A 115,343-nucleotide genomic window follows, 5' to 3' on the forward strand; every position below is an offset into this window, starting at 1 on the left:
ATGGGCGCTGGTGTGGGGGATGCGCCCACAACTGAGTAAAAGGCACTAATGTTCGGTACCTTGTTTGTCTTGCCTACACTGAAATACAGATTCACATTATGAATCGGTGTATAGGAGAATCCCAGGGACGGCTCCCAGAAGTAGTACGTATTATTGACATGGCCGCCATAGTTGTAATAATAACCAGGCACTTCACTACAACCAGTTGAGACGATGTTATACTTCACACCGGGGTATATATGGAGGGCACCGTTCAGCAGATTGATATTATCCTGAAGATAGATATAGTTATAATTACGCGCATCATGCTCATTCCAGGCATTGTTGTATCCGTCGATATTCGGAACCGGGCTGCTGCCGTACCAATACTCGGCACTATGATCCTGACTGTAATCCACCATTGCACCCAACTCGATGGTGTTATGCGGCGCAAAGAACGTCATCGATGGCAAGAAACCTATACTTTGAATGTCATCGATATAATTATGGAACTGCGTTCCGGCTGCCCCCGATCCAAACAACGCTACCGGATCATAGCTATTGTTTGCGGAGGGATACGCCGCCCAGGGCTCGAGATTGGTCCCCACCGGGTATCCTTCATAAGTCGCGTAGCCATAATACCTTGGATTATAATAGGCGGAACTCGTTAGCGAGGTACTATTCGCTGCCTGTTGCTGAATAAAGACTTTCGTCTTAGCAAGCATATAGTCGTTTAATATGCTTTTCCACGACAAGATCACATTCAACGCATGGGTATTCGTGCTACTGGATGCCACATCCATCGGTGGCTGGTAGGAGCGCCCGTTCTGCGCAAGCAGGGCCAGGGGCACCAAAGATGGCTGACGCGCCGACTCATTGTTATAAACCGCGATCAGCTTTAATTGAGATAATCCATTATTATATGGCTGCAGCAACGCAAAATAATACGAATTTATCTTGGCGAAGATGTCGTTCATGAAACTGGGGGCATGCGTATAGGAATATTTGAACAGCATCTCGGTGCCCGTTCCTGGCAACGCCCCGCTATTCACCGCAATACCCGTGGTGTAGTTGCCGCCGCGATACCCGTACTTTCCACCAGAGGCATTGACATCCAGATAATACTTTGATGTGGGCAATGCGGGCTCGTAAGAAATTGTGCCGCCGAGCGAGTTGATACCATTTTGCGAGGGTTGATTAGCACCGCTATAGACCTTCACTGTCGAAATTTGGCCCATCGTTAACGGCGTGTAGGCGTGATTGTCACCCGTACCACCGGCACCACCACGAAAGGTGTTGATAATGGGCACCCCATCAAAATTCGATGCCATCTGCGCGCTCGTGAAGCCTTGATAGGTGAATTCGTTATCCGTGGCAGATAGGTTACCCGGGCCTTGGGAAATAACATTCATTCCAGGCACATGCTTCAATACGGATTGAAAGTTCTGCGCCGGTGACGCATGGGTCACGGTCTTCTTACTGACGGAGGTCACCGCTTTTTCCGGGGGAGCGACCTTTTTCACGGAGCCGACCTCTGTGACCGCACTGGAAGGATTTTGACTTTCGGTAGAGGCGACGACGCCGGTCTCGTCGGCATAAGCGAATGTACTAACCGATACGCTGACCGCCGCTACTACTGCCGCATAAAGTATCGCTGGTGCCATTGTAGAGACAGCTGCTCCCATCCGTCGGGCGACGGAGGCTTTATTACTATGTTTGGTGTTCATCTAAGTTCTTCCTCTATAGTTGATGGTGCGATGATACAAAAGCAAAACTTGTGCCGCTTACACAACAAATATAATATTATGATTTAATTGGGTATATTAAATCTCACAACAGAGAACAATCTGTCTTTCCGCACCAAAATAATGCGTGCTGTTTATAAGTATGATTATTGTGGTGCATTCTATCTCGTTGAAGATATTTATCCGGAAAAAGCCGGTCAAAAATGCTTTTTATCGGCACCACTATAGCCTTCACCATCGGCGTAATGTTTGCCATTTGTAATTTCTCATCACACGATAAAATCATTGTCAAAAAAATAGTATTTCTTCGATAGTCCACGCAACAATGCGGGCGCCGCCCGTGCTTCAGGAGGCGTGGGCAACACCCGCAGAACTAGGCTTAGCTCATCAAATGCTCAGCGCTTACTGGAAGCGGAAGCGCACGTTGCTCCCAACAAACACCGGCGCCCCAACCTGTCCTTGGTAATAGGAGAAAGGTTTCAGCACCTGCTCTGCATAGACCAGATAGTTATTGTCAAGAATGTTGTCGGCATAAAGACTGAACTTAACCGACTTCACGTAGGTCGATTTGATCGGCATCTCGTAGGACGTTGTAAAATCGAGCGTCTCATATGCCGGTAAAGTGCTACCTATCGTTTCGCCCTTGTTGGTCGCCATATATTGACGTCCGACAAAATGGCCGGTCAGCGCCGCGTACAGGCCGCCGTGCTCGTAGCGGACACCTGTCGTTGCCGTGTACATCGGGATGTAAGGCCGGTATTCTCCGGGATAGGCCGTGCCATTCACACCAGTAGATAGGCTGCTGTATTTAGCGCTGGTGTAGTTGTATGACCCGAAAAATGACACATGGTATTTAATGGGCACATCCAAACCAAGAGTAACCCCCTGATACAGGGCATTGCCATTATTGTACTCATAAGTCTGACCTTGGGATGGATCATAATACTGGCTGAAAATATTGCTGAAGTTACGCCTGAATACGGATAAATTACCCGATACTACATTGCTCGTGTAACGCACGCCGGCATCGTAGCTGATGTCACTCTCCGGCTGAACGGTAATGGGCGCTGGTGTGGGGGATGCGCCCACAACTGAGTAAAAGGCACTAATGTTCGGTACCTTGTTTGTCTTGCCTACACTGAAATACAGATTCACATTATGAATCGGTGTATAGGAGAATCCCAGGGACGGCTCCCAGAAGTAGTACGTATTATTGACATGGCCGCCATAGTTGTAATAATAACCAGGCACTTCACTACAACCAGTTGAGACGATGTTATACTTCACACCGGGGTATATATGGAGGGCACCGTTCAGCAGATTGATATTATCCTGAAGATAGATATAGTTATAATTACGCGCATCATGCTCATTCCAGGCATTGTTGTATCCGTCGATATTCGGAACCGGGCTGCTGCCGTACCAATACTCGGCACTATGATCCTGACTGTAATCCACCATTGCACCCAACTCGATGGTGTTATGCGGCGCAAAGAACGTCATCGATGGCAAGAAACCTATACTTTGAATGTCATCGATATAATTATGGAACTGCGTTCCGGCTGCCCCCGATCCAAACAACGCTACCGGATCATAGCTATTGTTTGCGGAGGGATACGCCGCCCAGGGCTCGAGATTGGTCCCCACCGGGTATCCTTCATAAGTCGCGTAGCCATAATACCTTGGATTATAATAGGCGGAACTCGTTAGCGAGGTACTATTCGCTGCCTGTTGCTGAATAAAGACTTTCGTCTTAGCAAGCATATAGTCGTTTAATATGCTTTTCCACGACAAGATCACATTCAACGCATGGGTATTCGTGCTACTGGATGCCACATCCATCGGTGGCTGGTAGGAGCGCCCGTTCTGCGCAAGCAGGGCCAGGGGCACCAAAGATGGCTGACGCGCCGACTCATTGTTATAAACCGCGATCAGCTTTAATTGAGATAATCCATTATTATATGGCTGCAGCAACGCAAAATAATACGAATTTATCTTGGCGAAGATGTCGTTCATGAAACTGGGGGCATGCGTATAGGAATATTTGAACAGCATCTCGGTGCCCGTTCCTGGCAACGCCCCGCTATTCACCGCAATACCCGTGGTGTAGTTGCCGCCGCGATACCCGTACTTTCCACCAGAGGCATTGACATCCAGATAATACTTTGATGTGGGCAATGCGGGCTCGTAAGAAATTGTGCCGCCGAGCGAGTTGATACCATTTTGCGAGGGTTGATTAGCACCGCTATAGACCTTCACCGTCGAAATTTGGCCCATCGTTAACGGCGTGTAGGCGTGATCATCACCTGTTCCACCGGCGCCACCGCGAAAGGTGTTGATAATGGGCACCCCATCAAAATTGGATGCCATCTGGCTGCTTGTAAATCCCTGGTAAGTAAATTCGTTATTTACCGAAGAAAGATTACCAGGGCCTTGGGAGACTACATTCATCCCGGGCACATGCTTCAGTACAGACTGAAAATTCTGGGCCGGCGATGCATGGGTGACCGTCTTTTTGCTCACTGAGGTTACTGCCTTTTCTGGCGGTGCGACTTTTTTAACAGCACCAACGGAGGTGACCTTTCCAAGAACACTTGAACTCGTGGTAGAGGCAACGACACCCATATCGTCGGCATCAGCGAATGTACTAGCCGACAGGCTGACAGTAGCGAGTATTGCCGCATAGAGAACCGCCGGCGCCATGTGAGTTACCGCGGCCACTGCTTTTCTATCCGCAAAGATCTTTGTACTGTATTCAGTGTACATCTTACATTCTCCATCTCTAATTAATGATATAATAACTCGCTATTTACGGCGCCAAGCATAGCCACAGAATGTACGCATACATTTGTCCCCGGAATGGACAATCGTTGCTATCTCTCACAACCGTCGACCAAACCACGGGGATCCGTTGGGGTTTGGTAAAAATAGTTCGGATACGGATCGCCAGACGGATAACCATATTTCCCGTGAAGTAGATTATTGCCGTAACTTTTAATCACCCTTAGCATTATCTTATCGCTGATGTTCTGTGTTATTTGCGACGCTGTCTTCCGATGCGCACCTTGGGGAGGAACGCCGTTTCCGCTAAATTCAAATACACTATCGGATATGGTGCTCACCTCGATGAAAGGAATGTTGGCCAATTTTGCAACCGTAGCGGAAAACCAATCCCCATCTTCATCTACCTCATGAAAAACGTCGTCTGTTTTCTTGATAAACGATTTATCGGCAAGCCACATTGAAGACGTCCCCTGTATTCCATAATAATAGATTTCTGGCTTTTGTACTTTGAATTCACCGTTAATCCAAGATGGCAACTTTTCTCTGTCAGCAACATATTGCGCCGCACAAGCGGTATATTTTTCCAACTTTTTGTTTAGGTAAAAATATTGATAATCCTGAAGACTGGATTTTCCAGAAAACTCATCTGGGACGAGGCCGCCTGTTGGCGACATGTAAAAATTTGCAAAGTTTACTTGTTTTGTTCCTATAACAATATCTCCTACATGCATCTGTCCTGGCGGAATATGAGCGCCAGATGTCCCAGGGTACAGCAGAGCTTTTATATTAAAATGATCGACCATGACTTGCGCGGTAAGCGCGCGCGTATACTCTCCGCCAAACGGCTGGATGCAGATAACTACAGGAATCTTATAAATACTTCCAATTTGATAATCAAATTGACCTATGTGAACGGATTTAATCTTTTTAAACTTTTTAAGGATGACGGCATAATGGGCAGGTCCGACGGGAATGAGCAGGCCTAAATACCCACTACCGCCCAGACCCGAGAGCTTTTGATCGGCCTGCGCACTGCCAACGGAAAGCCATAAAAAACAAAAAGCCGTTAAAATATAGATAATATGCCGTGCAAATTTCATAAGTTCCTAGCCCCTATTTATTTTACCAAAAATTCGTGATTCAGCTTTTCAGTCCAAGTTAAACTGGGCCATCTTTTCTTTTCGCCGCACCCGAAGATGTCTGGCACAAGTCGGGTGCGGTGGTGCCTTCGATCCCATACATCTGTGCGGTGTATCTGGAAAATTTAGCTATCGACTATAATCGCGCTATGTTGTGTACTATTAAAGTGCTATTTTCTTGTGATCATGCATCAAAAAACGCAACACAGAAGGGCCGTTCGCGACCGCATGATCAGGCGTACCATGACCCAAGGAAAAGGCGCTCGCCGCTCTGGGCGGTATCTCCAACGGACGATCACCATCAACGGTCGTCCTGATGTATCAGGTTGATCAAGTCTTGCAGATTGTTTTCATCAGGGGATTCAGCAGGGTGATTCAGATAGCTTTAAAGCCCGCCGCATATAGGTCGAAAAGGAAGCGTGACGCTTCGCTTGCGCTGGGCGATGGCGGCACTCACTTGCCAGGCCTTTGCAAGTCTGCTGGCCCGAAGCTATTGGGCAACAACTCGCTAAACGTCATTCGTTGCGGACTGCCCGCCAGCATCGACGTGTAGACCCACATCGATGGCCCGGCAAATTCATTGAGCCGCTGACGACAAGTCCCACACGGCCACGCCGGAGAGTGCCCTTTGCAGGCGATGTAGGCTGCCCGGATAGGTGTCCTGCCAAGAGTGGCGACCATCTGGCCGATCGCCACCGCCTCGGCACAGAGGCCGGAAGGATACGCTGCGTTTTCAATGTTACAGCCCTGAAAAATACGCCCAGACTCGGTGAGCAGTGCCGCGCCCACCGGAAAATGCGAGTAAGGTGCGTAAGCGTGTTCCAGAATCGCTTCTGCAGCCTGGCGTAATTGGGCGAGCGTCGCCACCGAAATGTCCGAGAAGATCAACGAACGAGTCCTGCTATTTTTCGCGGTTGCCCGCGCTGCTCCATGAAACGTATTCCCATATAATAAATGCCTCCAGTGATCGCCGCAGAACAGATCTGCCAGGGTATGAGATGAATTATTTCCGGACCCATCAGGAAACCCAACTGCGCCAGCACCACCCCAAAAATCAGCATGCTGATAGCCCAGGGTGCAGGCCATAGGAAATAGTCCGTCCAGATATGAACGCGCAGATAGAACAGAGAAACAGCATCGCTATAGTACTTACCATGGTACCAATCGATCACCAAAATGAAGCTGAACGGAAAGAGCAACGATCCCAGCATGGAAAGAAAGCCCTCGATAAACTCCAAAATTCCGGCCACGGCCAGCAGGGTGGAGAATATACCGAGCAGAACGACGATAGCGGGTTGCATAAATCGATGTGGTTTACCGGTAACATTGATGACCGCGAGCAGCTTGGTCACCGCTGGATACAGGTTCATGGCGTTGGTATGAGCGATAGCCAGGATCACGCCGATGGCAGAGATTTCTCCCCAGAATGGTAGGTTTTTACCCAGCAAGGCGATATTCCAGTCCCCGGTCATTTGTAGTGCTACCAGACCCAAGAGACCCATAAAAAGCACCGCAGACATCACGCCGATCGCGGGGGCAAGCAGATAAAGCACCCGATCTGATGCCTTCTCCTGAGCTGTAGAAGGCACACAAAAACGGGTGACCGTCGGAAAATCATACGACCAGGCCAACAGACTAAAACTCAGCACCAGATCAATATCCTTGCCCCAATCTACTGTTCGTGTCGTTACCGGAAGCACGAAGGCATGCTGGGTAAAGAGGTAATAGGCGAGCACCGCGTAGCAGAGCAGAAAGAGCAGAGCCGTGTATTTATAAAATTTTTCCAGCACCTCCATACCGAAAAATACCAATGTGATTTGCAGCACGCCCAAAACGATATACCAGAGCATACCGAGGTCTGGAAACAACGTGTCGAGAATTTTCCCACCCACATCGGTATTCAGACCAAACCATCCCGCGCCGACGATGGTGTATAAAATGGCCAGAAAAGTAGCGCCCCCCATACCGAAAGTACGTCGCGCCATCACCATGGAGATGATGGGAACCTGGCGGCCCATATGCGATAGCAACATAGCGGGAACCAGACCGATCAGCGTGGCGAACAGAACGATCAGGGCGAAATTCCACAAGCCAATCCCGTGGAGAAGCAATCCGATCACCGGCGTCGTCGCTGAGGCGGAGGCCAGCGCCCAGATCAGGAAGAGCATACCGGGTCGCATGCAACGGTCCCGGTCGGGGACTGGGGCCACTCCCAAGGTTTCCACATGGTGGATATCCAACGCCGGGGTGCTACTCACAGGGTCAGTCCGCACTGTGGTCATCAAAATACCATTTTCACTGTACCAAAGAACGAGCGTGGCATCATCGGCTCTGCGACGAGGTAATTGCCGGGCTGATTATTAATATAGGGGAACTGCTTTTCCAGAACCGACGCTTCGGAATTCAGGAGATTCACCCCGCTCAAGCTGAGCGTCACACTTTTTAACCCGTACTGATGTATCTGAAAGGTATGCGCGAGATTGAAGTTCATGGTTGCGTAGGCAGGCATACTAATAGAAGTTGGCGCACCTGTGCTTGCCTCAATATATTGCGGCCCAACCAGATTGCCGTATAGTCTCGCCCGCGTGTTCATGTAGTGCCCCAATATCCCGATACCCGCCAGATAGGTGGGCGTATTTGCCCGCGGCTCTCCAATGCTGGTGGCAACGCCATAGGCGCTTGACGAGTTTGAGGTGTAATGCGTATCCTGAAGCGAATAGTTGCCATAAACAGACAGATAACTATCCAACGCGTAAGCCGTCGCAATATTGATACCCTGATACGACGACGAGCCAATATTGTATTCATAAGTCAGCCCTGTTGTGGTATCATAGTAGGAGCTGAACGTGTGCATAAAGTCCGATCGATAGAACGAAATACTCGCATCAATACCAGCATGGCTGTATGCTGCACCAAATTGATACGTATTGACTTGCTCTGGTTTTATCGTCACCGGCGTCGCTGGTGACGTCGATGTGGCATTACTATCCGCTGCATAAAATGCAGTGATATTCGGATACTTGTACCCGACCGCATAGTTGGCATAAAGAGTTACCGATCTTATCGGCTTATACTGAATGCCAACGTATGGGCTCACCTCGCTGTAAGAGCGGCCACTGCTCGCACCTACGGTGTAGTAGTATCCCGGTACATCATTGATATGCGTGCTTACCGCCTCATATTTCAGACCAGGGGTAATCGCCAAAGAACGTGTCGGCTTGATTTTGGCCTGCGCATAGAGTTTACCGTACAGACGCCATGCATGCTCGTCCCAGAGATCATTGTAACCAGCCAGTTCAGGGACATTCGGGCTTCCGTAGACATAGTCCCGTGAATGATACTGAGAGACAGCGCCCAGTCCTCCGGCTTTCAAGTCAACATAATGATTGAGCCATTCGACAGAAGGATTAAAACCGAAGGTATTTGTCGTATAGCTATAACTATGGTAATTGTCCCCGTTAATAGTTTGCGCCTGACACGCCGCAGAATAGTTTCCCGCAAAATCGTTACCCGAATACTGACAGACAGTTTGTGCCGGGTTAAGATAAAAGGTGACAAAACTGTTATAAGGCGTACTGACACTGGGATTCACATATTCCAAACGATTGGAATTGGTGTAGGCATAAAACCCTTTGAAACCAAAAACGGCGTGAGAAGATATGAGCGTTTTATTCTGCACAATAGTCATCATGTGCTCCGCCGTGCTATTCGCATAAGTGAAGGACAGCGGCCATTGGTAATTGGGTCCATATTGCTGCAACAGCGCGACCGGCATTCGTGCTGCAGTGGCGCCCTTATTTTTATTCAACAAAAATATGACTGACCACTTGGAGGTCGGCGAAATTTGTGGCAAATCATAGGCCGCATAGTAGGAATATTCGCGATCAGGACTGTGGGCCAGATAGCCTGCAGTCTGGCGCGAAGAAAATCTCAGCAGGAGGTTACCATAGCCCGGGTTTGCACCGGTGTTGATCTCGGCACCATAGCTGCGCGTGTCAAAAGAACCATAACCAGCAAATATCGACTCGTAACGTTTTGCCGAAGGAATCTTCGGAAGATAATCAATATTCCCGCCAATAGCCCCGACGGCGTTGATATCTGGCGATGGAGTGCCATAGGTCACCCGGATGCCCGAAGTTTCACCCAGCGTGACCGGGATGAGATTCGTCAAATCTGCATAATTGTTATTGCCTCCGGATAAGCCGCCATTGAACAAATCAGCAATGGGCAGATTATCAAAGGTGTAGCCCACTTGTGTCTGGGAGAAGCCACGTACGGAAATATGGGTCTTGACGCCGATGGGGTTCGTACTGGTGGCGTTGACCCCAGGCACAAAACTCAGAATGGTCGAGGCATTTTGCGTCGATTCCTGACCTTCCAGGAATTTTTTGGGAATCAGCGCTGTTTCTGCACCGAACACCGGCTTTATATGGGTGAGTGCCGCCTTCTCTACGGTTCGCAGTAAGTTCTTGGAGACGGATTTGATCTTATATATTTTTTTGGCCGGGGGCGGCGTGGCGGTGGTCACTTCTGCATAGACCGGCATAAGTGAGGCACCTAGTAACCCTGTTGCCACCAACAAGCTCTGTCTCAAAATATATTTATTGGCTTTGTTCATTATAGACTCCAGTAGTTATACCGCCTTATCGGGAAGCAGCATACATGCCATGCCTATCCACCAGTATATTGATCCGAGATGCACAGTGTTTCCTTTGTTCGCCCCATAATGGGGCGCAACCATATTTTTTGCCCCAAAATGAGGCATCGGCTATCCACTTATTGATTGGCTGCTCTTGCCTGTTCGAATATACTGGCCATATACAACTTTCGATTAAAGTGTTATTTTCTTGCGAATGCGTTACATAAAACTCAACGCTTTGAGGGATTGGCCATGAAACACCTGCGCCTGTTTAATTACATTGATACGATTGTCAGGGAAGGCTCAGTCCGTCGCGCGGCCGAAAAGCTGCATATCACGGCATCGGCACTGGACCGCCGCGTTCAGGATCTGGAAGAAGAATTGGGCACCGGCATTTTCGAGCGGCATCCGCGCGGGATGCGCCTCTCGGCCGCAGGAGAAGTTTTCCTGGGTTATGTGCGCCGCCACCTTTCCGACATGCAGCGCTTACGCTCAGAAATAGATAGCCTCAACGGACTTCGCCGCGGCCATGTTGCCCTCGCAGTCAGCCCCGCATTGGCGGCCGATTTCATTCCGAGAATTATTAATACATTCAGGGAGCAGTATCCGGGGATTTCCTTCTCGGTGACTGTAGCGAAACACAGCGATGCGATTCGTGCGCTGCTGGCATTTGAAGCCGACCTGGTGGTCATCGTGGCGCCGCCCAGACACCCAGACGTGATCGACCTCGCCATATCCGAGCAGCCTTTGGTGGCGGCCATGGACTGTACGCATCCTCTGGCCAGCCAGGGTACGCTTCGCTTGAGCGATTGCATCCAGTATCCCTTGGTATTGCCGACCCCAGGGCTTACCTCGCGCGAAATGCTGGAGTCTGTGCTCCATAGTCGACGATCAGAAACCCATGTCGCCGCCGAGACCAACTCCTATGAGGTGATGCGTGGCCTGCTGTACGGCACGCAAAACGTTGGCTTTGTCATTTCAACGGGGATACCCAAAAATCGCGTCAACGAAAATATCGTGTATCGGCCGATTTCTGCCGTGGACATCCGCCCCGTGCCATTAGTATGTGCACAACTCAAAAGCCGAGGGATTTCGGTCTCTGCCGCCCGCTTTTCCAACTACATAGCGGAGGAGCTAAATAATATGAGCCTGGCCGAACAGCATACGGGTTAGACATCAAAAGTGTGCATTTGAAAAGGTTATCTCACGGCACCGCCACGCCGCCATCACTGCGAGGATCAGCAGCACCGGCAAATCCGCCCTGCGGGTCACGCGCTACCATACCCGCGTGACCCATAAAATCACTGTAATCGGGCACCCACGATAGCTGATGTCCCCAGCGGCGCAAATCCTCGAAAACGGCGCGGGGATATCGCCGCTCCAGACGCAAGCCCGCCGAAGCTTCCCCCCAGGTACGCCCGTACAGCCAGCGCGGACTGGCTACCGACTCGGCGAGGGAAAGCTCATATTGCTTGACGCGCATGAGCAGCGCTGCCTGGGTTTGGGGTTGGCCATCCCCCCCCATGCTGCCGTAGGCGAGTTGCACTCGCCCCTGCTCGGCATAGAGCGCTGGATTAAGAGTATGGAAGGGGCGTTTCCGAGGCTCCAGTACATTGACGTGTCCCGGTTCCAGAGAAAAGGCACAGCCGCGATTATTCCACAGCACCCCAGTATTGCCCGCCACCACGCCAGTGCCAAACTCGTGGTAGAGGCTCTGAATCACACTCACCATCCGCCCTTGCCCATCCACCACCCCAAACCAGACCGTGTCACCTTTGGCGAGTCCAATGGGCGGCAGAGGCATCGCGATAAGGGGGTGTATCTCTCTGGCGCAGCCATCCAGAAAATCCGGGGTTAGCAATGACGCGATATCCACATCGCCAAAGTCAGGATCGGCCACTAGCTGGTCCCGGTACTTAAAAGCCAGTTTGGTGATTTCTACCGTGTGATGAATCAGCTCCGCGCCCAGGTGATCCCCGCTGTTGAGTCCAACACGATTCAGCAGGGCGAGGATCATGAGTGAGGCTACCCCTTGGGTGGGCGGCGGCATATTGATAGCCTCGCCGACACCGAAGGCAGTGCGCAACGGTTCCACCCAGCGCGGCTTGAAGGCTTGCAAATCGGCCTCTGTCAGCAGACTGCCTGCGGCTTTGAGCCCCTTCGCCATTTGCCAGGCGAGCGGGCCGTGATAAAAGGCCTCTGCACCATTCTCCGCCAACGTCCCGAGCGTTTGTGCCAGCGCTCGTTGACTCCACAGTCGCCCGCTTGGCATTATCTCTCCCCCCGGCATGTACTGCGCCGCAAAACCCGACTGTTGACGGAGCGCGTCACCAAATCTGGTGAGGGTATGGTGCTGGTTAAGGCTGAGCGGAAAACCGGTGGCGGCGTAGCAATAGGCGCTCTCCAGCAAATCGGACCAGGATTTACGGCCCCGCCAGCGATCCCTGGAGAGCCCAAACGCCGCCCCCCAACCGCCCACTGCACCTGGCACCGTCAAGGCGGACAAGCCACCACGGAATGGAATCTCGCGCAGCCCCAGGTCACGAAACAGCGCTGCCGAATAGCGTCGTCCTGCCGGTCCGGCGGCGGCCAGTCCGCGCACCGTGTGCGCATCGCCGTCCGAGATCAGCCAGAACCCATCGCCCCCCAGTCCGTTCATGTGGGGATAGACCACCGAGAGGGTCGATGCCACCGCGATGCCCGCCTCTATGGCATTTCCGCCGCTACGCAAAATTGCGGCCCCGGCCTCGGCCGCCAGCGCATGCGGAGCACTCACGGCACCACCCTCCGAGCTCGCCGACAAGGAGACATGAACGGGTTTCACAGAATGGACCTCAGTTGATGACGCGCTGAGCACCATTCCCGGCGAGTGTTCTGCCGGGAATAACGTAAAAAGTGATTCCACGGCACACGGACATGCGCTGCCGCCGACAAATAACCCAGTTGTCGATCCAACCTTGCATCGGCTGCATCTACGGGTACTGCGCAGAGTAACCGTGACCAACACGGTGATACCATCAGCGGATGCCCGCCGCCACCCCAGCGATCTATCGGGCTTGCTGCCGCAATATTCCGAGCATGCGCGATGCGCCGCAGTTGCCTGAGCCACGGCGCGGGTGGCAAAATCGTATCTACCGACACCACTAGTGCGGGGCCAGATGGATTATGCAGCCCCACCTGGAGCGTCGAGAAAGGCCCATGCATTGCCCGAAAGTTATGCCGTCTCATGGCACGACGATGCAGACAAGCCAAAACCCGCCGTGGCCGGTACCCCGTCACCAGATACACCGGCGCGAACCCCGCCTGCCGCAGGATATCCACCTGCCGATCAATCCAGCTCCGTCCATCGCCAGGCAGGCGCCTGCACGCTTTGTGCTGTCGCCCGGAGCGCCGGGACTGACCACCCGCCAGAATGATGGCTGCATCCATGCTATGGCTTAGGTCGTCTTCGGCATCAGGCTCACATGCGCCGCGACGACACGCCACCCCTCTGGCGTGCGTATCCAGGTCTGACTTTGTCGGCCATGCACTTGTTCGCGCCGGAACTCCGTATTGGCGGTCGCAAAGCCCTGTCCATAGGTGGTGATCGTCGTATTGACCAACTCCCGATGCAGCGCCGGGGCTGGACGGGATGCCCGAAACTCGGCAATGGCCGCATAGCCGTAGAGATTTTCTGCCACGCCGTAGCGCAACGTGTGTACACTATTCCAAAATAACTCATCCAATACACGAACATCGTTTTCAACCAATGCCTTTTCATAACGGGAAAAAGCCGCCTGCACTTCTTGTAAGACTTCGGGCGCGTTGATTTCGGCGTGAACCATGGGATTTCTCCTCTTAGTGGGTGGGGATTGGACTGGTAAATCCGTGCAACTCAAGCTGTCTTGCAACTTTGAATATTCGCGCCTCCTGCCAGGGTGCGGCAATAATCTGGACCCCGATAGGCATCGCCCCCGCGCTGGCCACAGGCACCACCGCCACCGGGAGACCAATGAAGGAGAGGGGTTGGGTGTATAATCCCAGATGCGGTCGCACCATCATTTGCTCCCCATCCAGTTCCATATAGCGCTGCCCGATGGCGGGCGCCGACATGGGCGTGGCCGGTGCCAGCAACAGGTCATAGCGCGCGAAAACCTTGAGCACTTCCGCCCGGTACCAATGCCGGAAACGCTGGGCTTGAATACTCCAGGAAGCTGGCAGCAAAGTACCGGCCAGCATGCGATCCCGCACGTCCGGGTCATAGTCGGCGGCATGATGACGCAGACGGTTCAGATGCAGATTACTGCTTTCGGCATTGGTGATGAGATAGGCGGCGGCGCGCGCCTGCGCAGTTCCGGGAAATTCGACGAGGTCAGTCACATTCAGTGCCGCCGCGACCCGCGCCAGTGCCTGCTCCGCTGCTGGCGTCGCCTGTTGGGTGAAATAGCCGGCGGCAATGGCTATTTTCAGGCCGGCGACACCGTCTGCCAGACTTCCACTGACCGCCTCACTCGCCCTCTCCGCGCAAACGGGGTCCGCGGCATCGGTCCCTTGCATGGCATCATAGGCCAGAGCGAGATCCGTCACGCTACGTGCCAGCGGGCCGACATGATCGAGACTAGGACAAAAAGGGAAGGCCCCGGCCCGAGAAAGGCGGCCATAGGTCGGCTTCAGTCCAAAAATACCACAGAGGGAAGACGGCACCCGAATAGAACCATTGGTGTCAGAACCCAGAGCGATGGGCACCATGCCCCCCGCTACGGCGGCACCACTGCCGCCACTGGACCCACCGGTCATCCGCGAGAGGTCATGGGGATTGCGGGAAGGCCCATAGTGAATGTTTTCACCCGTAAAATCGTAGGCATACTCGCCCATATTGAGAGCGCCCACCATGACGGCGCCCGCTGCCGTGAGCCGCCTTACGGCGGTGGCGTCCGCTGCGGCGGGGGCCTCTTTTTGATTGATCTTGGACCCGGCGAGGGTAATCTCGCCCTGCAAATCAAAAAGATTTTTGACCGCAAAGGGCACCCCCGCCAGAGGCCCGGGGTCTTCGCCCCGCGCCACCTTCTGGTCCACTGCCGCCGCTTCCCGTAGGGCACGCGCTTCCGTGATACAGGTGAAGGCATTGATCTCGCCGTTACTGGCGTGGATATGCCGGAGCGTCTCCTGCACCACCTCTGTGGCACGCCACTCGCCGCTACGGACCCGTTGCGCAATTTCCTGCGCCTGCGGGAATGCGTCGTTCTCTGGCTTCATGGACGAAATACCGGGGCCAAATCTTCCGTCATGTCCAGCGGATGCGCTTCCAGCACCTTGGCCATCCGCGCACTCAGCATGAAATAATGTTTCACCTCTGCACGCCATTCTTCGCGCACACTGAGCCCCATAGAATCGAAGAGATAGTTCATATACGTATCCACGGGCGTATCAGCATCTGTTCCGGGCGGATTCATCCTGCTTTTCCTTTTGTTAAAAATCAGCTTTTTTTTTGCCGTAATTGCAGCAACTCTGCCAATACACTGATCGCGATCTCCGGGGGCTTTTTACCGAGTCCTGGCAAACCCATGGGCATGTGCAAACAGTCCGGAATATCCTGTCCGGCACGGGACAGGGCGTGACTAAAACGCGCCGCTTTGGACCGGCTGGCAATGACCCCGAGATAAGCCAAGGGTTTCCCGATAAAATGCTCCAGCAACGCGTAATCCATGGCGTGGCTGTAGGTCATGATGAGCACCATGGCATCGGTTGCCGGAGCCTGCAGATCGGCCCAGGTCCAAGTGTCCACCAGGGTAACTTCTGGCGGAAAGGCGGCAGGATCGGCCCATTCCGGGCGCTGATCGAATACGAATGACGCTAAATCCAGTTTGCTGGCCATGCTGGCGATCGCCCGTCCTACATGCCCGGCACCGAAAATCCATAGCGGCTGATGGTGGGCAGCGGGCAGCGCGAAGTGCCGCTCCTCTACATCCATACCGGGAACGTCAGCATGCAAAAGCACGGTCATGGCATCAAATGGACCGATTTGCCGTCCCAGACGGGTAATCCCGGCCAGGAGCTGCAACCGGCCTGCTGAATCCCGTTGATAGAGACGGGAGGCGCCAGACTGGTACAGCTCGGAAAAAAACCGGGGTACATCCAGCACACAGATTTCCACTTGCCCACCACAGCACTGATCATCCGCCGTGCCCAAAGTAAAATTCAGCAATGCCGGGGATGCGTCAGAAGCGGGTGTACGCAACACCTGACAGATCTGATATTCCATGCGACCACCACCTACCGTGCCCAGCAGGGAGCCATCTTCCAACAGACACATACTGGCACCGACCGCCGTGGGCGCGGACCCCCGCACCCGGGTCACCACAGCTTCCCGGACCGGAAGCAAGGGCCGCTGACGACTGGCGAGGGCATTCATGATGCATACCCGATCACGGCCACCGGCCCACCCCCTTGGGGACCCTGATGCTCCGCGCGCGTCGAGACATAAACGCCGGTTTCCCCGGTGACCCCGGCCAACAAGGCGGAGACTACACAGCGGGAATAGCGCATATCGGAGATATCAGCGTCTGTCCACATGGTATGACGACGGTGGCGGATATGGCCTCGCGGGTCGGCATCGGATTTGGCGAAGACCGCCAGCACCTTCTCCGCATCGACGGTCGTTAACTGCCCGTTGACGGGCTGCAGTCCCAACTGATTCAGCACAGCATGGATCGCCGGCACATCGATGATGTCCTGCATCACCCCGTGGGCGATGACCAGATCACCGTCCCACCAGCACGAATTGGCGAACAGCACCATTTCGGAGCGCTGCAATAAGGGTTTGGCGGAAACGCTGGCCCGACTGGAGTACAAGGACCAGTCCCGGTTGATGGCGTCATCCGATAGTTCGGATTCGGTCACCTCACCCAACGCGAGGGCCACCCCCAGGGCAGAAGCGCCGCGTGACCAGGCCATGTCACAGCGCAGGTGCTCGCCACGGACGTTTCCGATCGTTGTCGAGTCCAGCGCTGGTATCGCCCCTTTGATCTGCACCAGATGGACATCCGCAGGCTCAACCTGCAAGGTATGCATGAGCCAGGTGACCGTGCGGGCGGTCTCCCGCACCATCGCCATCCGCCCCACTTCCTGCGCGCTAAAAGGGCGCGTATGGGCGGATGCAAGCGCCAGACGTTTTATCGGATACGTTTGCTTAGCCGCCCGGCCGGATACTGCAAACACCAGAATATGCGGCGACACCACCCCTTCACTACCACCCGAAAAGGACAACACCACACGTTCTTCCACCAATTCTGGACGGCAATCCAAATGCGTTGCCAGCAGCTGGCTCAAAGCCATCATCGCCAAAGCCCGGGTAAAGTCGTTTATGCCGCCGTTACCTTCGGTTTTGCCTATAATTGCGACGATACTCTGGGGATCTATCGTCCCCTCGGCAATCGCCCGGGCCAGTCCGGAAACGTCGGCAGGCTCTGTCGTAAAAAACCGGTAGACGGAGGTACGCATGGTCTTCGCCTTCTGCGATTAAAAGGGAACCCGGAGTACCCGCCCGGTGCGACGTTGGATGTCGATCTTGTACACGTCACCGTCATCCATCTCGTCTGCTGCCTGAGCGTTCGCCAAGGCAGTGACCACCTCGTCAGAATTCATGGTCATCACCGTCACCGGATCGCCAATAGACATTGGGAAATCGTGCCAAGTACCCGCATGAATCATCACTCCTTGCCCTGCTGGAATGCGAAAAGCTCGGACGTCCTCCAGGCGAGGGACATTTTCCCCGCTGCCCTGATTGGGTTTACCCAGCACCATGGCGAAGGGAATGCTGCCCAGTCCGACAAAAATCTGCGTCATGTTGAGGTGCCGTTCCAGCCAGGTAACCTCGGAACTGCGGGGCGATATCCGCGCCGTGCGGACTACCGCGCGACCGGTATATTCAAAATCGAGATTTTGCCCCTCTTCCACACTGCCCTTATAAAAGGGAATGGATAATCCCGGCCGGTGTACCGCCTCGCCAATCATCACCCCGTATTCCGCGAGGTTCTCCGGCGTAGCATCCAGCAATGGAACATCTACATAAACCGCCTCCATCTGATTTGCATGGGCACCCATATTTTAATTCTCCTTTTTTGATTCACTGCACCTATGTATGGCCTCCAGCACCAGCCGGGAAGCTATCTCCAAACGATATGCCGTCGTCGAACGGATATCCTGAATAGGTGCGATATCCTGCTTTATCTTTTGACGCACCTGCATGTCAGCAATATCACGCAACGCACGTCCCAGCAGATATTGGCTCACGGATGGCAAGGTACAGGGAGTCGCCGCCACACTCGCCATGCCGAAACGCGCGCTCTGAATAATTCCATCACCATCTTCTTCGATGAGCGCCGCAATACTCACCTTGGCAATAGCTTGCGCTGCCCGTGTTCCGACTTTCCGAAAATAGCCGCGACTGTGTTTGGGGGGGTAAGGAATCCACAGAGCGCTGAGTAACTCTCCAGCTTGCAAGGCCGTCTTGCGATACCCCTGATGGAAATCTCCATAAGGCAACCAGCGCGAGCCGTGATGGTGGGCGATCTCCAGACGTGCGCCATAAGCCAGCAACACCGGCGCATTGTCCGCCGCAGGGGAGGCATTGCAAACGTTGCCACCCAGCGTGGCGCGGTTTTGAATGGGCGGCGCCCCGGTCACCGCCGCCGAGGCGGCCAGCATCGGCCAGTGGGCGACCACTTCCGCATGCTGGCGAATCGCTTCCAGGGAAGTAGCGGCGCCAATCCGGATGCCCTCTTCCGTAATCTGCAGCCCCTGCAACTCCCGCAGTCCGCTGATGTCCAGCCAGGACTCCGAGCTCCGTTCCGGGGCGAGATGACTCTCCACCATAAGATCGGTCCCGCCCGAAATCACCCGATATGGGCCGGGGACTGCCGCCAATAGCTCCAGAGCTTCCGGCAAATGTCGCGGCCTTATCCACTTAGACATCAGCAGACCCTCCGGCGGCCTGGGCGATGGCCGCATAAATGCGCCCATACCCGGTACAGCGACAGAGATTGCCGCTCAGGCCCCAGCGAATCTCCTCCAGGGTCGGATTCGCGTGCTCCGCCAACAGGGCGGTCGCCGCGAGCATCATACCCGGCGTACAAATCCCGCACTGGGTAGCACCGCACTGAACAAAAGCTTGTGCCAGGGCACTATCTTCGGGAAGGCCCTCTACCGTGGTAATCTCCGCCTGCTCCATCTGCCCGAGAGGAACCAGGCAACTATTCACCAGCTTGCCATTCACCAGCACCGCACAGGCGCCACACTCTCCTTCGCCGCAACCTTCTTTGGTCCCCTTGAGGTCGCATTCATTACGCAATACATCCAGTAAGCGGGCATTCGGCGCTGAGCTGCTCCGAAATGCTTCACCATTGATGCGCATCATCGTCGACATGATCAAATCCCTCTGCCCATCGTCAGCTCCAGCAGCATTTCGGGGTTGACTGGAATCTGGCGAATATCGATATCCAAGGCTCGTTGGATCGCATTGACGATAGCGGGTGCTGGACCATCCATGGGTAATTCACCGACGCCTTTCGCCCCTTTAGGACCAGCTCCCAAGCCGCCTTCCAGCAACACCACGTGCATAAATCCCAAATCCGCGCTGGTGGGTATGATGTAATTGGTCAGACGGTCATTGGCCATGACCCCGCGCTCATTCCAGAGCACATCCTCATAGAGGGCATAACCAATACCCTGGGCAACACCACCCTCAATCTGGCCCTGCACAATCACCGGATGCACTGCATCGCCGATTTCCTGCACCGCAGTAAAATCAATCACTTGCGTTTCGAGCGTCAACACATCCACTTCCACTTCGGCAATATAAGCCGCCCAGGCATAACTGGCGTAGGCCCGTCCCCAAAAGGCCTGCTCATCCCAACGCATATCCGTCGGCGGCTGGTACTGCGCGGTCACCAGCGTATCCCCGACGGCTGCGCAAAGCCGGGCACACGCTGCGGCAAAACTTTGTGCGTCATGAGGCGCCACCAACTCCGCCGTTTCCCGTAGTCGTTGCAATAATTGTCCCGCCGCCTTCTGGACGAGATCCCCGACTACCATACAGGTGCGGGAGGCGACCGTCGGTCCAGAATTTGGCACCCTGGAGGTATCGGTTTGCGCTAAATGCACGCGATCCATGGGCAGGCCCAGCGCGTCAGCCGCAATCTGGACCAGCGTGGTCGCCGCACCCTGCCCCATTTCGGTGTTGGAACAAAGAATTTCGACGTGCCCATTGGCCAGGGCTTGCAGAGAAACCCGGGACGCCAGATGTAATTCGCCGTTGCCGGTAAAACCGGCACCATGGGCAAAAGTCGCCAGGCCAATGCCTTTGCGGGTCTGGTGTCCGGCCGCATTCCAGGCCCTGTACTCCGCCAGCCGACGGTAGTAATGCGTGTGCTCCAATGCTGCATCGAGGGTAGCATGGGCAAAGCAGTCAGCACCCACCACATCGCCCGTGGGATTCACATCGCCGGTGCGCAACAAATTTATCCGGCGCAATTCGGCAGGGTCCATAGCCAATTTTCTCGCCAGCCGGTCCATGGCCACTTCCATGGCAAAAATGCTTTGCGGCGCACCAAATCCGCGAAATGCACCAAAGGGCGGATGGTTGGTCGCGACGGCGCGCCCCCTGACCCGGATGTGGGGACACTTATATGGTCCCGGTGCATGAATAACACCACGGGAGAGCACTACCGGACTGAGAGTACGATAAGCCCCGCCATCAATGGCGAAATCCATATCGATAAACTGCAATTCTCCGGCCTTATTAGCCCCCAAACGAATCAGGGTACGGGAAGGATGACGCTTAGGCGTCACCCGCAAATCCTCGCCCCGCTCATAAACGAGTTTTACCGAACGGCCCCCCGCTTTGAGCGCCAGCAACGCCGCATGGCAAGCAATCACCGAGGGGTAATCTTCCTTGCCGCCAAAGGCCCCACCCGTGGTACTTTGCACCACCCGCAGATGATTCTTATCCATCCCCATACACTGAACCAACGCGTCCAGCACGTAGTAGGGACACTGCATGGAACCTTCTACCAGAATGCTGCCGTCTTTCTGCAAATGCGCCAGCATCCCTTGCGGCTCAATATAGAGCTGCTCCTGGGACGGAGTGAGAAAGCGCTCTTCGATGACGACATCGGCAAGATGCTCCCCCTCCGCAACATCACCCCGATCCAGAAGATAATCTGTATAAATATTGCCGGGTATGATTTCTTGTTGCGCAGCGAGTGCCGCATCGATATCAAAAATCGGCGCGGTATTAGGCAACACCACCAAAGAAATACCCTTCAGCGCCATTCTAAGTTTCTCCGGATCCGCATGCGCCAGCAATACCACCGCCTCCCCAGCGTGCCGAAACGCGCGATCAACGAGCACTACCTGGTCATCCTCCAGGAGCTTTACGGCGTTCATACCTGGAATATCCCGCGCCGTGACCACCACAAATTCCGACCAGTCTATGGCAGGATCAAAAACCACCTCCTGCAGCGTTCCACCCGCCTCCATAGTGCGCACCGTCGCACCATGGAGCACGCCTGCGCAGGGCAGGTCATCGACATAGAGCGCCGTCCCCCTGATTTTGGCAATGCCATCGACGCGGCGGGGACTCGCCTTCTGCTGGTCAGTTTGCTGCTTCGCCAAGGTCAAAGACACGGTGACACTCCTTGCTCCCGGGCCAGCAACGCACCAGCGGATACTTTGATGACCCGTATGCTCATGCGGCGCCCTGTAACAGGTGCGCAATAACGGCATTGGTGACGATCACCGCATTACGCTCGGCGAGAGCGCTGGCATATAAATCGCCTGTTTTCCAGATTTCTTCTTCGGTTTTACCGGGGGGCGGAACATCCACGTCAGAGATCCCCCGTATGGACAGATAATGATCCGCCAAACCGAAACGCGAGAGCACGGCCACATCCCCGAGATCCTCCATGGCGGTATTGGTATATGTCGTCTCTCCATGGGTATAGAGACGCACAATTTGTTCGGCAATGGCCTGATTCGCTTTGCCTATCCAAAAATCATTGCCCGTGATGGTAGCGCCCACCATCACCTTCGGCACCATAGAGATAGCAAACATTTTATCCAGTTTCTTCGCCTCTACTGAGTTCTCCAGCGCGACATGGGCCGAGGCATTTACCGCCATATTGAGCAGGGCCGGATTGATTTTATATGCCAGATTTTCCATGATGTTCTGAGTATAATTTCCGCAGTGGCCCGGCGTGGCATAGTCCGCGCAGCCCGGAGGGGACCATGCCAACTGCTTTTGATCACTCAGGTAATGATGGCCAAACGCCCAGGAGATTACCCAGTTATTAATATACACGCTGCCCAATGCGGAGTTTTCCTTGTCCACACCGCCGGCAATGCCGCTGCGAATAAATATAGTCTTCTTCAGATCCAAGGCTGCGTCTTTCACCAGGCTGGTGACGGTAACTGCGGCATTGATTTCCCCTTCGCCGGTTTCCGTAACACAGACGCCTTTGCTGTCGCAGATCAGGGGCTTAATCAGGCCTGGCACATGCAAGACTTGATGCTGAAAAGATTTTTGCACCGTCCATGCTTGCCATTCGGGCGGAAATGCTGTCAGCACGATCACTTTCGGGCTCATTTTCAGCGCCGCCGGTATAGCCGCCTGAGCGTAGGCCAGTGGCGTTATCCATGAGAAGCTGACTGCACCGCATAACAGCATATTCTTCCAAACCGTGTTTTTTTTCACGAACATTCTCCTTGGTGAGTTTTTCATAACAGGTTCCGATGGGATGCACCGTACTGATCCAGATCCCGGAGTAGGGATTGCTTTCGTTGGTCCGTACAAAAAGCCGCTTCAACAGCGTTACGCTCAAGAAGTAATGCGTCCTCCGCTGTCAAATCCAAACTGGAAAGTGTCCCAATCATGTTTTCGCTCAGGTATCCACCGAAGTACGCCGGGTCATCCGAATGAATCGTCGCCAATAGACCTGTTTCCAACAATCGGCCCAGATTATGTTCAGATAACCGGTTAAACACTTTGAGCGCAACGTTGGAGAATGGGCAGACCGTCAGCGGGATCCGGTCATCCACCAGGCGACGCACCAGTGCCGGATCCTCCAAACAGCGAACCCCGTGATCTATGCGCTCGACATCAAGCACGTCCAGTGCCTGCCAGATATAGGCGGGCGGCCCCTCCTCTCCGGCATGGGCAACACGATGCAGGCCCATGGACTTGGCCACCTTAAACACCTCCTGAAACTTTTCTGGGGGATTGCCCAATTCAGCGGAGTCGAGACCAATACCGGCTATGCCCCCCAAAACACAAGCCTGCTCCAACAGCGCCACCGCAGGTTGCGGGTCGCGATCCCGCTCAAAGCAAAGAATCAGTGCGCTGGAGATTTGCCAGTCGCGCTCGGCGTCCCGCAAGGCGGCGTTGATGCCGCCCATCACCGCCGCCAATGCCACGCCATTGGCAAGATGCGTCTGCGGATCAAAAAACAGTTCCGTATGACGAATCTGCTGGGCTTTACAGCGGGACATATAGGCCATGGTCAACTCATAAAAGTCCCGCTCTTCCCGCAATACGGACGCCCCCAGATAATAGACATTCAGAAAACTTTGCAGATCCTCAAATTGATACGCCGCCCGTGCCGCCTCTATCGTCTTATAGGGAATATCCACGCCATTACGCTGGGCCAGCGCGATGAGTAATTCGGGCTCCAGAGTACCCTCAATATGCAAATGTAGCTCCACCTTGGGCAGTTCCTCTACAAAATCCGCCAGTATTTCTTTAGCGTTCATCGCACTTTCCATAAAAGGTGTTACTCCGTATGTCTTATAAGACTATGCATATACATCGCTTAGGCCACCCGTGCACCGCTGAGCCAGGTCCCCAGCGGGCGCTGTTCCAGATGAGCCGACTTACCACTGAGGCATTCCTCGAACCAGCGCTCTACAGAATCCGCTGCGGGCTTCTGCGGCAAGAGCACAAAATCGGCACGTTTTCCCACCGTCAAATCACCGCCGATGGATCCTCTGCCCATACATTCAGCCCCCGCTTTGGTAGAACGATACAAAGCCTCCTGAGGCGCAACAGGAACACCCGCTTCCCGATGTGTTCCCAGAAATCGCTGCATGACATGCAGCATGCTATGACTGGGACCACCGCCTATGTCGCTCGCCAGCGCAAAGGGAATGTTGTAAGCACGTACTTGCTCCAAGGGCATGCGTCGGTTGCCCAGCGCCTCATTACTGGTAGGGCAATGCGCTACCCAGGAGCCGCGTGCCCGAAGACAACGCCATTCCTCGTCACGCATTTCAATACAATGGCCTAATATCGTCCGGGGCGTCAGGAGACCCGCGCGGTCATACACCTCAGTGTAATGCGCAGCATCGGGAAACAATTCTTTAACCCATTGCAGTTCCGCGACCGATTCGGCGAGATGTGTCTGGATTAAACATGGACTCTCGGCGGCAATCTGCCCCAATGCCTTCAGCGATGCGTCCGTCAGATTCGGTGCAAAACGGGGTGTCAGTGCATAGTGTGTAATATCGGTTTGGCGCATAAACGTACGCAACGCGTCAGGATCATGCAGGCTGTAGTCAGTCAATGTATGGGGCGCATGAATCGCCATCAGGACGTTACCAATGACCCAATCGCCACGCATCGACGTCAGCGCAATCTGTGTGGCCTCGGCATGCGGGCTGGAATAGCTCATGCCCATCACGGTCCCCGCACGCAATACATCGGCATAGAATTGCGCCGCCGCAGCCCTGGCGAAATCGGTATCCACATAGCGCGCCTCTTCCGGCCAAATATACTCTCGCAGCCAGGTCAGGAGTTCGCCAGAGAAACGTCCCCTGACACGATGTTGCACCCAATGCAAATGGACATCGACAAAGCCTGGAACGATAACGCCATTCAGATCCTCTACTTCCGTATCAGCATCGATCTGATTCACCATCGTAGTGAAATCACCCATACGCACAATGATGCCCTGATCGACACCTAAAGCACCGTCCTGGTAAAATCTCCAGGTATTCGCATCTATCGGGTTAAGTATCGGCGCCCTAAATATCTTTTCCATCATCTGTACCCGTCCCTACGCGTCGGTGGCCATACGCGGTAAAAACAAAATCCGGTAGAGTATTGACACTACAATAGTCGTCGCAACACCCACCAATGGTGATATGTCTGTACCATGCAATAGCTGCGCCCCATATCCCTCCCAAATTGGATTATTTGAGAACAGCACGGTAACCGCGACCCCTATAGCGAGAACCCAGACATTGGCACGCCTATGTAGCAGTCTGCTCAACCCCCCGCGCGCTTCTGGGAGCACATCCCACAACACGTAGGTGATCATCACACCGGTCCACGGCGCCGCGACAATAATCAGCAAATCCAGGAAGGTCTGAAAAGAATCCCAGAATGACGGCGCCACAAAAAGCATGTAGATGCCGACCAACGTTGCCAGCAGGGCATCCAGAACCGTAAATTTTTTGCGATTCAGATCCTTGCCCACTACCACCGCGAGGCTAAAAGCGGAGCTGTAGGAGTTCAGAAAATTGGAAGCCAACAACCCTAATATCGCAAAAGTGCAAAAACCCAAATACAGTGCCGAAGTGCCCAGTCCGGTCGCCGTGATGCTTATTCCAGCAGGCCCTACCTGGATACCACCATGCACATACAGCGTAATGGCTAACGCGAGAATGAGACCACCACCTGCAAATCCGCCAAGACTAGGCCATAACGCCATTCCGGTCAGGCTTGTGTCACGCCGCACATACCGCGAATAATCCGACGCAAACATCGTCCATGAGAACGCACCGCCCATGAGCGCCAAGGCCACTCCACCCAGAGTTTGAACTCCGTCAAAATGGCCTACGGCAGGTGTCACCGAAAGCGCCTGCCCGCCATGCAGATATACCAGTATGGTAATCGCAAACAGCGCGAGAAATAACGCTCCCACGGTCTGCGCCGCCACGATAGCCTTATACCCAATGATGGGCACCACAAAATTAGCCAACACAGCCAATACCAGCGCATAATAAATACTGGTATTTATCGGCAACAAACCGTAACTGTCAAAAACACTGCGGAGGATATACACCACGAGCACTAACACCACAGCCTGCCAACCCAATTGGGACATCCAGTTACTCAAGGAAATCAGTTTATTGACCGGCTTCCCAAAAACGCGCCCAGAAACCGCCATAGTCGGAATACCGTAGACAAATCCCGGTATACTGATGATACCCACGGCGACAAACAGTGCGGAAGCCAGGAGCACGACCCACAAAAATGGCGCCAAAGGAAACAACTGGGCGATCAAGACCCCGACTGGCAAGCTAGAGGCGGTCATGGTCGCCGCCAGCCAGATCAAAGCGACCCGCGGCGCTGAACTCGTGCGCTCCGCCTCTGTCGTGGCACTAATCGAATGCCTGTCACCCATCCCTTTTCTCCCTCGGTGCTTACCCAATCGTTGAAACTAAAATGCCCAGCATAAACGCTAACTTGATCTAGCACCCACTTCGACGTCGATTTGAAAAACTGTATTCTGCTTAGGCATCTTTTTCAGAAATGGTGGGAAGCCACCCTCCTTTACTGCTGCAAGTGCCGCACGGTTTACCGCACTCAGGGGACTAGGTTTGATAATTTTTACCCAGAGCAACTGACCCGCAGGTGAGATCTCGAACTCAACGGTCGCCTTACCGCTCAGCCCCATTGCTCTTAACTCTGCAGGCACATGCAAATTCTGCTGAATCATTGGCCGCAACAGCCCGACATAACGCCCCATCAACGAGGCCGTCTGTTGGCTCGACATCGGCGGCGGGGCAGGAGGTGGCGTCACTAGCGGCTTCGGCGCGGGCGTCACTACCGATTTAGGAGTCGGTGTTGGTGGCGTGGCGGTCTTAACCGGCGGCACCGGCGGCGTCGGTGCCGGTTTCGGCGGGATCACCACCTTCGGGTGCGGACGGGGCGGTGGCGGCGTCACATGATGCACTACCGGTTTGGGAGGAACCGGTTTCGGTAGAGGCTTGGGTACGACCTTCGGCGGTGGTTGCGGCAAGGTCATCATTTGTACGGCCATGACGTGATCCTTGGGCTTAACGGCGTTTACCGGAGGCCTGCTGTGTCCGTACCAGACCAAGCCGAGCACGAACAGGACTTCAACCGCCACGGCACCGCCCACGGCATACTTAAAATGTCGTTCCTTCGGCTCCGGCATGAGTGAATAATTTGTGGCCCTAGACATCGCGGTAGTCATATAAATTTATTCCCATTTTTGAGCACTGTCTCGTGCGCCAACGGTACGTTGGTATTCGCTCACGTTGCCCGGAGTAAAAACGCAACTACTCACGCGGGCTTCGCTGCAATACCAATACTGGTTACACCCGCTTTTTGACAAGCATCCATCACGTGCACAAAATCTTTAAAAGGAACCATTTTATCGGCGGCGATCGTCACCTGCGTATGCTTGGCGTCGCCATCGCCCGCAAGGAAACTCTGCAGTTGATCCAGGCTCATTTTTTTGCCCTTCACCACAACACCGCCATCCTTCACGATATTGAGCACGAAATGCGGATGCGGCAGTACTTTCGTCTCACTGGATGTGGGCAGGTCCAGCTTTAATCCCTTATCCGTAATCATCTGCAAAGTAATCATGATGAAAAAAACCAGCAGGAACAGCATAACGTCAATCATCGGAATGATTTCGACACGCCCTTTTTTGCGGGGCCGGCGTTGGGGTAACATGCTTTACTCCTTACTTTGCCTGGCAAAGTGAAAAAACCTTCCAAAGCATCATGCAGTCATTTCAGACGCGGTAGCGGATGACGGGGCACTGACTGCCGTCTCCTCCAACACCACGGGCGCGCCATCCAAGCGATTCATGAGCACCACTTTCAACGACTCGAGCTGAAAAATGGTTTTCTCGATGGCGTTGTTGAATGCGTTAAAGCTCAGCAAGCCGATCATGGCGATAAAAAGTCCAGACGCGGTAGCAATCAGTGCATCCGCGACACCGCCAGTAACGGAGGTAGGATTATGACCAGGCACCGCAAGGATGGAGAACGCGTGGAACATGCCGAGAATGGTTCCGAACAAACCCAGAAGAGGCGCCAGGGTGACAATGGTGTCCAAAATCCAAAGGCGCTTGTCCAGGCTTGGTGTCGTCAGGAAAATAGCTTCGTCCAAACGGTTCGCGAAGGCTTCGCCACGAGCGCTGCCGTAGTGATGAATCAAATTGAAATGGCGGAGCGCTACACCCAGCAGGGATTCTTCGGGAAGCCCCTTAGACAAAACCACCAGATCTTCCAGATCAGGGCGCCGCAACTTGCCGCGGGCAGATATTCCCCAAAGGATTTTCTTACCTTTACTGATAGCGTTACGAAGATACCAGCCCCGATCGAAAATAACGGCAAGCTCGGCCACGAAAAGGAGCATCAAGATGTACAGAACACCATCTGAGTAGTTGGCCAGATGTACGAGATAACTGAACGAGATCATATAAACTCCAGCACAAGGTGATTAACAAAAGTATCCAGCATAGAACTGAGCAGAAAATATGCCATTGGTACTTGTTAGAATGCCTTATCATTAAAATCATATAGTTACAAAAAACCAACAGGCTGGCAATTTCTTTTTTAGTGCAGACAATGCCGCATTGCACTATATTGGTGCATCAGATGAATCTGCCAGAAAATTTCTTTCACCCCCATAATGAAGATATCATTGAATTCGATAAAGTTCTTTTTTTGTGTGTTATAGGTTCCAAAAACGCAACGGTCCGAAGCCTTCGGAGGCACGTCGAGTGCACTGCCGATCACTCCGCAGAAAAAGCTAAGACATTGGAAGGGATTTTCCGGCCATGGTCATGGTGGGAAACTTGAAGAGGGGGATACTTATATTTACCCGTCTGGGCGAACTAAATTGCATTTCGCCGGTGTCGGTGGTCCCGTCAGCGGCGCCAGCCTACTTCTTGTAATTTTTCCGCCGGAACAGATCGATCTTCCGCGAGACCAGTCGGTCCAGAAAGAGAAAACCGTCGAGATGATCCATTTCATGCTGGATGGCTCGAGCCTCGAAGCCTTCGCACTCATAACTCCGCTCTCGTCCCGAGGCATCCTGCGCCTGCACTTGTATGCGTTCGGCGCGGATGACGTTGCCGGTAAAGTCCGGCACCGACATGCAGCCTTCCCGGCCCACCGCCATGCCCTCCCACGCCGCCAGCTCGGGATTGATCAGCACCATGAGCCCGTGGCAGTTTTCCCCCAGTTTGGGACGCACGTCGACGATCACGATACGCTGTGGGCGGTCCACCTGCGGCGCCGCAATACCCACCCCCCCCGGACTGGCATACATGGTCTCCGTCAGATCGTCGATAAAATGGTGCAGCGCACCGTCAAATACGCTGACCGACTCGGCTTTGCGCTGCAGCCTGGGGTCCGGATAGGTCAGAATGGAAAGCACCGCCATCAGAACACCGCCGCCTCGATGGGATGTACACCGATTTCCACCCCTTCTTTCTCCCGCAACGGCACCACGGCCTTGCGGACACTCTCCACGCCCTCTGGCGCATAGCCCTGAATGACCATCACATAGAGTGGCCGCTCGGCGCTGCCGGAACTCTCGCTTTCCAGATCGATCACATTGAAACCGATGGCCGCCAAGGCCCCGGTGACGCCCGCGACAATGCCCGGATGATCGGCCCCGTAGACGGTGACCCGGGTGTTCGGCATGTCTGCGGTCAGCGCCACGCTGGAGAGGGGGTCCAGATGCACCCGCAGATTGAGGCGCTTGATGGCCGGGTCCAGCGCCATTTCCACGGAACCCAGATCACGCGGATAATCGATGACCTGCATAATGGTGAAGTAACCACCGAGACGCATCATCGAGGCATCACCGATGGAGCAGTCTGCGGTGAACAGGGCTTGGGTGACGGCGGCGACGATACCGGGGCGATCTTCGCCGATGACGGTGAGAAGAGCTTGACTCATCCTAAGACTCCTATGGCGAGGGCTTTCGCCTGTACGAGATAACGAAAACAGTATTCCAGCAATTCGAGATGATGCCTGGCCGCCAGGAAATCCGGGCCCCAGGCCGTCACCCCGTGCTGATGAATCAGCGCACCGGGAATGCGAGGCAGCGCCTGGGCAAAAGCCCTGTCCATATCTTCGGCAATCCGGGCGACGTTCACATGATTGGCGAAGACCGATAAGTCCACCTGCGGCTCGGCATCGGGCACGCCCAGGCCTTTGAGCATTTCCAGAGTTGGCAGGCGCAACCGGCCCTGCTGCGCAAAGTGCCCGCAGAGATTGGCCTCGACCGAGTGGACGTGGAAAATGACCCGGGCGTCAGGCACATGCCGGTAGACCACTTCATGGATGGCGACCTCGGCAGAGGGTTTACGTCCCGGCGGGGCCTGCACAACCTGACCCCGCAGATTCACCAGGACAAAATCCCCGGTACCCAACTGATCCTTGGGGCGGCCGCTGGCGGTAATCCAGAAAGTGTCCGCATCGCGGCGTGCCGACAGGTTGCCCGCGGTGCCCAGCATCCAGCCGCGCGCATAAAAATCGCGGGCCGCCGCCGCAAGATGGGGGCGCGGATCATGGTGCATGGGCAGACTCCCGCCACCAACCACGTTGCGCGAGGGCGGCGCTCACATCCCGGAAATCGTCGAAGGGCAGGAAGGGCCTCCCCTCCGCCCGCAGATATTCCGCAAGACGGTCCCGTGCACAGACCAGGGGACACTGCCGGGCCACCCGCAAATCGGTGATGGAGTCCCCAATGCAGACGGCATCCTCGGGTTGATAGTGCGCGATCACGGCGGCCTTGGCCACCAGTTCATGGTCATCCTGCCAGGGCGAGAACACCCGCAGGTATTCGCCGGTGATATCCGCCTCAAGACCATGGATGGCGTAAATTTCCTGACGATAAGGGGCGAGGACGATCTCGGCCATGCGCGTGAAGCCGCCGGTGACGACAATAAAGGGGATATCGGCCTTTTTGGCCTGGGCCAGCAACCCGGCCAGCCCCGGACGCAACGCCATGTCTTGTACAAAATCCTCCAACTCCGGCCAGCGCCGCGCGGGGATGGTGCCGAGTACCTGGGGCAGGCCGTCGCGCAGGGTCAGACGCTGCGCATAGATTTCCGGCAGCACCCGGGCGGCGGCCTCCGGCGCAAAATGGCGCATCAGGGCCACGAAGACTTCGGCCTCGGTGATGGTACCGTCGAAGTCACAAAAAATGGCCCGTTGCATCAGCCCTGCCCCCATTTTTCCACTGCCGCCCGCAGGGGTCCGGCGGGCAAATCTTCCAAAGCGCACGACGCCGCATGCTGCCAGCGCTCGATGGCTTCGTGAAAAGCCAGCACCCCACTCGCGGGACCCTGGGGATGGTCCATGATCCCGGTCCCCGCATTGAGGATGACCTCGGTTCCATAGTCATCGAGGATGCGCCCCACCATGCCGGGATGCACGCCCGCCGAAGGCACCGGCGCCACGCCCCGCGCCCGCAGCGCGGTGACGATGGACCATTCGTCCGCCGCGGCGAAAGGCAGGCTGCCATAATGGGCCGGATAGAGCACCGCATCCGCGCCACCATAGGCCATCAACGTCCCCAGCAAGGCCCCATAGGCAAAACCGTAATCCGGCGCGCCACACCAGGCGCCCGCCAGGGAGGGATGGGTGAAGATCGGCACATCGATGTCGGGATCGGCGGCCAGTGCCTCCAGTACCGGAAAACCATATGCCAGCACATTCAGGAGCAGCGCATTAGCGCCGGCGGCCACCAGTTGCAGCGCCAGCGTCTGCACCTGCTGGGCATTCCCCGAGAGATTCACCGCATAGAGCAAATCACGACCCGTCTGATCACGCCGCGCCTCGATCACCGGCGCGCAGGCCTCCCAGCGCGCCAGGGTCGCCGCCATCGGCAGGTCCGGGAGGATTTCGTCATCCTTGATGACATCCAGCCCGGCAACGGCAACCTCCGCCAGAATCGCGGCATGGTCCGCCGCCGTCAGACCCAGCGCCGGCTTGAAGATAGCCATAACCAAGGGCCGTTCCTGCACCCCCAGTCGTTCGCGGATGCCATCCAGCCCGAAGCGCGGCGCCTGTCCGAAGCGCTCCGGCAGACGGATCGCCGTCACCTTGGCGGGACCTGCCAGAGAGTATTTGCCGAAAATCATCGTGAGCAGGCTGCCGAGACGACCATCCACATTGGCGGCGGGGAAGCGCACCGTGGCCTGATGCCGCCCAGCCGCCAGTTCGGCAATGGCGATCACCTCCCCCAGATGGCCGCGCAACTGCGCCTCCCGGTGCTGAAAGCGTGCATCCCAGCTCCCTGCAGTCTGGCCGATGGCAATGGCCTGCGCCTGCCGCCGGGCGTCTACCCCGGCGGGAAACTGGTAATCGACCTCGATAAAAGCCGTCATGGGTTGGGGAAATGCTGAAGGGCGCGATCCGTATAATGCGGTGTCCAGCCGCCGCGCGCACTGAAGTAGCGCACCGCCTTGATCCGCTGCGCATCGTTCAGGCGGAACCAGTGTTCCACGTCCGCCGGGATGTGGATATAGTCCCCCGCCTGCACGGTCAATTCGACCTGTGCACCGTCTTCCAGAACGAAGCCAAAAACACCTTCTCCGTCCACGATATAGCGCACCTCTTCATCATCGTGGGTATGCACACGATGGAAGCGGGCGTTGAGCTCCGGCAACTGCGGATGCCCTGGGTACAGCACGACCAGATCCCGCTCCTGATAGCCCTTTTCCCGCTGCAAACGCTGAAAGACATCATCCAGGGCCGCCAGCAACGCCACTTGGGCCTCCGCAGCCAGTTGTGGCTGGGCCAGCAGCGCCGCGGAGCCCGCCCCGGTCAGCGGAATCGTCTGCAAAGTAACACCCAGGGGCGCCAGGGTGGCGGCAATCTGCGCCGCGTCCGCGACCCGCTGCGCCGATTCTGCATATTGCAAAGTCGCCATGCTAACCGTCCTCCTTCCAAATCAGAGAAACCATACGCCCGGTAACGCCGTCGCGCCGATAGGAAAAGTAACGCGCGGGGTCAGCCACCGTACACAGATTACCGCCAAAAATGGCCTGCACGCCGGCCCGCTGCAAGCGCTGCCGCGCGAGTGCATAAATATTCGCGAACCAGCGATCCCCCCGTCCGGGGCGGAAGGCTTCCGCCGTCCCGGCATCCTCCGCCAGGAAAGCCGCCCGCAGCTCCGGCCCGACCTCGAAATGCGCAGGCCCGATGGCGGGTCCCAAGTATATCAGAATATCCTCCGGCGCCACCTGCATGGCCGCCACACCGCGCTCCAGGATGCCCGCCAGCAGGCCGCGCCAGCCGGCGTGAAACACACCGATATGGCGACCGCCCCCGCCGCAAGCCAGCACCGGCAGGCAATCCGCGGTGAGCACCGCCAACACCACGCCCGGTATAACAGTGACCGCACCATCCGCTTCCAAAGAGTCCGCTGGCGCGGCCGTCAAGGTGACGACCCCCGTGCCATGCTCCTGCCGCAACCAACGGGGCTCCCCAGGCAATTCCAGCATGTCCCGTAGCCGTTCCCGATTTCGTGCCACCGCCTCCGGCGCATCGCCCACATGGTCGCCGAGATTGAGTGATGCATAGGCGCCCTGACTGACACCGCCGCTGCGCACCGTGATGGCACTGCGTACCCCGTAGGGCACGGGCCAGTCCGGCACCCAATAACCCGCCTCTTCAGTCGCCATCACGCGCATCGCGCAGCAGAGTCAGCAATTCGGTCATATCGTCAGGCAGCGGGCTTTCCCAGGTCATCCATTCCCCGCTTGCCGGATGGTAGAGACGCAAACGCCAGGCATGCAAAGCCTGGCGGCGGAATTGTCGCCAGTGGGCCAGCGCGACCTCATCCAGCCCCTGCGGCACCATCATCCGCCCGCCATAGATCGGATCACCCACCAGCGGGTGGCCGAGGTGCGTCATATGCACGCGAATCTGATGGGTACGCCCCGTCGCCAAGCGCAGGCGCAGGTAGCTGTGACGGGGAAAGCGCTCCACCAGTCGATATTCGGTCTGCGCCGGTCGACCATCATCGCGCACGGTCATCCGCAGGCGGTCGTGGGCATGGCGGCCGATGGGCGCGTCTACCCGACCACCACCGGTCATCGCCCCCATCACCAGCGCGAGATATTCGCGGTGCATGGTATGGTCACCGAGCTGGTCGATCAGCGACTGTCGCGCCATCTCGGTTTTCGCCACTACCAGCAGGCCGGTAGTGTCCTTGTCCAGCCGATGGACAATGCCGCCGCGGGGCAGGTAGGCATTATCCGGTACATGGGCCAGCACGCCATTGACCAGCGTGCCGTCGGCATGACCGGCGCCGGGGTGGGTAAGCTGTCCTGCCGGCTTGTGCACAACGAGGATATCCGCGTCTTCATGCAGAATATGTAGCGGCAGACCCTGGGGCAGCCAAGTGCTGGGCTCGATCTCCGGCCAGTTGATTTCTACCTGTTCACCACCGCGAATCCGTGCACTGGGCTTTTCGACCACACCATCCACCAGAATCCGGCCATCTCGCAGCAAGGCCTGGATACGACTGCGGCTGGTTTCCGGCAGCAACTGGCTCAACACCGCGTCGAGACGTTCGCCGGCCTGCTCCTCTGGCAAAATCATGGGAATACCCGTACTATCGTCGCTCATGGTTCGCCACTATAGACTATTGTCCTTCATGAGCAAACGCATACTCATTACCTTGTGTTGTACCGTCCTGATCGCTGGATGTGCCAGTAGCCCGGAGAAACCAGACAACGCCGCCGAGCGCCACGAATCTGCCGAGACGCTGTTCCAACCCGCCCAAAAGGCCATGGAGCGCGGAGACTACACTTCCGCCATTAAGCGCTACGAAGATCTGGAAACCCGCTACCCCTATGGCCCCTACGCCGAACAAGCGCAACTCAATACGGCATACAGTTATTACCAGCGCGGGGATTCCAAGGCGGCGGTGGCGGCAGCCGAACGTTTCATCAAACTGCATCCGGCCAACCCTTATGTGGATTACGCTTGGTACCTGAAGGGCATCGCCTATTATCAGGCTATTCAGGGCGCCGAATGGAACCCCAAGCCCGCCGAGGAAGCATTCAGTGCCCTGGATACCTTGGCTAAACGCTGGCCAAGCAGTGCCTATGCCACCGATGCCCGCCTGCGCATGGCCAGGATCATTGACATTCTCGGTCAAAGCAATCTGGATATCTGCAAGTTCTACTATGTGCGTCACGCTTACATCGCTGCGGCGAACCGCTGCAGCATGGTGATTACCCGCTACCAGTTGAGTCCGGCGCGGGAAGAGGCGCTCTACTATCTGGCGCGTTCCTATCAGCACCTGAATTTGCACCAACTGGCGCAGACCACCACCTCTGTACTCGCCTACAACTATCCGAAGAGCAAGTATCTTTCCGAGCTCGGCAGCGGCGCGAAAAGCGAATAATTTATCTGGGGGCGATTGCCGCCCCCGTCTTGGTCAGACGGCCTCTTCGCCCTCTTCTCCGGTACGGATGCGGATCACCCGTTCCACCGAACTGACGAAAATCTTGCCATCACCAATCTTGCCGGTCCGCGCCGCCGCTTCAATGGCTTCGATGGCACGATCCGTCATGTCGTCACTGACCACCACCTCCAGCTTGAGCTTGGGCAAGAAATCCACCACATATTCGGCGCCACGATAGAGCTCCGTGTGCCCCTTCTGGCGGCCAAAGCCCTTGACCTCGGTCACCGTCATACCGGCCAGCCCCAGCTCCTGAAGGGCCTCGCGCACATCATCCAGTTTGAAAGGCTTGATGATCGCTTCAATTTTTTTCATGGTAAAGCTCCTCGTGATCACTACACGGCTTCCCAGGGATGGTAGCCATTGGTAATAGGATAACGCCGATCCTTGCCAAATGCGCGGGCGCTGATGCGCACGCCCGGCGCGGCCTGGCGCCGTTTATACTCGGCACGATCAACAAGCCTTAGCACCCGCGTCACCGTTTCCACCGAAAAACCAGCGGCAATGAGTTCCGCAGCACTACGGTCTTCTTCCACATAGGCGGCGATGATGGCATCCAACACTTCATAGGAAGGCAAACTGTCCTGATCACGCTGATCCGGTGCCAGCTCCGCCGAGGGTGGTCGGGTCAGCACCCGCTCCGGGATCACCGAACCCAGGCTATTGCGGTAACGGGCGAGGCGATAGACCAGGGTCTTCGGGCAGTCCTTGATCACCGCGAAACCTCCGGCCATGTCGCCATACAGAGTCGCGTAACCGACGGCAATCTCGCTCTTGTTGCCCGTGGTCAGCAGCAGGTGGCCAAACTTATTGGAATAGGCCATGAGCAACGCGGCGCGAATGCGTGCCTGCAGATTCTCTTCCGTGGTGTCGGTGGCACGCCCGGCAAATAGCGGCGCCAATGTCTCCAGATAGCTATTGAACGGCCCCTCGATGGAAATAGTGTCGGTGCGCACCCCGAGGCTCCGGGCCTCGGCCTCGGCGTCAATAATACTCATCTCCGCCGTATAGCGGGAGGGCATGATCAGGGCATGGACCCGTTTCGCGCCGAGCGCGTCCACTGCTATCGCCAGGGTCAGCGCCGAGTCCACCCCGCCGGACAGACCCAGCACCACACCAGGAAAGCCATTTTTTTCCGCATAATCATGTACGCCCAGGCGCAGTACGTCGTAGACTTCGGCGGTCTCCGCAGGCAACGGTCGCAGTGGCCCGGCAGCCTGTAAACGGATATCGGCATGATCCTCGTTGATATCCAGCAGCGCCAGCACCTCTTCACACTGGGGTGCGCGTAGCGCCAACAGCCCGTGCTGATCTACCGCAAAGGACTGGCCATCGAAGACCAGTTCATCCTGCCCGCCCACCAGGTTCACATAAACGACGGGCAGATGACACTGGGCGGCCAGGGCACCCACCTGATCTTCCCGGGCACGCTGTTTGTTCAGGTGATAAGGCGACGCGTTCAGCACCAGCAGCAGTTCTGCGCCTTGGGCCTGAGCGGCTTGCGCCACTCCCGGCCCGCACCAGACATCCTCACAAATGGCCACCCCGCACTGCAGTCCGGCACAGGCAAACACCAGCGATTGCGCCCCCGGCGTGAAGTAGCGCACTTCATCGAATACCGCATAGTTCGGCAGACAATGCTTGTGATAAACCGCCTCGACCCGCCCCCCGCGCAGCAGACTGGCGCTGTTGTAAAGGCGCTCCTGCTCACGCTGCGGGTGCCCTACCAGCATGGCCAGAGGCGCTTCTGTCGCGAGACGCTGCAAGGCAGCATCGCAGACCTGCAGAAAGTCGGCACGCAAGAGCAGGTCTTCCGGGGGATAACCACTGAGAGCCAACTCCGGCGTCACCAGCAGGTCGGCCCCTGCCGCCTGTGCCTCTACAGCGGCGACCAGCAAACGATCGGCGTTGCCCGCCACATCGCCGACCCGGCAGTTGACTTGCGCCAGGGCGATGCGCATCAGCGCCCCAGTACCTCGGCCGCCCGGGTACCCAAATCGGCGGGGGAATGCACACAATGGACACCCGCCGCTTCCAGTACCGCATATTTGGCCGCCGCCGTTCCGGCACCACCATCGATAATAGCCCCTGCGTGGCCCATGCGCTTGCCCTTGGGCGCCGTGGAGCCAGCAATGAAAGCCACCACCGGTTTATGGACATGCGCCTGGATAAAGGCCGCCGCATCTTCCTCCATGCGTCCGCCGATCTCACCCACCATGACAATCACCTCGGTCTGCGGGTCCGCCTCAAAAAGCTGCAAGACCTCAATAAAATTCATGCCGATCAGCGGATCGCCGCCAATACCCACGCAGGTACTCTGCCCCAGGCCCAGACGGGTGGTCTGCTCCACCGCTTCATAGGTGAGGGTGCCGGAACGGGAGACAATGCCTACCCGTCCGGTCTGATGAATGGCACCGGGCATGATCCCGATCTTGGACTGTCCCGGCGTGATGATCCCCGGACAGTTCGGGCCGATGAGTCGCGCCGGGGCGTCCGCCAGATAATGCTTCACCATCAGCATGTCATGCACCGGAATGCCTTCGGTGATGCAGACAATGAGTTGAATACCAGCGGCAGCCGCCTCGATGATGGCGTCAGCGGCAAAAGGTGAGGGTACATAGATCACACTGGCCTCGGCCCCGGTGTTCCGGACAGCATCAGCCACCGTATCAAACACGGGCAGATCGAGATGGCGGCTGCCGCCCTTGCCGGGGGTCACGCCACCCACCATACGCGTGCCATAAGCCACGGCCTGTTGCGAGTGAAAAGTCCCTTGTTTGCCGGTAAAGCCCTGGCAAATCACACGGGTGTCGCGGGACAGCAATATGCTCATAGACGCACCAGAATCACGATAAGAAGAACACTGATTATCGCCTCTCCCAGGAGCAGGAGAAGCACATAGGGATTGCGCCGGGGTGCCGGACTGATTCTATCGACCGCCGACCGCAAAGCCGCCAGATCGTGGCGCAGCGCCGCCACGTCGTCGTCCTGCGCCACGGACTTGAGCCGCTCGTCGAGAATCTGATCGAGCAGCACCGCCATCTCCGCCATCGCCTCTGCACTTTTCTGATCCGCGCCACGCTTCACATAGGCATCGGCGAGACGCGAAATCAGCGGGCCGGAGTTACGCAGCACCGGCCACAGACGTTGCAACCAAAAGATGTTGATGGACATGTCAGCCCTGCGCCGCCGCCACGGCCTTCATGGCTGCGTCGGTGAGGCCATCGGCGGTGATCAGGGAAAGCCCGCTCTCCCGCAGCAATGCCATGCCCTCCTCCTTCCGGGTGCCCTCCAGACGCACCACCACCGGCAAGTGAAGACCCACCTCCGCCGCCGCCTGGATGATGCCCTCCGCCAGCAGATCACAGCGGGTGATCCCACCGAAGATATTGACCAGTATGGCCTTCACCCGGTTGTCCGAAAGAATGAGCTTGAAGGCCTGGGTAACCTTGTCCGCGGCCGCGCCACCGCCCACATCCAGAAAATTGGCGGGCTCACCGCCGTGCAGCTTGATCAGGTCCATGGTCGCCATGGCCAGACCGGCACCGTTGACCATGCAGCCGATATTACCTTCCAGGGAGATGTAATTCAGTCCGAACTGCCGCGCCGTAATCTCCCGCCCGTCCTGCTGGGTAGAGTCAAAGAGTTCATCAGACTCAGGGTGGCGGTACAGGGCGTTGTCGTCCATCACCACCTTGGCATCCAGGGCCAGCAGCTTGCCTTCGGCGGTGATGGCGAGGGGATTGATTTCCACCATCAGGGCGTCGAGCCGTTGCGCCAGGCGATACATGCCCTGCATGATGCGCGTGAGTTGCTGCACCTGGCTGGCGTCCAGTCCGAACTGGAAACCGAGCTGGCGCGCTTGGAAAGGCAAAAAACCGGTGCTGGGCTCGACCACGACCCGATGCAGGGCCTCCGGCCGGGAGGCCGCCAGTTCCTCGATGTCCATACCGCCTTCCTGAGTCGCCAGAAAGGTGATCCGCGCCTGCCCCCGATCCACCATCAAGGCCAGATAAAGCTCGCGGGCGATGCGACTGGGCTCCTCGATAAGCAAAGCCGCTACGTGCTGCCCCTGCGGACCGGTCTGCGCCGTGACCAGCGGTTTACCCAGCAACTCCTGCGCCGCCTTTTCCACCTGGGCAATGCTTTCCACCATCCGCACGCCACCGGCCTTGCCGCGTCCACCGGCGTGCACCTGTGCTTTGACGACCCAGGCCGGACCACCCAGTTCACGGGCCTGATTCACTGCCTCCCGCACCGAGAAGGCGGGAATGGCTCGGGGCACCGGCACCCCTTCTTCGGCGAGCAGGCGCTTGGCCTGATACTCATGCAAATTCATGAAATTTCCTCACAAACGACGCACCAGCGCCGCACTAAACTCCGCCGTACTCAAGGCAGGAACGTCACCACGCAACGCCGCCAGATCACCGGTCACTTCGCCGCTGGCGATAGCCGCGTTCATGGCCGCCACGATGCGCGTCGCCGCCTCGCCCCAACCCAGATGCTCCAGCATCATCACCGCCGACAAAATCAGCGAACTGGGATTGGCCTTGCCTTGCCCGGCGATATCCGGCGCCGTACCGTGGGTGGCCTCAAAAATCGCATGGGTATCGGAGAGATTCGCCCCCGGCGCCATGCCGATGCCGCCCACTTCCGCCGCCAGCGCATCGGAAATATAGTCGCCGTTGAGGTTCAGCGTGGCCACCACCGAATAATCTTCCGGCCGCAACAAAATCTGCTGCAGGAAGTTGTCGGCAATGACATCCTTGATAATCAGTTTGCCATCGGCGATGGCCTGCTGCTCGACCGCCTGCGCCGCCGCCTTGCCCTCCGCCCGGCTAATAGCCGCTTTCTGCCGCCAGGTGAAAACCCGTCCGGCGAACTCCCGCTCGGCCAAGGCATAGCCCCAGTCGCGGAAACCGCCCTCGGTGAACTTCATGATATTGCCCTTATGCACCAGACTCACCGAAGGCTTGCCATGCTCCAGCGCATACTGGATGGCGCGGCGCACCAGACGCTCCGAGCCCTCCACCGACACCGGCTTGATGCCGATCGCCGAACTGGCCGGGAAGCGGATTTTGCTGACCCCCATCTCTTCCTGCAAAAAGCGGATGATTTTTTCCGCTTCCGGACTGCCCGCCGGCCACTCGATACCCGCGTAAATGTCCTCGGCGTTTTCCCGGAAGATGACCATATCGACCTTTTCCGGATGGCACATGGGGCTGGGCGTACCCGCAAAATAACGTACCGGCCGCAAGCAGACGTAGAGGTCCAGATCCTGGCGCAGTGCCACATTGAGGCTGCGGATTCCGCCACCCACCGGGGTTTCCAACGGCCCCTTGATGGCGACCTTATACGCGCGAATAGCGGCCATGGTTTCTTCGGGAAGATACTGCCCCGCACCGTAGAGCGTCACCGCCTTCTGCCCGGCAAAAAGCTTCATCCAGGCAATCCGCCGCTGACCGCCATAAGCGGCCTGCACCGCGGCATCCACCACCGCACGCATGGCCGGCGTGACATCACAACCGATCCCATCCCCCTCGATGAAGGGAATAATGGGCTGATCTGGCACCCGCAGCATTCCATCCACCTGCGTGATGGGCTTCCCCTGGGCCGGAACCTGAATATGCGCCATGGTCACGATACTTTCTCCAGTTGCTCACTGGCCCAGGACAAGGCGCCGCCCTTCAGAATCAACTCCAGATCACGGGTACTTGCCAACTGCGGCATAACCGGAATATCCAGCCCTTGGGTTTCATCGCGCAGCGTCAGCGCCTGGCCCAGCGCCAGCCCCCTGATATCCAGACTGAGCTGATCCCCCGCCTGCACCCTGGCATAATCCGCCGCGTCCACGAAGGTCAGGGGCAGGATGCCGAAGTTGATGAGATTGGCCAGGTGAATACGCGCAAACGACTTGACCAGCACCGCACGCACGCCGAGATAGCGGGGCGCCAGTGCCGCATGTTCACGGCTGGAACCCTGCCCGTAATTGTGACCCGCCACGATAAAGCCGCCCCCGGCCGCCTTGGCGCGGGCCGGGAAGGTCTCATCCACCATGTGGAAGACAAACTCCGAAATGGCCGGCAGATTGGAGCGCAGCGGCAGCACCTTGGCTCCGGCCGGCATGATGTGGTCGGTGGTGATGTCGTCTTCCAGCCGAATCAGCACCTCGCCCTGCAGGCTTGCCGGAGCGGCCTGGCCGGTGGGGAGTTTGGCGATGTTGGGGCCACGGATGATGTCCACCGGACTGCCTTCGGCGGCAGGGGCGAGCACCATACGGTCATCGACCAGAAAGCGCTCCGGCACCGGCACATGAATGGGCGCCAGCCCCAGATCGCGGGGATCGGTGATCACCCCGGTCAGGGCACAGGCGGCGCAGGTTTCCGGGCTCGCCAGATACACCGCCGCATTTTTAGTACCGGAACGTCCATAGAAATTGCGGTTGAAGGAACGCACCGAGACGCCTTCCGTGGGCGGCGCGAAGCCCATGCCGATGCAGGGTCCGCAGGCCGATTCCAGAATGCGCGACCCGGCCCCGATGAAGTCCAGCAGGCCGCCATCCCTGGTCACCATTTCCATCACCTGCCGCGACCCTGGTGACACCCCTAGGCTGACGCCGTCAGCGACGACCTTGCCCTTGAGCATGCTCGCCACGGTCATCAAATCCGTATAGGACGAGTTGGTGCACGATCCGATGGCCACCTGCGCCACGGGCGTGCCCGCCACCTCGCGCACTTTCTGGACGTTGTCCGGGCTGTGCGGACAGGCGATGAGGGGCTCCAACTGGTCGAGATCGATTTCCAGCACCTCGTCATAGCCGGCATCCGCATCCGCCACCCACTCCGACCAGGAGGCATCGCGCCCCTGCGCCGCCAGGTAACGGCGGGTCACCGCGTCGCTGGGGAACACGCTGGTGGTGGCGCCCAATTCGGCACCCATGTTGGTGATGGTCGCCCGCTCCGGCACGCTGAGGTGGGCGACGCCCGGCCCGAAATACTCAAAGACTTTGCCGACGCCGCCCTTCACCGTCTTGTGGCGCAGCACTTCGAGGATAATGTCCTTGGCGCTGACGAAAGGCTGCAAGCGGCCGGTCAGCTTGACCCCGACCACCTGCGGCATATTGAGGTTGAAAGGCAAGCCGCCCATGGCCAGGGCAATGTCGAGACCGCCCGCACCAATGGCCAGCATGCCCGCTCCGCCGGAAGTCGGCGTGTGGGAATCGGAGCCCAGCAGGGTGCCGCCCGGTCTGGAAAATCGTTCCAGGTGCACTTGATGGCAGATGCCGTTGCCGGGACGCGAGAAATGCACGCCGTACTTCGCGGCAAAGCTTTGCAGAAAACGGTGGTCGTCGGCGTTCTCAAAGCCCGACTGGAGCATGTTGTGGTCCACATAGGACACCGACAGCTCCGTGCGCACACGCGGCAGGCCGAGGGCCTCAAATTGCAGATAGGCCATGGTCCCCGTGGCGTCCTGGGTCAGGGTCTGGTCGATACGGACAGCGATAGGGCTCCCCGCTTCCAGCGTGCCACTGACCAAATGGGCGGCAAGTATTTTCTGGGTGACATTCATAGCCATGAACTGCTCTCCTGATCTGCGGAAATCGGTCGGGAACAACGGGTGCCTCCATCATCGCAAAAGCACCGCCCCGCGCCAAGTATCAGCAGACTCTGTGTGGTCAAAAGGGGCTAGATCCAGGCGGCCGCCCGCCGCAGACGCGCCAACGTCTCTTCCTTACCCAATAAAGCCAGAGTCGCATCAATGGGTGGTGACACCGCCCGCCCGGCCACCGCCACCCGCAGGGGTTGCGCGACCTTGCCCATCTTGCCGTCGGCATGGGTCACCGCCAGTTCCTGTATCACGCTGTGAATCGCCGCCGCCTCCCAGTTCGGCAACGCGCCGAGCGCCTGGGTCATGGTCGCCAGCAAGGCGCCCTGTCCGTATAGATGTTTCTCCACATCTTTGGGTTCACCGGCCACCGGCGCCACATAAAACATCTCCGCCGCCGCCGCCATCTCCACCAGGGTCTTGGACCGCTCCTGCAACAGCGCCACCACCGCCGGAAGCTCCGGCCCGGCCGCCAGCAAAGACGCGGTTACGCCCACGGCGTTGAGGTAAGGCAGCAGATGCTGCGCCAGCCCCTCCGGCGTCAGTCGCTGCATATGCTGGGCATTGATCCACAATAGCTTTTCCGGGTTGAAGGCCGATGCCGCCTTGTTCACCGCATCGATGCGGAAAAATTCCACCATTTCCTCGCGGGTGAAGACTTCCTGATCGCCATGGGACCAGCCCAGCCGCACCAGAAAATTGAGCAGCGCGTCGGGCAAAAAGCCTTGCTCGCGGTATTCCAGCACGCTCACCGCGCCGTGACGCTTGGACAGCTTTTGCTTGTCTGGCCCGAGAATCATCGGCACATGGGCGTAAGCGGGTACCTGGGCGCCGAGCGCCTGCAGAATCTGCATCTGCCGCGGCGTATTATTGAGATGATCGTCGCCACGGATCACATGGGTGATCCCCATATCCCAGTCATCCACCACCACGCAAAAGTTGTAGGTTGGCGTCCCGTCGGAGCGCGCGATAATCAGATCATCCATTTCACTGTTCTGAAAGCGCACCGCACCGTGAATCAGGTCTTCCACCACGGTCTCACCGCTGTCCGGGCTCAGAAAGCGGATCACCGGCGCAACCCCTTCACGCGCTGCCGTGCGCTGCCGGCAACGTCCGTCATAGCGCGGTTTCTCGCCGCGCCCGCGCTGATCTTCACGCATCGCTTCCACTTCTTCACGACTGCAATAGCAATGATAGGCCGTCCCTGCCGCCAGCATCTGCGCCAGCACTTCCCGGTAGCGGTCCATGCGCCGCATCTGATAGAACGGGCCCTCGTCCCAGTCCAGCCCCAGCCAGGCCATCCCCTCCAGAATGGCGGCCGTCGCTTCCGGCGTCGAGCGCTCCACATCCGTATCCTCGATACGCAAAACGAAGTGCCCCCCCTGCTGACGAGCATGCAGCCAGGAGTAAAGCGCAGTGCGCACACCACCAATATGCAGATAACCGGTGGGACTAGGGGCGAAACGGGTACGGACGGACATGATGCGCAACCTGAGACTGGCGAAAACAGGATAATAACAGCCTCTTTGACCGGCCGGTATCCTGCGCGCCGCCGACTTTCGCCGCGAATCAGGCCCCGCGCAGACCGTCAAACAGCGTTTGACTCAGGACGTTCCTTTTGCTTACTATCCGGTAACGGGTGGCAAGCATCATGCCAACTCCATGTTTATTATCATATCCTTTTACGAAGAGTGACATCTGCGGGACGCCCATGGTGGATCGAACCCGCCCAGGAAGGAGTAACATGAAAAAGCGACTCATCGCTGTCGCCACGCTGGTGGCGCTGGGGGGCATTCCTATGGTCTGGGCGGAGAGCCAGACCATAGGCCTGCAACAAAGCGATCTTCAGAGCGGTGTGGCAAAAGCCTTGGGCACCACCGGGCAGACTGCGGAACTGCAAGGCAGCGGATCAGTCACTGGACAAAGTGGTAACGCTTCCGGCCTGTCGGCCACCCTGCAGCAATTTGAAGCATCAGGCGCCTTTGGTAACCAAACGGAGCCCGGTAATGTCTGGGTACACATTGATGACGGTCTGCGACTGAGCGACGTCTCCCGAGTAGAAGTCGACAAATGGCGCACGTGGTTCCTGCAACATCAAGGCAAACTGGAACAAATTCTTAGCAACTCCCGTCCTTTCCTTTTTTATGTAGTGTCAGTAGTTGCACAGCGCGGCCTACCCATGGAGCTGGCGCTGCTACCCGCTATCGAAAGCGGTTATAACCCCAAGGCCTATTCTCCGGCAGCCGCAGCGGGTCTTTGGCAATTCGTGCCCGGCACTGCACGCAGTTTTGGTCTGCAAAACACCCGCTATGGTGATCCCCGGCTGAGTCTCACCGCCTCCACCAACGCGGCCCTCGATTATCTGTCTTACCTCTATAACTATTTCGGCGGCAACTGGCTCCTTGCCATCGCGTCCTATAATGCCGGGCAAGGCACTGTCTCCTCTGCCATCCAGCAAAATGTCGCGGCGGGCAAGCCCACAGATTTCTGGGATCTCAACCTCCCGGAGCAGACGGAAAACTACGTTGCCGAGTTGCTCGCCCTGGCGCAAGTCATCAAAAATGCCAAGGCCTACCATATTTCCCTGCCCGCCATTCCCAATGCGGCACATATTGCGGTAGTGACCACCCCAAAATCCGTGGCACTGAACGTAGCAGCAAATCTGATGAATATGCCGGTCAGCGAATTACAGCACCTCAATACCGGGCTGAGCTACGGGATTGCGCCGGCTGATTACAAGCTCGTGGTTCCCAAAGACAAGGCTGGAGCACTGAAAACAGCGCTTTTGACCATGCCTCAGGAACCAGCCGCACGACCCGTAGCCGCGCCTATAGCAGCAGCACCACGCAGTCATATCACCATCCGCCGCGGTGAGACACTCTGGCATCTGGCGCAACGGGCAGGGGTCAGCATCACCAATCTCAAACGCTGGAATCACCTCCGTTCCGCGCGCGACCTGCAAGTCGGACAACACCTGGTGGTCTATGGCGCCGGCGGGCTGCGCAATGCGGTGTATGCTCAAAACAGCCAGCAACTCACGGTGCGTTCCGGCAATACGCTCTCCCAACTCGCGCAGCGGGCTGGCGTCAGCGTTCGCGACCTCATGCGCTGGAACCATATCCGTTCCGCGCGCGACCTGCAGGTTGGCGAGACACTCACGGTACATGGCGGTACTGCTGCACCAGTTTATACCGCCGCGCGCGGTCACCAGCGCCTTACCGTCCGGCCCGGCGAAAATCTTTGGCAAATCGCCCAGCGCGCTGGGGTCGGCGTCGCCGTACTGGCCCGCGCCAATCACCTTACGGAGCGCGCTGTCCTCCATCCCGGACAAGTGCTGAATATCCCGGCACAAACCGTGGTTGCCGCCATCAGCCATCGGCAGGAGCGCGCCGCTACCAGGGCACGGACGACGACTTATGTGGTGCGTCAAGGAGACACGCTCTGGCAGATTGCCCAGCAATTTCATGTTCAGCCCAAATCGCTGATTCAGTGGAATCGCCTAGCCTCGGCCAGCGATATTCAACCGGGCGCACATCTCACCATTTATACGCGCTGATTCTGGCGTAGAGGATTTTCGCAATGGGTTTTATGGAAGGAAAAAAGGCGCTGGTGGTCGGCGTGGCCAATGACCGCTCCATCTGCTGGGGCATCGCTCAGGCCATGCATCGCGAGGGCGCGAAAGTGCTCCTCACCTATCAGGGCGAGCGCACCAAAAGCCGGGTGGAAGAGCTGGCGAGCCAGATCGGTGCACCAGAGCCACTGGAACTGGACCTGATGAACGAAACACAACTGGCTGGCGCCATGCGTGAGATCCAGTCGCTCTGGGGTGGCGTCGATATCGGCATTCACGGCGCCGCTTTCGCGCCCAAAGACGAACTCAGCGGCAGTTATCTGGACGCCACCACCCGCGAGGGCTTCCGCATTGCCCACGAGGTCTCCTCTTACAGCTTCACCGCCATGGCCAAGGCCATGCACCCGCTCATGCAGGGTCGGCAGGGCGCCTTGCTGGCCCTCAGCTACCTCGGTGCCGAGCGCGCCATGGCCAACTACAATGTGATGGGACTCGCCAAGGCCAGCCTTGAAGCCAGCATCCGTTATCTCGCCTACGCGCTGGGACCGGACGGCATCCGCGTCAATGCCATTTCCGCCGGACCTATCCGTACCCTCGCGGCCAGCGGCATCAGCGAGTTCCGCAAGATTCTGGATCACTACGCGGAACATGCGCCCCTGCGCCGCAACGTGACGCAGGACGAGGTTGGCAACACCGCCGCCTTTCTCTGCTCCGACCTCGCCTCCGGCATCACCGGCGAAATCACCTATGTGGACGGCGGTTTCAACACCGTCGGCTTCTGAGGCGCACCGGGCCATCAGGGCGCGCCGCTCACTGCATCGCGCGCCCCACCTCTGCAAGCATCTCCTCAAAACTTTTTGCAAAAGCGGCCAGGCCTTCCACCTGCAACTGCTCCGCCACAGCGCCGTCCATATCTATACCCAGGCTGGCCAGTTGCGCCATGGTCCGCCGTGCCCCCGCCATATCGTCCTCGACCCGTGCCACCAGGCTGCCATGATCGCGGAGCTTGACCAGGGTATCGTCGGGCAGGGTATTGATCGTCTGCGGCCCCATCAGCGGCTCGACATAGAGCAAATCGGAGTAGGCGGGATTTTTGGTGCTGGTACTCGCCCAAAGCAGATACTGGGGCCTTCCACCCGCAGCGCGCAGCGCCCCAAAGTCCTTACCGTGAAAAATGTCCTGGTAAATGGTGTATGCCGATTTCGCCATCGCCACCGCCGCCTGCCCCCGCAACGCCAAGGCCCCTGGCGTGCCAATAGCCTCCAGCTTTTGATCGACCAGCGTATCCACCCGCGACAAGAAGAGGCTGGCGACAGCTTTCACCTTACGCGGATCACCACCACTCGCCACCCACTGCGCCAGACCCTTTTGGTAGGCGGCATATACCGCGCGTACATGCGCCAGCCCAAACATCAGGGTCACGTTGACCGACACACCGCGGCCGATGAGCGTTGCAAAGGCGCGGATACCCGCGGGCGTGGCCGGTACCTTGATCAGCAGGTTCTCCCGCTGTACCAACCCGTGCAACCGTTGCGCCTCGGCCACCGTAGCGGCCTCATCCCGCCCCAGTCGCGGCGACTCCTCCCAACTCACCCAACCGTCGTCACCGGCCGTTTCCACGTGCACCGGATGCAACAAATCGCAGGCCTTGCGCAAATCATCCACCACCAGATCCTCATACAATCGTTCCGCGGAATCTGCAGGCTGGCGCAGATCCTCCTGATAGTAGGGGCTGGAGTGAATCGCCTTCTGAAAAATACTGGGGTTGGAGGTCACCCCGCTGATCCCGTCCTCGTCGATATAACGCCGCAGAATGTCGTCACGGACGAGGGTGCGCGACAGATTATCCAGCCAGATACTTTGCCCCACCTGCTTCCTGAGTGTCCGTAAATCCGTTGCCATACCGATTCTCCTGACGTGATTCCGCCGATATACCCGATACCTATCTGATCTTCAGTTTAGACCAGAGTCGGGCGAGGAGCATCCAGCCGCTGCCTCCGTCCAAGCCTTGTCTCTGCCACATCCGGAGCCTTGGCCTCAGAGCCATGATTCTCCCTCATGTAACAGACGGGTAAACCATCCGGCGGGTTGCACGGCGGCCTTGGCAACAACAGGGATGGTCTGCAGGAGATGGCCGTGCCAGCGAACAAACAGCGTACCAATGGGTTCACCGGCACCAATGGGCGCCTTGAGATCAGTCTGGGGAACAAACTGCGCCTGTAGTTTGGCGCCCTGTTGCTGCTGGGGCACCGACACCACAACGGCGCGGGTGGTCACCCCCTGCACCACTTCCGGGCTCCAGTCCACATGATGGATTTGCACGACCACCTGTCCGGCCGCATACAGCGGGCGATTCTGCCAGCCGCCCCAGCCGTAGTGCAGCAGCGCGCTGGCGTCGCTACCCGCCACGCTGCGCGAGGGGGCACCCAGCACGACGGCTACCAGGGTGCGCCCGTCGCGGATCGCGCTGACGTCCAGATTCCAACTGTTTTTTGCCGCCAGGCCGACGCCCAGGCCATTGATAGCGCCCTGACCGGCGAGCGGGTTGTAATTGTACTGGATGATATGGTTGTAAGTGTAAGAGGCCTTCCCCGCCACCTGTAATACCTGCGGATACGCCTGGATCAAGCGTTCCGAGAGACGGGCAATATCCAGCGCTGTACTGGTCTGGCCCGGCTGGGGCAAGCCGTCGGGGTTGGTAAAGTGGGTGTATTGCAGGCCCATCGCCGCCGCATCGTGATTCATCAGATCGACGAAACCACCGACACTGCCGGCCACTGTTTGAGCGATGGCGATAGCCGCGTCATTCCCGCCATCAATCAACAGACCACTTTCCAGTTGCGCCATGGTCACCGGCAGACGGGGTTGAATAAACAGGCGCGAACCCTGCGCATGCCAGGCCGCATCGGAGACATGCACCTGCTGCTGCGGTTGCACCAGCCCCTGCTTTTCCGCCTGATACATTACGTAGGCCGTCATTAACTTGACCAGCCCGGAGGGGTTGAGGGATTTTTCGGCGTTCTCCGCCATCAGTACCTGACCACTATTCACATCCAGGAGGACCGCGCCCTGTATGCCCGTCAGTTGCGGCGCCGGCATGGGTGGTGGCGGGGGCAAGGTTGGCAATGGCGGTAAATTCGGGGTGGCCGCGTTGGCGCTCCCCCATGCAATCGTAGCCACGAGGGCCAGAACTTTGGGCGATTTCATCGTGTCGAGCGGCTCTTTATCCGGCGAATAATACCCTGTTGGAAATCCACCCGCAGGGAAAAGTTCCCAATCAGCGTGGTCAGCTCCATCAGCCGGGTGTCTCCCGCCCCCACAGCGGGACTAAGCGCTCCGGCGCTGCAAATAGCGCTGCAGCAAAGCGGTAGTCGAGGCATCGTGGGGATGACTGGCCGCGCCCTGCAGTTCCGCCACAATCCGCTGCGCCAACACCTTGCCCAACTCCACGCCCCACTGATCGAAGGAGTCGATGCCCCAGATAATACCCTGGGTAAAGACGCTGTGCTCATAAAGCGCCACCAATGCCCCCAAAGTAGGGGGGTCGAGGCGGTCGCCCAGAAGAACACTGCTGGGCCGATTGCCAGGGAAAACACGGAAAGGCACCTGCGCTTCGGCAACCCCTTCGGCACGCAATTCCTCCGCCGACTTGCCAAAAGCCAGCGCCTCGGCCTGGGCGATGAGGTTAGCCAGCAGCAACTCATGCTGCCCGGCCAAGGGGCTGAGCGGCTGACAAAACCCGATGAAATCGCAGGGAATCAACCGCGTACCCTGATGAATCAATTGATAGAACGAATGCTGCCCATCGGTGCCGGGCTCGCCCCATATAACAGTGCCCGTATCGACGGCAACCGGGCAACCGTCCTCATCCACACGTTTGCCGTTACTTTCCATCTGCAGTTGCTGGAGATAGGCGGGGAAACGCGCCAGATCATGGGCATAGGGCAATATGGCCTGGGTTTGCGCATCCCAAAAGTTGTTATACCAGAGCGCCAGCAGGCCCATGAGCACCGGTAGATTTTGCTCCAGGGGAGCCGTCTGAAAGTGGGTGTCCATGGCATGAAAACCCGCCAGCAAGGCGGTGAAATGCTCAACCCCCACGCCCAGCATGGTGGACAGGCCGATAGCCGAATCCATGGAATACCGACCCCCGACCCAGTCCCAGAAACCGAACATGTGCCCAGTATCCATCCCGAAGGCCTTGACTGCCTCGGCATTGGTAGAGACCGCGACAAAATGCCTGGCCACCGCTGCATCGCCCAAGGCCGAGGTAATCCACTGGCGTGCTTCTTGGGCGTTGGTCATGGTCTCCAGGGTGGTGAAGGTTTTGGAAGAGACGATGAATAAGGTTTCGGCGGGGTCCAGATTCGCCGTAACGTCGGTAAAAGTCGCGCCATCCACATTGGCGACAAAACGCAGTTCCATGCCGGGCTGACGGTGCGCACGCAAAGCCTTCCAAGCCATTTCCGGTCCCAGGTAGGAGCCGCCAATGCCGATATTGACGATCTTGCGAATAGGCTGACCGGTCGCTCCCCGCCAAGTGCCATCGTGGATGGATCGGGTGAAGGCGGCCATGTGTTCCAGCACCCGATGGACTTCCGGCACCACATCCACCCCCGCCGTGCACATGACACTACCTTTGGGCGCGCGCAGGGCCGCATGGAAAGCCGCCCGCCCCTCCGTGTGGTTGATCAGTTTGCCCGCGAACATCGCCGCACGGCGTTCTTCCAGGCGCCGCGCCCGCGCCAGGGCCATCAGCAAACGCAGGGTCTCCAGGTTGATGAGGTGTTTGGAATAATCCAGATAAAGACCACAAGCCTCGGCGGAGAAGTGTCGGGCGCGCTGCGGGTCGTCATGAAAGAGTTGCCGCAAGGTCACCCCCTCCCAACTTTGCCGATGCTGCTGTAAATCCTGCCAGGCAGATGATGTGTTCAGGGGTGCAGACACGGCAAAACTCCTTGCGCAGAGCGGGACGGACGCGGAAAGGTACTGATCCAAGAGTAGGCAAGGCGAGTCCTCGCTGCAAGGGCAAAAGCGGCGCCAGAAAATCATGTGACAAAGCGGTGTAGGCAACGGCTTCGTCACGCGCAAACCCTTCGTACCCTAGACGTTAGCAAAGTCACCCATTTTTGAAAATCAGGCTGAACGGCTTATACTGCCTGTTGCAGATGCTCTGGAACCCTTATTCGCCTTGATTGCTGCCTTTTTGCCTATGGTTTCACGCTATGGCCCATTCTGGTCTGCCGAGTCACCGCCTAATGCACGTATAAACTGGCCGGGAGCTGCCCATGTTCTCCCGAAATAGTGCGGCCGACCGATTTTTTGGGTTGAAAGCATTCGCCATTTTTCTGTTGGCGGTGCTGTTTTTCAGTTGGGGCATCGGCAATACCAGTCTTTGGGATATTGATGAACCCATTTACGCGCAATCGCTGAAAGACCAGATTGCACAGCACAACCTGGTCGTCCCCACGTTCAACGCGCGACTGATGCCCGACAAACCGGCGCTGAACTACTGGCTGATGTGGACCGGCGTCAAAATGCTGGGGATGAATTCGTGGGGGTTGCGGATGGGCTCCGCCGTGGTTGGCGCCTTGTTGATCTTGTATCTGATCATGGCATTGCGACGCCTGTACGGTAAGAATATCGCCCTGATCAGCGGCCTGCTGACCGCCACGGCACTGCACAGCACCGTGATTTTCCGCAGCGCCACCCCCGATCCGCTGCTGATTCTGACGGTGACGATCGCCCTGCTGAGTTACCTGCGCGCTTATTTGTTCCCGGACATACGCCGCCGCGAAATCCTCATCGCCTATGCCGCCATGGCCCTCGCCACGCTGGATAAAGGCCCCATTGGATTTCTCTTGCCCGGCCTGATCATCGTCCTGTTTTTGCTGCTGCGCAGGGAACTGTCTTTTCTCTGGCGGGAAGGCCGGTTGGCTTGGGGGGTACCGATCTTTCTGATCATTACCCTGCCCTGGTATCTCGCCGTCGGCGTCGAAACCCATTGGACCTGGGATCGCGCTTTTATACTTAAACAGAACATTGGCCGCTTCAACGACAGCATGCAGGGACACCGCGGGCCCTGGGTGTATTATCCGGTCAGCACCATCCTCGGGATGCTGCCCTGGTCGATTTTTTTGCCGCAAGTTTTTCGCGACATGTGGGTTTCGCGACAGCATTTTCTGCATAGTCAGCCGAAGACGCTGTTTCTGCTGGTTTGGGCGGCGGCGTGGATCGGCTTTTTCACCCTGTCTGCGACCAAGCTCCCCAATTATGTCTGGGAGGCCTACCCGCCACTCTTCATTCTGCTGGCCGCTTATTTCGAGAAAGTCCGGGCGGGTGCCAGCCGCCCCGCGCGCTGGGGGTTAGTCCTTTCACTCGGAGCGTTGTTCCTGATCGGGCTGGCACTGAGTATTTTTGCCGACCGGATTGTGCCGCGGGTGGAGCCCCATCTGCCGAACATGACGGAGATCGGCGTGCCTTATCTGCTGGCCGCGGGTATTGCTTGCGCCCTGCTCTGGCGCCAGCGCTGGGCACAGGCGTGGGTAACGCTGGGCATCGGCGGCGTAGCACTAACAGCACTGCTGGTCTTGGTCATTACCCCGCCCTTTAATATGGTGAAGCCCTCCCGTGAGATGGGACAACGTATTGCCGCCTTGCAAGGCCAACAACCTTATCAGCTGGCTTCCTGGCAATGGTTTCAGCCGAATTTTCTGTTTTATGCCGGGCGCGGCAACATGCCCATTCACCATCTGCAGGCGCTGGCGGAGTTGCCGGCGGTACTCGGTCCAGTGCCGCTCTATCTCGTCTGCCCGGAACACGCCGTCGCCGCAGTCCGTGCCGCCGTGCCCGCAGCATACCAGCAGCAGACCATCATGCTGCGCTATGAGATCTATAACCACGAAAACATCGCCCTATTGCGCATTAGCCCGCGCACGAAAAATCTTGACCATGCTACCGAGCCTTACTAACATAAAATCAACGCGTGGCGATGGAGTCCGCCCAATAACCGCCTTTATAGGCTGATGACTACTACTGAATCTGATCGCAAGGTCGGGTGGTGGAGAGTTGGGGACTATATAAAGGGGACGGCATGCCTGACCATATTATCCTGCAGCGTGGACAAGGGCCGTCCATCTGCCAGCCCTATCGGGATCTCTGGAAACTCTTCCACAAAACCTTGCTGATATCGGAATCTGCGTCCTGGGAGTTTTTCTGGGCGCCAATGGTGGCTTTACTGCCATACTCATCGTGCCGATGCTGATTCCGGTATTGGCCATCGTGACCGACCAGCTCTCGGAAGGAGTCACCGCCATGCTGGTATAGACATCCAGCATCCAGCCTGCTCAATAGTTATATCAGGATATTGTTACTTGTTATTTTTGCCCGTGTTTTTTATCTGTAATGTGAAGGAGTAGAGATGTTCGCCACTTTCGGCTTCATTGCCCTGTTCGCCGTCCTTGGCGCCTGGGCGCGTTATGGACAGACCCTGCTGGTGCAGACGGTATTCGGCCGCGGCTTCCCCTGGGCCACCCTGAGTATCAATGTCCTGGGCTGTTTTATCATGGGTTTTCTGTTTTTTGAGACCTTGGAACGTATTTCCGTGAGTCCGGAATTGCGCACGGGCATGCTCACCGGCGGCCTGGGTGCTTACACCACTTTTTCGACATTTTCCCTCGAAACCTTGGTGCTTTTTGAAAATGGCGAGGCCGTCAAGGGCCTGCTGTATATGTTTACATCGCTGTTTCTGTGCGTCGGTGCCGCTTTTGCCGGGGCCTGGGTTTCCCGCAGTATCTGAGAGGTGAATCATGACCACCGTATCTGTAGTACGCATTTATATTAAAGAAGGCGATAAGCATGACGGGCACAATCTGATGGAAAAAATTTTTTGTATGCTCCACGACCAGTACAAGGTGCATGGTGTCACCGCTTTTCGTGGTATCGCGGGCTTTGGCAGCAATGGGGAAGTGCATGCCGACGATATTCTGCGCCTCAATGTCCATTTGCCGCTGGTACTGGAGTTTTTTGACGCACCGGAGGCGGTGGATGCGGTAATGCCGCACCTGCGGGAATTGGTACCACCAGGCCATATCCTGCGCTGGGAAGCCGATTGCGGTTGCGAATGAACCATCATTACACAGACGTTTGAATGACCGAGGGTGTTCTATACTTCATTGAGGGCAGATGTTCGCGCTTATGACTGGGTATTTCTGCCATTCATTTTGAAAGAACAGGAGTCGCAAAGTGAAAGATCTACGCACCAACTTTTTGGACCACATCAAAAAGAGCCTCAACGAAAAGCCGTTGTTTCTGCGCGTTCTCTTTTGGGATGGCCATGAATACGCATTCAACCAGGACATCCGCGTTACCATGCACATCAACTCCGCCAAACTCGTCTCGCGCATGCTCATGGGCAATGCCCTGGATGTGCTCGGCGAAGGGTACGTGGAGGGCACCATCGGCATCGAGGGTCGCTATCAGGATATTCTCGCGGTAGCAGAGGGGCTGAGCGACGCCTTCCCCGCCAAGAAACCCAAGGGCGGCATTTTCCGCAAACATCAGGCCGCCCACAGCAAATCCCGGGATGCCGAGGCGATTCACTACCACTACGATGTTTCCAACGACTTCTACAAGCTCTGGCTGGACCGCAACATGGTCTACTCCTGTGGCTACTTCAAGACCGGCGCAGAAGATATCGACACCGCGCAGGAGCAGAAGCTGGACCATATTTGTCGCAAACTCCATTTGCAGCCCGGTGAAAAGCTCCTCGATATCGGCTGCGGCTGGGGTGGTCTGCTGAGCTGGGCCGCAACACATTATGGGATTCAGGGCGTGGGGGTCACCCTTAGCGAGCAGCAATTTGCCTACGCCAAGGAACGCATGGAACGCGAAGGCCTGGCGGACCACGTGGAAATCCGCCTGCAGGATTACCGCGATATTCCCGAACGGGATTATTTCGATAAAGTGTCTTCAGTAGGGATGTTCGAGCACGTCGGCCGCGCCAGGCTTGGAGAATATTTTGGCGTTATCCACCGGGTGCTCAAGGAGGGGGGCTGGGTAATGAATCACGGCATTACCGCCAGCCAGCAGGATGACGAAGACGGGCATCATTCCGGCAGCGATTTTATGGACAAGTACGTCTTCCCCGACGGCGAGATCCCGCATTTGTGGCGTCTGGTACGGGAAATGGCGGGGCAATATCTGGAAGTCCTGGATGTGGAGAATCTCCGCCCCCACTACGCCCAGACCCTCATCCACTGGGTACAACGCCTGGAAGCACACAAGGAAGAAGCCGTCGCCATGGTGGGTGACAAGCGTTATCGCATCTGGGCCATCTACATGGCGGGCTGCGCCTATGCCTTCTGGCGTAACTGGTCGGCCCTGCATCAGGTGCTGGCCGTCAAACAGGTCGGTGCTGAGCTGACGCCGCGACCGTGGGAGCGGCGTTATCAGTATCAGGAGGATAGCTTCCGCCTGGCAGAGCCAAACTGGGGGAATTTGTAAAATAACAGAAGCAACGTTTGGATTGCGACAAGCTCCTGCGGGAGTTCAGCGCATGGCTACGCGCAGCCCCGGCCAGTAAATCAGGAGAACGCATCGATACGCTTATGCCGTTAGCGTCAGCAGGATATCGGCGTACCAGGCGCAATTGAGGCCCAGCGACTCATCCACATCTCGCCCCCCCATATCGATACGCGCGGAATGTACGCCCAGCAGCTTCCACGGCAAGATATGGTCGCCCTCAGCACAGCGCAGCACCACAGGCGCGCCGCTGCTGCCACGGTGCGTCCGCGCGTCCGTAAGAAAATATCCTTGCCCCTGAAAGCGCAGCCCGAAGGAAGAGGCAATGACTGCCTGCCGTACCACTGGCAGATGATGGAGCGTGTCATGAAAGCCCAGCGGAAAGCCCACCACCAGCAACAAACTACCTACTTCAATTTCTTGGAATGCGCCTTGCAAATGCGCCGGTGTAAAGCACTGGATCACTATCGACTCCGGTACATCACTGCGATCAATCTCAATCACTGCAACATCAATTTCTCCTCCGCTATCTTTGCCCTGGCGCCAGAGACTTTTGCCATCGCGGTAAAGATAAACCGACAACACGGTTGCACAGGTTAAATTCTCAGCATCGGTATGGAGTTCGATTTCAATACGGTTCGGAAAGTGTTTGCTGGGCTTATCGGTCAACACATGCCTGCTGGTAACAAAAAACAGTCGCTTATCCCGTGCGAAAAAGAAACCGCTGGCGCGGGTAAGCAGCCGGTCAGTATCAAAGGTCGACACGCGGGCCGTGGTTAAGAGCAGGGATTCAATCATGGGGACCGTTGGTACCAGTCATCCGTTGAGGGGGCTGAGCGCAATCATTAAATGGGCAAAATCACGACAAACATTTACCGTCTGGATGGGCGTGTCAATGGCAGAGCTATGGGAATCCGAGGTATTTTTTGCGTAGGTAATGCGCTGAGCCACCCAGTCACGAATCGCCTGCACCCGGCTAGATCCTTGCCGCCGCTGACCAAACTCACGCATTGCTGGCCGATAGAGGCGGTCAGATTGGCAGTAGCGACTCATCAACCACCTTCTGCCGGTTCGTATGCGCGGCATGGATGTTAAAGATGAAATCGCTTCCCGGTGCATTCACCTCATAACTCAACGCTAGGGAGAGACGCAGACGAATCATAACTGAGACACCTCGCTGCAAGTTCAATTTTGCGATGGGATTGACCAGGACCGCTTTTCACAGACATGGATAGGATCGTCTGCGCCATAGGGGATCAGTATGCTCTTATGAAGCCCCCCGATCCAATTGAAAAATCAGCGCAGCAAGCCAACAATCAACCTTTATGGGCGCGGAATCATCCGACTAGGACAAGGGAATAACGTATGGGCAGAAATCGACTGGAAGCCTTCAGTGATGGCGTGATCGCCATCATCATCACCATCATGGTCCTCGAAATGAAAGTGCCCCATGGTGAGCACCTGCATGCCCTCCTGCCGGTGCTCCCGGTGTTCCTCAGTTATGTGATGAGTTTTATCTACGTCGGCATATACTGGAATAACCATCACAACATGTTGCAGGCCAGTGGAAAGATTAACGGCGCCATTCTCTGGGCCAATCTGCACCTGCTCTTCTGGCTCTCTCTGTTTCCGTTTGTGACGAGCTGGATGGGTGAAAACCATTTCGCCGTCGCCCCTACCGAACTGTACGGCGTCGTACTTTTTATGGCCGCCGTCTCCTATCTTATTCTCCAGTCTTGCATTATCGCCGCCGGGGCACCAACATTGCGCCGCGCCATCGGTCGTGACTGGAAGGGAAAGGCCTCGCCCGCCCTCTATTTCATAGGCATTGTTTCCGCCCAATGGTCCCCCACGGCGGCCAAGCTCATCTATCTGGGCCTGGCCTTATTGTGGTTGATTCCGGATCGCCGTATAGAAAATCTCCTCGTCGACAGCAAGGAATGAGGATGCCCCACTCAGCGTGACGATGACGCCCGCTGCGCCTGAATAAAGACCGCAAAGCCCTCCAGAAACGACTACAGCTTCTGATACAGTGCTGCATCGGTCATTCCGCTACAAGCGTCGAGCACCGTATGAGCATGCGACACCATAAGGTGGGGTCTGCTTATGGCAGACCCCGCATGCAATGCTGCTATCGCGCCATCTGTCCGAACTGACCACTATTAAAGTCCGCAATGGCCTGCTGGATTTCCGTCTCACTGTTCATCACGAAGGGACCGTAGCCGACGATAGGCTCGTCAATGGGCTCACCACTCAGAAGCAGAAGCACGGCGTCGCTATTGGCCTCGATGGAAAAATCCTGACCAACCCCTTCCAGCACCAGCATTTGCGATTCCCGCAGCACGCTTTCACCGTTGACCTGCACGTTACCCAGCAGCAGCACCAGCGCGACGCTCCAGCCATCGGGCAGGGTCCAAGTACTGACGCCACCCGCCGTCAAACGTATATCCCAGACCTGCAGCGGCGAAAAGGTATGGGCCGGACCTCGCTGTCCAGCATATTCACCGGCAATCACCCGCAACGACCCGGCATTTTCGGGCAGCGTCACCTGCGGAACATCCCGGTCGGCAATCGCCTGATAACCGGGCGCGGTCATCTTGTCTTTAGCCGGAAGGTTGACCCAAAGCTGCACCATTTCCAGCTCACCACCCGCCGCAGTGAAGGCCGGTGAGTGGAATTCTTCGTGCAGAATCCCCGATCCGGCGGTCATCCATTGCACATCGCCGGGGCCAATCACCCCGCCCTGCCCGGTGGAGTCCCGATGCGCCACTTCGCCCTGATACACAATGGTCACCGTCTCAAAACCCCGATGCGGATGCTGCCCCACACCCCGCGGCTCCTGCGTCGGTGTAAACGTCATCGGGCCAGCATGATCGAGCAGCAGGAAGGGGCTGAGCACCTTGCCGTGCCTCTGGTACGAAAACATGGAACGCACTGGAAAACCGTCCCCCACCCAATGGGAACGCGGTGCATCATATACACCCAGCACTTTTTTCATGACTATCTCCTGAACAGAGGGTTTAACCAGCCCACAAATATACTATAGATTGAACTGGGGGACGGTTTGTTACCGGATTTCTGGTATATACTCGCAACACGGGCAGGATTGGGGGCTTGTGGGGCTAGAGTACGTCGGGACATCGGTGTCTTGAGCGCGACGGCTCCCGATTATTCACAAACGGGTGATGATGATGCGTGTGGCAAGCTTTACGTAACAAAGCATTGTTATAGCCGTAGCGAAGTCGTAAGAGGGGATGGGAATGAACCTGCGCAGACGTTTACTGGATTGCTTTCGTGCAAATGCCCGCGAACAGTCAAAGGATCTGTACCGAATCACGCCGATCGGCTTGGCGCTGGGCCTCTGGTTTTCTCTATTCCTGTTTGTGCCCGGACAGGCTATGGCGACCCTCTTCATAAAAGTGGTTACGCTGCCTTTCTTACTGGCAATAGCGTGCTGGATACGACTCATGCGAGGGAGAACGCAACGTTAATCACTATTCCCGGGACGGCAACCGGAGCGCTCTCTTGATTGCGGTAAGTGTCTGCTGCATCAACGCCATCGGCTCGGTACCCACCCCCGCATGAGTCACCCGGAAATCGAACCGGGCTTTATCGTCCTCCACGGCGACCGTCTGGAGTGGCTCGGTGATGCCGTTCTGGAATGGCTGCGCGAGCACCCGCTTCGGCCGCTGGAAGAGGAAATCTTTCTCGTCCAGAGCAACGGCGTTGCCGAATGGCTGCAATGGACCCTGGCAGCCCATGAGGGCATCTGTGCAGCGGTGCGCGTCGCGCTGCCGGGGCGTTTTCTCTGGGAAAGTTATGGACGGGTGCTGGGCACCGGCATCGTCTCGGCCCGCTCGCCCCTGGACAAGGCACCGCTCACCTGGCGACTGATGCGGCTCTTGCCGGAACTGCTGCCCCATGCCGACTTCGCCCCCTTGCGGCATTTTATCGGCCAGTCGCGGCGGTCGGGCGGCGCATTGGAGCGGCGCTGGCAAATGGCCGCGCAGATCGCCGATCTCTTCGACCAGTATCAGGTCTATCGTGGCGACTGGCTGGCGGACTGGGCCACAGACCAGCCCCTGCTGCGGCGGGGCGACGGCGAGCGGGTGACACTGCCCGCCGACCAGCGCTGGCAACCCCGGCTCTGGCAGGCGTTACGGCAGGACCTGCAAAGCCGCGGGCAGAATCAGGCCCTGGGCCGGGCACAAGTGCACGAACAGTTCCTCGCCGCTCTGAATACCGGGCACCCCCCCACAACGCCATTGCCCCGCCGTGTCATTCTCTTCGGGGCGGCCACCCTGCCGGAACAGAGTCTGGCCGCGCTGACCGCGCTGGGCCTACAGATGCAGGTAATCCTTGCGGTGCCCAACCCCTGCCGCTACCACTGGGCCGACATCGTCTCGGGACGGGAATTGCTCAGGCGCGAACGCCGTCGTCAGTCCCCAAGCAGCGGCCACGATCTCTGCGCCACCGCAGCAGAAGACCTACATCAGTTCGGCCATCCCCTACTCGCGGCCTGGGGCCGTCAGGGCCGGGATTTTCTCAATCTGCTGGACCAGTTCGATGAAACAGCAGCATTGCAGCAGCAGATGGACATCCCGCGCATCGACCTCTTCAGCGAAGATCAGGGCGAAACCCTCCTACGCCAGTTGCAGGTACAAATCCGCGACCTGGAAGGTATCCGCCCGGAAACCTGCAGGCCGGTACCCGACGATGATCACTCCGTGGTCTTTCATATCGCTCACAGTGCCCTGCGAGAGGTCCAGATTCTTCACGATCAACTGCTGGACCGCTTCGCCATTGGCAAGCTGCAGCCCCGCGACGTGATCGTCATGGTACCGGAGATCGGCAGCTTTGCGCCCCTCATCCGCGCCACTTTCGATCAATATGACCGAGAGGACAGGCGTTACATTCCCTACCACATTGTCGACTTGCAAGCCCGCGACGAACAGCCCCTGCTGCAGGCCCTGGACTGGCTGCTACGCCTGCCCGAGCAGCGCTGCCGGCAGAGCGAAATCCGCGACCTCCTCAACTGCCCCGCCCTGCGCCAGCGCTTTGGTCTGGAACTGGAGGACCTGCCCATCGTGCAACACTGGCTGGCTGACGCCGGCTGGCGCTGGGGGCTCTCGGCAGAGCACCGCACCGCCTTGGGCATGCCCCATTGCGGTCCCCAGAACAGCGGCGACTTCGCCCTGCAACGCCTCTGCCTCGGCTATGCCAACGGCGATGACAGCCATTTCGCCGGCATCGAGTCCTACGGCGAGGTGGGTGGGCTGGACGCCGCGCTCCTCGGCCCTCTCAACCAATTGCTGGAAAAGCTGGAGCACTGGCAACACGTTTTGGCTGAATCCCTGATGCCGGAGCACTGGGGTGAAACAGCCCGCACCCTGCTCACAGACTTTTTCAGCGCCAGCGATGATGACGACGAAGCCCTCCTGCAAAATCTGGAGGAGACCTTGCGCCAATGGCAGACGGACTGCGCGGCGGCAGATTTTAACGAAGCGCTCCCCCTCGCCGTGTTTCGCGGTGCCTGGCTGGAGATGCTGGATGCGCCGGATCTGGGGCGCAGTTTTCTTGGCGGCGGTGTCACCTTCTGCACTCTCCTGCCCATGCGCGCCGTACCTTACCCACTGGTCTGCCTGCTCGGCATGAACGAGGGCGATTACCCTCGGCGCAGCCCCCGTCCGGACTTCGACCTCATGGCCTTGCCCGGCATGGCCCGCCCCGGCGACCGCTCGCGCCGCGATGACGACCGCTATCTGATGCTGGAGGCCCTCCTTGCCACCCGTCAGCAGCTCTACATCAGTTGGGCGGGAAGGGATCAGCGCAACAACCATGAACAGGCCCCCTCCCTACTGGTGGCGCAGTTACGGGATGCCATTGGCGACGGCTGGCCGCTGTTCCTGGAAAAATGCACTTTCATGCATCCCTTACAGCCCTTCAGTCTGGAATATCTGCTCGGTAAACCCGGACTACACACCTGGGCCCGTGAATGGTATCCATCTCCGCACCCCACCCTGGAAGACACTGCGCTCCCCAACCCTGCCGAGCTCACCCCCCGCAGCATCCGTGAACTGCTGGAGTTTTTTCGCCTGCCCGCACGTGCTTTTTACCGACAACGCCTGCGCACGCACTTCAACGAAGAAAACCTGACAGAAGAGGACGACGAACCCTTCACCCTGGACAGCCTCGAAACTTATTACCTGCTTGAAGACCTGCTCAGTGCCGCGAAAAAAAACGGCCCTGACCGTATTGTCGAAAAGGTGCAGGCACAGCAGCGCAGCGGTCGGTATCCCCTCGCTGGCATGGCGGTGAGAACCGCGACTACACTGCTTGACGACGTCACTCCCGTCCTAACCGCCTGGCAGGGGATCAGCGCGGAGTGGACTGCAGCGCCACAACGACGGGCTATTACCTATGCCCACGGCCAGATATTGCTGGAGGACTGGTTACCTGCCCTGCACCAAAACAACGCGGGAGACCTTGCCTTCGTCCAGCTCCGCGCCAGTCGCCTACTGAATAAAGACAGCAAAAAACCCGAAGGGGATAAACTCGCAGCCCTCTGGCTCCAGCAATTACTCGCCGACGCTGTCGGCCTGCGCTGCGGTGGCATTTTTGTGGGCCGGGATATACTTATCCGCGCTGCGCCATTGCCACTGCACGCCATTGCCGCACTGGACGATCTGCTGGATATCTGGCAGGAAGGTCTCTGCCAACCCTTGCCGGTCACCCTCAAAACCGCCCTCGTCAGCCTGCAAGGCAAAAACCCGGCTCTGATTTACGACGGCAATGACCGCCTGACTGGCGAAGTCCAGAAAGACCTCAGCCTGTTCCGCGATTATCCCAACTTCGCCGCCCTCAGCAGCGCCCGAACCGGGCCGCAACGACGCGGCTTCGCAGAATACGCCGCGGTTCTCTACCGCCCCTTCGCGGACTGGCTGGAAACCCTGGAATGGCAGGCGCATTCATGACCACGATCCTCGACTCCCTGAACCTGCCCCTGCACGGCAGCCGCCTCATCGAGGCCAGCGCCGGTACCGGCAAAACCTGGACCATTGCCGCCCTCTATCTGCGCCTGATCCTTGGACACGGCGCAGAGGGTGAGTGCTTCGCACGTGCCCTTCTGCCCGAAGATATCCTGGTGATGACCTTCACCCGCGCCGCCACCCAGGAACTCAAGGAACGTATCCGCGATCGCCTGCAAACGGCCGCCCGATATTTCCGCAGTCCCGGCCACGCGACACAGCCGGACCCCTTTCTCGAAACGCTGTTGGCCGACTACTCCAACCCCAAGGCCCGCGCCCAGGCCGCACACCAGCTTGCCCTCGCCGCCGACGCTATGGATGACAGCGCCATTTCTACCATCGACGCCTGGTGCCAGCGCACCCTGCGCGAGCACGCCTTTGCCACCGGCAGCGATTTCCGCGAGACGCTGCTCCTGGATGAGACCGACCTGCGCGACGACGCCGTGCGCGACTTCTGGCGGCAGGAAATCTACCCACTGAGCGAACCCGCCCTCAGTGAGGTCCTCCAGCTCTTTTCCTGCCCCGAAAAAGTCCGGCAGGAAACAGAAGCCCTGTGCAAACTCGATCCGCCCCTGCCCGCCCCCAAATCTACGCTCGCGGACTGGCTGCCCGCTGCCGCCACTGCGCCGCGGCGGCAACTCGCCACCCTCAAGGCGCAATGGGCGGCGGAGCATGATGCTTTTGCGGAGTGGCTACTGACTTTGCTGCAGAGCACTCAGAATCCTCTGAATGGCAACAGCATGAAGGCAGAAAGCGTGGCCAACCATCTCATCGCTCTACGAGAGTGGGTCGATGAGCCCGCCGCACTCTGTCCAGCTTATTTAGACAAATGCCAGCGCCTTACTGCGGCTAATCTACCTTCCTACTGCAACAAAAATGAGACCATTACACCGCCTCGCGCCGCAGCCTTACTAAATAATATTTTCACCGAACTAGAGACCATCGCTCAACAATTCACCCATCTGCACGGCGAAATTCGCACCCACGCCGCCGCCTGGATCAACGCCCGGTTGAGCCAGCTCAAGGCCCAGAGTGGGCAGGTCAGCTTTACCGACTATCAGCAGCGCCTCGCCAGGGTACTGCACGACAACACCCAGGGACCGCCACTCGCCGCCCGCCTGCGGCAGAAATATCCCGCCGCCCTCATCGACGAGTTTCAGGATACCTCCGCCCTGCAATATCAGATCTTCGACGACATCTACCATGCCGCCGACAACAACCCCGACACCCTGCTTCTGCTCATCGGAGACCCCAAACAGTCCATCTACGCCTTTCGCGGCGCCGACATCGACAGTTATCTGCAAGCCCGTCGCCTGACCGAGGGCCGACACTACGCGCTCGGCACCAATTATCGCTCCAGCCACGCACTGGTCAGCGCCCTCAACGCCCTCTATATCGCCGCCGAACACGACGACCCCCAGGGCGCTTTTGCCTATGGGGCCCCCGGTGCCGACAACCCGCTCCCCTATCAGCCGGTGCAGGCCCATGGTCACAAAAAAATCTGGCGAGTCAATGGGAAATCCGCCCCTGCGCTGACTTTCTGGGGTGCCCGAGAAAAGCTGAACAAAGGTGACTATCTGGAACGCTGCGCAGCACAGGCTGCAGAATGTATTGCTGGACTGCTCAACAACCCGGAAGCAGAGTTCGCGCAGGAGGGAGAACCCACCCGACGGCTGAAGGCCAAAGACATCGCCATCCTCGTCCGCGACCGCCATGAAGCCGCCAGCATCCGTCAGGCCCTCAACCGTCGCCAGTTACGCAGCGTCTTCCTTTCGGCGCGGGACTCCGTCTATGCCAGTGAGGAAGCCCGCGAACTGCCCCTCTGGTTGGAAGCCGTCGCCGCGCCCGAAGATGCCCGCCGCCTGCGCGTCGCCCTCGCCCTGCCGCTGCTGGGACAACCCCTCAACACCCTGGATGCCTTCAATCAGAACGAAACGACCTGGGAGGCGCAACTGGAGCAATTCCAGGACCTGTCCCGGCAGTGGCGGCGGCAGGGCGTGCTGGCCATGCTCCACCACAGCATCCACCAGTTCGGTATTGCCGCCCGCTTGCTGACGCAGCCCGAGGGCGAACGTCGCCTCACCAACCTGCTCCACCTCGGCGAACTCCTGCAGCAGGCGAGCGCCACCCTCGACGGCCCCGAAGCCCTCATCCGCCACTTGCGCGAGGCTATCGCCGCCGGGAGTGATCAGAGCGACGCCCACATCCTGCGTCTGGAGAGCGATGCCGAGCTGCTGCGCGTAGTCACCATCCACGCCGCCAAAGGTCTGCAATATCCCCTGGTTTTTTTGCCGTTCATCGCCACCCGCAAGGCCGCCAAGGCCAGCCCGTTCACGGTCTCGTACAGCGCGGAAGGGCAGTCCGCCATCCACTGGGAAAGCGGCGACACGGCGGTAGCAGAAAGGGCGCGATTGCAGGAAGATCTCCGCCTCCTCTACGTCGCCCTCACCCGTGCCGAGCATGCCCTCTGGCTGGGTCTTGCCACACCGAAGACGGCGGGAACACCGATCTTTGCCGACAGCGCCATCGCCCACCTGCTGGGCAGCCAGTGTCCCGTCCGCGATCTCGCCACCCTGCTTGCAGACTGCGCCCGACGCTCTCCGGAGATCGTCGTCGAGACACTACCGGACGACATCCCCACGACGCTGGCCGTACAGCACGACAACAACGCCCACAACCCGCCTGCAGAGTACACCGCCAGTTTCGAGAAGCACTGGGGCGTTGCCAGCTTCTCCCATCTGGTGCGCGGTCTCCCTGCCGACCCGTCGGCGCCACTGACGCCCCGGCGCGCCCAGACCGGCGCGCCCTGGCATCGCTACCCGCAAGGCATGAACGCCGGCACCTTTCTCCACGACCAACTGCAACGCCTCGCCCTGACCGGTTATGCGCAAACCGGTCTGGATTACTTTGCCGAACAACTGCACAAGGCCTGTATTCAGGCCGGCCTGAGCGATTGGGCCGAGGAGACTGCCGAATGGCTGCAAGCCATCGTCCATAGCCCTCTCGCCCCCCTCACAGCGACACTCTGCGATCTCCGCGACACCCAGAGCGAAATGGCCTTCTGGTTTCCCAGTGACACCTTGCGCAGCGACGACCTGGACCGACTCTGCCAACAGCATATTTTCCCCGGCGCCGATCGCCCCAGACTCCCCCAACGCGTCGTTCACGGCATGATGCGCGGCTTCATGGACCTCGTCTTCGAGCAGGGCGGGCGTTACTACGTCCTCGATTACAAATCCAACGTCCTCGGCTGCGAGGATGCGAATTACCACGCCGAAGCCCTGCGCATCGCCACCCTCAGTCATCGCTACGAACTGCAATCCAGCCTCTACCAACTGGCCCTGCACCGCCTACTGCGCCAGCGCATGGGGAGCCATTACCGGCCCGAGACGCATCTCGGCGGCACCCTCTTTTTTTTCCTGCGCGGGCTGCAAGGACCGGAACAAGGCATGCTCCATCTTCCCGCCAACCTCACCCTGCTCGACGCCCTCGACAACCTCTTTGGCTTGCCGCAGCGTGCAACCCAACCGTGAGTAAGCCCATGACCAGCCCCATGATTGACCAGCTCCGCGCCTGGACCAGCGCTGGCTGGCTACGGCCCCTCGACCTGGCCTTTGCGCAGTTCCTCATCCGCCTGGACCCGCAGGCCCCGGCCCTGCTGCCCCTGGCGGGCGCCCTCCTCGCCCGGCTGGAGGGGGAGGGGCACACCTGCATCGCGCTGAAAGACCTCCTCGGCGCGCCCGAACGCTTCCTGGACTGGCCCGCGCCGGGGCTCGCCGTGCTGGCAAGCGCGCTCGATCGCTGGCCGCATGCCGCCCAATGGTCAGAAACTCTCGCCCAGAGCCTGTGCGTACAGGTCACCGAGCGCAGCACCACCGACCCGGCAAACAGCGCAGAAACACCCCTGGTCCTCAGCGCAACCCGTCTCTATTTGCGCCGCTACTGGCGCGACCAGCAATTCATCGCCGAGGCGTTGCGCCAGCGCGCCCGGCAGCGCGTCGCTGACACTACCCACCCCGAAGCCTTAAGACCGTGGCTGGAGCAGCTTTTCCCGGCATCTGACGAACTCGGCGACGGATTCCCCTGGCAAAAAATCGCCTGCGCCCTCGCCCTGCGCAGCCACTTCAGCATCATCACCGGCGGCCCCGGCACTGGCAAAACCTACACCGCAGCCCGCTTCATGGCCTTGCTCATGGCGACCGGCAGCACGCCCCTGCGCATCGTCCTCGCCGCCCCCACCGGCAAGGCCGCCGTGCGCATCGACGAATCCCTGCGGAGCGCCATCGGCACCCTTCCGCAACTGGGCGGGATAGCCGACATGGCTGCCGCCTTCGCCAGCCTGCGTCCGGCGCGCACTCTGCACAGCCTGCTCGGCGCCCGCCCCGACAGTCGTCGCTTTCGCCATGACGCCGCCAATCCCCTCGAACTCGACGTACTCGTAGTGGATGAAGCCTCCATGATCCATCACGAGATGATGGCCGCCCTGCTCCGCGCCCTGCCGCCCTCGGCCCGCCTCATCCTCCTCGGCGATCAGGACCAGCTTGCCTCCGTCGAAGCGGGCGCGGTGCTGGCCGAACTCTGTCTCGGCAGCGGTACATACGATGCCGAGACCTGCCACTATATGCGGGCCAGTTGCGGTGTCGCGCCGCCGTCCGGCGACAACAGCGCCAACCCCCTTACCGCAAACATCATCCGCCTGCAACGCAGTCATCGCTTCAACGCAGAAATTGGCGCGCTAGCGGATGCCGTGCATGGCGGCCATCCAGAAAGCGCCGTCCGTATACTGCAAGCTGCGCACACCGCCACCCTCGCCTGGCAACCGGCCCCCGCCATCCACCAGATGCTGGAACTCGCCCGCATGGAAAGCGCCTACAGTCGCGTCTGGCAAGCGGCGGGCCAGCCGCCGCCTAAAGACCGGCAAGAACATAGCGCATGGGTTAACACCATTCTCAACAACTACGCCGACTTCCGCCTCCTCTGTGCCCTGCGCCAGGGCCCCTGGGGAGTCACCGGCATCAACCGCACCATCGAAGACTACCTGCAGCGCCAGGGCATCCTGCAGGGCCGCGGCCTTTGGTATGCCGGACGCCCCACCCTCGTCACCCGCAATGATTCCAATCTCGGTCTCAGCAATGGCGACATTGGCATCGCCCTGCCCGACCCGGATAAACGCCTGCGCGTCTACTTCCCCAATGGGGACGGCCCGCCCCGTGCCATCCTCCCCAGCCGCCTCAACCACGCCGAAAGCGCCTGGGCCATGACCGTCCACAAGGCGCAGGGCTCGGAATTCGCCCACACCGTCCTCATCCTTCCCCCGGAAGACAGCCCCGTTCTCAGCCGCGAATTGCTTTATACTGCCGTCACCCGGGCCCGCAGCCGGTTCACCCTCATTGCCCTCCGCGAGCGCCTGGAAAATGCCATCCAGCGCCAGACGCGGCGGATGAGCGGATTGCACGCGGCTCTGTACGATCCCAGGCGCTGAATGTCACCGACATTACTTTGGCACAATTGCCAAAAAACGGCTTTTTTATCTTTCTGAACAGATATAATCTGTGCGATATTATGCGCATTTTTTTACTATGAATATCCATCTTTCCACAGGTAACCATGTCTGAGCGCACCGCCATTTCTCCAGAAGATATCCTGCGCACCCTGCTAAAACACCAGCATACCGAGATTACGGCCGCCATCGCGCGGTCTATGGACCTTTTTTATGCCCGTGCCGCCAGCCATCCAGACATCAGCGCGATACAGCGCCAGCTGTCGGCCGAGCAGTTCGAGCAACTTAAGGTAGAACAGCGGGCCCAATCCCTGCTCCTGTTGCAGCCAGATACCACGGAGGAACATCTCGAGCGCGCTCAAGCCATGGGCCGGGTATATGCCATGGCAGGTATCCGTACTGAATGGCTGATCAGCAGTATGGCGTTATACTCAGACTGCCTCCTCGAACAGCTCACCCCGTTTCTGAAACATGAAGACGCCTTACAGTCGCTGATCCTGCAACGCTTGGCGAAGGATCTCGCCGGACAACTGCAGGGAATGGAGTCCGCCGCCCTGGAAGAACGCCAGGTTATGGAGCGCATTGATCTGCTCCTTTTAGGCGACACGCCGCCCGATGATCTCGCATCGCTGATGCTCAACAAACTGCTGAGCATTCAAGGACTGGATGGAGCATGGATCGGACGCCCTGATGCGTCTGGTCGCGTGATAAACGATGCCGTCGCGGGGGCAGGACTTGCAGACTACATCGGTTGCGTCGAAATTCGTGTAGATGACAGCCCGCTCGGACAAGGTCCAGCCGGGCAGGCCTGGCGAACAGGTGAAACCGTCATCATTGATCACTGGAATACCGACACTAACACCCAACCCTGGCAGGAGGGCGCCCCGTTCCACGAATGGCGCGCCAGCGCTACCATACCTATCCAGGCAAGCGGCAGTGCATACGCGGTGCTCGGCCTTTACAGCCGTATCCCCGGCTTTTTCAGCTATTCTAGCCGCCAGATGCTGATTCGTCATCTCGCGGTCATGTTGGGGGTCGCCCTGAGCCATCGCCGCCAACAAAAGCACATGGATCGACTCAACAGTCTGTACCGCGCCTTTCTGGCAGAGGGAGACATCCTGATCCGCGCGCGATCGGAGACGGAAATGCTCCGCAAAACCTGCCAGCGTCTGGCGGAAGGCGCACTCTTTGGTACTGCCTATGTGGTACGGCCAGATGCCGATGGTTGGTTCCGCCCCCTCGCCGCTGCCGGTGTCGGTAGCGGCATACTGGGTAGCATGCATGTTAACGCCCATTCTCAGCACCCACCCAGCCTCATCGCGGATACCTGGCAATCCGGGCGCCTTCAGTATCGTAATGATTATCTCAGCGACCTGCGCCTGAATGCCCATCACGAGATACCGAAGCGTAACAACTGGGCGAGCATTGCCGTGGTCCCTGTGCATCGTGATGGCCAGATTTGGGCTGCCATGGTGGTCGCCAGCCCAGACAAGGACATTTTTGACCAGGGAATCCTCAGCGCCATCGCCCGCGTGGCCAAACTGCTCGGCCATGGTCTCGACGAATTGGACCTCAAGGATCGTATCGACAAAGAGCGCTCCGTACAAAGCTGGATGGCCCGTCACGACCCGCTCACCGGCCTACCCAATCGGGTCGCTCTCCTCGATCGCATCCCCGAAGCGATGCAGCGCGCGCAGCGCGAAGAAAAACTCCTCGGCATCTGCATGCTGGATCTGGACGACTTCAAGCCCGTCAACGACCGGTATGGCCATGCCGCCGGTGATGCCCTTCTGCAAAGCATCGCCCATCGCCTGCAGACAGCGCTGCGCCAGACAGACTTTGTCGCGCGCATCGGTGGCGACGAGTTCGCCCTCGTACTGGAAAATGTCAGCCGCATGGAAGATATCGAAAACGTGATGGAAAGAGTGTACCTGGCCCTGGACACCCCCTTCTTGCTCCCCGGCGGCATTGAAGTGCATGTGGGCGGCAGCCTCGGCCTCACTTTGCACCCTTTTGATGACGGAGACCCGGAGCAACTGCTGCGCCACGCGGATCAGGCCCTTTACACCGCCAAAGCGGAAAAGGGGCGACGCGCACGGTTTTGGCGCGCTTTTCAGGGTGACGATGAGGCATCGACCATGCAACGGCGGCCCTATATCGAACTGCTTCACCAAGGTGCGTTGGTAGCCTATTACCAGCCCATACTGCATTTGGCCAGCGGCCGGATCATCGGTGTCGAGGCCCTGGCACGCCTGCGCCAGGGTAACGAGATTTTACCTCCCGCAGTTTTTCTTGATCATCTGGACCACGCCGCCGGGCAACTCCTCGCGGAACAAATGATGCGCCAGGCCATGCTCGCGGCACAGTACTGGGAAACTGCAGGCTTCCCACTCGAAGTCGCCATTAATGTCCCACCCGAGGTACTGCTCTCCGATACCTTCCTTGAACATATGGAAGTAACGATCGCCGAGAGCGCCCTCCCAGCGGAGCGATTAACGCTGGAAATTCTGGAAAGTGGCGAACTCTTGTCACTCCGCTTTGCCAAAAACCGTATCGCCCAAATTCGGGCCATGGGGGTGCGCGTCGCGCTGGACGACGTGGGGAGCGCGTATGCATCACTGCTACGCCTCAAGGAAATCGCCGTCGATGAAGTCAAGTTGGACCAGAGCTTTGTCCAGGAGATTTCGCAAAACCCCGCCGACTTGGTCTTTGTCATGAGCGTCGGTGCCCTCGCCCAGTCCATTGGCGCGCGCTATGTGGTGGAAGGCGCAGAGACCGCGGAAACCATCAATGCCTTAGCGGTGTTAGGGGTGGGATGCGTGCAGGGCTACGCCATCGCCCGTCCGATGCCGGAAGAAACCATGCTGGAGTGGCTCCGTGCCTGGAACGGTATAGCCCATGACACCCAGCCGCGCACCCTGCTCGGCGCCTATGCATCACACCTGCAGTTTGACGGCATCTATCGCCTCGCACCGCGGCTACTGGGCGAGTTGCAGCATTCTGAAGAGGTCTGTCAATGTGGGCTGGGCGAGTATCTGGATCATCACGGCTTAGAGCAGTCTGCGCTTGGTAAAGCCCATCAGACCTATCATTATTGTGTTGGCACCACCCACTCTGCTACAGAGCTGGACGCCTGCCGCCAGCACGTAGCGAGTGCGGTGGCGGCCGCTCAGCAACAGATCGCTGAATATGGACACACGCCCCACGGCACGAACTGATACCCATCATTTGACGGGGCTTGCCCGCGCAACGGCGGCGCAGCGCCTAGCCGAGGGTGGCCCAAACCTGCTACCTGGAAGCACGCCAAAAACGCTCCTGGCCATCGTGCTTGGTGTCTTGGTCGAGCCGATGTTCGTGATGCTCTTGGTGGCTGGCGGTATCTATCTGCTCCTGGGAGACCGTGCCGAGGCGCTTTTCCTGCTGGCCTTCGTGTTCGTGGTCATCAGCATCACTCTGGCCCAGGAGCGCAAGACCCAGCGGGCGTTGGAGTCCTTGCGCGATCTCTCCGCGCCGCGGGCGCTGGTGATCCGGGACGGCCAGGAGTTGCGCATCGCCGGGCGCGAGGTGGTGCGCGGCGATCTCCTGGTTCTGCACGAGGGCGACCGCATTGCCGCCGATGCGCAACTGGTGCAGGGTCAGCTCACGGTGGACGAATCGCTGCTCACCGGTGAGGCCGTGCCGGTGGACAAACTCCCCAATCTGGGGCGCGCTAAGTTGACCATACCAGGTGGTGAAGGTACGTCAACCTTGTACGCCAGCACCTTGGTTACCAGGGGGGTAGGGTTTGCCGTGGTCGGTGCAACGGGTGTAGATACTGCGGTGGGGCATATTGGCCAGGCTTTGGCAACAACGGAAGAGATGACCTCCGGCCTGCAACAATCCACGCGCCGGCTTATCCGTAACCTGACGGTGATTGCGCTGATGCTGGCCATATCGCTGGTTTTGGTAAACTGGTTATGGGATGGCCGTTCGCTGCTGGCGAGCCTGCTTTCGGGCATTGCCTTGGCTATGGCCATCCTGCCCCAGGAGATTCCGGTCATTCTCACCGTATTTCTGGCCTTGGGCGCCTGGCGTATTTCGAAAAAAAAGGTGTTGACTCGCCGCATGTCCGCCGTGGAGGCGCTGGGCGCGGTCACCGTGCTTGCGGTGGACAAGACCGGCACGCTCACGCAAAACCGCATGGAGGTCGCGGAGCTGGCCGCAGGTGATGCGAATTTCATTGTGTCACTGGGCAGCGAACTGTCCGAAACCTTTCACCTCCTCGTCGAATTCGCCATGCTGGCAACACCGACAGATCCCTTCGATCCGATGGAAAAGGCCATCCAAATCTTTGGTCACACGCAACTGGCTGGCACCGAGCACATTCACGACGATCGCCGCCCCGAATTCCAGTACGAGCTGTCGCCGGATATCCTGGCCATAACCCGGGTGTTTTCTGGTATGCGACCGGCCACCCATTTGCTGGCCACCAAAGGCGCCCCCGAGGCGGTGGCTGATCTATGCCATCTGGCGGATGAAAGACGCTGCGCTATTCAGAGTCAGGTTGAAGCCATGGCCGAGCGGGGACTGCGGGTGCTCGGTGTGGCCAAGGGCGAATGGCAGGCAAGCGGCCCGGATGCGCCGTGGCCACCAAGCCAGCACGACTTTGATTTTACCTTCCTGGGCCTGGTCGGGTTTTTTGATCCGCCGCGCCCCGAGGTTCCCGCGGCGATTGCGGAATGTCGAGCGGCGGGAATACGCATTCTCATGCTCACTGGCGACCATCCTGCCACAGCGCGGGCTATTGCCAGGCTGGTCGGCCTGTCCGAGCGGCCAGCGGTTGTCACCGGCGTCGAGATCGCTGCGCTGGATGATATTGGCCTGCGCCAGCGCCTGCTGCAGGTGGACCTCTGTGCTCGCCTGCAGCCGGAGCAGAAATTGCGCCTGGTGCGGGTACTGCAACAAGCTGGCGACGTGGTGGCGATGACCGGTGACGGCGTCAATGATGCTCCTGCGCTCAAGGCCGCTGATGTAGGCATCGCTATGGGGGAGCGCGGCACCGACGTGGCCCGCGAGGCAGCTGCCCTGGTACTGCTGGACGACAGCTTCGCCAGCATCGTCGCCGCCATCGCACAGGGGCGGCGCATCTACGACAACGTCGTTAAAGCCGCGCGCTTTGTCTTCGCAGTGCATCTGCCCGTTATCGCGCTGGCGCTGCTGCCCGCGTTACTGAACTGGCCTATCCTGCTGCTGCCGGTGCATATCGCCGTGCTTGAACTGCTGATCGACCCCGCCTGTTCCACCGTGTTCGAGGCCGAGCCGGCAGCAGCCGACATCATGTGTCGACCGCCGCGCCTCCTCAACTCTAGTCCATTCGCTGCCGGCAACATTGGCTTTGCACTAGCACAGGGCCTTGGGATTGCGGTCATTCTTCTGGCCGGAGGTGCATTGTTGCAGCACCTGGGTTGGGCCGAAGAAGATCTTCGTATCAGCGTGTTCACCGCCCTAGTACTGGCGTTGTTCCTGCTGATCCTGGCCAATCGTGACCTGACCCATACGGCATTGCATAATCTGCGCGGCAACAATCCTTTGCTGGCACGCATGTTCGTGGGTGTGGGAGTGGTGCTCGCGGCGGTTCTGGCGATTCCTTTTTTGCGCGATGTGATGGGTTTTTCTGCCATGAGTATGCCACCACTCCTGGTCGCCGTCGGGCTGTTGTTGGCCTGTATCCTTTGGGTGCAAATCGTGCGCCGGGCAAAGTGGGGCATATCCTGACCCCATTCGGCGAAGTCCTGTGTCACGACAATTTAATTTGTTTACGAAAATACGCCAGTTTCGTAGCGACACGAATCTGGCGCATGTTGATATATTGCCTCGGTAAAATGGGGATAGCCAAGATTAGAGAGTCATTTCTTCTTCCTTCAGCACCTCCCTGAAATTCATGTCGGTTTTGCCTTCGTGCATAAATTTATAAAGTAAACCAGCGACCAGCCCCCCGAACGGCGTTGCAATGAGATAAACCCATATATGTGTGTAGTAATCACCTGCCACGGCAGGGCCCAGCGTCCGTGCCGGATTGACGCTGGCCCCTGTGAGTGGGCCCATGAATGTGACAATCATGACTAAAGTGAAGCCTATGGCCAGCGGCGCTGCATTACCAGCACGATCGCTCATGGCGGTATACAGCGCGGTGGTGGTGAGGAAGAAGGTTCCCAACGCCTCCAGCATGAACCCCCCGCGGACAGATATAAGGTTTGTATCGATGGTGGTGGCACCCAGGTGCCCCATTGGTCCGTGCAGCGCCGTGAGCAGTGCAAATCCAGCGGCTATTCCGCCAAGGATCTGAGCAATCATATACATGCCCGCGTCCCGCCAACTGATCTTTCCTGCTATGGCGCCGCCCAGAGTGACCGCAGGATTCACGATACCGCCGCTGATATCCCCGAATACATAGGCCGCAATCATGATGGCCAATCCGTTAGCCAGAGCGATGTCTATGAGTGGGTTACCCATGGCCGCCGCGCCGCCGCCAAAAAACACAAGCCCAAAGGTACCAATGAACTCTGCCGTTATTTTACGCATTAATGAGTGCATAATATATCTCCATATCGGTGCAGGGGTTTGTTTCATAAAGGGGGAAAGACTCCCTCGCCATCGTTTGATTCCAGGTAACGCAGTGCTCCACCAACAAGAATGCTTCCCGTTATCGTATTTGGTTCAATAATGGAATAATTATGGCACTCTAACCAATCTACAGGTGGAACCAATCTATGATATCTGGTCATTTGCAAAAGTTCCAGGTCCGTGACCTGATCGTTGAATTTCGCCCCCAACGGACTGACCTCAACAAAATCTTCATGTATTGAGAAGCGTTACACCTATAATGCATAGCAGCGCAGGCCAACCGTGACGATCTTCTTAGCCTGCCTGGCGAACAGGATGCGGTTCGATTCACCAGAAACCATAAGAATTCTCTATTATTACAGCTTGAAGTAAGGCCAATTAACAACTTGACATTTAATCCACAAACGGTTTTATTGGGTCATGATAGGCACGTGGATGGAGCAAGTCGCTGAACACTTTATTAGAAAAAGGCGTTACCACACGATGTTTGCAGTCATTGCACGGAGGAACTTTCATGGCTAGCATAAAACAACTCAAGCGGCTAATTTATGTGGCAATATTACTTACCGTTGGCGCTTCCATGCTTTCTGGTTGTATAATAGCTCCGCCATACGGCGGCTATTATGGCGGTTATTACGGGGGAAGGGGGGATGGGTGGCATCACGGTGAGGATCACTGATTGCAACCCATTTTATGCGAGGCATTAACAGTGACAGACTGACATTGTTGATGCGTGTTTTTTTCGATATACGGAATCCTATGAAAAAGCATCTATTGATAACGCCGTTATTCTTCCTGGGGCTCACGTTTTCCATTGCCCACAGCGCGGTTGCTGACAGCCGGGATTATGCTTCCGGTTACTCTATGTCACCGCCGACTCACTATGGTCAGCGTGCTGACTATAGGTACCGTGACGAGCACAGGTACCGAGATGGTGAGCGGCACAGAGAAGATCGACGGCGCGCGCCGGAGCATCGATATTATCGGCGTGGCGACCACTGAACGCGAGATACCACTCTCCCTGCACCGCCAGCAGACCGCACAGAAAGAATGCATCCAGTTAGTACAGGTACTGGAGCATTCCAACAGGGGCTTTCAGGGGAATAAAATACTCCGTTCTAAGGTCTGAACACCCGCAAAACGGCGGGAGATTTAACGGTATGCAGTGCAGCCATACCGATATGTCCCCACCAATATAGCCAGACAAAAGATGACAGAAAGTCATGTAGTTTCTTGGGTAGTTGGTAGAGACCTATAGGCGCAGCCACCCCGTAATTTGGGATCAGGAAAAACATTACAAATCCCAAGACAGCCATGCCAGTCACGGCCAGCAAACCCAGTCCATGCACCATCCCTGGTAAGCCACCTCGCATTCCACTGGCCGGCAGCTTCCCATCTGCCAGCCCCCTTATATCGCTGCATATATTTTCTAAATACTTTCCACTATATGGGAAAAGGTGCGAACGCAGCTTCTTGATGCGTACGACTTCGAGCCAAAATGCCAGAATAACTAACGTCGCAAACATGCCAACCCACATGTGGGCATGAAATAGCAAGTGCCGAAATGGAAGCTCGCCCACTTTTTTCCATATTGCCTTCATATCGAGTTCGCTGAAAAGCAGAAAAGTCACCACCAATGCAAATCCCATATGTATCCACCGCGTACTTCTTGGCCACTCTTGAATCTCTTCAGACATGAAAAACTCCGTAGTTTTATGACATGGATTGCAAAATCCATCCGGCTTTGCGCGGACGAAATATTAACAGATAATTCCAAATCTTGCAATCTTCAGATCTGCTTTGATATGTTATTATGATTTCATAAACGTAATAACCAGCTGTGCTGTGCGGATAGATGCACTCGCACATTAAAGGTCATATCCTGTTTGGGCATTTTTTTGCGAAACGGGGGATAACTGGCGGTTCCTACAGCGTTGAGTGCCGCACGATTTATGGCACCAATACCGCTGCTTTGGGCGACGTGCGCAGAAAGCAGATGACCGGACGGCGTCAGGGGAGAAGGGAGATCACCGCGGTGCCGGTGGCGCAGGTGGCGTCACCGGTAGAGTGTAGACCGGAGCCTGCGGAGCGGGTGTTTTGGCGAGCAACGGCTTGGGCGGCGGTGGAGTCGGCTTGGGTTTCGGCGGTGCCGGTTGGATCATGTGGATCGCGATGATCCTGGGGTTTGGCTTGACTGTGACCGGCTGGGACCCATTGGAATAAATCAATCCGCCCATCATCAGCGCCTCCAGCACCACGCCGATAATCAGTGCTCGCCCAAAATGATCCTCTTTGAATTACACGGGCTGCATGGGGGAAGGTAGCGTGGATGTATTCATGGCTGTTCAATGTCCTCGTTGTGCAGATGTCCTTGATCGGGCAGATCGGTCATGATGCATTTATGCAGAGTCAGTGGAGCTTTCCCTCATTGGCTTCATAACTGGCGATGGTCAGCCCATGGGCCTGGGCGTAGTGACGCAGGTAGTCCGTGAAGCGGTCATAGCTCTTCACGCCCTTGCTCGCGATCCACTCCTGCTTCAACTGCTCTGGACCACCGACCTTGAGCAGAGAGGTCGGCGTGTAGGTATGCTGCTGACCGATAAATGCCAGATGCTGCCCATGGGGATCGGTATGCGCTTTCAGCCAGGCGGGGGTGAGGATATGACCCGTGGCACCCGCCTCCCGGCGCAGGAGCATGCGATCCGCGCATTTGCCGGAATTGAAGGCGACGGGGACCTGAATAGGTATGACCTTCGGCGTTGGAGCGAAGCGGGGATGTCTGGTCCATATCCCCGAGAGGACCGCTGCGTTTTCATCCCACTGGGACATGGGCGGCAGCCCCAGGGCCGCCTCAATGGTCTTGACGATATTGACCTGAGAGTAGAGACCGGTGGCCAAAATACCCTTTTTGATCCAGGGCCCCAGGGCCAGAGCCAGCGTCCGATGCGCATTGATGTGATCGGCACCGGACTGCGCATCGTCTTCGGTCAGGAACACGACCATGTGCTTCCATTGCGGGGTGGTGGACAGATAGTGGATGAATTTCGCCGTCGCATCATCACTGTTGGCGACGTAGTAATCGGGGGTATAGTAACAAGGCGCCAGACCCGCGGTATGGTCGTCGGGCAGCCAGATATACACAAAGTGCGGGAATTTCGCCCCCGGATGTTTTTGGAGCCAGTCGATAGCCAGCTTCGCCCGGTCGGAGTCGAGGATCATCCGGTCCCAGGAAGGATAGCTCCTGGCCACATGGGCCTTGAGCGCTGAACGGATCACCCCATCCCGGGCGCGAGTGATATCTTCACCGAAGTCCTCGAATGACACATGGCTTTGCAGGAGATCGTTGAAAAGATACAGACGTTCCGGATAACTGATCCACGGATTGGTGAAGTCCCCCAGTTTCTCGTCATAGTGATAAGGGTTGTGGGCGCCGGGCGCTTTGGGTTTTAAGGAAGCCGATCCGCCGGGTCCGGCGTTCCAGAGCAGGCCTCGATTGGAGTAATACTCGGGCCACAGGCGCTGGACAACATCGGAGTCGGAGGCACCGTCCACCCATTGATGCCCTTGCGCCGTGACTTCGCCATCGGCCATGAAGTTGACGAAAAGCGCATAGTGATGGGCGAGCTGGTAGAGATTGGGCAGTTCTTTTTGGTTATAGAGATCAAAATGAGGGTCCGCCCACTTCCCGGCCGCAGGGTAATCTCCGAGATCCTCATCGAAGGTCTTGTTCTCCCGCAGGATGAAGACCACATAGCGGATATGTTTTTTAAGAAAGACTGTGGTCTGGACATCCTGCGTGTGCTGCGCTGTGCGCTGAGACAGCGCGAATCCATCGTTGTGGAGGGCGTCCTGGGTCCACTGAGCGAGATGCGTGGGGAGTTCGGACAGTTCCACCTTCTGCAGGACCCCGTGCATCATATTGCCAATATACTGCCATTGGAGATTGGGGCCGGAGCCCAGACCTTTGGCGCAGGTCACATAGAGGGCGCCATCGTTTACTACCAGTGCTGTGGGATACCAGGCGGTGGGGATCAATCCCAAGCGTTGGCCGGTATGCACGTTGTAGACGGCTACATCATTGTTCCCGGCATTGGCGACGAAAAGCTTGCCACCGGCGACGGCGAGTCCGTCCGGATAACTGCCGGGCGGCGCGTTGCGGTAGGGGTTATCGTTGATAATGCGTACCGGCTGCAGCGTCTGCGTGTTGACCTCGACTACCTTGTCGATGTTGGCGTCAGCGACAAAGACGTCGGGGCTGTCCGGCACTGCCACCATCGCGCTGGGATGTACACCAGCGGCGACGGTAGAAGGTCCCACAGCGTGGCCAGTGGCGACATGACCGAGCACCCGGAAAGTTTGACGATCCAGAACGGTCACGCCGTTGCTGCCCCAGTCGCTCACCACCAGTCGCCGCCCCTGATCGGCGAGGGCGACGGCAAAAGGATAGGGACCTGCATTCACATAATCCGTTTTGCCGCTGGCGATATCGATGCGCGCCAGACTATTGGCCAGCATACCGGTGACATAAAGATGGTGCTTGTCGGGGCCGATCACCACGGAGTCGGGATAAAACAGATACCGCTTTTGCTGGTCGCCCTGGTATTGGTAGGGATACTGATTCCTGGGGAAAGATTGCCATTGCAGGAGGTACTGACGGATGACGCGCGCCTTGCCATCTTTGCTGCGCAGGGCAATAACCTTATCGGAGTCGCCACCCGTGGCGTAGAAAACACCGTCAGGTCCCGCCGTCAGGCCCTGGAAGAAATCGCTGTGAGAAAGCAAAGTGGTGGGACTGGCCGTCGGATTACTTTCTGCCGCAAGAGTGGCCTTGGCCTGCGCGATTTTCTGCGCGGCGTCTTCCTTGGGGACATACACCGTACCACTAGCACCCGTATGAAGAGGATTCAGCGCAATCCCGCTTCCGCCGCGGGTGGCCAAAGCAACGGGCTGGTTAGGAACGACCTTGGAAAACGCCGCCAGTCGATCTATGGGTTTGAGGGTTTCTGCGTCATAAAAGGTGAGGGTCTGGAAGGGCGTGGCGCCATTGGCAAGCACCGCGACCTGATTACCACGTATGGCGAGCATCGTCGGCAGATTGGGGGTCCCATTCAAGCGGCCTACAGGGGCCACCGTTCTCCCGGTGGGTAGTATGGCTTTGAGCGGTATCGCCTTTACGCCGTTCATCGCCGCCCATTCGGATGGGTATTCTGCCTGACTAACCGGAAAAGGACCGGCCAAAGCCGTTCGAATCAGAGCCAGAGCCAGAGCGGACATTGCGCATAGCATGGTTAAATGAAGCGGCCGGATCATTCTTTATTTCCTCATTATGATGCGAAGACTACGGGCATTTAAGTTGCCACAGGCTTGATCACTACCCTTTGTCAAATCATGACGGCATAACTTGACAAAGTGCGCTGCGTCATAAGACGCAGCGCCGCAAAACGGCTTAGAACTTGGCCGCTACCGTCACAAAATACTGACGGGGAGCTCCCGGATCAGCCAAAATGGCGCCGGCACTGTTACCACCGAAGTACCCACCACTGGTGATGTACTCAATGGGGTTATACTGGGCATCGAAGAGATTATATATTCCCACGGAGAGCTTCACGTCTTTCAGAGTGGGGATGTATTGATTCAATCGGGTCGTTTTTACCCCCAGGCTAAGATTGGAGATATTGTATCCCGGCTGTTTCTGGTGCGATGGCGCACCGGTCACGTTGTTGAAGAGGTACTGTGAACTGGTGTACTGATCCACGAACTGTGGAGAGAACAGAAAGCCATGATAGTAGTACCGATAGTCAAGACCAGCGCTCATAGTGAGGTCGGGGCTATAAGATACATTGGCGCCATATAATATCGTGCCACCACCCTGCGGAGTATATGAGGTATAGTACGAATGATTGAGTGCCAGATTGGCGAACAGGTGCCAGTTCCAGGAGGGGTTGTCGGCGATGGCGATATTCACGCCATTCACCACCGCATCGGCCGAAGCGAACTTGGTCTGTGCAATGTTCGTCAGATAGGTCGCTATGGTCTCATTAGCCAGATGATCATTGTAGTAGTTGATATTGAACGTGAAGTTGTGCAGCAACATCCAGTTGTGCACTAGAAACTTGGCTCCGACTTCATAATCTGTGCTTTTTACCGGCTTCAAACTGTTGAAGTCTATGCTGCCTCCGTGGCTATTGTAGGCACCAAAGTTATTATCAGTGGGGTTTTGATAAGACCGCGCATAATGGGCATAGAGTGAACCCCACTTTACCGGGGCAAAGCGCACCCCAACCGAAGGTTCAAGACCGGATATGGTATCCGCAGCACTATTGATCAGCGTCTGATTTTGGGCACCCGCAGGAAGATTGGTGAATACCTGATCTCCATTATTGTACATTTGAGTCTGGTACTGGACCGCTGCAACGCCTGGCGTAATCTTTAGGCCGGATAACGGCGTAATCGTATCCTGAATAAATCCCGCCAAATAGTTGTTATAAAGAACGTCGCTATTGTACTGACTGGGGAACGACGGACTGGTGCCCAGAAGCGTATTATACCCGGCATACCGGCTGGTGTATTGCTGATGAATCCACGACCCTCCAGCCTTCAGCAGATTCATCGGCAACTGCCAGTCGAAATACAGCTTGTCCCCATAGGTGTCCGATGTCGGATCGTAATACTCGGAATTCGCGCTGTTTCCCGGCGTGTAATTGGTGATGCGATAATGGAGTCGGTAACCATGGCGATACCAGGCCATTTCGTGCAGCGTGACGTCCCTGCTGAGGTGAAGGTTCAGCTTGGAATACAGCATGTAGTCCTGCACTTTCAGCTGTTTAAACCAGACAGACTCAGGCAGTGATGCGTAAAACCCGCTGGTCTGTTGGCTATACAAAGGCGCGTTGGCATTCAAGCCCTGGGCAGTAACGCCCTGTATGGGGGTCACCGGTATGAAATTGGGCCGGAACTCACGCGAGCTGTCGACATAGCCGCCAAGGCTAAAGGTACCACTTCTGAAGGTCTTTACCGCCTTGCCAAAATAGGCGAAGGACTGGGATGGAGCGCTGAACGAACCCGTCCGGAAGGTGTTATTTTTCGTATAACCCCCGGCCAGAATCGCGGACCAGCCATCGTACATTCCCGTTTTGAGATCGAAGTTGTAGCCGAGCGTGCCGTTACTTCCAAAGGTAGTACCTATCTCGGCGCTCGGTTTTACGGATGGCTGCAACGGCACAAAGTTGATGGTGCCACCGATACTGTCGAACCACCGACCGGCTGGATTGCCAGGACCATAGGTTACGTTGATGCCATGGATCATCTGCAGAATAGGAATTTCGTTGGAGTCCCAACCACCATTGTGGGAAATCAAATTGTTCATGGGGATTCCGTCAAACAGCACCGTCAAGCCATTGCGCTCGACGTCACCATTCACGGATGACCACCCCACCTTCACGCCGCGCACAGCGATTTCATAGCGCGCGGTCGAGGCGATGCCACCGTATCCACGTACCGCGACACCAGGCGCCAGAGACAGCGCTTGCGCCGCCCCTGCGGCAGGGCCTACGCCCTGAATTTCACGTCTCCCAAGAACCGCCTGAGATTGCGTGGACTCAAAAACTTTCTTTTTGGTCAGCTTGCCGTCGGTACTGGCCAGCGCCTTGGCAGATTCAGAAAACGCATTGGCCGAAGCGTTTACTTCGCCAACACTGGTAGATTGTGCGCCTGAACTATGCACTTGCGAAACGTCGATAGCAGACGCCGAGTTGGTACCATACGCCGCTGTTAACGTGCTCAAAGTACAAATTCCCGCAGCGCTCATGGCGAACAATAACGGGTTCATACGATACCGCTTATTCATTTCTGGCTCCTGTATAAGAATATGCTCGCATAAAATCACACGATTTCATTATGTTGCCAAAGCAACAGGCAAAATGGTACAGGAGAATTGTGACACCACTATTACGCCATAATGACCATAATATGACATTCCAACATTCAAAAACCGGGGAGAATAGAGTTCCCCCCGGCCAAACATGTTACTTCATTCAGCTAAAATGAGGCACTTACACTGACATAAACCGCACGTGGCATGCCTGGTTCCCCCAGTAGCTGTCCAGCCACCCCATAATAGCCACCACCAGAAATATACTCATAATTATTATACTGCTTATTCAGCAGATTGAGGACCGTTACATTAACAGCGGCATCGTGCATCCCGGCAAACAGGTATCTTTTTGATACCTTGACTCGCAGCGAGGCGTTGAATATACCGAAACTGGGCAATTTCTGATTTGTGGGGGCTCCAGTGTTGTTGTTGTAGATATTCTGAACGCCGGTGTACTGCCACCAGACTCGTGGCTCAAACAGAATACCCGCATGATAAAACTGATAATAGGCACCAATGTTGGCGGTTTGTTCCGGCACATTAGAAATAGGCAGGCCAGCGTATGATACGCCATGACCTGTAGTATAGTTCGAGTAGGTGGCCTTCTCGAAGCTCACGTTGGAGAACAGGTAAAGATTGTAAAGGGGATTATCGTCCATCGACAGATTGACCCCGCTGAATACTGACGAACCAGATGCGAAGCGCGAGTAAAGATGGTTTACTACCGGGATGGGAATGATTTCATTGGTATCATCCAGGTGGTAGTAGTTCGCATTGAAGACGGCATGATGCAGTAGGCCATAATTTTTGACATACGTTTTCACGCCGACCTGGTACTGTGTCGACTTCTGAGGCTGCAAAGTGGACGTCAGTTCATGAGCATATGTCCCGGTGGCTCCGGCCGGCGCCTTGTAGCCAGTGGCGTAGTTACCATATAGTGCAACGTTGGGCGTCACTTTATAGTTGACGCCGATAGATGGCTCAAACTCCGTAAAATTCGTCGATGAGTTTGGCTGGTAATCGCCATTATGACCGATCAGGTTAGCCACACTCGTGGGGAACTGGGCAGCAGAGTTGTTCACAAAATTTGTTTGGAATTGAACCACGCGAATACCGGGCGTAATGCGCAGGCTGTGGATGGGACGAATGACGTCTTGGACAAAGGCTGCAAGGTCCGTCATGTAGAGATACGAACTATGGAACGCGCTTGGCAAGGATGGACTATTGTACACGGGAGAGCCGTTGATGATTACGTTATTACCGGCGTTAGGGCTTAGCGAATCATAGGTTGCAATCTGGTTCTGATTATAAAAATACAACAGGGAGTTATATTTCGAATTCAGGAAATACCCACCGAGCGAAATGTTGTTGTATGGCGCATTCACGGTCAGATAAAGTTTGTCCCCGTAGGTATGATCGGAGGCGTTATAATACTGATTGAGCACGTTGGCAGCATTGCCAGTATTGTTGTAGTGCAGATGCACGCGGTCGCCATACCGATACCATAATAGGTTATGGAACGCGATGTTGTGTGTAAGGTGTTGTTCAAATCGAGAATAAATGAGGTAGGTCTTTATAAAGGCTTCTTTCCAGTAAACAGAATAAGGGAGGGTAGTATAAAACCCCGTGGTTTGCTGACTGTAGATAGGGCCTGGATTCACATTTCCGGTGTTTGTGTTGACTCCGTAAATGGTGACATTCGGATTGGCGGCTACCGGGATTGGTAACGGTCTGTAGGCAACGGAACGAGAGACATAACCACCAAAACTGAGGTGACCACCACGGAATATTTTTCGTACTTTTCCATAATACGCGTAGTTGTTCCCAGGATTGTTGAAGCCATATCCATTCAAATAATTGCCGCTGCTACCGACCCCGCCCGCAATGATCCCTGACCAGCCATCGTGCTGGCCAGTGCGAACGTTGAAGTGGATACCTTTAGAATCAAAACTCCCATAGTACATGCCTATGGATGCCCCAGCCTTCTTGGTCGGTTGCAGCGGCGAAAAATTAACGGAGCCGCCAATATTGTTATACCAACGATTCAGCGGATAGCCTGGACCGTAAGTTACCGTAATGCCCTTGATCATGGACATTTGTGGCAGCTCCGAGCCCTGCCAGACGCCGTAAGCCGGATCAACCATGGGCACGCCGTCGAAGGTGACCATGACCGTACCATCATTCGCGTTGCCCGCAATGTTTCCCCAGCCTGTCTTCATGCCATTAATGCTGATCGACGAGCGTGGCGCGCCACTTGGCCCGTTGGTGACAACGTTGACCCCTGGCGCTACGGCAAGTGCCTGTGCCGCCCCACCCGCGGGGCCTGCGGTGGCCATCTGACGCTTATTGATTACTTTCACCGATTGGGTGGAATTGAATACCTGTTTTTTTGTGGGGAGATGAGCCAGCGTGTCTAAAGCGCCCGTGTTAGAGGACACCTCTCCGACACTGATGCTGCTGGACGAGGTGGTGGGAGCGGTTACACCGGCAGCAAATGCCATGCCGGAAATTCCACACAAACCAGCAGCAATCAATGCACTAAATAAGGGATGATAACGATACTGATGTTTCACGGACATACTCCTTTTGTTGTAGTTACGGTTGAGTTACTTCGCGGCCTTTGCGGCAATACCAATCTCACTGACCCCTGCCTTCTGGCAGACATCCATGACGTCAACGAAATCTTGAAACGGTACGACCTTATCGGCCGCTATGGTGATCTGGGTCTTGCCGGGGTTGCCGTCGTTCGCCAACATTTTTGTAGTGCGGCCAAAGCATAGTGATGGCCCTTCACATTCACCGTGCCATCCTTTTCGATGTTGGATGATCTCGACCCGGCCCTTCTTCCGCTCGAAGTAGCGACGTTCCATCAGCCCGCCCTCACCACGGCAGCTGCCACCTTTGGCGTCGCGGTCTGGATATTCCCCTTACCGTCGGTGATCGGGTGCCCGTCCATGCGGTTGAGCAACATGGTCTTCACCGAATCCAACTGCAGCAGGATCTGCCGCACCTGATTATTGAAGGCATTGAAAGCCACCAAGCCGGTCATGGCGATGAAAAGGCCGGTGGCGGTGGCGACCAGGGCATCGGCCACCCCGCCAGTCACCGCCGTCGGCGCGTGCCCCGGTGCGGCCAATACGGAGAAGGCGTGAAACATGCCGATGATGGTGCCGAAAAGGCCGAGCAGCGGAGCCAGGGTAATGATGGTGTCCAACAGCCACAGCCGACGATCCAGTTGCGGCGCCATGACCAGGATGCTCTCTTCCAGGCGACTGGCGAGTGCTTCACCCTGCACATGCCCTGAGTGGCTCGCCGCCGTTTTCAGAAGTGCTGCCTCCGGCAATGCGCCAGCGTCCTCCGCGAGAGTTTGCAGGGCGTCTCGATCCAATCGCCCGTGCTGGGCGAGCTCCTGCACAAAGACGGTGCCGCGCAGGATAGTGCGACGCAGATACCAGAAACGGTCGACAATGATACCCAGGGCGACCATAAGAAGACCGGCGAGCACATAAAGCACACCGTCAGAGTAGTTGGCGAGATGGATGAGATAAGCAGTATTCATCAATAAAACTCCGCAAAATATCAAATAGAAACGGCGCCGAAGCAGCGCGCGGAAGAAGAAAAATCGGTGAAGGGAGTGTTACCTCCTACGGGACGTACAGCCATCTCGCTGACGTGCCGGAACGTTTCGGGGGGATTGAACTGATAGCCGCGTCCACGGAGCGTGACGATGCAGTCGTCGAAACCGAGGAAACGCAGGCGGCTACGTAAGGCGCTGATCACCAAGCGGGCATCGATGGCAGATGTTGTTTCCGCTTTGGACAACGTTTGCTGCAGGAGTTTCAGTGATAAGACACACTGGGGATGACCCCAGAATAAGGCCATTACAGTAAACAGCGCGTCTTTTATGGCGACAGATCGTCCCGCGCTACTTAACGTCTTGCGGGATTGATCGATCTGCAGTGGACCATAGGTGAGCGTCGTGATAGCCGTCTGCTGAATGAGCCTTTCCAGGTGGCGGGCGACATCCACAGAGGGGTCGTCGAGGTCCACCATGTTCTCGATAATCTGAGATTTCAGGAAAGCAGGCGCAGCAGAGCCTCTGGGTAAATCTATAGCCGTTATTGGGCAGGATGTGTGGGTAGCCCACTTGACATGCGCTTTCCAGTCGGCCCAACTGCTTTCCAGCGGCTTGCCGGCGAGAAAGAGAATTGGGGTGAGTCGCTGCGCGCTCAAGGCGATCTTGCAGCGATGCAGGTCGCTGACCCGAAATATCGACCCGGTATAGGCAGACAATCGATCAAGCAAGGCGTGAGTAATCAGCGTGTTCCGCTCCAGCACCACCAGCGGGTGTGCTGAGCTTTGTATTACGGCGTTCATGCGGCTACCTCTTATATGCGCCGGGTTGTATCCGACAACATCAAAAGTGGAGGTCTTTTGCCTCCTGGAATAGCCCCTATGCTAACAGCCGAATATTGCATCCATGTGTCACTGGGGTGGCGTTTTTATGATGTTTTTATGACGCTTTCATGACATTTCACGCATTCTTTGGCGGTGAAAAGCGGTATCCGAAACTGTGCACTGTTTCCAGCCAGCCTTTGGCCCCGGCACTTTCCAGAATCTTGCGTAAACGATAAATCTTGACTACCAGAGTATTGGGAGCGAGATAGGCGCCCTTACCGCCCCACAGGATGTCGGCAATCTGATCGTTGGAAACGACCTCGTCCGGATGGGTAGCGAAATAGTAAAGCAGATAGAAAAGCCGCCGCGGCAGATGAATTTCCTGGCCCAATATCCAGACACGCAATGACACGAGATCAATGCAGAGGTTTTCCTCTTCACCCACCCGTGTCGGGGCATGTGTGCGCAGCTTTTTGAGGAGACCTCGCACCTGGGCGGTCAAAATTTCCAATCCCAGACTGACGGGGATATAAGCTTGCGCACCTACTTCCAGCGCTGCAACGGCGTTGGGTTCGTGATGGTCTTCTTCTGCACTACTGCCAACCACCAGAAAGGGCAAATCGTCCTGATGGAATGCCAATTGCTGGCGCCGCAGCCAGTCACCCACCGCGGCAGACCATCCGAGCAGAACAAACACTTCAGGATCCCAGTACCGCATCAACTGCTCGGCTTCGGGGCGCTCCGTGACCCGTCTTACCTGGCCGCCCGCGCGTTCCAGAGCCACTTCCACAGCGACGATCGTTTTACCGTTGGTTCGTGCATTCACCAGCAGAAGGATCCGTGGGCCTTGCGGTGATCCGCCCCCGGATCGGTGGGGGGAAGTTCGCGTCTGCGCCAACATTGCCGTGCGTAGCACATGCACAGTGTGTACCGCAATACTGTTTAATAAAATTAACAACATAGGGAACATCCCATGCTCGCCGTGAACGCGACAAGCAAATGGAAGAAACTCACCGGCGCATTGTTGAGGGAATCGATGGTGCTGAGTTGGGGTACGTATGTGCCCATGGACTGACTCATGCAGTTCTCCTTATAGGGGCTAGTATTGCGGCTCCGCATAGGATAATTGACTTATGTGACACTAGTATGAAGATTGCATGACTTTTTTATGACAATTTACGCGGGCATATCCCCAGACCAAGGGGTATCGCTAGCGACTACGACGGCGCAATGGACCGGATGGATACTTGGCGGACCAACCCAGCCATCAGGCCGGAGATATTTCGCGCAAGTGTTGGGCATGGAAAGCGAGATGCTCACCGATGAAGCTGGCGATAAAGAAGTAGCTGTGATCATAGCCCTCGTGCCAACGCAGAATCAGCCGGACATCTTTCAGTTCTTCGAGCCAGTGTGTCTTCAGTTCGGCCTCCAGAAAAGGATCAGCGCGCCCCTGATCAATGAGAAGGGGCGTGGTTGTCGTTCCGGCAGTCTCCTTCAGCAGGGCCAGAGTGTCGTAGCTCCGCCAGCGCCGCTGATCCGGCCCGAGATAAGCGGCGAAGGCTTTCTGTCCCCAGGGACTGCGACTGGGAGCGCAGACAGGGGCGAAGGCTGAGATGGAGCGATATTTGTCGGGATGAAGCAGCCCGCAGACCAGAGCGCCGTGACCGCCCATGGAATGGCCACAGATGCCTTGTTGCTGGGGATTCACGGGAAAATACCGATCGATCAATGCGGGCAACTCTTCGGTCACATACCGATGCATCTGGTAATGGGCCGACCAAGGGGCCGCCGTCGCATCCACATAGAACCCCGCCCCGCTACCAAAATCCCAGTCGTTATCCTCGCCAGGGATACCGGTCTGACGCGGGCTGGTGTCCGGCGCGACGAGGATCAGGCCCCGTTCCGTCGCATAGCGCTGGGCACCGGCCTTGATCATGAATGTCTCTTCGGTGCAGGTCAGGCCCGCCAAAAAATAAACGACGGGCAGTCGTTGATCTGCCCTATGGGGCGGGAGAAAGACCGAGAAGCGCATGGGTGCATGGCAGATATCGGAGTGGTGCTGGTAGCGCTGCACCGATCCGCCGAAACAGGCATGCGCCTCCAATAGTTCCAGTTCGGTTGTCATCAGCCGCCCTTAAAAGGTCAGCACGGTGCGGATGGACTCACCCTTGTGCATCAGATCAAAAGCGGTATTGATCTCTTCCACCGGCAGGGTATGAGTGATCATTTCGTCGATATGAATCTTGCCTTCCATATACCAGTCGACAATCTTGGGCACATCGGTGCGGCCCTTGGCGCCACCGAAGGCGGAACCGCGCCAGTTGCGGCCGGTGACGAGTTGGAAGGGACGGGTGCGGATTTCCTGACCGCTACCCGCCACGCCGATGATGATACTGGTGCCCCAGCCCTTGTGGCAGCATTCCAGCGCCTGGCGCATCAGGTCCACGTTGCCGATGCACTCGAAACTAAAGTCAGCGCCGCCCTTGGTCAGACTCACCAGATAGGGCACCAAGTCACCCTCAACTTCTTTGGGATTGACGAAGTGGGTCATGCCGAACTGCTCGGCCAGCGCCCGCTTCGTCGGGTTGATATCGACCCCGACGATCATATCGGCACCGGCCATGCGCGCGCCCTGCACTACATTGAGCCCGATCCCGCCGAGCCCGAAGATCACGACTTTATCGCCGGGGCGGACCTTGGCAGTGTGGATCACCGCACCGACACCAGTGGTGACCCCACATCCGATGTAGCAGACCTTGTCGAAGGGGGCATCTTTCCGAATTTTCGCCAAGGCGATCTCGGGGAGCACGGTGTAATTGGCAAAGGTACTGGTACCCATGTAGTGATACAGGAGTGTACCGTTGATGGAAAAGCGGCTGGTGCCATCGGGCATCACGCCGCGCCCCTGGGTTTCGCGAATAGCCTGGCAGAGATTGGTCTTGCCGCTCAGACAGTATTCGCACTCCCGGCATTCGGGGGTGTAGAGCGGGATGACGTGATCGCCCGGTTTTAGCGAGCGCACGCCCGGTCCAACCTCCACCACCACGCCCGCACCTTCATGGCCCAACACCGTCGGAAACAGCCCCTCGGGGTCCATACCGGAGAGGGTGTAGGCATCGGTATGGCAGACGCCGGTCGCTTTGATCTCCACCAGTACCTCACCGGTACGGGGGCCTTCCAGTTGCACAGTTTCGACGACGAGGGGCTGATTGGCAGCATAGGCGACGGCAGCACGGATATCCATGGGATTTCTCCAGTAGTTTCAGGTGGTGTAATGTAAAAAGTCAGACAGGTTCAGCGGGAGACGAGGCACCATCATGGGTGCATTCATCGTGAGCATAGCCGATCGAAGCCATCTAACCCGACGAATCGGTCTTTTCAAAGCGCAGCGCTGCCGAATTCAGACAGTAGCGCAGCCCCGTCGGCGCCGGGCCATCGGGAAACACATGCCCCAGATGGCTATCGCAACGGGCACAGCGGATTTCCGTGCGAACCATACCGTGGCTGGCATCGCGAATCTCGCGGATATGATCAGGCGCATAAGGCTCCCAGAAACTCGGCCAGCCCGTCCCCGACTCAAACTTGGCCGTAGAACGAAACAACGGCAGACTGCATAAACCACAGACAAAAACCCCATCCCCCTTTTCATGTAACAGGCCGCCGCAAAAGGGCGGCTCCGTACCATGCTCAAAAAGCACATGACGCACCTCGGCAGACAAGCCCTGCGCCATTTTTGAGCGCTTACCGGCGTCAATCGGGGTCAAATCAAAACCAGCAGACGAACAGATCATTGCTATAATCTCCGTTAAGTTTTGCGCAATAATTGCGGAAAACGCGCGTGCAGTTTCTCCACCTTCGGCTGCGCCACCATGCAGATATAGGGCTGATCGGGATGCCGACGGGCATAATCCTGATGCGTGTCTTCGGCGGGATAGAAATGCGTCAAGGGTGCGATTTCGGTGACAACGGGCCCATCAAAAACATCCGCCTGATTGAGCTGCGTCACATAATCCCGTGCCATCGCCGCCTGCGCATCGTTCAGAGTAAATATGACGGAGCGGTACTGCGTCCCCACATCATTCCCCTGCCGGTTATGCTGCGTCGGATCGTGGGCCACCGCAAAAAAGACCTGTAACAAACGGCCAAAAGATAATACTTTTGGATCATAGTGAATCTCTATCGCTTCAGCATGGCCTGTTGCGCCGCCGCACACCGCCCGGTAATTCGCGGTCGCCGCCGCGCCCCCCGCATAACCAGACACTACCCGTGTCACCCCGGCAAGTTCCAGATACACCGCCTCCACACACCAGAAGCAGCCCCCCGCCAGCACCGCCACACCCGGCGCATCGGCGGCGGGATCCTCGCGGCTGGGAGCAGGCATCGTTAAAGCCATGACATGCACTCCATGAGCGCCCGTAGCCCTTGACCGGAGCGGGCATTGCCCTGAGCATAACCGCAAAATCTCACCAAACCAAATGTCAACAGGCGATGTGCCAGACTCCGGCGCATTTGCTAGTATTCACGTTCTGGCGAGGTTCGTTTTGCAAAACTTCTGGAGAATGGGGCATGGAAACTGAGAATCAGAGCCGAGTAACAAAAGGGCGCATTGGATTCAGAAAAGCCGCAGGACTGCGGTTTGCGGCGCTGCTTTTCGGCCCGCTGGCGCTCGCCGGGTGCGCAAGCAGCCAGAATCTCAAATCTGCGGAACATCTGGTGCAAAACAACTTCCACGGCCAGGCCCACGTAATCAAAGTCTTTCCTGGCCCCACCAAAAAGCTTACAGGCATCGTCGCCGAGAATGCCCAGCATCAGCAGGGCATACTCTGGATGTTGTCCAACCGCTACCTCCTGCTCGGCCCGGTAGTGAACGATAAGGGCCACGATATCACCCGGACGGCTACAAAAAAGTATCTGGTCCAACCCAGGAAGGTCCCCGCCGAACAGATTGCCTTGGCGGCAATGAAGGCACCGGGCTTCACGATAGGCCATGCAGGCCCACTGATCGTGGTGTTTATGGATCCCAACTGTATCTACTGCCATCTGCTCTGGAAAGCGTTACAAGAACCCGTCGCCGAAGGTCAACTCCGGGCAAAACTAATCCCGGTCGGCTTTCTGAAAGACTCCAGCGTCGCCAAGGCGGCCACAATTCTCGCCGCCAAAGATCCGGCAGTTGCATGGGCGAATAACGAGAAAGGATTTGACGAGAATACCGAGGAAGGCGGCACCCGGCCCTTAGCACAGATTCCTCCAAAGGACATAGCAGCCATCAACACCAACACCGCGTTGCTTCAGTCCAGCGGCGAAGAAGCGACACCAACCCTGCTCTTCTGTCAGAAGAATGCACCAGACGCCAACGCATCAGCGGGTAAAACCGACCGGCAGATGACCCTGGAACATGGCATCGCCATGCATGCACTTCCCACGCTGATCAAGTCGCTCGATGGCAATGTGAGCGCGGATGGCTGCATACCCTGATCTCCGCCGGGCTGGCGCATTTCCGATACCAGCCGACTTCCCTCGCAGTCAGCCCTTGGTTATATTCCGTCTATGCACAGCTCCACACACGATGATCTGGTCATCCTCGGCGGCACCTTCGATCCCATCCATTACGGGCACCTGCGCGCCGTGGAAGAGGTGCGGCAGGCCCTAGGCATCGCCCAGGTGATGCTGATCCCGGCCGGGCACCCACCCCACCGCCAAAGCCCCTGGGCTGATGCCCGCCATCGTCTGGTCATGACCCGCATCGCCGTCGCCCACCACCCGCACTTCACGGTCAGTTCCTGGGAAGTGGAGCGGGAAGGGCCGTCCTACACCGTCGACACCCTCACGGCACTGCGCCAGCAGCGCCCGGATGCAGTCCTCGCCATGGCCATCGGCATGGATGCCTTTCTGCGCTTCGACACCTGGCACCGCTGGCAGCGCATTTTGGACCTCACCCATCTCATTGTTACCGGGCGCCCCGGCTGGCCCGCTGCCGAATTACCGGAAGCCCTGCGTCAGGCCTTATACCAGCGCCGTTGTGAGGATGTGAGCACCCTGCGCCAGACGCCGGCCGGGCGTATTTTGTTTCACACAGTCACCGCGCTGGAGATTTCCGCCACCAGCATCCGCAGCCTGCTCGCCAGTCATCAAAGTCCGCGTTTCCTGTTACCTGACGAAGTATTGGATTATATTGATGCCGAAGGGCTCTACCATAGCCCGTAACCAACACAAAGGATCATAACACTTGGCGACAGCAGAAACCCTCCGCGACCTGGCCCTCTCCGTTCTGGATGAACACAAAGCGCTCGACATCAAGAGCATTGATGTCCGCAAACAGACCGACATCACCGACTATCTGATCATTGCCTCCGGCACATCCGACCGGCACCTGCGGGCGCTGGCCGACGCCGTGATGGCACGCATGCGCGAAGAGGGTGTAAAACCCATAGGCAAGGAAGGTCTCACCGTGGGCGACTGGGCGCTGGTGGATCTCGGTGACGTCGTCGTCCATGTGATGCGCCCGGAAGTGCGCGATTTTTACCAGTTGGAGCGGCTCTGGGGAGAACTCCCGCAGATGCGCGGTCAAGGCGAGGGGCGCTGATCCGCAATGCGCCTCTGGGTGCTGGCGATCGGCAGCAAAATGCCGGCATGGGTAGAGGCGGGCGTCGCCGGATATACCGAACGGATGCCTCCACAATTGCGTGTCGAGTGGCGCGCACTGCCGCTGGCACGACGCGGGCGCAGTGGGGACCCGGTACGCTGGCGACGCGAAGAGGGTGAACGGATTCTGGCAGCAACCCCCAGTGGTGCCGAGCGGGTAGCGCTGGAAGTGGGCGGCAAGCAACTGGACAGCGAGGCCTTAGCGCAGCGCGTCGACACCTGGTTTGGCGGCGGGCGCGATGTGGCGCTGTGGATCGGCGGCCCCGATGGCCTCGATCCGGCCCTGCAACCGGACTGGCGCTGGTCCCTGTCGCCCTTGACCCTCGCGCACCCGGTGGTGCGCGTCGTGCTGGCTGAACAATTATACCGGGCCTGGAGCATTCAGGCCGGATTACCTTACCATCGTGGCGGAGAGGAGTGACGCTGACGTGAACACGCTATGGAACCGAAGTCTCTATCCCCGTCTGGGGATGGCACTGGCCCTGAGTCTAGGTCTCGGCGCCTGTGCACAGATAGTGCAGGTCAGCCCGCAACAGAGTGCCTCAGACGCCGTTGCGGTACAGGCGGGCAGGGAGCGCATCCTCGCCCTCTCGCCGGCGGTCAACACGCGGCAACTGGCGCCGGTACAGAAGGCCCTGAGCGCCGCACGGGAAGCAGTGGCGCGTGGCGATTATGTGTATGCTGACCGTCAGACCCTGCTCGCCAAAGTGCTGCTGGATAATATCCAGATCCGCCTGAACGCATCAACCAGCAGCGGCCAGCGCGCCATGCTGAAAAGTCAGATCGGCAATTTGCAAAGTCAGATTGCTTCGACCCGCCAGCAAATCGACGTCACCAAGGCGCAGATCGCCAAGGAGGCCCAATGATCCGCGCCCGTCACCTCATCGCCGCAGCCCTGCTCATTGCACTGCCCAGCTTAGCGGCAGCCGATACCGCCACCACGCAAGCTTTGCAGCAAGCCCTCCAACGCCTGCAAAATGTGCAGCGCAGTGGTCCGCCAATGCCTTCCGCCACCTTGTCCGGCCTGCACACCAGCCTTCAGATGATGACTCGCGACCAGATCAACCCTGCCCTTTTCCAGGTCGATCAGGCCATTTTTAATGCGCGTCTCTCTGGCCTTTACGAACAACGCCAACAGGCGGCAAAACAAAACCGGCTCAGCAGCCTGCAGCGACTGGTGCAGTCGTTGACCCGCCAGCACCAGTCGCTGCAGAGCGAATACGGCAGACTGCGCGAACAACTGGCGAGCAAAACCATGAGCGGCGCCCAGACCCAGCATCTGCAAGCCGAAATCCAGCAGCAGCGGCAGATGCTGCAGTCTGAAGAGCAGCGCCTTGCCGGGATGGCGACACAGCAGGGCGCCACACCCATCCCAAGCGCCTCCACCAGCCCACTCACAACGCTGCCCGGCTACGGCAAGGCGCTGACGGTATACGCCCAAGTCCGGGCCGCCAGCGACGGAGTCCATGTCACGATGCCGGTAACCAGTCTGTTCGGCAACGAAAATCGGCTTTCTGTTGACGGTAAACAGCGTTTGCAGGCCATCTCCGGTATCCTCAAGCAGACGGCAGCCAGTGAAATACTGGTGCGGGTAGCACCACAGCCCTTGGGTGCCAATGTTGCCACCCAACGTGCCGAAAACATCCTCCGTACCCTGCGCCGCAACGGTATCCCCGATAAAGTGCTGGCTCTGGCTACCGGCGCCGGCCTCAGCACAGGCACGGCTGAACTGCTGTTGGTGAATACCAGCCCGGCTCCGTGACCCGCATGATTCTCGCCTCGGCCTCACCACGCCGCTTAGCCCTACTCCAGCAGTTGGGCTATGCGCCAGAGGTTTTGGCCACTGCCGTGGATGAGACCCCGCGGCCCGGCGAGACCCCGGACGCCCTCGCTCAGCGTTTGGCCCATAGCAAAGCGCTTGCTGCCGCAGTGGCGAAGCCCGAAGCCATCATCCTGGCGGCAGACACCGTCGTGGCGCTGGGTGATCGCGCCTTCGGCAAGCCCTGCAATTTCGATGAAGCCATGCAGATGTATACCGTGCTCGGTGGCCTCTGGCATCAGGTGCATACGGCTATCGCGGTTCTCCATCAAGGCCAGGTAGACCTGCGCCTGTGCAGCAGCGCCGTCCGCTTGCGCCCCCTTAGCAGCGCGGAGATGCGTGCCTACTGGGACACCGGCGAACCGGTTGACAAGGCCGGGGCCTATGCGATTCAGGGCATCGGCGCAGTCTTTGTCAGCGGCTTGCAGGGATCTTACAGCGGCGTCATGGGCCTGCCCCTTTTTGAAACGGCAGAGATGCTTGCTGCTTGCAACCTCTCCCCCCCTTGCCTCTCAGGACATCCATGAGCGAAGAACTGCTGATCAACGTCACCCCCCAGGAAATCCGCGTCGCGCTGGTGGATAACGGCGTCCTCCAGGAGCTCCAGGTCGAGCGCAGCGGTCATCGCGGCCTAGTGGGCAATATCTATAAAGGCATCGTCCGCCGCGTCCTGCCCGGTATGCAGGCAGCTTTCGTTGATGTCGGCCTGGAACGCACCGCCTTCCTCCACGCCGCGGATATTCAGGATGACAACGAGGAAGTGCAAGGCGAAACGGATATCGAAACCCGTGCTGGCCACCACGAGGTCCGCAACGTCTGCGCCCTGCTCCACGAAGGGCAGGAAGTGTTGGTGCAGGTCATCAAGGATCCTCTCGGCAGCAAAGGCGCACGCCTCTCCACCCGCATCACGCTGCCAGGGCGTTATCTGGTTTACATGCCCTTTGTGCCGCGCATCGGCGTCTCCACCCGCATTGAATCGCCGGAAGAACGTTTCCGGCTCAAGGAACAGCTTAAATCCGCGATCCCGCCCGAAGAGGCCGGCGGCTACATCATCCGCACCCTCGCGGAAGGCGTGGAAGAAACCGATTTTGCTGGGGATATCGACTTTCTCCGGCGCCTGTGGGACTCCATCCGCGCCCGACTGGAGCGCAGCCCTGCCCCCAGCCAGATTCACAGCGACCTCAACCTCGCCATGCGTATGATGCGTGATGTGATGTCCGACAATATCCAACGGGTACGTATTGATTCGCGGGAAACTGTCGATGCTGCTCTGGCCTTCTGTCAGGGTGTCATCCCAGAAGTGGCTGATCGCATTGAGCACTACAGCGGAGAGCGTCCGCTCTTCGATCTTTATAATGTCGAGGACGAAATTGAGCGCGCCCTGCAAAGCCGGGTCACGCTCAAGTCCGGTGCCTACCTCATCATCGACCAGACCGAAGCGCTGACCACAGTGGACGTCAACACCGGCGGCTTCGTGGGGCGACGCAATCAGGAAGAAACCATCCTCAAGACCAACCTGGAAGCCGCCGCCGCGATTGCCCGCCAGATGCGCCTGCGCAACATCGGCGGCATGATCATCATCGACTTTATCGACATGGAGGACGAGGAGCACAAACGTCGGGTCCAGCGTGCGCTGGAAAAGGGCATCCAGAGCGACCGCACCCGCTGCAACATCACCCAGATATCCTCTCTGGGTTTGGTGGAAATGACCCGCAAACGCACCCGCGAAAGCCTGCGCCAAACCCTCTGCGAACCTTGCCCCTACTGCCACGGCCGCGGCTTCATGAAAACCGCAGAAACCATTTGCTACGAAGTCCTTCGTGAGATCGTCCGCGAAACCCGCGCCTACCCCGCCGAACGCTTCGTGGTTCTGGCCTCCCCGCAGGTCATGGAGAAGCTGTTAGACGAGGAAAGCACCAGCCTTGCGGCACTGGAGGAGTTTATCGGCCGACCCATCAAGGTGCAGGCGGAGGCGACGTATACACAGGAGCAGTACGACATCATTCTGATGTGATTAAGGCTGAATCCACCAGAGGGACCCGCTTTACCTTACCGTACTACCACTCACCTTTTGCTCGCCTAACGGGGTAGGTGTTCCGCGCGATCCCCGTTTATGGGCACGGCCGGGTCTGTTACGGGTTATTGCCATGGCGGCGGGTATGCGCCCCGCCTTGCAAGGAATATGTCGCTGCAATGCTCTAAAGATGCTAAAGTTCTGAGCAGATGATGATGAGGCTAAAAGGTATTTTATCACCTCGCCGAATTTCCGCTTTAACGGCGCCTGGTCTCCATAAATAAGGGACTGTTCATGATCAGAATCCCCGATGTGATGCGGTTATCGCTACGGCAGCGGCTTCTTCGCTTTGCTGCTAAAACGCGGGTGGTTCTCCGTCTGGATGTTTGGTTTCCTCAGATACCGATGTCGCTTGCTGTGGGGCTGTTGGGGGTACTGGCGATCCTGAATGCGTTGCCGCATCTTACTCAAATATTCCCGGAACTGGCCGATATCGCGCCATCCACCCGCCTAAGCCAGGCCCCGCTCTTATCGGCACTGGGCACGATACCCGAGGCGGTTGTCGGTATCGTTTTACTACTGATGGCCTTCGGATTGCTGTTTCTCTCCCGATTTTCCTGGGCGATTACGGTAGTGCTGGCGGCAACGATGCTGGCCATGTTGCTGCACCACTATGGTCTTGTGTGGAGTGGTGCCACCATCTTCAATGCCGTGATCCTGGTAATGTTGCTGTTGTTTCGACGCCATTTTGCGCGTTCGAGCGTGGCAGCAGGTACTCTTTTTGCGGCGATTTCTATCTTGCTCTTGATGAGCTATGCGGTACTGGGCAGTTATGTGTTGGGGGCAGGATTTTCGCCACCCATCAAAAATCTGGTGAGCGCCTTGTATTTCGCCGTGGTTACCATGTCCACCGTAGGGTATGGGGATATTGTGCCGAAAAGCGAAGATGCCCGATTTTTCGTTATCTCCATCATCATTCTGGGTATCACCGTTTTCGCAACTTCCATTTCTGCGGTCGTTGTACCGTTAGTAAATGGCCGGATGCAGCGCCTGTTGATGGGAGAAAAAAAGCGTGGTCACCGTAACCATTATCTGATTATTGGTGATAATGCGTTGGCACAGAACACCTATCGCGCGCTGCTTGCTCGTCATTTTCAGGTGCTGGTGCTGGTTCCCGTGGCGCCAGAACATGCATGGATGGCCAAAGAAGACCTCATGATTGGTGATGCTACGGATCTGGATGTTTTGCACAAGGCCGGAGCCGAGTACGCCCTTGGCATTCTCGCATTGCGGATCATAGACAGCGAAAATGCCTTTATCATCCTTGCAGCCAAGGAGTTGGCTTTTTCCGGAAAAACCGTGGCGGCGGTTCAGAATAGTAAAAATCTGGAACGTCTGCGACAGATCGGTGTCGATCTTATTATCTCCCCGGAGGTGTTGGGCGGCGAATTACTGGCGCTGACACTCAGCGGCGAAGAACTGGCAGGAGATGCCATTATCAGCAAACTATTTACCGTTAAGGCGGAAGGAGTTGCAGCTTGAGTGCGTTGATGGCGATAAGCATTGTGGTGTTGGCCTTGATAGGATTGAGCATTGCGGCGATGTTTTTGCATGTGGTGGTATGGTTATTAGGTGCCATACTCGGTTTGTTTATCTATTTTATCCCCAGCATTATTGCCGCAGCACGTCACCACGAACATTTTCTGTGGGTGCTGGTACTGAATATTGTACTGGGCTGGTCGGGCATCGCCTGGATGATCCTGATTGTCTGGGCCATATTGGGAGAACGTCGAGAGCCGCCGTTATGCAATTTGAGCGGGGATACCCCTAACCCTCCTGCGCACTGACTACAAAAGTGCCGAGACGCAGACGTTGCAAACTGGCCGCATAGTCTTCCGGGGCGGCGGTGGGGGCCATTGGCCCGATCTTGACTTTATATAGACCGCCCGCAGCCGTGGAGGATACTGGTACCATCTGTGCGGTGCTTATGCCGAAATCCTGCAGTTTGCTGCGTTCGCGGACAGCGGTCTGCAGCTCCATGGAATTTGCGGTTTCCAGATAGATTTGCTTGGGCGGTGGTGCCTCCCGCCACCGCCGTAAGGTGTGGGCACCAGCCTCAAAACGCGGTGGAACAGGAACGGGAGGGGCTTTCTGGACGGCAGGGATGGCGCGGACCGGGCTGTTGGAAAAAGCGTCGTCTACCACGGCCGTTAGGTTGGCACTGGCAGGAGACATATAGGCTGGTACAGGTATTGCCGTCGGTGTACGCAGGACCGGCACGGGTGTCATCTTCTTGGACGCGATACGTTGTTGTGCCACAGGGAGCACTTGGGGAAGCGGTGTGCTGGGGCCTGGATTGCTGGGAATCACCTGAATATGTACCGGCGTTGTGCCCTGGTTGAGCATGCCCAACTGACTGGCGGCGCCGTAAGACATATCCATAATGCGGCCACTCACAAAGGGACCGCGATCATCAACCAGCACCACGACACTGCGTCCGTTCTTCAGATTAGTGACGCGCACACAGGAGGGTAGCGGCAGTGTTCGGCTCGCGGCCGTCATTTGCCGAGCATGGAAGGCTGTGCCCATCGCGGTCACCGCGCTGGAGGATTGCTGGTCGTACCAGGAGGCGATGCCATTTTCGGAAAAGCCCGCATCGCCACGCATGGGATGATACCAATCTCCGTTGATTTCATAAGGCTGATTGTAGGCAGCATTGGGGTCGGGAACTGGTGCGTGGCAATCCTGCCCGGTGGAATAGGCAGAACCCATTATCGCCGAACCATGGCCACCGCCTGACGTGCCGACCATGTGGCTGGGCATGCTCGCGCAGCCCGCAAGTGCTGCGGCGGCGAAGCCGAAAGCCCCCAGCCTGAAAACTCGAAGATGGTATCGTACGCCCATGCTGATGCACGGCCTCCGTCTGGAATTACATTTGCATTCTAGGTCATAGTCTCCAGAAAGTTCAAGCAAGGCTGATAGTTGGCTGTTTATTCTCAAGCACTAAACGAGAAATATCGGCAAATGGGAGTACTGCCGGCGTGGATCTCCGCCAGAATTACCTATGGTCTCCAATGATCGCCTTTCTCAGGATCGAAAATGACGTGTCCGATGGTCCGCGCCTCGCCGTCTGGATGTGCGCGCTAACTGATCCGGTCATCCTGGCGCCCCTATACACACTGCAGCGAGGCACCGGAACCTCATGTCGGAGTTTGGACTACCACCATACTTCAACTTATCGAGGGTAGCAGGTATATCCTGGCGGACAGGCAGGTGGTTGCTGATATTGAGGCGCCGTCGGAGTACACACATAGCCGGGAGGGCACGGTACATTGCTCTGTGGCGCTGCATAGTAACCGGGCTGCGGTGCCGGCGCCTGCTCTTGGCTCCTGGAGATGCCATAGCCAGCAAGTCCGCCTAACCCGGCACCAATGGCAGCACCCGCCAGCGGCGAGCCCGTTTGATTTCCGATGACCGCGCCGGCGACGGCACCGAGCAAAGAACCTCCCGCCGTATTGGCCGTGGTGCTATTGCTGGCGTAGGGATTATTTGCGCAACCCGCTAGCGCAAAGGGTAATGTTGCAATCATCAACCAGCGTGCCGTCTTCATGATCACTATCTCCTCGTAATAGTACTTAGGTGTTTATTATGGTGCCAAGTTCCACAAGGATACTAGTGTAGCCAACCAGGCACAGTCCTGCCGACCGCAATGGCGGTTCCGGGACGGATATCCTATCCTCTCATTATCTTGTTTGAGGCGTTGCCAGATGAATCCTCTCCGCCGCCTTTTGCAGTATAGTATGAGGCGAAGGTCCGCTCCCGGACCGACCTCGTATTTCGCTATGGAGAATGCTATGACCGTATCCTCACGCCTCGCGGCAGCCTCTGTGGTGCTGGCTCTTGGGTTGAGTGGCTGTACAGCCAGCTGGGCTCCACAAGTTAATCCTGTACCCTACTACACCTATTATCCCGCATCGCTTAGCGTGGTCACTGCTGCGGCTGAAAGGGCTTTGCCTCAGGCGGGCATGCAGTTTACCGGGTCCAAGCAGATCAGTCCCGATACTATTGAAGTGCATGGATATGATTCAGAGGGTAACGCCATTCTGATTACTCTGCAGAACAAGGGCGCCGCTGTCACTAAATTCTCGGCACGCATTGGCCTTTACGGGCACCTCCGTGAGGTGGAAGAGATTGAGCACTGGATGGGACAGTATGTGGGACAGGCCATGGCGCGGCCCTGAGCAGGCTGTGGTCATCGTCGGCGCCTGATTTTGCGCAGCGATTCGGAGCAGCAGTGTCCGGTCAGTTTGTTGCATGGGTAATCTATTGACCTGCTTGGATTGTTTGAGAGTCGGCATGGTTTGCTTTACACTTCTGGCACATGTTTCAAAGATGAGGCTCATGACCGATCTGACCGTTGAAAAAAAAATCATTATTGCCGGGCATGTCGCCTCTGGAAAGACGACTGCCTTGCGCACGTTGCTTGGCGAAAAGTTGCTCTCTACCGACGCAGCCTACTCAGAATCGAGATCGCTAGAAAGCAAAAGAACCACCACAGTAGCAATGGACTACGGAGTAATCCGTTGCCCGAAAATCCCTGTCAAACTTCATCTTTATGCCATTCCCGGACAAGAACGTTTTCAGTTTATGTGGGAAATTCTGGGCAAAAACGCGGATGGCTTGATTGTGCTTATAGATGCCGCGAGACCTCGACCTATTGACACCATTCATCTCTATCTGGACAAGATTCTACCTTTCTTGAATAGCACCTCGGTCGTGGTGGCCTTGAACAAACTGGATCCAGAACAGAGAGCTTCGTTGCGCTTGCCACCCTATCTGCGGCACGGCGACTTGCGGTTGCGGTTGACCACGACCGATGTGCGTGATGCGGAGGAAGTCATGGCGTTGTTACGTTTGCTGACTGCGGAAATGATTGAGGCAGAGCGGCGCTAAGTCGTTAGCACAGTTGTTCTAGCCACGGGCGGTAGATTGCCATGGCCCTGCCCAGCAACGCTTCACATTTGTGCTCCAGATGCTCGCGAATGGTCCTGCTACACTGCACACCCGCACCAGTTTGTTGCAGGTCATCCACCATGCTTTCCGTCCAGGCCCGCACCGTGGCGAAAGTGACCTCCGGGTGGCCTTGAAGCGCCAGACAGTGCTTGCCAATGGCAAAGGCCTGCTGGGCACAATGCTCGCTGGAAAGCAGGGGCACCGCACCGGATGGCAGAGAAAAGGTCTCGCCATGCCAATGAAAGAGCGTAAACGCGTCGGGAAGCTCCGCTAACCAGCTGCTACTCATTGCTTCTGGGGTCTTGGTGACCGTCCACCAACCGATTTCCGGGCCATCCGGATTAGGGGTCACCTGGCCGCCCATCGCACGGGCAATCAGTTGCCCGCCGAGGCAATGTCCCAGGACGGGAAGTTCTTCGCCAACTGCCCGGCGAATAATTTGTTGCTCGTTGAGCAGCCACGGGTACTGGTCCGTATCGTGGACGCTCATGGGCCCGCCCATGATAATTAAGGCGCCATAACCAGCCAAATCATCGGGAACCGGTACGCCCAGATCAAGGCGATGCACCTCCGTTCGATGCCCATGTGCCGCAAGAATATTGTGCAGGCTACCCAACCCTTCTTCCGGATGGTGCTGTAACACGAGAATCTTCGTCATGACACAGGCCTTTCCGCATTTCCCGTAGCGGCGTTTTGTAGCCAGTAGGTGACAAAATCCGCTGCCGACATAGGCCTGGCAATGCCATATCCCTGTCCTCGATCCGCTTGCATCTGGCGCAGAAGGTCGGCGCTCTCCATATTCTCAATGCCTTCGGCAGTGACGGTTACACCCAGCGCATGGGCCATCTGGATCATGGCCTGAATCATCTGTTGGTGGCGTTGACTCCCGGCCATGGGGATAACGAAACTGTGGTCGATTTTGATCTGGTTGCAACCCAGTTCGAGGAGGTATTGCAGTGCGGCGGGCCCCGTACCAAAGTCGTCGAGGGCAAAGCGCACACCAAGGCTTTGGCAGTCACTAATCAGTCTGGTGGTTTTGGCAATATCGCGCAGGGCGATGCGTTCAACCAGTTCTAGGCAGATGCGCTCTGTAGGCAGTGCGGGGCAACTTGCCAGCGCGCGGCGCAAGTCGTCGCATAGACGATGATTTTCTACTTGACGGGCAGCGAGATTGATCTGAATGTCAAGGACCATGCCCTGCTTGGTCCAGACCTCGCCGTGTTGACAGGCGTCATGGATAACCCACGCTCCAATGCGCTGCATGACCGTAGAGTTCTCCGCGACGTCCAGAAAACTGTCGGGCAGGAGCAGACCGCGCTCAGGATGCTGCCAGCGGATCAATGCTTCTGCAGCAACGCAAAGACCGCTCTGCATGTCGATGATAGGCTGCCAGTAGAGGACAAACTCCTGTTTCGACAGCGCGCGCTCCAGTTCGCCGCGCAGGTGTTGAGCGGAGCGTCTGCGCTCATCGTCCTGATGATCATAATAGCTCCAGCAATTTCCACCCGACGCCTTGGCACGATAAACCGCCTGGTCCGCATGGTGGATAAGCTCAACGGGATCAACGTTATCCTGCGGATACGTGGTGACGCCGGCGCTGGCTGTTATACCAATCTGCTGATCATCTACCCCGATGCGAATGTTGAGCGCCAGCAGAACGCGTTGGAGTACGTCTTCCAGATCGCGACGGCTGCGCAGCTTTTCCAGCAACAATATGAATTCATCACCGGCCAGGCGGACGATGGTATCGCTGGCGCGCAGCACGTCATGCAAGCGGGTTACAATTTCGCGCAGGAGACGATCCCCCGCACTATGACCCAGGCCGTCATTGACCTCTTTAAATCCATCAATGTCTAGCAAAACGATGGCCAAGGTACACTGCTCGCGGTGGGCGCTGGCGCATGCGGTAGTCAGTCGTTCCTCGAGTTGATAGCGGTTGGGTACGCCGGTGAGCGCATCGCGGGTGGCAATATGTTCTAGGTGCAACTCAATACCCATCCGGTACCAGGCGGCACCCAACATATCGGCCAACAGTTGCGCCAGACGCAGAGTGCTTTCAGCGAGCTCTGTAGGCGCCGGGCGGAACCAGGAAACGGCCAGGACACCACTGGCACCCTTGGGGCCATGGACAGGGAGGATGATGCTTGCCTGTAAACCTGTAGCCACATACTCTGGCATGGCGTGGGGGCTACGCGGATAATCCGGCACATAAATGGCGCGGTCCTCCCGTAGTGCGGCACCGCTAATTCCCTGGTCATCGGGAAAAACGTGCTTCGACAGGTCTGAATAGATCGGGGGCAGGCCATGAAAGAACAGGTAACGCAGACTATGTTCTTCGTGAGCGATGAAGGCGGCACCATCGGCTTCCAGTAGGTCTGCGGCAAGCGCCGCGGTTTCCTCGAAGAACGTGTTGAATTCATAGATACGAACCAGATTTTGTAACTGGCTCAAAACGGCATCGGGAATCATCAAAGTCCTCTGCGAGGCCCTCAACAGCAGGGTGAGTTAGGGATTTCCGCTATCGTATCAATTTAGTAGAAATTTTGAGTTTTGCCAGATATGGCGGTTAGTAAAAAACACGGCGGTTGCCCGCCGTATTTAAGAACGTTGAAGTGTTAGTGGAGGTCAGTCCCCTGCCACCGGCCGACGTTCGCCATCGCCATAGAAGGCGTACGCCTCTTCACCGTGGACCGCGTCATCGCCGATCATCAATTCTTCTTCAGACATACGCAGAGGTACGATCAGGCTGATGAGCTTGAGTAGAATGTACGTCACAACGATGTTCAACACGATGATAAATGCTGCACCGATGAGTTGTAGCCAGACCTGATGCCAGTTGCCCTCAATGGCGCCGCCCGGGGTGCTCAGGGCGAAAGCTGCACATCCCGCCTTGGTCGCCAGTAAACCGGTCATGACCCCACCGAGTAAGCCCGCCACCGCATGGGTATGAAAGACACCCAGGGTGTCATCCACCTTGCGGAAGAGCGCAGTTTTGCCGACCAGGTTCATGCTGATCCAGGGGATAATGCCTGAGGCGATGCCAATGGCGATCGCCCCGTAACCATCGACAACACCTGCCGCCGGGGTGATAGCCACCAGCCCGGTGATCATGCCCTGCACGGCACCGATGACAGATGGCTTCTTGAAGTAAAAGATGTCCATGATGGTCCAGACAATGACACTGACCGCTGTGGCAATATTGGTGTTCAGTACCGCCACGCCCGCATCACGGCTGGCAGCGTAGGGATCACCGCCGTTAAAGCCATTCCAGCCGAGCCAAAGGATACCGGCACCGACCAGCATCAGCAGCACGTTGTTGGGCTGGAAGTTTTCTCGGTCGCGTGCCAGACGCGGTCCAATCACCGCCGCCGCCACAAAGCCTGCGATACCTGCAGAAAGATGGATGACATAACCACCGGAGTAATCAATAACGCCGAGGCTCGAGAGGAAACCACCACCCCACAAACTGAAAGCGCCAACGGTATAGGAGAAAGTGAGCCATAAGGGAACGAAAATCATCCAGGCCTTAAAGCTCATCCGTCCCAATACGGCGCCCGCCATAATCACCAGAGTAATGGCGGCAAAGACAAACTGAAAATACACCATGGTAGACATGGGAAAGGCGGCGCTCGTGTTGGAGGCCGGAATCAACGCCTGTTTGAGTTCATCCTGCATGCTGATGATAGGATGCGGCAACCCAACGAAAGGGAACCATTGATTACCGAAACCCATGTTATAAGCCCAGAGGACCCAGGCGATAAGTACTGCGGCAAAGGCATAAAAGGCCATGAAAGCGGAGTTAATGGCCCATTTTTTCTTGACGATGCCCGCGTACAGGACGACGAGCCCGGGAACACTTTGCAAGCCAACGACGGTCGCTGCGGTAAGCTGCCACGCATTGTCGCCGGTATTAAGCCAAGCTACTGACATGAGTAAATTCCTCCTTATAAGGATTTCTGAGCGGTTGTAAAGCGGTCATAGGTGGTTACAGTGCATCATTACCGGTTTCACCGGTGCGGATGCGGATAGCTTCCAATACTTCGGAGACGAAAATCTTGCCGTCACCAATCTTGCCGGTGCGGGCGCCTTTTTCGATGGCATCAATAGCCTGATCGACGGCATCATCACTGATTACCGCCTCGATTTTGACCTTGGGGAGAAAATCCACCACATATTCAGCGCCGCGGTAGAGTTCGGTATGACCTTTCTGGCGCCCGAAGCCTTTGACTTCGGTAACCGTGAGGCCCTGAATCCCGACAGCTGATAATGCCTCACGGACATCATCGAGTTTGAAGGGTTTAACAATGGCAGTAATCAATTTCATGACGACACCTCTTGCACAGGGTTAGAACATCCCGGGGACAAAAGCCCCCCGGGGGTTAGAACATGAAACCGGTTTCGAGCATGCCACGGAGCTGGGTCTGGCCAAGGCCGTTGGTACCCGAAAAACCCGTATTGCTTGGCATGCTCGCAGCGACATAAGACAGCTCAGCCCGAGCGAAAAACCCGCCATCCTGGTAGGTCGGCGTCACGGTCAGCGACCAGGCATGGGAGCCGGCGCCGAAGCCGGTGAGGTTGGCCGCACCATCTGTAGCGGTGCCGGAGTTGCTGATGTACTCCACCCGCCCCGCCAAGGAGATTTTGTCCGTCAGACTGTAGTCGGCAAGAATGGCGGCACCGAGGGTGCTGGTCTTTCTGGTACCAGCGCCCAGCGCCTGAATTGCGCTGGCCGGCACGCTGGTATACTGCACGTAGGGCGTGACCGACAGGTTGCTGCCACTATAGATGTAACCTATGTCGAAGATGCTTTCGTTATTCTGCAACGGTGTGGTAGCGATGGACGAGTAGGCATAATCGGTCTGTCCCAGATTCCCGCCACCCTGGAAGAACACACTGTTCTGTTTGTTAATCGCCCAGGTCAACATGCCGGTCACCCAGTTGAAGCGATTCGAGTAGAAGCCATCATTCAAGGATACCGATGCAGTGACCGGACCTGCGGTATAATTGGCCTGAATACCTTTGTTGACCGCATTCTCCTGGCCCCAGAGCAGGCCGCGCTCAATGTTCCAGTTCTGGTAGCTATAGGTGTATTCGGCACCGATCAGGGTATAGAGCTTGCCAATCTGGATATTGAAGTTGTCGGTCGGCGCGATCTCGACATAGCCGACGGGCAGGGCACCGAAGGTGTTCTGAGTGAAGGTGCCAGTGGAGAAATAGTTGGAGCCCAGGGTCATGACGTTATACGCCCCTGCCTGCAGATAAAACTGTACGAGCCCGGTGTTCTTCTGGATGATGACCATGCCGTTGCTGATATCGGCAGAAGCAGACTTGGTGGCCGGAGTGTTTGCCGGGCCGGAAGTGGTGGGGGCGAACTTGTTGTCCTGCCAGACGCCATAGCCGCTCGCCACACCTTGCACGTTGAGTTTACCCAGTGGACCCGCTTCAAAGGTCAGCGGGCTGGGCAATGCCAGTGGCGATGCGTGGCTGGTCCCAATCATCATGGGTAGTGCCGCGAGCATTGCCAGCGAGATGATTTTATAACGACAACCGTTTTTTGAGATCTTCATGTTTACCTCTCCCTATTATATGAAATTGCAGAAAACTCCAAGCAAACTTGATGCCAACTTGCAACAACTTCAAAATCAATGCGCTTAATAGAATTATCCAGGCACTGAACAGGGTTGCGCACCATCTAGGTGCATTGCGCACCATGATGGTGCTACATCCTGAAAATTGCAGCATATTCAATCTTCAGGATGTGAGCGGTTCGCTCAGGGAAAGGTCTCCCATATCCAGGTGAACATCATATCCCCAAAGGCTATGCACAAAGCTGAGGGTTTTCTGGGCCTCATCCTGGGCGAGGGGCTGGGTATCCATCTGCCGCAAGCGCAGATGGCGATTTCCCCAGCGATCCACGGACACGATCTGAATATCCGGCGGGCGGGTGCTTTCGGCGATTTGTTGGGCTAAAGCCTGGCGCAGATACTGGTAACCGGAGTCATCATGGATGGCACTCACCCGATACGCCGCGGCGCTGGGATCGTGGCTCAAAGCAAAGAGATGCAGATCGCGCATGACCTTGGGTGAAAGATATTGCAGGACAAAGCTTTCATCGCGGAATTCGCGCATGGCGAAGTGGATTTGCTTGCGCCAGTCGGGATCCCCGGCGAAGAGGAACCAGCGATAATCTTCGTCGGTGGGCGCCAGACATATCCGTTTGATGTCTTGGAACATGGCAAAACCCAGGGCATAAGGGTTGATGCCGTCGTAGCGTGGGTCATCAAAATCGGGCTGGAAGGTGACCGCGGTGTGGCTGGCGTAAAACTCCAGCAGGGTGCCGTCAGTCACCAGTCTCTTGGCATGCAGGCTGTGCAGGATATGGTAATGCACAAAGCAGGCGAAACCCTCGTTCATGATCTTGGTCTGCCCCTGGGGATAGAGATACTGGGCAATCTTGCGGACGATGCGCAGGATTTCTCGTTTCCAGCCTTCCAGGTGCGGGGCGTTTTTTTCGATGAAGTAGAGCAAGTTTTCTTGCGGGTCGGGTGGAAAGCACGCAGATGCTGCGGGTTGATCGGCGCTGTGCGGGGGCAGTGTCCGCCAGATTTCCGAGAGCTGCTGCTGCAGATAACGCTCGCGTTCTTCGCGCCGCTGCTCCTCCTCGCGCGCCGAGAGCTGGCGCGGGCGGCGGGCGCGATCCACGCCATTGCGACTGATGGCGTGGGCAGCGTCCAGCACGTCGGTCACCGCGTCGATGCCATAGCGTTCCTCGCAATGGGCGATGTAGCGCTGGGCGAATTCCAGGTAGTCGAGAATGCCCTCGGCATCGGTCCACTGCCGAAAGAAGATATTGTTCTTGAAGAAGGCATTATGCCCGTAGGCGGCGTGGGCGACGACCAGGGTCTGCATGGTCATGGTATTTTCTTCCATGAGATAGCTAATACAGGGATTGCTGTTGATCACCAGTTCATAAGCCAGGCCCATCTCGCCGCGCCGGTATTGCCCAGACTCGATGGCGCGCTGCTTGCCGAAGGACCAGTGGGCGTAATAGACCGGCAGACCGATAGAGGCGTAGGCATCAAGCATCTGCTCGGCGCTGATGATCTCCAACTGATTGGGGTAGGTGTCGAGCTGGAGTTCTTCGGTAGCGATGGCCGCGATGGATTCGGTGACGGCGTCAATCCGCGCGAAGGTCCAGTCGTTGTCGGTAAAGAGGAATTTAGACATGGCTCGACATCTCCTCAGTGGCAAAGAGGGTCCGGAAGAGCGGATAGATATCCTCGCGTTCACTGGCGCGGGCGGTGATCAGATCCGGGAAGTCCTGGGCAATGGCTTCGTACAGTTGCAGCAGATCGCTCTCGCTGTCACGGTTGACCTCCAGATAGAAGAGGTTGCGCAAGCGTGGCAGCAGATTCATGAGATGTTTTTCCACCACCGCATTGTCAGCAAAATAATTGTCGCCGTCAGATACCTGAGCCAAATACACGTTCCAGCGATCTGGCGAGAAGCGTTGCTCCATGATCTCTTCGGCCAGGATGACGGCCGGAGAGACCAGCGTGCCACCTCCCTCGCGGGCACCAAAAAAGGCCTGTTCGCTGCATTCCGAGGCGGTACTGTGGTGTTTGATGAAGACGATCTGCACCGTCTGATAGTGGCGATGCACGAACAGATATAGCAGCAGGAAGAAGCGTTTGGCCAGATCCTTTTCCTTCTCGCCCATACTGCCGGAAACATCCATCACACAGAACATCACCGCATTGGTAATGGGGTGAGGCTGCTGGTCAATATGAGCGAAGCGCAAATCCGCCTCGTCAATGAAGGGGATGGCTTTGATCTTGCGTTCCAGGGCGGCAATTTGACTATTTAGCTTGCCGAGGCGCTCCTGCTCCACGGAAACATCCTGCCCCCGCGCCACACGGTCCTGAATCTCTTCCTGAAGTGTGCCGCGGGCGTCCAGCAGGCCCTGCAATTCACGGCGCTTGCCCGCACGCAGGGCGAGACGGCGGGCACGGGCGGCCCGCATGGTGCGCCCGACGTGCATGCGGGAGGGGCTGCCGTCCTTGATGAAACCCGCCCGCCGCCATTGATCTGCCTGGATATCTCCCTGCGCGGTCTTGCGCAGGTTGGGCAAGGCCAGCCCGTCAAAGAGCAGTTCGAGAAATTCGTCGGCAGAAAGGACGATGGCCACTTCGTCATCACCCAGACCGTCGGGTGTGCCCTCGCGGCTTTTGCCGGAGCCCCCACCCCCTTCGGGTTTACTGATTTCGTCGCCGCGCTGATATTCCTTGTTGCCGGGTAACACCCGCTCCCAGGAGGCATCACTGAGATCACGACGAAAACTCGGTTCATGGAGATCGCGGGTAGGAATGGAAATAGGTTGATCGGCGTTGGCCAAGTCTTCAATGGAGCCGGAACGTGCCATTTTCTCGACAGCAACCTTGAGCCGGGCGCGGACACGTCTTTGCAGACGGTTTTGGTTGGCCGTGGATCGAGTTCCGGAACTGCGCCGGTCGATAATCGTGCTCATGGCAGACTCCCAAGTGGCGACGCTTCACCCACATTATGACCTAAAATGGGGTGGATGGTTGCGGATTATTGATATTGGGGCGGGCCTCCCCCACGGGAGACCCGATTCAGTCAGCGCTTATTCGTACACTTGCTCCCCATGCTGGGTGATGTCCAGACCTTCCCTTTCCTGCTCTTCCTTGACGCGCAGGCCCAAGGTCCAGTCGATGGCCTTGAGGATGATGAAACTGACGATGGCATCATAGACAATGGTGACACCAACGCCCGTCGCCTGAATGAGCAACTGTCCGGTATTCCCTTCCAGCACACCCGCTGTACCGCCGATGGCCTGCACGGCGAAGACGCCCGTCAGCAATGCACCAACAATACCGCCGACAGCATGGACGCCGAAGGCATCCAGAGAGTCATCATAGCCTATCCAATTCTTGAGATAGACCGATGCCCAGAAGCAGATGACCCCGGCTGCTATGCCAATCCACAAGGCGCCCATGGGGCCGACGAAGCCTGAGGCAGGAGTGATGGCGACCAAACCCGCTACTGCACCGGAAGTCATGCCTAGCACCGTCGGTTTGCCGCGGGCCAGCCACTCCGCAAACATCCAAGAGAGGGCTGCCACCGCCGTAGCGATCTGGGTGGTGGCCATGGCCATGCCCGCCCGATCACTGGCCGCTACCGCCGAACCGGCGTTAAAGCCGAACCAGCCGACCCAAAGCAAGGAGGCACCGATCAGGGTGTACATCAGGTTGTTGGGGTGCATGGCATCATGCTTGTATCCCACTCGCTTACCCATGACCAACGCCGCGACCAGGCCAGCAATACCGGCATTGATATGCACCACCGTGCCGCCCGCGTAGTCGAGAACACCATCCGCAGCCAACCAGCCGCCGGGACCCCAGACCATGTGGGCGATGGGCGCATAGACCAGCAGTGACCAGAGGCCGGTGAACCAGAGCAAGGCAGAGAACTTCATCCGCTCGGCGAAGGCACCGACAATCAGTGCCGGGGTAATAATGGCGAAGGTCATCTGAAAGGTCATATAAACCGATTCCGGGATGGTGGGGGCGAGGGCATTGGCGGAATCCAGGCCCAAGCCATTGAGGAAAAGGCGGCTCAGGCCACCCGTGAAGGCATTGCCCGAGGTGAAGCTCAGTGAGTAGCCCATGATCATCCACAGTACGGAAATCAGGGCCGTGATGGCGAAACTCTGCGCCGCCGTGGCGAGGACATTTTTCTTGCGCACCATGCCCGCATAAAAAAGGGCCAGACCGGGGACGGTCATGAGCAGCACCAGAGCGGTGGAACTCAGCATCCACGCCGTGTCGCCGCTATTAAAGGACGGGGTGGTGTCAGCCTGGGCCAGCGGGCTGGCCAACAAGGCTAACGCGCCGATCCACGGCGCCCCTACAGAAATTTTGTGTATCGCTCCCTGCTGCATCTTGTCACTCCTTCTTTCCTATCAGATAAGGGGGCAAATTGCCCATTGACTACCTCAATGGAACCAAGCAATAAGCGTGCACACATGGTAAGCCATGGAAAACATATGGTTTATGGATGACAGTGCAGCGTCAGAAACGAAAAGTGCACCAAAATAGTGCGGCCTGCCTGTTCCGCTATGGCAACAGGCGGGTCGCTGTTAAAAAAATGCCCGCAGTGCGGGCAGGATATTGTGGCGGAGAAGAGTGTGAGCCGTTACTCTCTTCTGTGACGGCCAGGTGCTTCTAATGATGTTTGCGATAGCGCATATACCAGTCCACCAGCAGGCGTACCTGTTTTTCCGTGTAGCCCTTGGAGGTCATCCGCGCGACGAAGTCCTGATGTTTGCGCTCATCGTCGGAGGAACTCTTCTTACCGAAAGAAATCACCGGCAGCAGATCTTCCGTATTGGCAAACATTTTCTTCTCGATGACCGCGCGCAGTTTCTCATAACTGGTCCAGGCCGGGCTGACGCCGTCGTTGGATGCCTTGACCCGCAGCACGAAGTTCACCACTTCGTTGCGGAAGTCCTTGGGGTTGGCAATGCCCGCTGGTTTCTCGATCTTTTCCAGCTCTTCGTTGAGCAGGCTGCGATCCATGAGCTGCCCAGTATCGGGGTCACGAAACTCCGTATCCTGTAGCCAGAAATCGGCATACTGGATGTAGCGGTCAAAGAGATTCTGGCCGTAATCGCCGTAACTCTCCAGATAGGCCTTCTGGATTTCCAGGCCAAGGAACTCAGCATAACGGGGGGCCAGCTCGGTCTTCAGGAAGGCGAGATAGCGGGATTCCATTTCCGCCGGGAACTGCTCGGCGCGGACCTGAGTTTCCAGCACATGCAGGAGATGCACCGGGTTGGCCGCCACCTCATCGCTGTCGAAGTTGAAGGTACGGGACAGAATCTTGTAGGCAAAACGGGTGGAAATGCCGTCCATGCCTTCGTCCACGCCAGCCGCGTCATGGTATTCCTGCAGACTTTTGGCCTTGGGGTCCTTGTCCTTGAGGGACTTGCCATCATAGACCTCCATCTTTGACCACAGACTGCTGTTACCCGGCTCCTTGAGGCGACTGAGGACAGAGAAGCGGGCCAGCATATCCATCGTATCAGGGGCACAGGGAGCAGCGTTGAGGGCACTGCTTTCGAGAAGCTTGTGGTAGATCTGCGTTTCTTCCGTGACGCGCAGGCAATAGGGCACCTTGACGATGTAGACACGGTCCAGGAATGCTTCGTTCCGCTTGTTATTGCGGAAGGCAGACCATTCTGATTCGTTGCTGTGGGCCAGAATGATGCCCTGGAAGGGCATGGCACCGAAGCCTTCGGTGCCATTGTAGGTACCCTCCTGGGTCGCTGTCAGCAAGGGGTGCAGCATCTTGATGGGTGCTTTGAACATTTCGACAAACTCCAGCACACCCTGGGTGGCGACGTTGAGGCCGCCTGCATAGGAATAGGCGTCGGGATCGTCCTGGGAAAAATCCTCCAACTTGCGGATGTCCACCTTGCCAACGAGGCTGGAAATGTCCTGATTGTTCTCATCGCCCGGCTCCACCTTGGTGATGCCGATCTGGTGCAACTGGGATGGCATCAGACGGTGCACAGCGAATTTACGGATGTCACCGCCGAACTCGCGCAGCCGTTTGGCCGCCCAGGGGGACATCACGCCATTGAGGGCGCGGCGGGGGATGCCGAAGCGATCCTCCAATACCGGACCATCTTCATCCCGATCGAAGAGCCCCAGCGGTGACTCGAAGAGCGGTGATATCTTGCCATGAGCGGCGAGGCAATAGATGGGGTATTGCTCCATCAGGCTCTTCAGACGCTCCGCCAGAGAGGATTTGGCGGCCCCCACCGGGCCGAGCAGGTAGAGAATCTGCTTGCGCTCTTCCAAGCCCTGTGCCGCATGGCGGAAATAGGCGACGAGGTTTTCTACGACGTCTTCAATGCCATAGAAGTCCTTGA

At 57.4% G+C, this 115,343-nt stretch carries 99 protein-coding genes and 1 riboswitch (2 of these 100 cut by a window edge); of the genes, 27 read left to right on the top strand and 72 right to left on the bottom strand.

What is annotated here, in order from left to right:
* The 6 genes from M0P56_RS07410 to M0P56_RS07435 form a co-directional block, all read right to left on the bottom strand.
* A protein-coding gene (locus M0P56_RS07410; RefSeq protein WP_291509414.1) for a TonB-dependent receptor crosses the window boundary here: on the bottom strand, positions 1 to 1,706 show its 5' portion. 658 nt of this gene lie to the left of the window's left edge; the window shows 1,706 of its 2,364 coding nt (coding positions 1-1,706); the start codon lies at positions 1,704 to 1,706; its stop codon lies beyond the left edge, outside the window.
* Positions 1,707 to 2,126: 420 nt separating this feature from the next.
* Entirely contained in the window at positions 2,127 to 4,490 is a 2,364-nt protein-coding gene (locus M0P56_RS07415; protein WP_291509415.1) for a TonB-dependent receptor, read from the bottom strand.
* Between the two features lie 107 nt (positions 4,491 to 4,597).
* Positions 4,598 to 5,608, bottom strand: coding sequence for a hypothetical protein (locus tag M0P56_RS07420; RefSeq protein WP_291509416.1), 1,011 nt, complete (start codon positions 5,606 to 5,608; stop codon positions 4,598 to 4,600).
* 492 nt (positions 5,609 to 6,100) lie between these two features.
* A complete protein-coding gene (gene cdd, locus M0P56_RS07425) occupies positions 6,101 to 6,535 on the bottom strand; it encodes a cytidine deaminase (protein ID WP_291509417.1) in 435 nt (144 codons plus the stop codon).
* On the bottom strand, positions 6,532 to 7,905 hold the full coding sequence (locus M0P56_RS07430; protein ID WP_291509418.1) for a cytosine permease: 1,374 nt from the start codon (positions 7,903 to 7,905) through the stop codon (positions 6,532 to 6,534). Before M0P56_RS07430 ends, cdd begins: the two co-directional genes overlap by 4 nt.
* Positions 7,906 to 7,928: 23 nt before the next feature.
* On the bottom strand, positions 7,929 to 10,265 hold the full coding sequence (locus tag M0P56_RS07435) for a TonB-dependent receptor (RefSeq protein ID WP_291509419.1): 2,337 nt from the start codon (positions 10,263 to 10,265) through the stop codon (positions 7,929 to 7,931).
* A 273-nt stretch (positions 10,266 to 10,538) separates the two neighbouring features.
* Between M0P56_RS07435 and M0P56_RS07440 the strand changes: the two genes are divergently transcribed.
* Positions 10,539 to 11,459 carry a LysR family transcriptional regulator gene (locus tag M0P56_RS07440; RefSeq protein WP_291509420.1) on the top strand — a complete coding sequence of 307 codons (921 nt, stop codon included), beginning with the start codon at positions 10,539 to 10,541 and terminating at the stop codon, positions 11,457 to 11,459.
* A gap of 31 nt (positions 11,460 to 11,490) precedes the next feature.
* On the opposite strand, the gene ggt is transcribed toward M0P56_RS07440, so the two are convergent.
* The 26 genes from ggt to rluD form a co-directional block, all read right to left on the bottom strand.
* Positions 11,491 to 13,062 (bottom strand): gamma-glutamyltransferase, encoded by a 1,572-nt coding sequence (gene ggt / locus M0P56_RS07445; protein ID WP_291509421.1) that lies wholly within the window; start codon positions 13,060 to 13,062, stop codon positions 11,491 to 11,493.
* A gap of 44 nt (positions 13,063 to 13,106) precedes the next feature.
* Positions 13,107 to 13,715: a nucleotidyltransferase family protein gene (locus M0P56_RS07450; RefSeq protein WP_291509422.1), complete on the bottom strand. Its 609-nt coding sequence runs from the start codon at positions 13,713 to 13,715 to the stop codon at positions 13,107 to 13,109.
* A gap of 8 nt (positions 13,716 to 13,723) precedes the next feature.
* Positions 13,724 to 14,110 (bottom strand): oxalurate catabolism protein HpxZ, encoded by a 387-nt coding sequence (gene hpxZ, locus M0P56_RS07455; RefSeq protein WP_291509423.1) that lies wholly within the window; start codon positions 14,108 to 14,110, stop codon positions 13,724 to 13,726.
* Positions 14,111 to 14,123: 13 nt separating this feature from the next.
* Positions 14,124 to 15,521 (bottom strand): AtzE family amidohydrolase, encoded by a 1,398-nt coding sequence (locus tag M0P56_RS07460; RefSeq protein WP_291509424.1) that lies wholly within the window; start codon positions 15,519 to 15,521, stop codon positions 14,124 to 14,126.
* Entirely contained in the window at positions 15,518 to 15,718 is a 201-nt protein-coding gene (locus M0P56_RS07465) for a DUF4089 domain-containing protein (protein ID WP_291509425.1), read from the bottom strand. The genes M0P56_RS07460 and M0P56_RS07465 overlap by 4 nt, the downstream gene beginning before the upstream one ends.
* 23 nt (positions 15,719 to 15,741) lie before the next feature.
* Positions 15,742 to 16,677, bottom strand: coding sequence for an XdhC family protein (locus M0P56_RS07470; RefSeq protein WP_291509426.1), 936 nt, complete (start codon positions 16,675 to 16,677; stop codon positions 15,742 to 15,744).
* Positions 16,674 to 17,765: a ring-opening amidohydrolase gene (locus M0P56_RS07475; protein ID WP_291509427.1), complete on the bottom strand. Its 1,092-nt coding sequence runs from the start codon at positions 17,763 to 17,765 to the stop codon at positions 16,674 to 16,676. Before M0P56_RS07475 ends, M0P56_RS07470 begins: the two co-directional genes overlap by 4 nt.
* Before the next feature lie 18 nt (positions 17,766 to 17,783).
* The gene (locus M0P56_RS07480) at positions 17,784 to 18,368 is read right to left on the bottom strand and encodes an ureidoglycolate lyase (RefSeq protein ID WP_291509428.1); all 585 of its coding nucleotides are present in this window, start codon (positions 18,366 to 18,368) and stop codon (positions 17,784 to 17,786) included.
* Between the two features lie 3 nt (positions 18,369 to 18,371).
* On the bottom strand, positions 18,372 to 19,238 hold the full coding sequence (locus M0P56_RS07485) for an FAD binding domain-containing protein (RefSeq protein ID WP_291509429.1): 867 nt from the start codon (positions 19,236 to 19,238) through the stop codon (positions 18,372 to 18,374).
* Positions 19,231 to 19,689 (bottom strand): (2Fe-2S)-binding protein, encoded by a 459-nt coding sequence (locus M0P56_RS07490; protein ID WP_291509430.1) that lies wholly within the window; start codon positions 19,687 to 19,689, stop codon positions 19,231 to 19,233. The genes M0P56_RS07485 and M0P56_RS07490 overlap by 8 nt, the downstream gene beginning before the upstream one ends.
* Before the next feature lie 2 nt (positions 19,690 to 19,691).
* Complete coding sequence (locus M0P56_RS07495) at positions 19,692 to 21,950, bottom strand: xanthine dehydrogenase family protein molybdopterin-binding subunit (RefSeq protein WP_291509431.1); 2,259 nt, start codon at positions 21,948 to 21,950, stop codon at positions 19,692 to 19,694.
* A gap of 61 nt (positions 21,951 to 22,011) precedes the next feature.
* Positions 22,012 to 23,022, bottom strand: a complete 1,011-nt coding sequence (locus tag M0P56_RS07500; protein ID WP_291509432.1) for a phosphorylase — start codon at positions 23,020 to 23,022, stop codon at positions 22,012 to 22,014.
* A 17-nt stretch (positions 23,023 to 23,039) separates the two neighbouring features.
* On the bottom strand, positions 23,040 to 24,071 hold the full coding sequence (locus tag M0P56_RS07505; protein ID WP_291509433.1) for an adenosine deaminase: 1,032 nt from the start codon (positions 24,069 to 24,071) through the stop codon (positions 23,040 to 23,042).
* 59 nt (positions 24,072 to 24,130) lie between these two features.
* Positions 24,131 to 25,360, bottom strand: a complete 1,230-nt coding sequence (locus M0P56_RS07510) for an amidohydrolase family protein (protein WP_291509434.1) — start codon at positions 25,358 to 25,360, stop codon at positions 24,131 to 24,133.
* Between the two features lie 12 nt (positions 25,361 to 25,372).
* Positions 25,373 to 26,725: a cytosine permease gene (locus M0P56_RS07515; RefSeq protein ID WP_291509435.1), complete on the bottom strand. Its 1,353-nt coding sequence runs from the start codon at positions 26,723 to 26,725 to the stop codon at positions 25,373 to 25,375.
* A gap of 57 nt (positions 26,726 to 26,782) precedes the next feature.
* Entirely contained in the window at positions 26,783 to 27,529 is a 747-nt protein-coding gene (locus tag M0P56_RS07520; RefSeq protein ID WP_291509436.1) for an energy transducer TonB, read from the bottom strand.
* Positions 27,530 to 27,630: 101 nt separating this feature from the next.
* A complete protein-coding gene (locus M0P56_RS07525; protein WP_291509437.1) occupies positions 27,631 to 28,029 on the bottom strand; it encodes a biopolymer transporter ExbD in 399 nt (132 codons plus the stop codon).
* A 48-nt stretch (positions 28,030 to 28,077) separates the two neighbouring features.
* A complete protein-coding gene (locus M0P56_RS07530; RefSeq protein ID WP_291509438.1) occupies positions 28,078 to 28,782 on the bottom strand; it encodes a MotA/TolQ/ExbB proton channel family protein in 705 nt (234 codons plus the stop codon).
* A 465-nt stretch (positions 28,783 to 29,247) separates the two neighbouring features.
* Positions 29,248 to 29,751, bottom strand: a complete 504-nt coding sequence (def, locus tag M0P56_RS07535) for a peptide deformylase (RefSeq protein WP_291509439.1) — start codon at positions 29,749 to 29,751, stop codon at positions 29,248 to 29,250.
* On the bottom strand, positions 29,751 to 30,272 hold the full coding sequence (locus tag M0P56_RS07540; protein WP_291509440.1) for an ACT domain-containing protein: 522 nt from the start codon (positions 30,270 to 30,272) through the stop codon (positions 29,751 to 29,753). The genes def and M0P56_RS07540 overlap by 1 nt, the downstream gene beginning before the upstream one ends.
* Positions 30,269 to 30,895 (bottom strand): methylthioribulose 1-phosphate dehydratase, encoded by a 627-nt coding sequence (mtnB, locus tag M0P56_RS07545; RefSeq protein ID WP_291509441.1) that lies wholly within the window; start codon positions 30,893 to 30,895, stop codon positions 30,269 to 30,271. Before mtnB ends, M0P56_RS07540 begins: the two co-directional genes overlap by 4 nt.
* Positions 30,885 to 31,538 carry an HAD-IB family phosphatase gene (locus tag M0P56_RS07550; protein ID WP_291509442.1) on the bottom strand — a complete coding sequence of 218 codons (654 nt, stop codon included), beginning with the start codon at positions 31,536 to 31,538 and terminating at the stop codon, positions 30,885 to 30,887. Before M0P56_RS07550 ends, mtnB begins: the two co-directional genes overlap by 11 nt.
* A complete protein-coding gene (locus M0P56_RS07555) occupies positions 31,538 to 32,710 on the bottom strand; it encodes a RuBisCO large subunit C-terminal-like domain-containing protein (protein WP_291509443.1) in 1,173 nt (390 codons plus the stop codon). The genes M0P56_RS07550 and M0P56_RS07555 overlap by 1 nt, the downstream gene beginning before the upstream one ends.
* Complete coding sequence (locus M0P56_RS07560) at positions 32,707 to 33,255, bottom strand: cupin domain-containing protein (RefSeq protein ID WP_291509444.1); 549 nt, start codon at positions 33,253 to 33,255, stop codon at positions 32,707 to 32,709. The genes M0P56_RS07555 and M0P56_RS07560 overlap by 4 nt, the downstream gene beginning before the upstream one ends.
* 1 nt (position 33,256) lies before the next feature.
* A complete protein-coding gene (pgeF, locus tag M0P56_RS07565; RefSeq protein ID WP_291509445.1) occupies positions 33,257 to 34,009 on the bottom strand; it encodes a peptidoglycan editing factor PgeF in 753 nt (250 codons plus the stop codon).
* Positions 33,999 to 34,958 carry a 23S rRNA pseudouridine(1911/1915/1917) synthase RluD gene (gene rluD / locus M0P56_RS07570; protein ID WP_291509446.1) on the bottom strand — a complete coding sequence of 320 codons (960 nt, stop codon included), beginning with the start codon at positions 34,956 to 34,958 and terminating at the stop codon, positions 33,999 to 34,001. Before rluD ends, pgeF begins: the two co-directional genes overlap by 11 nt.
* Before the next feature lie 28 nt (positions 34,959 to 34,986).
* Between rluD and M0P56_RS07575 the strand changes: the two genes are divergently transcribed.
* The gene (locus M0P56_RS07575; RefSeq protein ID WP_291509447.1) at positions 34,987 to 35,742 is read left to right on the top strand and encodes an outer membrane protein assembly factor BamD; all 756 of its coding nucleotides are present in this window, start codon (positions 34,987 to 34,989) and stop codon (positions 35,740 to 35,742) included.
* A gap of 33 nt (positions 35,743 to 35,775) precedes the next feature.
* On the opposite strand, the gene M0P56_RS07580 is transcribed toward M0P56_RS07575, so the two are convergent.
* The 8 genes from M0P56_RS07580 to gltX form a co-directional block, all read right to left on the bottom strand.
* Entirely contained in the window at positions 35,776 to 36,114 is a 339-nt protein-coding gene (locus M0P56_RS07580; protein ID WP_291509448.1) for a P-II family nitrogen regulator, read from the bottom strand.
* Positions 36,115 to 36,134: 20 nt separating this feature from the next.
* On the bottom strand, positions 36,135 to 37,760 hold the full coding sequence (locus tag M0P56_RS07585) for an NAD+ synthase (RefSeq protein ID WP_291509449.1): 1,626 nt from the start codon (positions 37,758 to 37,760) through the stop codon (positions 36,135 to 36,137).
* Positions 37,760 to 38,632 carry a succinate--CoA ligase subunit alpha gene (gene sucD, locus M0P56_RS07590; RefSeq protein ID WP_291509450.1) on the bottom strand — a complete coding sequence of 291 codons (873 nt, stop codon included), beginning with the start codon at positions 38,630 to 38,632 and terminating at the stop codon, positions 37,760 to 37,762. The genes M0P56_RS07585 and sucD overlap by 1 nt, the downstream gene beginning before the upstream one ends.
* Positions 38,629 to 38,973, bottom strand: coding sequence for a hypothetical protein (locus M0P56_RS07595; protein WP_291509451.1), 345 nt, complete (start codon positions 38,971 to 38,973; stop codon positions 38,629 to 38,631). Before M0P56_RS07595 ends, sucD begins: the two co-directional genes overlap by 4 nt.
* Before the next feature lies 1 nt (position 38,974).
* Complete coding sequence (sucC, locus tag M0P56_RS07600; protein ID WP_291509452.1) at positions 38,975 to 40,138, bottom strand: ADP-forming succinate--CoA ligase subunit beta; 1,164 nt, start codon at positions 40,136 to 40,138, stop codon at positions 38,975 to 38,977.
* A 9-nt stretch (positions 40,139 to 40,147) separates the two neighbouring features.
* A complete protein-coding gene (icd, locus tag M0P56_RS07605) occupies positions 40,148 to 41,434 on the bottom strand; it encodes an NADP-dependent isocitrate dehydrogenase (protein ID WP_291509861.1) in 1,287 nt (428 codons plus the stop codon).
* Positions 41,435 to 41,436: 2 nt separating this feature from the next.
* A complete protein-coding gene (locus M0P56_RS07610) occupies positions 41,437 to 43,374 on the bottom strand; it encodes an aconitate hydratase (RefSeq protein WP_291509453.1) in 1,938 nt (645 codons plus the stop codon).
* A 110-nt stretch (positions 43,375 to 43,484) separates the two neighbouring features.
* Complete coding sequence (gltX, locus tag M0P56_RS07615) at positions 43,485 to 44,885, bottom strand: glutamate--tRNA ligase (protein ID WP_291509454.1); 1,401 nt, start codon at positions 44,883 to 44,885, stop codon at positions 43,485 to 43,487.
* A gap of 263 nt (positions 44,886 to 45,148) precedes the next feature.
* On the opposite strand from gltX, the gene M0P56_RS07620 reads away from it, so the two are divergent.
* Positions 45,149 to 46,960 carry a LysM peptidoglycan-binding domain-containing protein gene (locus M0P56_RS07620; RefSeq protein ID WP_291509455.1) on the top strand — a complete coding sequence of 604 codons (1,812 nt, stop codon included), beginning with the start codon at positions 45,149 to 45,151 and terminating at the stop codon, positions 46,958 to 46,960.
* Between the two features lie 23 nt (positions 46,961 to 46,983).
* Positions 46,984 to 47,757, top strand: a complete 774-nt coding sequence (locus tag M0P56_RS07625; RefSeq protein ID WP_291509456.1) for an enoyl-ACP reductase — start codon at positions 46,984 to 46,986, stop codon at positions 47,755 to 47,757.
* Between the two features lie 28 nt (positions 47,758 to 47,785).
* Here M0P56_RS07625 and tal read toward each other — a convergent pair whose 3' ends face one another.
* From tal to pgi, 3 genes are all read right to left on the bottom strand, one after another.
* Complete coding sequence (gene tal, locus M0P56_RS07630) at positions 47,786 to 48,877, bottom strand: transaldolase (RefSeq protein ID WP_291509457.1); 1,092 nt, start codon at positions 48,875 to 48,877, stop codon at positions 47,786 to 47,788.
* Positions 48,878 to 49,012: 135 nt separating this feature from the next.
* The gene (locus M0P56_RS07635; protein WP_291509458.1) at positions 49,013 to 50,182 is read right to left on the bottom strand and encodes a D-alanyl-D-alanine carboxypeptidase family protein; all 1,170 of its coding nucleotides are present in this window, start codon (positions 50,180 to 50,182) and stop codon (positions 49,013 to 49,015) included.
* A gap of 120 nt (positions 50,183 to 50,302) precedes the next feature.
* Positions 50,303 to 51,922: a glucose-6-phosphate isomerase gene (gene pgi / locus M0P56_RS07640; RefSeq protein ID WP_291509459.1), complete on the bottom strand. Its 1,620-nt coding sequence runs from the start codon at positions 51,920 to 51,922 to the stop codon at positions 50,303 to 50,305.
* 341 nt (positions 51,923 to 52,263) lie between these two features.
* Here pgi and M0P56_RS07645 point away from each other — a divergent pair, with 341 nt between their 5' ends.
* The 4 genes from M0P56_RS07645 (at position 52,264) to M0P56_RS07660 (ending at position 56,479) form a co-directional block, all read left to right on the top strand.
* Positions 52,264 to 53,946 (top strand): glycosyltransferase family 39 protein, encoded by a 1,683-nt coding sequence (locus M0P56_RS07645; protein WP_291509460.1) that lies wholly within the window; start codon positions 52,264 to 52,266, stop codon positions 53,944 to 53,946.
* A 7-nt stretch (positions 53,947 to 53,953) separates the two neighbouring features.
* Positions 53,954 to 54,017, top strand: a riboswitch (Fluoride riboswitch).
* Positions 54,018 to 54,395: 378 nt separating this feature from the next.
* Complete coding sequence (gene crcB / locus M0P56_RS07650) at positions 54,396 to 54,773, top strand: fluoride efflux transporter CrcB (RefSeq protein WP_291509461.1); 378 nt, start codon at positions 54,396 to 54,398, stop codon at positions 54,771 to 54,773.
* Positions 54,774 to 54,783: 10 nt separating this feature from the next.
* On the top strand, positions 54,784 to 55,101 hold the full coding sequence (locus M0P56_RS07655; protein WP_291509462.1) for a DUF190 domain-containing protein: 318 nt from the start codon (positions 54,784 to 54,786) through the stop codon (positions 55,099 to 55,101).
* Between the two features lie 118 nt (positions 55,102 to 55,219).
* Positions 55,220 to 56,479 (top strand): cyclopropane-fatty-acyl-phospholipid synthase family protein, encoded by a 1,260-nt coding sequence (locus tag M0P56_RS07660; RefSeq protein ID WP_291509463.1) that lies wholly within the window; start codon positions 55,220 to 55,222, stop codon positions 56,477 to 56,479.
* 102 nt (positions 56,480 to 56,581) lie between these two features.
* Here the strand turns inward: M0P56_RS07660 and M0P56_RS07665 are convergent, their stop codons facing one another.
* Genes M0P56_RS07665 through M0P56_RS12390 form a run of 3 tightly spaced genes read right to left on the bottom strand, consistent with a single transcriptional unit; the run spans position 56,582 to position 57,659 of the window.
* Positions 56,582 to 57,295 (bottom strand): serine protease, encoded by a 714-nt coding sequence (locus M0P56_RS07665; RefSeq protein ID WP_291509464.1) that lies wholly within the window; start codon positions 57,293 to 57,295, stop codon positions 56,582 to 56,584.
* Positions 57,296 to 57,313: 18 nt separating this feature from the next.
* A complete protein-coding gene (locus tag M0P56_RS07670) occupies positions 57,314 to 57,550 on the bottom strand; it encodes a transglutaminase family protein (protein ID WP_291509465.1) in 237 nt (78 codons plus the stop codon).
* Complete coding sequence (locus M0P56_RS12390) at positions 57,528 to 57,659, bottom strand: hypothetical protein (RefSeq protein WP_366110211.1); 132 nt, start codon at positions 57,657 to 57,659, stop codon at positions 57,528 to 57,530. The genes M0P56_RS07670 and M0P56_RS12390 overlap by 23 nt, the downstream gene beginning before the upstream one ends.
* A gap of 203 nt (positions 57,660 to 57,862) precedes the next feature.
* Here M0P56_RS12390 and M0P56_RS07675 point away from each other — a divergent pair, with 203 nt between their 5' ends.
* Complete coding sequence (locus M0P56_RS07675) at positions 57,863 to 58,441, top strand: TMEM175 family protein (RefSeq protein ID WP_291509466.1); 579 nt, start codon at positions 57,863 to 57,865, stop codon at positions 58,439 to 58,441.
* 187 nt (positions 58,442 to 58,628) lie between these two features.
* Here the strand turns inward: M0P56_RS07675 and M0P56_RS07680 are convergent, their stop codons facing one another.
* Positions 58,629 to 59,495 (bottom strand): pirin family protein, encoded by an 867-nt coding sequence (locus M0P56_RS07680; protein WP_291509467.1) that lies wholly within the window; start codon positions 59,493 to 59,495, stop codon positions 58,629 to 58,631.
* Between the two features lie 583 nt (positions 59,496 to 60,078).
* Between M0P56_RS07680 and recC the strand changes: the two genes are divergently transcribed.
* From recC to M0P56_RS07705, 5 genes are all read left to right on the top strand, one after another.
* Entirely contained in the window at positions 60,079 to 63,471 is a 3,393-nt protein-coding gene (recC, locus tag M0P56_RS07685) for an exodeoxyribonuclease V subunit gamma (protein WP_291509468.1), read from the top strand.
* Positions 63,468 to 67,058: an exodeoxyribonuclease V subunit beta gene (gene recB, locus M0P56_RS07690; RefSeq protein WP_291509469.1), complete on the top strand. Its 3,591-nt coding sequence runs from the start codon at positions 63,468 to 63,470 to the stop codon at positions 67,056 to 67,058. Before recC ends, recB begins: the two co-directional genes overlap by 4 nt.
* A gap of 8 nt (positions 67,059 to 67,066) precedes the next feature.
* The gene (recD, locus tag M0P56_RS07695; protein WP_291509470.1) at positions 67,067 to 69,007 is read left to right on the top strand and encodes an exodeoxyribonuclease V subunit alpha; all 1,941 of its coding nucleotides are present in this window, start codon (positions 67,067 to 67,069) and stop codon (positions 69,005 to 69,007) included.
* 125 nt (positions 69,008 to 69,132) lie between these two features.
* Positions 69,133 to 72,243, top strand: a complete 3,111-nt coding sequence (locus tag M0P56_RS07700; RefSeq protein WP_291509471.1) for an EAL domain-containing protein — start codon at positions 69,133 to 69,135, stop codon at positions 72,241 to 72,243.
* Positions 72,215 to 74,779, top strand: a complete 2,565-nt coding sequence (locus M0P56_RS07705; protein WP_291509472.1) for a cation-translocating P-type ATPase — start codon at positions 72,215 to 72,217, stop codon at positions 74,777 to 74,779. The genes M0P56_RS07700 and M0P56_RS07705 overlap by 29 nt, the downstream gene beginning before the upstream one ends.
* Positions 74,780 to 74,902: 123 nt before the next feature.
* Here the strand turns inward: M0P56_RS07705 and M0P56_RS07710 are convergent, their stop codons facing one another.
* Entirely contained in the window at positions 74,903 to 75,598 is a 696-nt protein-coding gene (locus M0P56_RS07710) for an MIP/aquaporin family protein (RefSeq protein ID WP_291509473.1), read from the bottom strand.
* A gap of 961 nt (positions 75,599 to 76,559) precedes the next feature.
* On the opposite strand from M0P56_RS07710, the gene M0P56_RS07715 reads away from it, so the two are divergent.
* Entirely contained in the window at positions 76,560 to 76,757 is a 198-nt protein-coding gene (locus tag M0P56_RS07715; protein ID WP_291509474.1) for a hypothetical protein, read from the top strand.
* Here the strand turns inward: M0P56_RS07715 and M0P56_RS07720 are convergent.
* From M0P56_RS07720 to msrA, 13 genes are all read right to left on the bottom strand, one after another.
* Complete coding sequence (locus M0P56_RS07720; protein ID WP_291509475.1) at positions 76,747 to 77,325, bottom strand: cytochrome b/b6 domain-containing protein; 579 nt, start codon at positions 77,323 to 77,325, stop codon at positions 76,747 to 76,749. The two genes, M0P56_RS07715 and M0P56_RS07720, sit on opposite strands and share 11 nt — an antisense overlap.
* Positions 77,326 to 77,447: 122 nt before the next feature.
* Positions 77,448 to 77,678, bottom strand: coding sequence for a TonB family protein (locus tag M0P56_RS12395; protein ID WP_367273212.1), 231 nt, complete (start codon positions 77,676 to 77,678; stop codon positions 77,448 to 77,450).
* A gap of 359 nt (positions 77,679 to 78,037) precedes the next feature.
* Positions 78,038 to 80,812 carry an alkaline phosphatase family protein gene (locus M0P56_RS07730; RefSeq protein ID WP_291509476.1) on the bottom strand — a complete coding sequence of 925 codons (2,775 nt, stop codon included), beginning with the start codon at positions 80,810 to 80,812 and terminating at the stop codon, positions 78,038 to 78,040.
* Positions 80,813 to 81,074: 262 nt separating this feature from the next.
* On the bottom strand, positions 81,075 to 83,474 hold the full coding sequence (locus tag M0P56_RS07735; protein WP_291509477.1) for a TonB-dependent receptor: 2,400 nt from the start codon (positions 83,472 to 83,474) through the stop codon (positions 81,075 to 81,077).
* A gap of 191 nt (positions 83,475 to 83,665) precedes the next feature.
* Entirely contained in the window at positions 83,666 to 86,074 is a 2,409-nt protein-coding gene (locus M0P56_RS07740; RefSeq protein ID WP_291509478.1) for a TonB-dependent receptor, read from the bottom strand.
* Between the two features lie 33 nt (positions 86,075 to 86,107).
* Positions 86,108 to 86,371 carry a biopolymer transporter ExbD gene (locus tag M0P56_RS07745; protein ID WP_291509479.1) on the bottom strand — a complete coding sequence of 88 codons (264 nt, stop codon included), beginning with the start codon at positions 86,369 to 86,371 and terminating at the stop codon, positions 86,108 to 86,110.
* On the bottom strand, positions 86,371 to 87,060 hold the full coding sequence (locus tag M0P56_RS07750) for a MotA/TolQ/ExbB proton channel family protein (protein WP_291509480.1): 690 nt from the start codon (positions 87,058 to 87,060) through the stop codon (positions 86,371 to 86,373). The genes M0P56_RS07745 and M0P56_RS07750 overlap by 1 nt, the downstream gene beginning before the upstream one ends.
* Before the next feature lie 20 nt (positions 87,061 to 87,080).
* Positions 87,081 to 87,878 (bottom strand): hypothetical protein, encoded by a 798-nt coding sequence (locus M0P56_RS07755; protein ID WP_291509481.1) that lies wholly within the window; start codon positions 87,876 to 87,878, stop codon positions 87,081 to 87,083.
* A gap of 157 nt (positions 87,879 to 88,035) precedes the next feature.
* Positions 88,036 to 88,725: a response regulator transcription factor gene (locus M0P56_RS07760; protein ID WP_291509482.1), complete on the bottom strand. Its 690-nt coding sequence runs from the start codon at positions 88,723 to 88,725 to the stop codon at positions 88,036 to 88,038.
* Between the two features lie 441 nt (positions 88,726 to 89,166).
* Complete coding sequence (gene fghA / locus M0P56_RS07765; protein WP_366110223.1) at positions 89,167 to 90,012, bottom strand: S-formylglutathione hydrolase; 846 nt, start codon at positions 90,010 to 90,012, stop codon at positions 89,167 to 89,169.
* Positions 90,013 to 90,033: 21 nt separating this feature from the next.
* A complete protein-coding gene (locus M0P56_RS07770) occupies positions 90,034 to 91,143 on the bottom strand; it encodes an S-(hydroxymethyl)glutathione dehydrogenase/class III alcohol dehydrogenase (RefSeq protein WP_291509484.1) in 1,110 nt (369 codons plus the stop codon).
* A 112-nt stretch (positions 91,144 to 91,255) separates the two neighbouring features.
* A complete protein-coding gene (gene msrB / locus M0P56_RS07775; protein ID WP_291509485.1) occupies positions 91,256 to 91,690 on the bottom strand; it encodes a peptide-methionine (R)-S-oxide reductase MsrB in 435 nt (144 codons plus the stop codon).
* A gap of 14 nt (positions 91,691 to 91,704) precedes the next feature.
* Entirely contained in the window at positions 91,705 to 92,292 is a 588-nt protein-coding gene (gene msrA / locus M0P56_RS07780; protein WP_291509486.1) for a peptide-methionine (S)-S-oxide reductase MsrA, read from the bottom strand.
* A gap of 29 nt (positions 92,293 to 92,321) precedes the next feature.
* Between msrA and M0P56_RS07785 the strand changes: the two genes are divergently transcribed.
* From M0P56_RS07785 to M0P56_RS07830, 10 genes are all read left to right on the top strand, one after another.
* The gene (locus tag M0P56_RS07785; RefSeq protein WP_291509487.1) at positions 92,322 to 93,374 is read left to right on the top strand and encodes a thioredoxin fold domain-containing protein; all 1,053 of its coding nucleotides are present in this window, start codon (positions 92,322 to 92,324) and stop codon (positions 93,372 to 93,374) included.
* Positions 93,375 to 93,446: 72 nt separating this feature from the next.
* Positions 93,447 to 94,103, top strand: coding sequence for a nicotinate-nucleotide adenylyltransferase (gene nadD, locus M0P56_RS07790; protein ID WP_291509488.1), 657 nt, complete (start codon positions 93,447 to 93,449; stop codon positions 94,101 to 94,103).
* Between the two features lie 22 nt (positions 94,104 to 94,125).
* Positions 94,126 to 94,482, top strand: coding sequence for a ribosome silencing factor (gene rsfS / locus M0P56_RS07795; protein WP_291509489.1), 357 nt, complete (start codon positions 94,126 to 94,128; stop codon positions 94,480 to 94,482).
* A gap of 6 nt (positions 94,483 to 94,488) precedes the next feature.
* On the top strand, positions 94,489 to 94,962 hold the full coding sequence (gene rlmH / locus M0P56_RS07800) for a 23S rRNA (pseudouridine(1915)-N(3))-methyltransferase RlmH (RefSeq protein ID WP_291509490.1): 474 nt from the start codon (positions 94,489 to 94,491) through the stop codon (positions 94,960 to 94,962).
* 7 nt (positions 94,963 to 94,969) lie between these two features.
* Complete coding sequence (locus M0P56_RS07805) at positions 94,970 to 95,407, top strand: hypothetical protein (protein WP_291509491.1); 438 nt, start codon at positions 94,970 to 94,972, stop codon at positions 95,405 to 95,407.
* Positions 95,404 to 96,303, top strand: coding sequence for a hypothetical protein (locus tag M0P56_RS07810; protein ID WP_291509492.1), 900 nt, complete (start codon positions 95,404 to 95,406; stop codon positions 96,301 to 96,303). The genes M0P56_RS07805 and M0P56_RS07810 overlap by 4 nt, the downstream gene beginning before the upstream one ends.
* A gap of 5 nt (positions 96,304 to 96,308) precedes the next feature.
* Positions 96,309 to 96,887, top strand: coding sequence for a nucleoside triphosphate pyrophosphatase (locus tag M0P56_RS07815; protein ID WP_291509863.1), 579 nt, complete (start codon positions 96,309 to 96,311; stop codon positions 96,885 to 96,887).
* The gene (gene rng / locus M0P56_RS07820; protein WP_291509493.1) at positions 96,884 to 98,374 is read left to right on the top strand and encodes a ribonuclease G; all 1,491 of its coding nucleotides are present in this window, start codon (positions 96,884 to 96,886) and stop codon (positions 98,372 to 98,374) included. Before M0P56_RS07815 ends, rng begins: the two co-directional genes overlap by 4 nt.
* Positions 98,375 to 98,668: 294 nt before the next feature.
* Positions 98,669 to 99,916, top strand: a complete 1,248-nt coding sequence (gene kch / locus M0P56_RS07825) for a voltage-gated potassium channel protein (RefSeq protein ID WP_291509494.1) — start codon at positions 98,669 to 98,671, stop codon at positions 99,914 to 99,916.
* Positions 99,913 to 100,221 carry a superinfection immunity protein gene (locus tag M0P56_RS07830; protein WP_291509495.1) on the top strand — a complete coding sequence of 103 codons (309 nt, stop codon included), beginning with the start codon at positions 99,913 to 99,915 and terminating at the stop codon, positions 100,219 to 100,221. Before kch ends, M0P56_RS07830 begins: the two co-directional genes overlap by 4 nt.
* Here M0P56_RS07830 and M0P56_RS07835 read toward each other — a convergent pair.
* Entirely contained in the window at positions 100,202 to 101,278 is a 1,077-nt protein-coding gene (locus tag M0P56_RS07835; protein WP_291509496.1) for a septal ring lytic transglycosylase RlpA family protein, read from the bottom strand. The two genes, M0P56_RS07830 and M0P56_RS07835, sit on opposite strands and share 20 nt — an antisense overlap.
* A gap of 331 nt (positions 101,279 to 101,609) precedes the next feature.
* Complete coding sequence (locus M0P56_RS07840) at positions 101,610 to 101,984, bottom strand: glycine zipper domain-containing protein (RefSeq protein ID WP_291509497.1); 375 nt, start codon at positions 101,982 to 101,984, stop codon at positions 101,610 to 101,612.
* A 244-nt stretch (positions 101,985 to 102,228) separates the two neighbouring features.
* Here M0P56_RS07840 and M0P56_RS07845 point away from each other — a divergent pair, with 244 nt between their 5' ends.
* The gene (locus M0P56_RS07845) at positions 102,229 to 102,615 is read left to right on the top strand and encodes a hypothetical protein (RefSeq protein ID WP_291509498.1); all 387 of its coding nucleotides are present in this window, start codon (positions 102,229 to 102,231) and stop codon (positions 102,613 to 102,615) included.
* Between the two features lie 160 nt (positions 102,616 to 102,775).
* Positions 102,776 to 103,327: an ATP/GTP-binding protein gene (locus M0P56_RS07850; protein ID WP_291509499.1), complete on the top strand. Its 552-nt coding sequence runs from the start codon at positions 102,776 to 102,778 to the stop codon at positions 103,325 to 103,327.
* A 4-nt stretch (positions 103,328 to 103,331) separates the two neighbouring features.
* On the opposite strand, the gene M0P56_RS07855 is transcribed toward M0P56_RS07850, so the two are convergent.
* The 9 genes from M0P56_RS07855 to M0P56_RS07895 all read right to left on the bottom strand — a co-directional run.
* Entirely contained in the window at positions 103,332 to 104,045 is a 714-nt protein-coding gene (locus M0P56_RS07855) for a type 1 glutamine amidotransferase (protein WP_291509500.1), read from the bottom strand.
* The gene (locus M0P56_RS07860; protein ID WP_291509501.1) at positions 104,042 to 105,856 is read right to left on the bottom strand and encodes a bifunctional diguanylate cyclase/phosphodiesterase; all 1,815 of its coding nucleotides are present in this window, start codon (positions 105,854 to 105,856) and stop codon (positions 104,042 to 104,044) included. Before M0P56_RS07860 ends, M0P56_RS07855 begins: the two co-directional genes overlap by 4 nt.
* A gap of 156 nt (positions 105,857 to 106,012) precedes the next feature.
* Positions 106,013 to 107,317, bottom strand: a complete 1,305-nt coding sequence (locus M0P56_RS07865) for an ammonium transporter (RefSeq protein ID WP_291509502.1) — start codon at positions 107,315 to 107,317, stop codon at positions 106,013 to 106,015.
* Between the two features lie 55 nt (positions 107,318 to 107,372).
* Positions 107,373 to 107,711: a P-II family nitrogen regulator gene (gene glnK, locus M0P56_RS07870; RefSeq protein WP_291509503.1), complete on the bottom strand. Its 339-nt coding sequence runs from the start codon at positions 107,709 to 107,711 to the stop codon at positions 107,373 to 107,375.
* A gap of 55 nt (positions 107,712 to 107,766) precedes the next feature.
* Positions 107,767 to 108,954: a porin gene (locus M0P56_RS07875; RefSeq protein ID WP_291509504.1), complete on the bottom strand. Its 1,188-nt coding sequence runs from the start codon at positions 108,952 to 108,954 to the stop codon at positions 107,767 to 107,769.
* Positions 108,955 to 109,138: 184 nt separating this feature from the next.
* Positions 109,139 to 110,614, bottom strand: coding sequence for a SpoVR family protein (locus M0P56_RS07880; protein ID WP_291509505.1), 1,476 nt, complete (start codon positions 110,612 to 110,614; stop codon positions 109,139 to 109,141).
* Positions 110,607 to 111,914, bottom strand: coding sequence for a YeaH/YhbH family protein (locus M0P56_RS07885; protein ID WP_291509506.1), 1,308 nt, complete (start codon positions 111,912 to 111,914; stop codon positions 110,607 to 110,609). The genes M0P56_RS07880 and M0P56_RS07885 overlap by 8 nt, the downstream gene beginning before the upstream one ends.
* Before the next feature lie 117 nt (positions 111,915 to 112,031).
* Positions 112,032 to 113,348, bottom strand: coding sequence for an ammonium transporter (locus tag M0P56_RS07890; RefSeq protein ID WP_291509507.1), 1,317 nt, complete (start codon positions 113,346 to 113,348; stop codon positions 112,032 to 112,034).
* A 283-nt stretch (positions 113,349 to 113,631) separates the two neighbouring features.
* Positions 113,632 to 115,343 carry the 3' portion of a PrkA family serine protein kinase gene (locus tag M0P56_RS07895; protein ID WP_291509508.1) on the bottom strand. It continues 223 nt past the right edge of the window, so only the last 1,712 of its 1,935 coding nucleotides appear in the window; the start codon falls outside the window, past its right edge; the stop codon is at positions 113,632 to 113,634.

The sequence above is a fragment of the Acidithiobacillus sp. genome, assembly GCF_023229925.1.
Taxonomy (GTDB): domain Bacteria; phylum Pseudomonadota; class Gammaproteobacteria; order Acidithiobacillales; family Acidithiobacillaceae; genus Acidithiobacillus.

What these genes read in the sequence shown, in the direction of transcription:
- M0P56_RS07415 (WP_291509415.1), bottom strand. Translation starts at nt 4,490, where the DNA reads ATGTACACTGAATACAGTACAAAGATCTTTGCGGATAGAAAAGCAGTG.
- M0P56_RS07420 (WP_291509416.1), bottom strand. Translation starts at nt 5,608, where the DNA reads ATGAAATTTGCACGGCATATTATCTATATTTTAACGGCTTTTTGTTTT.
- M0P56_RS07435 (WP_291509419.1), bottom strand. Translation starts at nt 10,265, where the DNA reads ATGAACAAAGCCAATAAATATATTTTGAGACAGAGCTTGTTGGTGGCA.
- M0P56_RS07440 (WP_291509420.1), top strand. Translation starts at nt 10,539, where the DNA reads ATGAAACACCTGCGCCTGTTTAATTACATTGATACGATTGTCAGGGAA.
- M0P56_RS07450 (WP_291509422.1), bottom strand. Translation starts at nt 13,715, where the DNA reads ATGGATGCAGCCATCATTCTGGCGGGTGGTCAGTCCCGGCGCTCCGGG.
- hpxZ (WP_291509423.1), bottom strand. Translation starts at nt 14,110, where the DNA reads ATGGTTCACGCCGAAATCAACGCGCCCGAAGTCTTACAAGAAGTGCAG.
- M0P56_RS07460 (WP_291509424.1), bottom strand. Translation starts at nt 15,521, where the DNA reads ATGAAGCCAGAGAACGACGCATTCCCGCAGGCGCAGGAAATTGCGCAA.
- M0P56_RS07465 (WP_291509425.1), bottom strand. Translation starts at nt 15,718, where the DNA reads ATGAATCCGCCCGGAACAGATGCTGATACGCCCGTGGATACGTATATG.
- M0P56_RS07470 (WP_291509426.1), bottom strand. Translation starts at nt 16,677, where the DNA reads ATGAATGCCCTCGCCAGTCGTCAGCGGCCCTTGCTTCCGGTCCGGGAA.
- M0P56_RS07475 (WP_291509427.1), bottom strand. Translation starts at nt 17,765, where the DNA reads ATGCGTACCTCCGTCTACCGGTTTTTTACGACAGAGCCTGCCGACGTT.
- M0P56_RS07480 (WP_291509428.1), bottom strand. Translation starts at nt 18,368, where the DNA reads ATGGGTGCCCATGCAAATCAGATGGAGGCGGTTTATGTAGATGTTCCA.
- M0P56_RS07485 (WP_291509429.1), bottom strand. Translation starts at nt 19,238, where the DNA reads ATGTCTAAGTGGATAAGGCCGCGACATTTGCCGGAAGCTCTGGAGCTA.
- M0P56_RS07490 (WP_291509430.1), bottom strand. Translation starts at nt 19,689, where the DNA reads ATGTCGACGATGATGCGCATCAATGGTGAAGCATTTCGGAGCAGCTCA.
- M0P56_RS07500 (WP_291509432.1), bottom strand. Translation starts at nt 23,022, where the DNA reads ATGTTCGTGAAAAAAAACACGGTTTGGAAGAATATGCTGTTATGCGGT.
- M0P56_RS07505 (WP_291509433.1), bottom strand. Translation starts at nt 24,071, where the DNA reads ATGAACGCTAAAGAAATACTGGCGGATTTTGTAGAGGAACTGCCCAAG.
- M0P56_RS07510 (WP_291509434.1), bottom strand. Translation starts at nt 25,360, where the DNA reads ATGATGGAAAAGATATTTAGGGCGCCGATACTTAACCCGATAGATGCG.
- M0P56_RS07515 (WP_291509435.1), bottom strand. Translation starts at nt 26,725, where the DNA reads ATGGGTGACAGGCATTCGATTAGTGCCACGACAGAGGCGGAGCGCACG.
- M0P56_RS07520 (WP_291509436.1), bottom strand. Translation starts at nt 27,529, where the DNA reads ATGTCTAGGGCCACAAATTATTCACTCATGCCGGAGCCGAAGGAACGA.
- M0P56_RS07525 (WP_291509437.1), bottom strand. Translation starts at nt 28,029, where the DNA reads ATGTTACCCCAACGCCGGCCCCGCAAAAAAGGGCGTGTCGAAATCATT.
- M0P56_RS07530 (WP_291509438.1), bottom strand. Translation starts at nt 28,782, where the DNA reads ATGATCTCGTTCAGTTATCTCGTACATCTGGCCAACTACTCAGATGGT.
- def (WP_291509439.1), bottom strand. Translation starts at nt 29,751, where the DNA reads ATGGCGGTGCTTTCCATTCTGACCTATCCGGACCCCAGGCTGCAGCGC.
- M0P56_RS07540 (WP_291509440.1), bottom strand. Translation starts at nt 30,272, where the DNA reads ATGAGTCAAGCTCTTCTCACCGTCATCGGCGAAGATCGCCCCGGTATC.
- mtnB (WP_291509441.1), bottom strand. Translation starts at nt 30,895, where the DNA reads ATGCACCATGATCCGCGCCCCCATCTTGCGGCGGCGGCCCGCGATTTT.
- M0P56_RS07550 (WP_291509442.1), bottom strand. Translation starts at nt 31,538, where the DNA reads ATGCAACGGGCCATTTTTTGTGACTTCGACGGTACCATCACCGAGGCC.
- M0P56_RS07555 (WP_291509443.1), bottom strand. Translation starts at nt 32,710, where the DNA reads ATGACGGCTTTTATCGAGGTCGATTACCAGTTTCCCGCCGGGGTAGAC.
- M0P56_RS07560 (WP_291509444.1), bottom strand. Translation starts at nt 33,255, where the DNA reads ATGGCGACTTTGCAATATGCAGAATCGGCGCAGCGGGTCGCGGACGCG.
- pgeF (WP_291509445.1), bottom strand. Translation starts at nt 34,009, where the DNA reads ATGGCGACTGAAGAGGCGGGTTATTGGGTGCCGGACTGGCCCGTGCCC.
- rluD (WP_291509446.1), bottom strand. Translation starts at nt 34,958, where the DNA reads ATGAGCGACGATAGTACGGGTATTCCCATGATTTTGCCAGAGGAGCAG.
- M0P56_RS07575 (WP_291509447.1), top strand. Translation starts at nt 34,987, where the DNA reads ATGAGCAAACGCATACTCATTACCTTGTGTTGTACCGTCCTGATCGCT.
- M0P56_RS07580 (WP_291509448.1), bottom strand. Translation starts at nt 36,114, where the DNA reads ATGAAAAAAATTGAAGCGATCATCAAGCCTTTCAAACTGGATGATGTG.
- M0P56_RS07585 (WP_291509449.1), bottom strand. Translation starts at nt 37,760, where the DNA reads ATGCGCATCGCCCTGGCGCAAGTCAACTGCCGGGTCGGCGATGTGGCG.
- sucD (WP_291509450.1), bottom strand. Translation starts at nt 38,632, where the DNA reads ATGAGCATATTGCTGTCCCGCGACACCCGTGTGATTTGCCAGGGCTTT.
- M0P56_RS07595 (WP_291509451.1), bottom strand. Translation starts at nt 38,973, where the DNA reads ATGTCCATCAACATCTTTTGGTTGCAACGTCTGTGGCCGGTGCTGCGT.
- sucC (WP_291509452.1), bottom strand. Translation starts at nt 40,138, where the DNA reads ATGAATTTGCATGAGTATCAGGCCAAGCGCCTGCTCGCCGAAGAAGGG.
- icd (WP_291509861.1), bottom strand. Translation starts at nt 41,434, where the DNA reads ATGGCGCATATTCAGGTTCCGGCCCAGGGGAAGCCCATCACGCAGGTG.
- M0P56_RS07610 (WP_291509453.1), bottom strand. Translation starts at nt 43,374, where the DNA reads ATGGCTATGAATGTCACCCAGAAAATACTTGCCGCCCATTTGGTCAGT.
- gltX (WP_291509454.1), bottom strand. Translation starts at nt 44,885, where the DNA reads ATGTCCGTCCGTACCCGTTTCGCCCCTAGTCCCACCGGTTATCTGCAT.
- M0P56_RS07620 (WP_291509455.1), top strand. Translation starts at nt 45,149, where the DNA reads ATGAAAAAGCGACTCATCGCTGTCGCCACGCTGGTGGCGCTGGGGGGC.
- M0P56_RS07625 (WP_291509456.1), top strand. Translation starts at nt 46,984, where the DNA reads ATGGGTTTTATGGAAGGAAAAAAGGCGCTGGTGGTCGGCGTGGCCAAT.
- tal (WP_291509457.1), bottom strand. Translation starts at nt 48,877, where the DNA reads ATGGCAACGGATTTACGGACACTCAGGAAGCAGGTGGGGCAAAGTATC.
- M0P56_RS07635 (WP_291509458.1), bottom strand. Translation starts at nt 50,182, where the DNA reads ATGAAATCGCCCAAAGTTCTGGCCCTCGTGGCTACGATTGCATGGGGG.
- M0P56_RS07645 (WP_291509460.1), top strand. Translation starts at nt 52,264, where the DNA reads ATGTTCTCCCGAAATAGTGCGGCCGACCGATTTTTTGGGTTGAAAGCA.
- crcB (WP_291509461.1), top strand. Translation starts at nt 54,396, where the DNA reads ATGTTCGCCACTTTCGGCTTCATTGCCCTGTTCGCCGTCCTTGGCGCC.
- M0P56_RS07655 (WP_291509462.1), top strand. Translation starts at nt 54,784, where the DNA reads ATGACCACCGTATCTGTAGTACGCATTTATATTAAAGAAGGCGATAAG.
- M0P56_RS07665 (WP_291509464.1), bottom strand. Translation starts at nt 57,295, where the DNA reads ATGATTGAATCCCTGCTCTTAACCACGGCCCGCGTGTCGACCTTTGAT.
- M0P56_RS07670 (WP_291509465.1), bottom strand. Translation starts at nt 57,550, where the DNA reads ATGAGTCGCTACTGCCAATCTGACCGCCTCTATCGGCCAGCAATGCGT.
- M0P56_RS12390 (WP_366110211.1), bottom strand. Translation starts at nt 57,659, where the DNA reads ATGATTCGTCTGCGTCTCTCCCTAGCGTTGAGTTATGAGGTGAATGCA.
- M0P56_RS07675 (WP_291509466.1), top strand. Translation starts at nt 57,863, where the DNA reads ATGGGCAGAAATCGACTGGAAGCCTTCAGTGATGGCGTGATCGCCATC.
- M0P56_RS07680 (WP_291509467.1), bottom strand. Translation starts at nt 59,495, where the DNA reads ATGAAAAAAGTGCTGGGTGTATATGATGCACCGCGTTCCCATTGGGTG.
- recC (WP_291509468.1), top strand. Translation starts at nt 60,079, where the DNA reads ATGAGTCACCCGGAAATCGAACCGGGCTTTATCGTCCTCCACGGCGAC.
- recB (WP_291509469.1), top strand. Translation starts at nt 63,468, where the DNA reads ATGACCACGATCCTCGACTCCCTGAACCTGCCCCTGCACGGCAGCCGC.
- recD (WP_291509470.1), top strand. Translation starts at nt 67,067, where the DNA reads ATGACCAGCCCCATGATTGACCAGCTCCGCGCCTGGACCAGCGCTGGC.
- M0P56_RS07700 (WP_291509471.1), top strand. Translation starts at nt 69,133, where the DNA reads ATGTCTGAGCGCACCGCCATTTCTCCAGAAGATATCCTGCGCACCCTG.
- M0P56_RS07705 (WP_291509472.1), top strand. Translation starts at nt 72,215, where the DNA reads ATGGACACACGCCCCACGGCACGAACTGATACCCATCATTTGACGGGG.
- M0P56_RS07710 (WP_291509473.1), bottom strand. Translation starts at nt 75,598, where the DNA reads ATGCACTCATTAATGCGTAAAATAACGGCAGAGTTCATTGGTACCTTT.
- M0P56_RS07715 (WP_291509474.1), top strand. Translation starts at nt 76,560, where the DNA reads ATGGTGAGCGGCACAGAGAAGATCGACGGCGCGCGCCGGAGCATCGAT.
- M0P56_RS07720 (WP_291509475.1), bottom strand. Translation starts at nt 77,325, where the DNA reads ATGTCTGAAGAGATTCAAGAGTGGCCAAGAAGTACGCGGTGGATACAT.
- M0P56_RS07730 (WP_291509476.1), bottom strand. Translation starts at nt 80,812, where the DNA reads ATGAACGGCGTAAAGGCGATACCGCTCAAAGCCATACTACCCACCGGG.
- M0P56_RS07735 (WP_291509477.1), bottom strand. Translation starts at nt 83,474, where the DNA reads ATGAATAAGCGGTATCGTATGAACCCGTTATTGTTCGCCATGAGCGCT.
- M0P56_RS07745 (WP_291509479.1), bottom strand. Translation starts at nt 86,371, where the DNA reads ATGGAACGTCGCTACTTCGAGCGGAAGAAGGGCCGGGTCGAGATCATC.
- M0P56_RS07750 (WP_291509480.1), bottom strand. Translation starts at nt 87,060, where the DNA reads ATGAATACTGCTTATCTCATCCATCTCGCCAACTACTCTGACGGTGTG.
- M0P56_RS07755 (WP_291509481.1), bottom strand. Translation starts at nt 87,878, where the DNA reads ATGAACGCCGTAATACAAAGCTCAGCACACCCGCTGGTGGTGCTGGAG.
- M0P56_RS07770 (WP_291509484.1), bottom strand. Translation starts at nt 91,143, where the DNA reads ATGGATATCCGTGCTGCCGTCGCCTATGCTGCCAATCAGCCCCTCGTC.
- msrB (WP_291509485.1), bottom strand. Translation starts at nt 91,690, where the DNA reads ATGATCTGTTCGTCTGCTGGTTTTGATTTGACCCCGATTGACGCCGGT.
- msrA (WP_291509486.1), bottom strand. Translation starts at nt 92,292, where the DNA reads ATGGCTTTAACGATGCCTGCTCCCAGCCGCGAGGATCCCGCCGCCGAT.
- nadD (WP_291509488.1), top strand. Translation starts at nt 93,447, where the DNA reads ATGCACAGCTCCACACACGATGATCTGGTCATCCTCGGCGGCACCTTC.
- rlmH (WP_291509490.1), top strand. Translation starts at nt 94,489, where the DNA reads ATGCGCCTCTGGGTGCTGGCGATCGGCAGCAAAATGCCGGCATGGGTA.
- M0P56_RS07810 (WP_291509492.1), top strand. Translation starts at nt 95,404, where the DNA reads ATGATCCGCGCCCGTCACCTCATCGCCGCAGCCCTGCTCATTGCACTG.
- M0P56_RS07815 (WP_291509863.1), top strand. Translation starts at nt 96,309, where the DNA reads ATGATTCTCGCCTCGGCCTCACCACGCCGCTTAGCCCTACTCCAGCAG.
- rng (WP_291509493.1), top strand. Translation starts at nt 96,884, where the DNA reads ATGAGCGAAGAACTGCTGATCAACGTCACCCCCCAGGAAATCCGCGTC.
- kch (WP_291509494.1), top strand. Translation starts at nt 98,669, where the DNA reads ATGATCAGAATCCCCGATGTGATGCGGTTATCGCTACGGCAGCGGCTT.
- M0P56_RS07835 (WP_291509496.1), bottom strand. Translation starts at nt 101,278, where the DNA reads ATGGGCGTACGATACCATCTTCGAGTTTTCAGGCTGGGGGCTTTCGGC.
- M0P56_RS07840 (WP_291509497.1), bottom strand. Translation starts at nt 101,984, where the DNA reads ATGAAGACGGCACGCTGGTTGATGATTGCAACATTACCCTTTGCGCTA.
- M0P56_RS07845 (WP_291509498.1), top strand. Translation starts at nt 102,229, where the DNA reads ATGACCGTATCCTCACGCCTCGCGGCAGCCTCTGTGGTGCTGGCTCTT.
- M0P56_RS07850 (WP_291509499.1), top strand. Translation starts at nt 102,776, where the DNA reads ATGACCGATCTGACCGTTGAAAAAAAAATCATTATTGCCGGGCATGTC.
- M0P56_RS07855 (WP_291509500.1), bottom strand. Translation starts at nt 104,045, where the DNA reads ATGACGAAGATTCTCGTGTTACAGCACCATCCGGAAGAAGGGTTGGGT.
- M0P56_RS07860 (WP_291509501.1), bottom strand. Translation starts at nt 105,856, where the DNA reads ATGATTCCCGATGCCGTTTTGAGCCAGTTACAAAATCTGGTTCGTATC.
- M0P56_RS07865 (WP_291509502.1), bottom strand. Translation starts at nt 107,317, where the DNA reads ATGTCAGTAGCTTGGCTTAATACCGGCGACAATGCGTGGCAGCTTACC.
- glnK (WP_291509503.1), bottom strand. Translation starts at nt 107,711, where the DNA reads ATGAAATTGATTACTGCCATTGTTAAACCCTTCAAACTCGATGATGTC.
- M0P56_RS07875 (WP_291509504.1), bottom strand. Translation starts at nt 108,954, where the DNA reads ATGAAGATCTCAAAAAACGGTTGTCGTTATAAAATCATCTCGCTGGCA.
- M0P56_RS07880 (WP_291509505.1), bottom strand. Translation starts at nt 110,614, where the DNA reads ATGTCTAAATTCCTCTTTACCGACAACGACTGGACCTTCGCGCGGATT.
- M0P56_RS07885 (WP_291509506.1), bottom strand. Translation starts at nt 111,914, where the DNA reads ATGAGCACGATTATCGACCGGCGCAGTTCCGGAACTCGATCCACGGCC.
- M0P56_RS07890 (WP_291509507.1), bottom strand. Translation starts at nt 113,348, where the DNA reads ATGCAGCAGGGAGCGATACACAAAATTTCTGTAGGGGCGCCGTGGATC.